110 protein-coding genes, 1 tRNA gene and 1 pseudogene (2 of these 112 running past the window's edge) are annotated in these 113,725 nt (G+C 55.0%); 52 read left to right on the forward strand and 60 right to left on the reverse strand.

The window, feature by feature from the left end; all coding sequences use genetic code 11:
* From QHL1GM_RS07935 to QHL1GM_RS07980, 10 genes are all read left to right on the forward strand, one after another.
* Positions 1–9: the final stretch of a Crp/Fnr family transcriptional regulator gene (locus QHL1GM_RS07935; RefSeq protein ID WP_071693983.1), read on the forward strand. It extends 711 nt beyond the left edge of the window; the window shows 9 of its 720 coding nt (coding positions 712–720); the start codon falls outside the window, past its left edge; its stop codon occupies positions 7–9.
* A 196-nt stretch (positions 10–205) separates the two neighbouring features.
* The gene (locus QHL1GM_RS07940) at positions 206–916 is read left to right on the forward strand and encodes a Crp/Fnr family transcriptional regulator (RefSeq protein ID WP_083570991.1); all 711 of its coding nucleotides are present in this window, start codon (positions 206–208) and stop codon (positions 914–916) included.
* A 233-nt stretch (positions 917–1,149) separates the two neighbouring features.
* Entirely contained in the window at positions 1,150–2,193 is a 1,044-nt protein-coding gene (locus tag QHL1GM_RS07945) for a patatin-like phospholipase family protein (RefSeq protein ID WP_071693984.1), read from the forward strand.
* A gap of 280 nt (positions 2,194–2,473) precedes the next feature.
* Positions 2,474–3,685, forward strand: a complete 1,212-nt coding sequence (locus tag QHL1GM_RS07950) for an integrase family protein (RefSeq protein ID WP_071693985.1) — start codon at positions 2,474–2,476, stop codon at positions 3,683–3,685.
* A 321-nt stretch (positions 3,686–4,006) separates the two neighbouring features.
* Complete coding sequence (locus QHL1GM_RS19910; RefSeq protein ID WP_071693986.1) at positions 4,007–4,219, forward strand: helix-turn-helix domain-containing protein; 213 nt, start codon at positions 4,007–4,009, stop codon at positions 4,217–4,219.
* Positions 4,220–4,345: 126 nt separating this feature from the next.
* Positions 4,346–6,469 carry an AAA family ATPase gene (locus QHL1GM_RS07960; protein ID WP_071693987.1) on the forward strand — a complete coding sequence of 708 codons (2,124 nt, stop codon included), beginning with the start codon at positions 4,346–4,348 and terminating at the stop codon, positions 6,467–6,469.
* A 646-nt stretch (positions 6,470–7,115) separates the two neighbouring features.
* The gene (locus QHL1GM_RS07965) at positions 7,116–7,811 is read left to right on the forward strand and encodes a hypothetical protein (protein WP_071693988.1); all 696 of its coding nucleotides are present in this window, start codon (positions 7,116–7,118) and stop codon (positions 7,809–7,811) included.
* 39 nt (positions 7,812–7,850) lie between these two features.
* Positions 7,851–8,108 (forward strand): hypothetical protein, encoded by a 258-nt coding sequence (locus tag QHL1GM_RS07970; RefSeq protein ID WP_071693989.1) that lies wholly within the window; start codon positions 7,851–7,853, stop codon positions 8,106–8,108.
* A 52-nt stretch (positions 8,109–8,160) separates the two neighbouring features.
* A complete protein-coding gene (locus QHL1GM_RS07975; RefSeq protein WP_175540367.1) occupies positions 8,161–8,622 on the forward strand; it encodes a DUF5681 domain-containing protein in 462 nt (153 codons plus the stop codon).
* A complete protein-coding gene (locus QHL1GM_RS07980; protein WP_071693990.1) occupies positions 8,619–9,131 on the forward strand; it encodes a hypothetical protein in 513 nt (170 codons plus the stop codon). Before QHL1GM_RS07975 ends, QHL1GM_RS07980 begins: the two co-directional genes overlap by 4 nt.
* Before the next feature lie 54 nt (positions 9,132–9,185).
* Here the strand turns inward: QHL1GM_RS07980 and QHL1GM_RS07985 are convergent, their stop codons facing one another.
* The 3 genes from QHL1GM_RS07985 to QHL1GM_RS08000 all read right to left on the reverse strand — a co-directional run bounded on the left by QHL1GM_RS07985 (position 9,186) and on the right by QHL1GM_RS08000 (position 11,351).
* The gene (locus QHL1GM_RS07985; protein WP_071693991.1) at positions 9,186–10,361 is read right to left on the reverse strand and encodes a DNA cytosine methyltransferase; all 1,176 of its coding nucleotides are present in this window, start codon (positions 10,359–10,361) and stop codon (positions 9,186–9,188) included.
* Between the two features lie 5 nt (positions 10,362–10,366).
* On the reverse strand, positions 10,367–10,969 hold the full coding sequence (locus QHL1GM_RS07990; protein WP_071693992.1) for an Eco29kI family restriction endonuclease: 603 nt from the start codon (positions 10,967–10,969) through the stop codon (positions 10,367–10,369).
* A 305-nt stretch (positions 10,970–11,274) separates the two neighbouring features.
* Positions 11,275–11,351, reverse strand: a tRNA-Ile gene (locus QHL1GM_RS08000).
* 112 nt (positions 11,352–11,463) lie between these two features.
* Here QHL1GM_RS08000 and QHL1GM_RS08005 point away from each other — a divergent pair.
* Positions 11,464–12,054 carry a hypothetical protein gene (locus tag QHL1GM_RS08005; protein ID WP_071693993.1) on the forward strand — a complete coding sequence of 197 codons (591 nt, stop codon included), beginning with the start codon at positions 11,464–11,466 and terminating at the stop codon, positions 12,052–12,054.
* A gap of 24 nt (positions 12,055–12,078) precedes the next feature.
* On the opposite strand, the gene QHL1GM_RS08010 is transcribed toward QHL1GM_RS08005, so the two are convergent.
* Genes QHL1GM_RS08010 through QHL1GM_RS08030 form a run of 5 tightly spaced genes read right to left on the reverse strand, consistent with a single transcriptional unit; the run spans position 12,079 to position 17,791 of the window.
* A complete protein-coding gene (locus QHL1GM_RS08010; RefSeq protein WP_071693994.1) occupies positions 12,079–13,893 on the reverse strand; it encodes an ABC transporter ATP-binding protein in 1,815 nt (604 codons plus the stop codon).
* 28 nt (positions 13,894–13,921) lie between these two features.
* Positions 13,922–14,737, reverse strand: coding sequence for an ABC transporter ATP-binding protein (locus QHL1GM_RS08015; RefSeq protein WP_071693995.1), 816 nt, complete (start codon positions 14,735–14,737; stop codon positions 13,922–13,924).
* On the reverse strand, positions 14,734–15,861 hold the full coding sequence (locus QHL1GM_RS08020) for an iron chelate uptake ABC transporter family permease subunit (protein ID WP_071693996.1): 1,128 nt from the start codon (positions 15,859–15,861) through the stop codon (positions 14,734–14,736). Before QHL1GM_RS08020 ends, QHL1GM_RS08015 begins: the two co-directional genes overlap by 4 nt.
* Positions 15,862–15,869: 8 nt before the next feature.
* Positions 15,870–16,838, reverse strand: a complete 969-nt coding sequence (locus QHL1GM_RS08025) for an iron ABC transporter permease (protein WP_071693997.1) — start codon at positions 16,836–16,838, stop codon at positions 15,870–15,872.
* A 53-nt stretch (positions 16,839–16,891) separates the two neighbouring features.
* On the reverse strand, positions 16,892–17,791 hold the full coding sequence (locus QHL1GM_RS08030; protein WP_254795274.1) for an ABC transporter substrate-binding protein: 900 nt from the start codon (positions 17,789–17,791) through the stop codon (positions 16,892–16,894).
* A gap of 316 nt (positions 17,792–18,107) precedes the next feature.
* On the opposite strand from QHL1GM_RS08030, the gene QHL1GM_RS08035 reads away from it, so the two are divergent.
* The 6 genes from QHL1GM_RS08035 (at position 18,108) to QHL1GM_RS08060 (ending at position 26,588) form a co-directional block, all read left to right on the forward strand.
* A complete protein-coding gene (locus tag QHL1GM_RS08035; protein ID WP_071693999.1) occupies positions 18,108–20,318 on the forward strand; it encodes a TonB-dependent receptor in 2,211 nt (736 codons plus the stop codon).
* 212 nt (positions 20,319–20,530) lie between these two features.
* Positions 20,531–21,445: a LysR family transcriptional regulator gene (locus QHL1GM_RS08040; protein WP_071694000.1), complete on the forward strand. Its 915-nt coding sequence runs from the start codon at positions 20,531–20,533 to the stop codon at positions 21,443–21,445.
* Between the two features lie 79 nt (positions 21,446–21,524).
* A complete protein-coding gene (locus tag QHL1GM_RS08045) occupies positions 21,525–22,400 on the forward strand; it encodes an AEC family transporter (protein ID WP_071694001.1) in 876 nt (291 codons plus the stop codon).
* A gap of 83 nt (positions 22,401–22,483) precedes the next feature.
* Positions 22,484–23,677, forward strand: a complete 1,194-nt coding sequence (locus tag QHL1GM_RS08050) for a PQQ-dependent sugar dehydrogenase (RefSeq protein ID WP_071694002.1) — start codon at positions 22,484–22,486, stop codon at positions 23,675–23,677.
* A 53-nt stretch (positions 23,678–23,730) separates the two neighbouring features.
* Positions 23,731–25,176, forward strand: coding sequence for an ATP-binding protein (locus QHL1GM_RS08055; protein ID WP_071694003.1), 1,446 nt, complete (start codon positions 23,731–23,733; stop codon positions 25,174–25,176).
* Between the two features lie 11 nt (positions 25,177–25,187).
* Positions 25,188–26,588, forward strand: a complete 1,401-nt coding sequence (locus tag QHL1GM_RS08060) for a sigma-54 dependent transcriptional regulator (RefSeq protein WP_071694004.1) — start codon at positions 25,188–25,190, stop codon at positions 26,586–26,588.
* Between the two features lie 190 nt (positions 26,589–26,778).
* Here QHL1GM_RS08060 and QHL1GM_RS08065 read toward each other — a convergent pair whose 3' ends face one another.
* Positions 26,779–27,192: a hypothetical protein gene (locus QHL1GM_RS08065; protein ID WP_071695951.1), complete on the reverse strand. Its 414-nt coding sequence runs from the start codon at positions 27,190–27,192 to the stop codon at positions 26,779–26,781.
* Positions 27,193–27,572: 380 nt separating this feature from the next.
* On the opposite strand from QHL1GM_RS08065, the gene QHL1GM_RS08070 reads away from it, so the two are divergent.
* From QHL1GM_RS08070 to QHL1GM_RS08085, 4 genes are all read left to right on the forward strand, one after another.
* A complete protein-coding gene (locus QHL1GM_RS08070; protein WP_071694005.1) occupies positions 27,573–28,775 on the forward strand; it encodes a glycine betaine/L-proline ABC transporter ATP-binding protein in 1,203 nt (400 codons plus the stop codon).
* Complete coding sequence (locus tag QHL1GM_RS08075; protein WP_071694006.1) at positions 28,775–29,608, forward strand: proline/glycine betaine ABC transporter permease; 834 nt, start codon at positions 28,775–28,777, stop codon at positions 29,606–29,608. The genes QHL1GM_RS08070 and QHL1GM_RS08075 overlap by 1 nt, the downstream gene beginning before the upstream one ends.
* Before the next feature lie 149 nt (positions 29,609–29,757).
* Positions 29,758–30,633, forward strand: coding sequence for a glycine betaine ABC transporter substrate-binding protein (locus QHL1GM_RS08080; protein ID WP_071694007.1), 876 nt, complete (start codon positions 29,758–29,760; stop codon positions 30,631–30,633).
* A gap of 218 nt (positions 30,634–30,851) precedes the next feature.
* Positions 30,852–32,492, forward strand: coding sequence for a BCCT family transporter (locus QHL1GM_RS08085; protein WP_071694008.1), 1,641 nt, complete (start codon positions 30,852–30,854; stop codon positions 32,490–32,492).
* 83 nt (positions 32,493–32,575) lie between these two features.
* On the opposite strand, the gene QHL1GM_RS08090 is transcribed toward QHL1GM_RS08085, so the two are convergent.
* From QHL1GM_RS08090 to QHL1GM_RS08100, 3 genes are all read right to left on the reverse strand, one after another.
* Positions 32,576–33,301 carry a 3'-5' exonuclease gene (locus tag QHL1GM_RS08090; protein WP_071694009.1) on the reverse strand — a complete coding sequence of 242 codons (726 nt, stop codon included), beginning with the start codon at positions 33,299–33,301 and terminating at the stop codon, positions 32,576–32,578.
* 1 nt (position 33,302) lies between these two features.
* Positions 33,303–35,213 (reverse strand): DUF294 nucleotidyltransferase-like domain-containing protein, encoded by a 1,911-nt coding sequence (locus QHL1GM_RS08095; RefSeq protein WP_071694010.1) that lies wholly within the window; start codon positions 35,211–35,213, stop codon positions 33,303–33,305.
* A 252-nt stretch (positions 35,214–35,465) separates the two neighbouring features.
* Positions 35,466–35,858 (reverse strand): DUF4168 domain-containing protein, encoded by a 393-nt coding sequence (locus tag QHL1GM_RS08100; RefSeq protein ID WP_071694011.1) that lies wholly within the window; start codon positions 35,856–35,858, stop codon positions 35,466–35,468.
* 144 nt (positions 35,859–36,002) lie between these two features.
* On the opposite strand from QHL1GM_RS08100, the gene QHL1GM_RS08105 reads away from it, so the two are divergent.
* A complete protein-coding gene (locus tag QHL1GM_RS08105) occupies positions 36,003–36,941 on the forward strand; it encodes a DMT family transporter (RefSeq protein ID WP_071694012.1) in 939 nt (312 codons plus the stop codon).
* Between the two features lie 126 nt (positions 36,942–37,067).
* Complete coding sequence (locus QHL1GM_RS08110; protein WP_071694013.1) at positions 37,068–37,757, forward strand: EAL domain-containing protein; 690 nt, start codon at positions 37,068–37,070, stop codon at positions 37,755–37,757.
* A 15-nt stretch (positions 37,758–37,772) separates the two neighbouring features.
* On the opposite strand, the gene mtgA is transcribed toward QHL1GM_RS08110, so the two are convergent.
* The 4 genes from mtgA to QHL1GM_RS08130 all read right to left on the reverse strand — a co-directional run bounded on the left by mtgA (position 37,773) and on the right by QHL1GM_RS08130 (position 41,582).
* Positions 37,773–38,489, reverse strand: coding sequence for a monofunctional biosynthetic peptidoglycan transglycosylase (gene mtgA, locus QHL1GM_RS08115; protein ID WP_071694014.1), 717 nt, complete (start codon positions 38,487–38,489; stop codon positions 37,773–37,775).
* Positions 38,490–38,499: 10 nt separating this feature from the next.
* On the reverse strand, positions 38,500–39,354 hold the full coding sequence (gene fghA / locus QHL1GM_RS08120; protein ID WP_071694015.1) for an S-formylglutathione hydrolase: 855 nt from the start codon (positions 39,352–39,354) through the stop codon (positions 38,500–38,502).
* Positions 39,355–39,450: 96 nt separating this feature from the next.
* A complete protein-coding gene (locus QHL1GM_RS08125; protein ID WP_008956357.1) occupies positions 39,451–40,560 on the reverse strand; it encodes an S-(hydroxymethyl)glutathione dehydrogenase/class III alcohol dehydrogenase in 1,110 nt (369 codons plus the stop codon).
* A gap of 44 nt (positions 40,561–40,604) precedes the next feature.
* Positions 40,605–41,582 carry an MBL fold metallo-hydrolase gene (locus QHL1GM_RS08130; RefSeq protein WP_071694016.1) on the reverse strand — a complete coding sequence of 326 codons (978 nt, stop codon included), beginning with the start codon at positions 41,580–41,582 and terminating at the stop codon, positions 40,605–40,607.
* A gap of 130 nt (positions 41,583–41,712) precedes the next feature.
* Here QHL1GM_RS08130 and QHL1GM_RS08135 point away from each other — a divergent pair, with 130 nt between their 5' ends.
* Positions 41,713–42,609 (forward strand): LysR family transcriptional regulator, encoded by an 897-nt coding sequence (locus tag QHL1GM_RS08135; protein ID WP_071694017.1) that lies wholly within the window; start codon positions 41,713–41,715, stop codon positions 42,607–42,609.
* 25 nt (positions 42,610–42,634) lie between these two features.
* Here the strand turns inward: QHL1GM_RS08135 and QHL1GM_RS08140 are convergent, their stop codons facing one another.
* Positions 42,635–44,002 carry an L-serine ammonia-lyase gene (locus QHL1GM_RS08140; RefSeq protein WP_071694018.1) on the reverse strand — a complete coding sequence of 456 codons (1,368 nt, stop codon included), beginning with the start codon at positions 44,000–44,002 and terminating at the stop codon, positions 42,635–42,637.
* 188 nt (positions 44,003–44,190) lie between these two features.
* Here QHL1GM_RS08140 and QHL1GM_RS08145 point away from each other — a divergent pair, with 188 nt between their 5' ends.
* Positions 44,191–44,838 carry a hypothetical protein gene (locus QHL1GM_RS08145; RefSeq protein ID WP_071694019.1) on the forward strand — a complete coding sequence of 216 codons (648 nt, stop codon included), beginning with the start codon at positions 44,191–44,193 and terminating at the stop codon, positions 44,836–44,838.
* Between the two features lie 97 nt (positions 44,839–44,935).
* Here QHL1GM_RS08145 and rpoD read toward each other — a convergent pair whose 3' ends face one another.
* The 3 genes from rpoD to rpsU form a co-directional block, all read right to left on the reverse strand.
* Complete coding sequence (gene rpoD, locus QHL1GM_RS08150) at positions 44,936–46,786, reverse strand: RNA polymerase sigma factor RpoD (protein WP_071694020.1); 1,851 nt, start codon at positions 46,784–46,786, stop codon at positions 44,936–44,938.
* Between the two features lie 226 nt (positions 46,787–47,012).
* The gene (gene dnaG / locus QHL1GM_RS08155; protein WP_071694021.1) at positions 47,013–48,866 is read right to left on the reverse strand and encodes a DNA primase; all 1,854 of its coding nucleotides are present in this window, start codon (positions 48,864–48,866) and stop codon (positions 47,013–47,015) included.
* A 267-nt stretch (positions 48,867–49,133) separates the two neighbouring features.
* The gene (rpsU, locus tag QHL1GM_RS08160; protein WP_008956349.1) at positions 49,134–49,349 is read right to left on the reverse strand and encodes a 30S ribosomal protein S21; all 216 of its coding nucleotides are present in this window, start codon (positions 49,347–49,349) and stop codon (positions 49,134–49,136) included.
* A 225-nt stretch (positions 49,350–49,574) separates the two neighbouring features.
* Between rpsU and tsaD the strand changes: the two genes are divergently transcribed.
* Positions 49,575–50,630, forward strand: a complete 1,056-nt coding sequence (gene tsaD / locus QHL1GM_RS08165; protein WP_071694022.1) for a tRNA (adenosine(37)-N6)-threonylcarbamoyltransferase complex transferase subunit TsaD — start codon at positions 49,575–49,577, stop codon at positions 50,628–50,630.
* 24 nt (positions 50,631–50,654) lie between these two features.
* Here the strand turns inward: tsaD and plsY are convergent, their stop codons facing one another.
* Positions 50,655–51,227, reverse strand: a complete 573-nt coding sequence (plsY, locus tag QHL1GM_RS08170; RefSeq protein WP_071694023.1) for a glycerol-3-phosphate 1-O-acyltransferase PlsY — start codon at positions 51,225–51,227, stop codon at positions 50,655–50,657.
* 103 nt (positions 51,228–51,330) lie between these two features.
* On the opposite strand from plsY, the gene folB reads away from it, so the two are divergent.
* Positions 51,331–51,711: a dihydroneopterin aldolase gene (gene folB / locus QHL1GM_RS08175; RefSeq protein ID WP_071694024.1), complete on the forward strand. Its 381-nt coding sequence runs from the start codon at positions 51,331–51,333 to the stop codon at positions 51,709–51,711.
* A complete protein-coding gene (folK, locus tag QHL1GM_RS08180) occupies positions 51,708–52,256 on the forward strand; it encodes a 2-amino-4-hydroxy-6-hydroxymethyldihydropteridine diphosphokinase (protein WP_071694025.1) in 549 nt (182 codons plus the stop codon). Before folB ends, folK begins: the two co-directional genes overlap by 4 nt.
* A gap of 1 nt (position 52,257) precedes the next feature.
* Here folK and QHL1GM_RS08185 read toward each other — a convergent pair whose 3' ends face one another.
* On the reverse strand, positions 52,258–53,415 hold the full coding sequence (locus QHL1GM_RS08185) for a polynucleotide adenylyltransferase (protein WP_254795275.1): 1,158 nt from the start codon (positions 53,413–53,415) through the stop codon (positions 52,258–52,260).
* Positions 53,416–53,417: 2 nt separating this feature from the next.
* On the reverse strand, positions 53,418–54,233 hold the full coding sequence (locus QHL1GM_RS08190; RefSeq protein ID WP_071694027.1) for a symmetrical bis(5'-nucleosyl)-tetraphosphatase: 816 nt from the start codon (positions 54,231–54,233) through the stop codon (positions 53,418–53,420).
* A 227-nt stretch (positions 54,234–54,460) separates the two neighbouring features.
* On the opposite strand from QHL1GM_RS08190, the gene QHL1GM_RS08195 reads away from it, so the two are divergent.
* Both QHL1GM_RS08195 and QHL1GM_RS08200 read left to right on the forward strand, forming a co-directional pair.
* A complete protein-coding gene (locus QHL1GM_RS08195) occupies positions 54,461–54,640 on the forward strand; it encodes a hypothetical protein (protein WP_071694028.1) in 180 nt (59 codons plus the stop codon).
* Positions 54,640–56,088, forward strand: a complete 1,449-nt coding sequence (locus tag QHL1GM_RS08200; RefSeq protein WP_071694029.1) for an FAD-dependent oxidoreductase — start codon at positions 54,640–54,642, stop codon at positions 56,086–56,088. Before QHL1GM_RS08195 ends, QHL1GM_RS08200 begins: the two co-directional genes overlap by 1 nt.
* Here the strand turns inward: QHL1GM_RS08200 and apaG are convergent.
* The 5 genes from apaG to QHL1GM_RS08225 are packed head-to-tail and all read right to left on the reverse strand — an operon-like array spanning position 56,085 to position 61,901.
* Positions 56,085–56,462 carry a Co2+/Mg2+ efflux protein ApaG gene (gene apaG, locus QHL1GM_RS08205; RefSeq protein ID WP_071694030.1) on the reverse strand — a complete coding sequence of 126 codons (378 nt, stop codon included), beginning with the start codon at positions 56,460–56,462 and terminating at the stop codon, positions 56,085–56,087. The genes QHL1GM_RS08200 and apaG overlap by 4 nt on opposite strands.
* Entirely contained in the window at positions 56,459–57,286 is an 828-nt protein-coding gene (rsmA, locus tag QHL1GM_RS08210) for a 16S rRNA (adenine(1518)-N(6)/adenine(1519)-N(6))-dimethyltransferase RsmA (RefSeq protein WP_071694031.1), read from the reverse strand. Before rsmA ends, apaG begins: the two co-directional genes overlap by 4 nt.
* A gap of 53 nt (positions 57,287–57,339) precedes the next feature.
* Positions 57,340–58,404: a 4-hydroxythreonine-4-phosphate dehydrogenase PdxA gene (pdxA, locus tag QHL1GM_RS08215; RefSeq protein WP_071694032.1), complete on the reverse strand. Its 1,065-nt coding sequence runs from the start codon at positions 58,402–58,404 to the stop codon at positions 57,340–57,342.
* Entirely contained in the window at positions 58,404–59,429 is a 1,026-nt protein-coding gene (locus QHL1GM_RS08220) for a peptidylprolyl isomerase (protein ID WP_071694033.1), read from the reverse strand. Before QHL1GM_RS08220 ends, pdxA begins: the two co-directional genes overlap by 1 nt.
* A gap of 39 nt (positions 59,430–59,468) precedes the next feature.
* On the reverse strand, positions 59,469–61,901 hold the full coding sequence (locus QHL1GM_RS08225) for an LPS-assembly protein LptD (protein WP_071694034.1): 2,433 nt from the start codon (positions 61,899–61,901) through the stop codon (positions 59,469–59,471).
* A 70-nt stretch (positions 61,902–61,971) separates the two neighbouring features.
* Here QHL1GM_RS08225 and QHL1GM_RS08230 point away from each other — a divergent pair, with 70 nt between their 5' ends.
* The 5 genes from QHL1GM_RS08230 (at position 61,972) to speD (ending at position 65,379) form a co-directional block, all read left to right on the forward strand.
* A complete protein-coding gene (locus tag QHL1GM_RS08230; RefSeq protein WP_071694035.1) occupies positions 61,972–62,997 on the forward strand; it encodes an aminoglycoside phosphotransferase family protein in 1,026 nt (341 codons plus the stop codon).
* Positions 62,994–63,662: an N-acetylmuramate alpha-1-phosphate uridylyltransferase MurU gene (gene murU / locus QHL1GM_RS08235; protein WP_071694036.1), complete on the forward strand. Its 669-nt coding sequence runs from the start codon at positions 62,994–62,996 to the stop codon at positions 63,660–63,662. The genes QHL1GM_RS08230 and murU overlap by 4 nt, the downstream gene beginning before the upstream one ends.
* A 3-nt stretch (positions 63,663–63,665) precedes the next feature.
* Complete coding sequence (locus QHL1GM_RS08240; protein ID WP_071694037.1) at positions 63,666–64,088, forward strand: gamma-glutamylcyclotransferase; 423 nt, start codon at positions 63,666–63,668, stop codon at positions 64,086–64,088.
* 71 nt (positions 64,089–64,159) lie between these two features.
* A complete protein-coding gene (locus tag QHL1GM_RS08245) occupies positions 64,160–64,588 on the forward strand; it encodes an OsmC family protein (protein ID WP_071694038.1) in 429 nt (142 codons plus the stop codon).
* A complete protein-coding gene (gene speD / locus QHL1GM_RS08250; RefSeq protein WP_071694039.1) occupies positions 64,585–65,379 on the forward strand; it encodes an adenosylmethionine decarboxylase in 795 nt (264 codons plus the stop codon). Before QHL1GM_RS08245 ends, speD begins: the two co-directional genes overlap by 4 nt.
* A gap of 308 nt (positions 65,380–65,687) precedes the next feature.
* On the opposite strand, the gene lpxL is transcribed toward speD, so the two are convergent.
* The 12 genes from lpxL to QHL1GM_RS08310 form a co-directional block, all read right to left on the reverse strand.
* Complete coding sequence (lpxL, locus tag QHL1GM_RS08255; RefSeq protein ID WP_071694040.1) at positions 65,688–66,602, reverse strand: LpxL/LpxP family Kdo(2)-lipid IV(A) lauroyl/palmitoleoyl acyltransferase; 915 nt, start codon at positions 66,600–66,602, stop codon at positions 65,688–65,690.
* Between the two features lie 12 nt (positions 66,603–66,614).
* Positions 66,615–67,715: an alanine racemase gene (gene alr / locus QHL1GM_RS08260; RefSeq protein ID WP_071694041.1), complete on the reverse strand. Its 1,101-nt coding sequence runs from the start codon at positions 67,713–67,715 to the stop codon at positions 66,615–66,617.
* 133 nt (positions 67,716–67,848) lie between these two features.
* Positions 67,849–68,823, reverse strand: a complete 975-nt coding sequence (rpoS, locus tag QHL1GM_RS08265) for an RNA polymerase sigma factor RpoS (protein ID WP_071694042.1) — start codon at positions 68,821–68,823, stop codon at positions 67,849–67,851.
* A gap of 166 nt (positions 68,824–68,989) precedes the next feature.
* Positions 68,990–70,075 carry a peptidoglycan DD-metalloendopeptidase family protein gene (locus tag QHL1GM_RS08270; RefSeq protein ID WP_071694043.1) on the reverse strand — a complete coding sequence of 362 codons (1,086 nt, stop codon included), beginning with the start codon at positions 70,073–70,075 and terminating at the stop codon, positions 68,990–68,992.
* 6 nt (positions 70,076–70,081) lie between these two features.
* Positions 70,082–71,041: a DUF368 domain-containing protein gene (locus QHL1GM_RS08275; RefSeq protein WP_071694044.1), complete on the reverse strand. Its 960-nt coding sequence runs from the start codon at positions 71,039–71,041 to the stop codon at positions 70,082–70,084.
* Positions 71,038–71,715 (reverse strand): protein-L-isoaspartate(D-aspartate) O-methyltransferase, encoded by a 678-nt coding sequence (locus QHL1GM_RS08280; protein ID WP_071694045.1) that lies wholly within the window; start codon positions 71,713–71,715, stop codon positions 71,038–71,040. Before QHL1GM_RS08280 ends, QHL1GM_RS08275 begins: the two co-directional genes overlap by 4 nt.
* Complete coding sequence (gene surE / locus QHL1GM_RS08285) at positions 71,702–72,448, reverse strand: 5'/3'-nucleotidase SurE (RefSeq protein WP_071694046.1); 747 nt, start codon at positions 72,446–72,448, stop codon at positions 71,702–71,704. The genes QHL1GM_RS08280 and surE overlap by 14 nt, the downstream gene beginning before the upstream one ends.
* Before the next feature lie 114 nt (positions 72,449–72,562).
* Positions 72,563–73,594, reverse strand: coding sequence for a tRNA pseudouridine(13) synthase TruD (gene truD / locus QHL1GM_RS08290; RefSeq protein ID WP_071694047.1), 1,032 nt, complete (start codon positions 73,592–73,594; stop codon positions 72,563–72,565).
* Positions 73,587–74,075: a 2-C-methyl-D-erythritol 2,4-cyclodiphosphate synthase gene (gene ispF / locus QHL1GM_RS08295; protein ID WP_071694048.1), complete on the reverse strand. Its 489-nt coding sequence runs from the start codon at positions 74,073–74,075 to the stop codon at positions 73,587–73,589. The genes truD and ispF overlap by 8 nt, the downstream gene beginning before the upstream one ends.
* A gap of 16 nt (positions 74,076–74,091) precedes the next feature.
* Positions 74,092–74,799 carry a 2-C-methyl-D-erythritol 4-phosphate cytidylyltransferase gene (gene ispD / locus QHL1GM_RS08300; RefSeq protein WP_071694049.1) on the reverse strand — a complete coding sequence of 236 codons (708 nt, stop codon included), beginning with the start codon at positions 74,797–74,799 and terminating at the stop codon, positions 74,092–74,094.
* The gene (gene ftsB / locus QHL1GM_RS08305; protein ID WP_071694050.1) at positions 74,796–75,134 is read right to left on the reverse strand and encodes a cell division protein FtsB; all 339 of its coding nucleotides are present in this window, start codon (positions 75,132–75,134) and stop codon (positions 74,796–74,798) included. The genes ispD and ftsB overlap by 4 nt, the downstream gene beginning before the upstream one ends.
* A gap of 180 nt (positions 75,135–75,314) precedes the next feature.
* Positions 75,315–76,463 carry a GNAT family N-acetyltransferase gene (locus QHL1GM_RS08310; protein WP_071694051.1) on the reverse strand — a complete coding sequence of 383 codons (1,149 nt, stop codon included), beginning with the start codon at positions 76,461–76,463 and terminating at the stop codon, positions 75,315–75,317.
* 197 nt (positions 76,464–76,660) lie between these two features.
* Between QHL1GM_RS08310 and QHL1GM_RS08315 the strand changes: the two genes are divergently transcribed.
* From QHL1GM_RS08315 to QHL1GM_RS08330, 4 genes are all read left to right on the forward strand, one after another.
* A complete protein-coding gene (locus tag QHL1GM_RS08315) occupies positions 76,661–78,016 on the forward strand; it encodes an aldehyde dehydrogenase family protein (protein WP_071694052.1) in 1,356 nt (451 codons plus the stop codon).
* 88 nt (positions 78,017–78,104) lie between these two features.
* Positions 78,105–80,342 (forward strand): ATP-binding protein, encoded by a 2,238-nt coding sequence (locus QHL1GM_RS08320; protein WP_071694053.1) that lies wholly within the window; start codon positions 78,105–78,107, stop codon positions 80,340–80,342.
* Positions 80,339–82,105 carry an EAL domain-containing protein gene (locus QHL1GM_RS08325; RefSeq protein WP_071694054.1) on the forward strand — a complete coding sequence of 589 codons (1,767 nt, stop codon included), beginning with the start codon at positions 80,339–80,341 and terminating at the stop codon, positions 82,103–82,105. Before QHL1GM_RS08320 ends, QHL1GM_RS08325 begins: the two co-directional genes overlap by 4 nt.
* Positions 82,095–82,958 carry a MurR/RpiR family transcriptional regulator gene (locus QHL1GM_RS08330; protein ID WP_071694055.1) on the forward strand — a complete coding sequence of 288 codons (864 nt, stop codon included), beginning with the start codon at positions 82,095–82,097 and terminating at the stop codon, positions 82,956–82,958. The genes QHL1GM_RS08325 and QHL1GM_RS08330 overlap by 11 nt, the downstream gene beginning before the upstream one ends.
* 4 nt (positions 82,959–82,962) lie before the next feature.
* Here QHL1GM_RS08330 and QHL1GM_RS08335 read toward each other — a convergent pair whose 3' ends face one another.
* Together QHL1GM_RS08335 and QHL1GM_RS08340 are read right to left on the reverse strand one after the other, a co-directional pair.
* On the reverse strand, positions 82,963–83,322 hold the full coding sequence (locus QHL1GM_RS08335; protein WP_071694056.1) for a RidA family protein: 360 nt from the start codon (positions 83,320–83,322) through the stop codon (positions 82,963–82,965).
* A 72-nt stretch (positions 83,323–83,394) separates the two neighbouring features.
* Positions 83,395–83,880 carry an Lrp/AsnC family transcriptional regulator gene (locus QHL1GM_RS08340; RefSeq protein ID WP_071694057.1) on the reverse strand — a complete coding sequence of 162 codons (486 nt, stop codon included), beginning with the start codon at positions 83,878–83,880 and terminating at the stop codon, positions 83,395–83,397.
* A 202-nt stretch (positions 83,881–84,082) separates the two neighbouring features.
* Here QHL1GM_RS08340 and QHL1GM_RS08345 point away from each other — a divergent pair, with 202 nt between their 5' ends.
* Complete coding sequence (locus QHL1GM_RS08345) at positions 84,083–85,768, forward strand: 2-isopropylmalate synthase (RefSeq protein ID WP_071694058.1); 1,686 nt, start codon at positions 84,083–84,085, stop codon at positions 85,766–85,768.
* A gap of 239 nt (positions 85,769–86,007) precedes the next feature.
* Positions 86,008–86,172: a hypothetical protein gene (locus QHL1GM_RS19670; protein ID WP_254795276.1), complete on the forward strand. Its 165-nt coding sequence runs from the start codon at positions 86,008–86,010 to the stop codon at positions 86,170–86,172.
* Here QHL1GM_RS19670 and QHL1GM_RS08350 read toward each other — a convergent pair.
* Positions 86,156–86,527: pseudogene (locus tag QHL1GM_RS08350) on the reverse strand (universal stress protein); the annotation flags it as partial. The gene QHL1GM_RS19670 and the pseudogene QHL1GM_RS08350 overlap by 17 nt on opposite strands.
* An 89-nt stretch (positions 86,528–86,616) precedes the next feature.
* Here QHL1GM_RS08350 and crcB point away from each other — a divergent pair.
* The 3 genes from crcB to QHL1GM_RS08365 are packed head-to-tail and all read left to right on the forward strand — an operon-like array spanning position 86,617 to position 88,381.
* A complete protein-coding gene (gene crcB, locus QHL1GM_RS08355; protein WP_071694059.1) occupies positions 86,617–87,018 on the forward strand; it encodes a fluoride efflux transporter CrcB in 402 nt (133 codons plus the stop codon).
* Positions 87,015–87,401, forward strand: coding sequence for a CrcB family protein (locus QHL1GM_RS08360; RefSeq protein ID WP_071694060.1), 387 nt, complete (start codon positions 87,015–87,017; stop codon positions 87,399–87,401). The genes crcB and QHL1GM_RS08360 overlap by 4 nt, the downstream gene beginning before the upstream one ends.
* Positions 87,402–87,424: 23 nt before the next feature.
* The gene (locus QHL1GM_RS08365; protein ID WP_071694061.1) at positions 87,425–88,381 is read left to right on the forward strand and encodes an arsenic resistance protein; all 957 of its coding nucleotides are present in this window, start codon (positions 87,425–87,427) and stop codon (positions 88,379–88,381) included.
* Between the two features lie 158 nt (positions 88,382–88,539).
* On the opposite strand, the gene cfa is transcribed toward QHL1GM_RS08365, so the two are convergent.
* From cfa to QHL1GM_RS08380, 3 genes are all read right to left on the reverse strand, one after another.
* Positions 88,540–89,694 carry a cyclopropane fatty acyl phospholipid synthase gene (gene cfa / locus QHL1GM_RS08370; RefSeq protein WP_175540416.1) on the reverse strand — a complete coding sequence of 385 codons (1,155 nt, stop codon included), beginning with the start codon at positions 89,692–89,694 and terminating at the stop codon, positions 88,540–88,542.
* Positions 89,695–89,904: 210 nt separating this feature from the next.
* A complete protein-coding gene (locus QHL1GM_RS08375; protein WP_071694063.1) occupies positions 89,905–90,762 on the reverse strand; it encodes a universal stress protein in 858 nt (285 codons plus the stop codon).
* 20 nt (positions 90,763–90,782) lie between these two features.
* Positions 90,783–92,273 carry a SulP family inorganic anion transporter gene (locus QHL1GM_RS08380; RefSeq protein ID WP_071694064.1) on the reverse strand — a complete coding sequence of 497 codons (1,491 nt, stop codon included), beginning with the start codon at positions 92,271–92,273 and terminating at the stop codon, positions 90,783–90,785.
* 503 nt (positions 92,274–92,776) lie between these two features.
* On the opposite strand from QHL1GM_RS08380, the gene QHL1GM_RS08385 reads away from it, so the two are divergent.
* Positions 92,777–93,793: an isocitrate dehydrogenase gene (locus QHL1GM_RS08385; protein WP_071694065.1), complete on the forward strand. Its 1,017-nt coding sequence runs from the start codon at positions 92,777–92,779 to the stop codon at positions 93,791–93,793.
* Positions 93,794–93,833: 40 nt separating this feature from the next.
* Here the strand turns inward: QHL1GM_RS08385 and QHL1GM_RS08390 are convergent, their stop codons facing one another.
* Entirely contained in the window at positions 93,834–96,053 is a 2,220-nt protein-coding gene (locus QHL1GM_RS08390; RefSeq protein WP_071694066.1) for a heavy metal translocating P-type ATPase, read from the reverse strand.
* 68 nt (positions 96,054–96,121) lie between these two features.
* Between QHL1GM_RS08390 and QHL1GM_RS08395 the strand changes: the two genes are divergently transcribed.
* Positions 96,122–96,601, forward strand: a complete 480-nt coding sequence (locus QHL1GM_RS08395) for a helix-turn-helix domain-containing protein (protein WP_071694067.1) — start codon at positions 96,122–96,124, stop codon at positions 96,599–96,601.
* 7 nt (positions 96,602–96,608) lie between these two features.
* Here QHL1GM_RS08395 and QHL1GM_RS08400 read toward each other — a convergent pair whose 3' ends face one another.
* A complete protein-coding gene (locus QHL1GM_RS08400; protein WP_071694068.1) occupies positions 96,609–97,385 on the reverse strand; it encodes a ZIP family metal transporter in 777 nt (258 codons plus the stop codon).
* A 795-nt stretch (positions 97,386–98,180) separates the two neighbouring features.
* On the opposite strand from QHL1GM_RS08400, the gene QHL1GM_RS08405 reads away from it, so the two are divergent.
* Positions 98,181–99,449 carry a PAS domain-containing methyl-accepting chemotaxis protein gene (locus tag QHL1GM_RS08405; RefSeq protein WP_071694069.1) on the forward strand — a complete coding sequence of 423 codons (1,269 nt, stop codon included), beginning with the start codon at positions 98,181–98,183 and terminating at the stop codon, positions 99,447–99,449.
* 55 nt (positions 99,450–99,504) lie between these two features.
* On the opposite strand, the gene QHL1GM_RS08410 is transcribed toward QHL1GM_RS08405, so the two are convergent.
* From QHL1GM_RS08410 to doeA, 12 genes are all read right to left on the reverse strand, one after another.
* Positions 99,505–100,155, reverse strand: a complete 651-nt coding sequence (locus tag QHL1GM_RS08410) for a peroxiredoxin (protein ID WP_071694070.1) — start codon at positions 100,153–100,155, stop codon at positions 99,505–99,507.
* Positions 100,156–100,361: 206 nt separating this feature from the next.
* Positions 100,362–101,399, reverse strand: a complete 1,038-nt coding sequence (locus QHL1GM_RS08415; protein ID WP_071694071.1) for a CNNM domain-containing protein — start codon at positions 101,397–101,399, stop codon at positions 100,362–100,364.
* Between the two features lie 99 nt (positions 101,400–101,498).
* A complete protein-coding gene (locus tag QHL1GM_RS08420; protein WP_071694072.1) occupies positions 101,499–102,110 on the reverse strand; it encodes a LysE family translocator in 612 nt (203 codons plus the stop codon).
* 162 nt (positions 102,111–102,272) lie between these two features.
* A complete protein-coding gene (locus tag QHL1GM_RS08425) occupies positions 102,273–102,740 on the reverse strand; it encodes an S-ribosylhomocysteine lyase (RefSeq protein ID WP_035559056.1) in 468 nt (155 codons plus the stop codon).
* Between the two features lie 30 nt (positions 102,741–102,770).
* Positions 102,771–103,118, reverse strand: coding sequence for a putative quinol monooxygenase (locus QHL1GM_RS08430; RefSeq protein WP_071694073.1), 348 nt, complete (start codon positions 103,116–103,118; stop codon positions 102,771–102,773).
* A gap of 86 nt (positions 103,119–103,204) precedes the next feature.
* A complete protein-coding gene (locus tag QHL1GM_RS08435) occupies positions 103,205–103,663 on the reverse strand; it encodes a DUF302 domain-containing protein (RefSeq protein ID WP_071694074.1) in 459 nt (152 codons plus the stop codon).
* Positions 103,664–103,727: 64 nt separating this feature from the next.
* Positions 103,728–104,405: a haloacid dehalogenase type II gene (locus QHL1GM_RS08440; RefSeq protein WP_071694075.1), complete on the reverse strand. Its 678-nt coding sequence runs from the start codon at positions 104,403–104,405 to the stop codon at positions 103,728–103,730.
* 129 nt (positions 104,406–104,534) lie between these two features.
* Entirely contained in the window at positions 104,535–105,968 is a 1,434-nt protein-coding gene (locus QHL1GM_RS08445) for an aspartate aminotransferase family protein (protein WP_071694076.1), read from the reverse strand.
* 72 nt (positions 105,969–106,040) lie between these two features.
* Entirely contained in the window at positions 106,041–107,537 is a 1,497-nt protein-coding gene (locus QHL1GM_RS08450; protein ID WP_071694077.1) for an NAD-dependent succinate-semialdehyde dehydrogenase, read from the reverse strand.
* Between the two features lie 224 nt (positions 107,538–107,761).
* Entirely contained in the window at positions 107,762–108,238 is a 477-nt protein-coding gene (locus tag QHL1GM_RS08455; protein ID WP_071694078.1) for an Lrp/AsnC family transcriptional regulator, read from the reverse strand.
* A gap of 8 nt (positions 108,239–108,246) precedes the next feature.
* Positions 108,247–109,278, reverse strand: coding sequence for a N(2)-acetyl-L-2,4-diaminobutanoate deacetylase DoeB (doeB, locus tag QHL1GM_RS08460; protein WP_071694079.1), 1,032 nt, complete (start codon positions 109,276–109,278; stop codon positions 108,247–108,249).
* Between the two features lie 25 nt (positions 109,279–109,303).
* Complete coding sequence (gene doeA / locus QHL1GM_RS08465; protein ID WP_040480868.1) at positions 109,304–110,503, reverse strand: ectoine hydrolase DoeA; 1,200 nt, start codon at positions 110,501–110,503, stop codon at positions 109,304–109,306.
* A 50-nt stretch (positions 110,504–110,553) separates the two neighbouring features.
* On the opposite strand from doeA, the gene QHL1GM_RS19815 reads away from it, so the two are divergent.
* From QHL1GM_RS19815 to QHL1GM_RS08485, 5 genes are all read left to right on the forward strand, one after another.
* The gene (locus QHL1GM_RS19815) at positions 110,554–110,682 is read left to right on the forward strand and encodes a hypothetical protein (protein ID WP_302847853.1); all 129 of its coding nucleotides are present in this window, start codon (positions 110,554–110,556) and stop codon (positions 110,680–110,682) included.
* A 127-nt stretch (positions 110,683–110,809) separates the two neighbouring features.
* Positions 110,810–111,745, forward strand: a complete 936-nt coding sequence (locus tag QHL1GM_RS08470; RefSeq protein WP_071694080.1) for a glyoxylate/hydroxypyruvate reductase A — start codon at positions 110,810–110,812, stop codon at positions 111,743–111,745.
* A 77-nt stretch (positions 111,746–111,822) separates the two neighbouring features.
* Positions 111,823–112,557 (forward strand): hypothetical protein, encoded by a 735-nt coding sequence (locus tag QHL1GM_RS08475; protein WP_071694081.1) that lies wholly within the window; start codon positions 111,823–111,825, stop codon positions 112,555–112,557.
* Positions 112,558–113,490 carry a lysine exporter LysO family protein gene (locus tag QHL1GM_RS08480; protein ID WP_071694082.1) on the forward strand — a complete coding sequence of 311 codons (933 nt, stop codon included), beginning with the start codon at positions 112,558–112,560 and terminating at the stop codon, positions 113,488–113,490.
* Positions 113,491–113,643: 153 nt separating this feature from the next.
* Positions 113,644–113,725 carry the beginning of a DMT family transporter gene (locus QHL1GM_RS08485; protein ID WP_071694083.1) on the forward strand. It continues 791 nt past the right edge of the window, so 82 of the gene's 873 nt are visible here — the first part of the coding sequence; the start codon lies at positions 113,644–113,646; its stop codon lies beyond the right edge, outside the window.

Below are 113,725 nucleotides of genomic sequence, written 5' to 3' on the forward strand. Positions count from 1 at the left end.
GTTATGTAAGTGATTAAGCCAAGCTAGCGGACTATTATAAAAAGGCATCTTAGCGTTATGTACGCTACCGTGCCGACGCTTGATTTACCCAATGTTAATATGCAGATATGCCATCAGCTTTTAAGCATGGCCGATCTGCAGCCGACATCAAAATGATTTAACCCTCATTGTGCCGTTTGCCAGGTTCTTTCAACCGGAGAGGCACATGACGTCTTTTATGCACGTCCTTAATGCCAACAGACTGCTTACTGAGTTACCTGCCGTCGAGCGGGATAGCTTTATGGCCGTTTGCGAAACCGTAGAGCTTTCATTTGGCGAAGTACTCCTCCAGCCTGCCGAGACGATTACCCACGTCTATTTCCCTATTGATAGCTTCATTTCCCTAATTGTTGTACTCGATTCCGATAACCGGCTAGAGGTCGCGATGGCAGGCCGTGAGGGCATGCTGGGTAGCTCACTTGTGTTGGGCATCGAAGAAACACCAATGCTCGCGCTGGTTCAAGGGGCGGGATCGGCCCTTCGCATTACTGCTGAAAATTTTCAACAACTACTACTTAGCAGTCCTGTATTACATCAGCGACTAAAGCGATATATCTATGTAGTAATGAAGCAACTGGCAACGTCAGCGGCGTGTAATCATTTCCATCAGATTGAGGCGCGTCTCGCAAGGTGGCTGCTAATGACTCAAGATCGCGCAGGGTCTGATCAATTGAATCTGACCCATGAATTTCTGGCCATGATGCTCGGTGTTAGACGTGCAGGCATTACGCTAGCGGCGATAGCCCTGCAGGCGCGCGGACTAATCCGCTACCAGCGCGGAACAATCACAGTGCTTGATCGTCCAGGCCTCATCGAGGCGTCGTGCGAGTGCTATAGCAAAGATTGCGCGCTTTACGCCAAAATATTGCCGATATGATTACAGCGCCCTAGCCGCCCAGACTTTCATTACAGCTCTTCTCCTCTGCCCTTCCCCACTGCCTCTGTTATTAATTTCCGCTCTCAAATGTCGTGCTCTGGCGTTGAGCGGCTATGTTCGCCATCAGACAGATATCCCTCTCGCCCTACCTCTATTCTGTGGTAGGCGAATACGTGTTCGCTTCAGGCAATGCAGTCAGCCAGCTCCCTCCACCACCCAAAAGAATTAATAACATGGCTCAGAAACTCAAACCCATTAACCTCGCCCTTCAGGGTGGTGGTGCGCATGGCGCTTTCACTTGGGGGGTTCTAGATCGGATTCTTGAAGATGGACGGTTGCAGATCGCCGGCATCTCGGGCACCTCGGCAGGAGCAATGAATGCAGTGGTGCTAGCCGATGGCTTCACCCGTGATGGCCCAGAAGGCGGACGGGCGGCCCTCGAACACTTCTGGCAATCCATGGGCAATGGCGCAGTAAACAGCCCGATGAAACGCACGCCCTATGACATTCTTATGGGCTACTGGGGGTTAGAGAACAACCCCGTATACCACGCGATGGATGCGCTGTCCCGGGTAGCCTCGCCTTATCAGCTTAACCCCATGAATATCAATCCACTACGCGACCTGGTAGCAAAAAACATCGATTTTGACCGGGTGCGACGATGCACTGCGTTCAAACTCTACATTTCAGCTACCAACGTGGAGAGCGGCAATGTCAAAATCTTCCCACGTGAGGTGATAACGCTGGATATGTTAATGGCCTCTGCCTGCCTACCGCACCTCTATCAAGCAGTCGAGATCGATGGCGTGCCCTATTGGGATGGCGGCTATATGGGCAACCCTTCACTGTTCCCTTTCCATGGAGAAACCGGCACCAACGACATCATGGTCATCCAGATCAATCCGATAGAGCGCAAGGGTGCACCGAAGAACTCCCAGGACATACAGAACCGAATGAACGAGATCAGCTTTAACAGCAGCCTGCTCAAAGAGCTGCGTGCAATCGACTTCGTGGACCGGCTGATCCGCCAGGGCAAACTCTCCGCTGATGAGTATCGTCAGGTGCGTGTGCATGTGGTGGAAAACCAGGCAGAACTAATACCGCTGGGCGCTTCATCAAAGATGAATGTGGAATGGCAATTTCTCACCAAGTTGCGCGATCTTGGCCGCGAAACCGTCACCCACTGGCTGGATGAGAACTTTGCCACCATCGGAGAGCGTTCAAGTGTCGATCTTCGGCAAATTTTTCAAGGTATTGGAGCGCAACATCAGGGTTAGAGTTGGCAATCGGGGATGGGAGATAAGCACATATGAGGCGGGAGAAATGAACACATAACGCCATGGCTTTTTAGAAATGGTGGGCCCAGTAGGACTTGAACCTACGACCAAGGGATTATGAGTAACATGCTCTATGGTTTTATCCTGTTAGACCCTCCCCTACCAAGCTATGAATTTCTTTACTAATCAACTTATTATGATTTTACCCACATTTACGAACCTCTGCTAAACTTTACCTGTTGTGCCTACATGATGCCTACACAGCAGGGAGAACAACACTATGGCTAAGCTCACGAAGAAGAGCGTCGAGGCGTTCCGGTGCCCCGAGGATAAACAGCAAGCGTTTCTATGGGATAGCGAACTGCGTGGCTTTGCTGTTCGAGTCACTAAGGCAGGCGCGAAGAGCTACATTGCCGAGGGTCGCATCAAAGGTTCGGGTAAGTCCCGTCGCGTCACTATCGGAGCCCACGGCAAATGGACGTGTGAGGAGGCGCGCAAAGAAGCTCGTGAGCGCCTCCGTGAGATGGATCAAGGGGTTGACCCACAGGAGACCAAGCAACGCGAAAAGATACTTGGCGTTACCCTTCGCGAAGTGATGCAGGGCTACCTTCAAGACCATGACCTCCGCCCTAGCACTAAAGCTGACATAGAGAAGCACGTCACCCGCAACCTTACAGCTTGGGCAGACAAACCAGTCGCTAGCATCACACGCCATAAAGTAGCTGAACGCTTCAGAGAGATGTCAGAGCGCGGACCTGGACAAGCAAATCTAGCTTTCCGCTACCTGCGAGCCCTACTCAACTACGCGCGTGAACGCTATCGCACCTCTACCGACGAGCCCATTCTGCCGGAAAACCCGGTAGCCGTTCTTAGCGGCATGAAAGTGTGGAACAAGGAAAAGGCGCGGGAAGACCACATTCCTAATCAAAAATTGGGGGCGGTATGGGAAACGCTACTAGCGCTTGGCGATCCCAATATGCGCAACACTAATGATCGCACGACCACAGACATTGTCATCTTTCTTCTACTGACGGGTGCCCGCTGGAGCGAAGCTGCGGAACTGACTTGGAACAGAGTGAACCTTGATGAAGGTTGGTGGCACTTGCCGAACCCGAAAAACCACAATTCGGTGACCCTACCTCTAAGCACAGTAGCCCTCAAACTGCTAGCAGCAAGGCAGGATTCGGGGAGCAAGTTCGTATTCCCAGCAAGAGGGAATCGCAACCGCCATGTGACAGATGCTCGAGGCATATTGACGAAACTGAAGGCAATAGCGGAAGTCGAGCGTCTGACACCGCACGATCTCAGGCGCACCTTCACGCGTACAGCTAGGCAATGTGGGATCGAGTTCGTTAATGTCGAGCTGCTCACCAACCATGTGCCCAAGTCCATCCTTGGTAAGCACTATGCAGAAAGGAGTGACTTACGTTACCTAAAACCACAAGTACAGCAAGTTGCCGACTGGATCACTAGTGATTATAAAACAAGTTAAGTTGTTTAGCTGTAAGTTTCATTACAACAACTATAAACAAAACCAACTATACAAAACCCTATAATTAAAACATTATAAAATTAACACTTGCGACTACATAAGCTTCGCACTAACATATAAAACGTAGTTAGCGCTATGGGGTGCAACGCCTCTTGGCTTATCGGTAATCATATTGATAAGCACGCCCGTATTAACCGTCAGTGGGCAGCGCGACCAGTCGGCAAATAAAACCCAACCCAACCCAACCCGAATTTGCCCTCAACCCAACCTTGCCAATGCAACTTACTCTAAGCATGGCAAGGTCAGCTCAAGGACTGGTCCATGACTACCAATACCACTTCAATTAAATTACTTAACACTACCGAAGCTGCCAATCAGTTGGGGTTGAAGAAGAACACCCTAGAAATATGGCGGTGGCGTGGCTGTGGTCCCGCATATAAAAAGATCGGAAATAGTGTCCGATATTCTGAAAGCGACCTTCTTGATTACATAGAAAGCCAGACGCGAAATTCTACGTCAGGGCATGCAATTTAATCCCTTCTTAGAGAGGCCCAAGGTACTGCCAATACTTTGGGCCTGTCGAAAAACATTAATCTTACCGCCGCTATACAAGATGCGGTTAAGCATCTGTACGCCTAGTGTAAGCATTAAGGAATTATTATGAGCAGCCCGACCGATCAAAAAAAAACCCAGACCGAGCAGTTTGGAGGAAAAAGTGCACACCCACAGGTCGCACACGACCCGAGCCAATACCCTAGCGGCAACCCTACCGAGAAATCGGCCCCTGTCGCCCCACAGCCCGGGCTATGTACGAATTTACCGGAAGAGCTAAAGCAGGCTAAGCAATGGTGTGTTGCTGGCCCAGACAAAGCTCCTTACGGGTTAGGTGAGGGCGAGTCGCTAAGACGTATAGGCGTCCATGATTACCACAAGTTTATGGAGTTCCAAGATGCGGTTTCTATTTCTAATAATTCCCCCAACACTGGCATTGGCTTCATTGTTACTCATAAAGATCCTTTCACCTGCATAGACATAGACTTCAAGGACTACCGTAACGAGCCGAACCCTGCTAAGCACAGCACGCCCGACCAGATACAGCGCTTCAACGCTATCGTGGGAGCCTTTGATACTTACACAGAAGTATCGCGTGGCGGGCTTGGTGTGCATATATGGTGCAAGGGCGGTCGTGGCGCTGGTGTACGTCGTGATGGTGTAGAGGTCTACAGTAAAGAGCGTTTCATCGTCTGTACCGGAAACGTAATGAACGACCGGCCGCTTGAAGAACGCGGGGAATTGGTTGCGCAGCTTGTTAGCGAAATTGAGCGAGCACGCGGCGCTTCCCTTGACCCCAGCAACATGGAGGAAATGCCTGAGGACTACGACGATGAGGAAATCCTTGAGCGTGCACGCAACGCGGGTAACTGTGACAAGTTTAATGACCTCTACGCTGGTAATTGGGACAGTTACATAGAGTACCCCAGCCAGTCCGAAGCAGACCTGTCGCTCATGTCCATGTTTGCCTTCTACAGCCGCAGCAATGAACAGTGTAGACGCTTGTTCCGGGGTAGTGCGTTGGGTCAGCGGGATAAGGCTAGCAGGAATGACCGCTACCTTAACCGGACGCTGTCCATAGTACGGACGCGCCAGCAAGAGGAAGATGATCCCAACAAGGATTACCACATTAAACACGGCGAACAAGTTGCTGCCGTGCTCCTTGAAGCATTTGATCGACGCCAAGAGGAGCAGCGAGTAAACGAAAAGGCGCAGGCGAAGAGCCGCATCAAAGTTAGCTCTGCTGCTGAGTTGGTGAAACGCCCTCCGGTGCGCTGGCGCATACGTGGAATCCTTCCGGAAGAAGGTTTCGCAGCTCTGTACGGCCCCCCAGCTTGTGGCAAATCTTTCCTCACGCTCGACATGCTGGCGCACATTGCAGCAGGCCAGCCTTGGTTTGGCCACAAGGTAAGACAAACGCCAGTCGCCTATGTGGCATTCGAGGGTGGGCACGGCGTGCCTCAGCGCGTCAGTGCGTTCCAAAAAGCACACTGGATGCCTGATCAGCTTAGCTTTATCGAAGCGCCCACAATCAGCCTTATTGAGCCCGCAGACCGTGACGCCTTGATTGAAGTGCTTCAACAGCACCTTCTGACAGGAGGTGTCTTATGTATCGACACACTTGCAGCCAGTGCCCCCGGTATTGATGAGAACAGTAGCGAGGGAATGGGCAAGCTTATCTCGGAGCTACAGACCATCCAACATGAGGTTGGCGGATGCATTCTTGTCGTTCACCACACGGGCAAGGACAGAGAGCGAGGCCTGCGCGGGTGGTCAGGCCTACAAGGGGCATTGGACGCGGCCATTGAAGTAGCCCGAGATAGCAGTGGAGTCCGGTCTTGGAAGCTCACAAAGGCGAAGGATGGCCAGGATGGCTTCGGTGAATCTTTTACCCTGAAGCAGGTATTAATCGATCACAACGAGGACGGAGATCCGATCACCTCGTGTGTCGTGGCGCTCGCCGCTCAGTACAACGCTAATGACCACAGTGTGCGAGTTGCTGAAGAGAATGACTTTGTGTGCGAGTGGGTGCGGAAAGAGGTCGAAGCGGGAAAGTTTCCGAGCGGGCGCTCACTTGAGAGGCAGCGAGATCAAATGAAACCACAGATGCAGCTAACCCAAAAGCAATTGAGGGACGCCATTGCCAGGCTTGTCACCGAGGGGCGTCTGCAGGAGGAAAAAGAGAATGGAAAGCCATGGCTCAGCGCGGTTGAACGAATGAGGGCGCGTTAGTGCGTTGGGGTGCGTTGTCGGGGCGTTGGGTATCGTTAACGCCCTTTTCGCAGACCCATACGCACAGCACCCCCGAGGGGGTGCGTTGGTGCGTTATACCTATAAGCAACGCCCCTTTTTAACGCACCCCGAAAGCGGCGATCAGCCATGTAAAAATCGCCGCTTATCTCGGGTCGGGGCGTTGCGCAGATGGTTCGGAAATCACCCGTCTTTTTAAGCTAAGCGCCATCGCTTTACCTACCGCCTTTTTCTAACCATGTGTTCAATACACTGCCCCAGCATAACCGACGCCCGCCATGCGCTCGTACAGGCCGCCTCCCCGGCTCACCCAGTACACACGCACTACCGAAACCCCGATCGCGGCCTGTGCGAGCTTGCTGGAGCCGTAGCACTGGCGCTGGGGGTTCGTTTTACCCGCCAATTACCACATGCCAGCGACAACGACCCGCTCCGCCCTCAGCATCATGCAACCCCCCCCCCCTGTGGTCAATACCCGCAACCAAGCCCCCGCTGAAAGGCTGCCCAAGGTATTCCCTATAACATGTTTTTAATGATGCATCTTATTGTTTTTATTGCTTTTTACAGGTAAATACAATACTGTTTGTAGTACATATGCAAGCATTGTGCCAACAATAGGGTAGCCAACATGAAAATCCGCTCAGACGTCACTCCGTCACTACATCCAGCTGTTATTGAGAACATCGAAAATTACTCTAACTATGAAGGCTATCTTAGAGGAGCCCGCGAAGCGTTCGAACTCGCTTATGCAGAGCTAGGCTCAATCCACGAGGCAAGGCAAAGTGTGGCTAAGAACCCTACGCTGAACGAAGCTGCCAAACTTTTAACAGTCGCCGAATTCGCCAGTAAACGCCAAGATAAAATCACCCGCAGCTTTGATATGGCGAGAGAACATCTGTCCTCTGCCGCAAACGCTGCGGAGACTGCGCTTAACGAGCCCATGAAAGCACCAGCTCATTCTGCAATTAGTGCCGAGATTAGAGCCCATGCGAAAGGCCTTTCAGATGAAGATCGTTTGGCATTTATCAACCACGCCCTAGCTTCAGAAGATGTCCAAACCCTGTCCGCAATGCTTGGCGCACCCGGTTACTTGAGCGGCCTTAAGGAAGTATATCGGACAGCCTACACACGATCCTTTCACGAGCAACAGAATCCCAACCTAGTCAAACGCCTTGATGCCACCAAACGTGCTTTAACTCTTATTGATAAACACTCACCTCTTATCTGGAGCGAGGTAACCAAAGCTGTTGGCGCCAGCTGGGATGAAGTAAATCACATCAAGAAAGCAAAGGAAGAGTCAGAGCAAGCCTTCCAGGCGGTTTAATTCACTGTAGTTTTCCTGCAAATAACAGAGGTGATGAACATGACCCGTCTCAACGTCAAAATGACCCAACAAGAACTGGCAGCCGATGAAGAGCTTGTCGCCGCCCGCATCCAATATGAAGAAGCACGCGAGCGCCTTCGTAAGGCAGAAGATGCCATGAATCATCAAATCCTTTTGGCAACTGCCCGTCGTGAGCATCGAAGCTCAATGGAAGATATTAAAACGTTCATTGCGTCGCAAACAGCGCAGCGCAGCGAAGTGGATATCGTGAAGTCTAAACTAGCGTTGAAGCGCTAACATACCGTCAATAGGGGCGGGCTACCGCCCTTCTTATTTGAAGGCGATTACTATGACAACCCCCGAACATCAATGGAAGCCCGGACAATCAGGCAACCCTAATGGGCGCCCGAAAGGGAGTTTGAACAAGAAGACTCAAATTGCCACTGCACTAATGGACAGTGGCAAAGAAATTGCACGCGTGGTCTGCGAGAAGGCACTTGAGGGAGATATGCAAGCGGCGAACATTGTCCTTAGCCGTTTACAGCCACCCTTGAGGTCACGGGCGGAACGAGTCAACTTCCAACTTGATTCTGACGCCCCCTTGACTCAGCAGGCACGCCAGGTTCTTGAAGCTGTATCGACTGGAGATATTGATCCTGAAACAGGAAAACTTTTAATCGACAGCATTAGCGCCTTCGCCAAGCTGCGTGAGCAAGATGAACTTGCCACTCGTCTAGAGCTGATTGAGATGACTCTTAACCGAGCCCATGACATTCAGCCACCCCTCCTACCTGTGGGAGTACCTAAATGAACGACTTGCCAACTCTTCGCTATGAAGATCACAGGGGACTCCGGATTTATGCGACAACAGACGACCCTGACCAATATATTCTCAAGGTCGGAAAAATTACCGATGTAGTTACGCAAACAGACCCTCGTTGCACCCCGCAACAACTGTATGCGGCAGTGCTTGAGAGAATCGAAGAAGCAAAAGCGCAACTTCAGCGGGAATATCCTCATCTCTTTGAGGATAATTTTTTTGGGCAGTTCGCTACCGTAATTGCTTGGAGAGGTGAAATGAAAGGTGAAACGCTACGCCGCTTAGAGGCCGCCGAAATAGGTATGCAGGGATTAGACCGCTGGGCACGCCAGAGAAGCTACCAAGACACGCTTGTAAGTTCTTTTTGGCTCCAGGCTGAAGGCCCGGACCACATGACGCGGGTGCGAGCACTTATCAAGCTGGCGGATATTTATGGCATTACGGCCCCCGACCCAATCCGAGACGGTAATGGAGGCGTCGTGCTCGTTGAGGCTACCTAAACTGGCACAGGCGACGATCGATCACCGTCAGGGCATTGTGTTGCTGCCGGTATTCTAGCTGGCCTTGAGCTGCCGCTGCTGGAGGCGTGTTAAAGCCGCATTGACGCTTGAGCCTACCACTCTCGCGAGTTGCACTGGGACAGCGTTCCCGATTTGTCGCATGGCCTCTCCCCAAGCTCCTTCTAAGTTGTAGTCGTCAGGGAAAGTCTGTACGCGAGCACTTTCTCGCACAGTAAAATATCTTATGGAATCATCTTCAAACCGAATCATATTCTCGCCACCCGGAACCCCGTGCCCGCCAGCCTTGAGCGTTTTTGACGGCTCATCAATAGGGCTGCCTGTGTGGCCAGGGTAACTCCTTGCTCCGCCTTTGAACTCGTGATTGAGGTGGTTGCTTGCAGATGAGTGCTTAGGGTCAGGTAAGTCGGCAAGCGCATCCCGTACCGTCACCCATGGTTTTTCTGTTGGCTCAAACATCCCATATAGACTCCGCAGAGCTTTAACACATTTAAAGGTCTTGGGATCAAGATCGGGCGGAGCCATGTTATGCCGCTTCCAATAGTCACCGGTAACCCATTTGCTCCAAAGCAACGCATCCTGTGAGTGGGTTGGGTCAGGGAAGGACCAGTCTACATCTAGGTCTGAGCGAAAACCGACGATAAACACACGCTCTCGTTTTTGCGGTACGCCATAGTTGGCGGAATTGAGTAACCTAAAGCAAACTTTGTATTCCAGCTCCGTTTCACCCCTGCTTGTGTGATGTCTTTCAAGCTTTGACAAGTGCTCAGTCCAGCAATCAGCGCCATTCCTTTTAAGAAGAGGGTACTGTAGTTGTAGGAGAATATATTCAAAATACTCAGCAAAAGACTTGCGAAGCAGACCCTTAACATTTTCAAAAATGAACGCCTGGGGCTGGAGCTCGCGAATTGCCCGCACGGCTTCAGGGAATAGGTCTCGGTCGTCGTTGAAAGCCTTATGGCTACCGCCTAAGGAAAAGGGCTGGCAAGGTGGTCCGCCCGATACGAGAGTGACATCCTCCTTAATGGACGTGTAGTCGAACTTGCGGATGTCGCCAGTATGAACGGACGCTCCACTTTGCCCGAGATAGTTGGCAGCTAGTGTTTTGCAGGCATCACGATTGTTCTCAATGATAAAAGCAGGCTCAAAGCCTGCTTGCTCTAGGCCGATTGCAAGCCCTCCGCCACCGGCAAATAGTTCAACTGATCTCATTCAACTTATCTCATTCTGTAGCTACCAATTTTCTCAGCTATCTGGTTTCTATCTCTGGGGGCGCCGGTGAGCTTATGAAGCCAAGGACGACCGGGGTGCAGAGTGTCCCATTCAGAAGGCTGCTGGTTTAACCTTCCCTCTCCGGGAGTATGGATTCCAAAGCCGTCAATATATGAGTTCCATAGCGGGTGGAACATGCGAATCAGCGTCGATTCCAGTGCTGGTATCAGATCTTCCCCGATACCTGTCATCACCATAAATCTACACTTGAAGTACTCGACGGGCAAACCACCCTGATCAATGCTTCTCTTGTGCTCAAGGAGCCTATCACGAAGCTGCTTTTTTGCAGTAGTTGATTTGCCTTGTCTTGATCCAGATGGTACCGCTTTCCCAACATAAACCGGGTAGTCATCAGAGAGCACCCCGTTATAGATTGTATCTGCGCCGCTGTCGACATAAATGGCGTAAACGCCTACCCCATCGAACATCGGGAGAGAGCTGATGGGGTACTGTTCGGTGCTCAAAAATTGCTTCGCTGCTGGCACCAAAATTTTATCTATAAGTTCTTCATCAATAGGAAGTACGTTATTACTACTGTCAAAACTCATTATAGTTGATCCTTTGGGTAATAGGATCAACTTATCAGAGCTAAGAAAAAATAGAAAGAAGGGCTTATAAAGCTACGGGCAAGCACACATGAAGGCCGTTCTGCTCATATGAAAAAGCCCCAGGCCGTGTGACCTAAGGCATTGAACTGGAGGGCCTTGCTAGACTTGAATCAACGACCATTCGATTAAGAGTCGAGTGCTCTAACCAACTGATCTAAAGGGCCATACTGCAAGCTGCTTGCCTACATTCCGACTACATGATCAGAAGAATACGATGGTAAATGTTTATAAACTATTGATTTAATTGGTGGGCCCAGTAGGACTTGAACCTACGACCAAGGGATTATGAGTCCCCTGCTCTAACCAACTGAGCTATAGGCCCGAAAAGCGTGCATATCATAGCGAATGTGACCGAGTGAGGCTAGCCCCATTGCGCTATCTTGATGTCATTACGGCACTTTATGTGGATTGGGCAGTCTGGAGAGTAGTTCTTTATGCGGAGACGCGCTGTGAAAGCATTGATTGCTCTATTTCCTATATTGTTGGCGCTGCCGGTGCACGCTGACTGGCAGCTTGATCCTGGCCAGTCGCGGGTGCAGGCATCGATTACTCAGTTGAACGGCGAAGCACCGCAAACTCATCATCACCAAGTGCGCGATCTGCAGGGCGATATCTCCAACGATGGCACCCTGCGCTTGCCATTAAAGCTCAGCCAAACGGATGTGCTTGAACGCTTTGGCGAGCTGCCGCCGTGGATAGGCTTGCTGGCGAACACCACCTTGGTGACGCTAGAGGCACAAATGCCACCAGAGCGGTTGGACGGTTTGGATATTGGCGAATCACTGGTTGAGACGCTGACCTTTAGCGTTCAGTCAGACATGGTTAATCAGCAGGAATCCGTACCGCTGCGCTTTACCCGCGAAGGCCTGAATGAGATACGCGTGACCCACGCGGAGCCGATGGCGATGGACGGTCGAGCGCTGATGGCAAATAGCACGGTGCGCACCGTGATGTCGTTGCTGGGCTATCAAGAGATTGACGAGCATGTGCCTGTCACCCTCAATGCGCTCCTGGTTAATAGATAATAGTTAATCGGTAGTCCTTAAAGGTTAGCTACTGAGTGCTTCTACATCCCCCGCCTTGGCTTCGCCGGTTTGTACCCGCCACTGGGCGGAGTAGTGGCCGTTAGCTGCCAATAGACTTGAATGGGTGCCGCGCTCGGCCACTTGGCCTTTCTCGATCACCACGATCTCGTCGGCGTGCACGATGGTAGAGAGTCGATGAGCAATCATAATCACCGTGCGGCCATGGGCGATACGCTTGAGCGAACGCTGGATGGCCGCTTCGGTTTCGTTGTCCACTGCGCTGGTGGCTTCATCCAGCACCAAAATAGGCGGGTCTTTAAGTAGCGCCCGCGCTAAGGAGAGCCGCTGGCGTTGGCCGCCAGAAAGCCGCACGCCCCGCTCGCCGACAGGCGTATCCAATCCTTGGGGCAGCGTCTCGATAAAGCTCCAGGCTTCGGCGGTTTTGGCGGCGTCGATAATCGTCGCTTCGTCCGCGTCAGGTTTGCCGTAGGCGATATTGTCGCGGATGCTGCCTTCAAATAGATAAACGTCCTGACTGACCAGGCCAATCGACTGGCGTAGCGAGTTCATGCTGACCTCGGTAATCGGTTGGCCGTCGATTAGCACCCGCCCGTTTTCCGGGTCGTAAAAGCGCAGCAACAGTTTGATCAGGGTCGATTTGCCCGAGCCGGTCGCCCCAACCAGTGCCAAGGTGTTGCCAGCGGGCACGTGCAGATGAATATTATCGACACCCACGAGGCTGGTAGCGTAGTGAAAGCTGACATTATCAATGGTCACTTCGCCGCGCACCGGCTGAGTAAGCGGAGTGGTGCTGTCATCTTTGACCGTAATCGGCACTTCGAGCAGATCAAGAATGCGCCGTGTGCTCGCCATGGCGCGCTCGAACAGGTCGATCACCTGGGCCAAGCCGGTGAGCGGCCAGAGCAGCCGCTGAGTCAGGAAGACCAGCACGCCATAAGCGCCCACATTCAGCGAGCCGTTGAGCGCCATCATGCCGCCCACAGTGAAGGTGGCAAGAAAGCCGGCCAAAATCGCCATGCGGATCACGGGAATAAACGCGGAGCTGACCTTGATCGCCCTTCTATTGGCTTCTACGTAGGCTTCGCTGGCCTCGCGCAGGCGTTCTGCTTCGCGGTCTTCACTAGTAAAGCTTTTAATCGTCGCGATGCCGCTTAGGTTGTTGGATAAACGGCTGGCTAAATCACCGACCTTTTCACGCACGTCACTGTAGAGCGGCCCGGCTTTGCGCTGGAAGAAGAATGCGCCCCAAATGATCAGCGGAATAGGTGTAAACGCCAGCAGTGCGATCAGTGGCGAAAGCACGAAGAATACCGCGCCCACTGCCACCACGGTGACCACCACCTGAATAAGCGAGTTAGCCCCGCCGTCTAAAAAGCGCTCGAGCTGATTGACGTCATCGTTCATGGTGGCCACAAGCTGGCCGGAGCTTTTCGATTCAAAGAACGCCATATCCAGCCGTTGAGCGTGCTCGTAGGTATCCTGACGCATATCCGCCTGTAAACGTTGGGCTAAGTTGCGCCATAGGATTTGAAACAGGTACTCAAACAGCGACTCCCCCGCCCAGATAAAGAACGTTAGCACCCCCAGCATGGTGATCTGCTGCTGGGGCGTCTCGAACCCAAGGCTTGCCACAAAGCTCTGTTCTTGGTTGACCACCACATCGATGGCGACACCAATCAGAATCTCTGGGGCAATATCAAACAACTTATTGATAATCGAGCAGGTGGTGGCGGCAATGATGCGCCGCCGGTAGCCTTTGGCGTAGCGCAGTAGCCGCACCAGGGCTTGAAAACTGTGTGCAGGAGAGGACACAAGCATTCCTTACTGAAATTTTTTGTAGGTTTGACTAGGCGCTCGCCGGGGTGCGTCGCACATTGGTCAGTAACGGGCAGCCGGTAGCGGGGTCGGTTAATAGCGAGCATTCTACCTGATAAAGCGTTCGCACCAAGTCTGGGGTGACCACCTTGGCAGGCTGCCCTTCTGCGATAATCTGACCTTCGCGCATGGCGATTAGATGGTCTGCGTAGCGGCAGGCGCTGGCGAGATCGTGCAGCACCATCACCACGGTACGGCCTTGGTGTGCAAGATGCTTCACCAGCTCGAACACTTCAATCTGGTGACCCAGATCCAGCGCTGAGGTGGGTTCATCCAGCAACAGCAGCGGGGTTTGTTGGGCGATGGTCATGGCGATCCAGGCGCGTTGGCGTTGGCCGCCGGAAAGCGCATCAATTGGCCTGTCCGCGAGCTGTTCAAGCCCTGCTGCCGCTAGCGCGTGCTGCACCACGCGCTGGTCTTCTGCTGACCACTGGCGCAACCAGCCTTGGTGGGGCTGGCGGCCAAAGCGGATCAGCTCGGTCACAGTGAGCCCTTCCGGCGCGACGGCCTCCTGGGGCAGTAGCGCCAGTTGAGTGGCCAACTGACGAGTGGGCAGGCGCCGAATATCGGCGCCATCCAGCAACACAGCCCCCCTATCGGGTTTGTGTAAACGAGCAAGCCCAGCCAACAACGTCGATTTTCCGCAGCCGTTAGGGCCCACAATGGCGGTGACTTGGCCGCTAGGCAGGGTGATATCCAAGCCATCAATCACCTGCCGGGTGCCATAGCTCATGCCGAGCGACTGCGTGGCAAGAGACGGCATGGTAGATGTTGGAGATTGACTCATGTGGAGCTCCGTTGCGGACGCATTAATATCCAAAGTAACCAAGGCCCGCCGACCACGGCGGTAACGATACCGACGGGAATCTCGATAGGCGCCAGCAGCGTACGCCCGGCCAGGTCGGCGAGCACCATCACCAGCGCCCCCGCTAGCGTTGCCGCCAAAATAGGCACGCTGCGCGAACTCGACAGCGAGCGAGCTATCTCTGGGCCAATCAGCCCCACCATGCCCACCGGCCCGGCAACGGCGACCGCCAACCCCGTCAAGGCGACAGACAGCAACAGCACTTCCAAACGGCGTCGCTTAACGTTGACGCCTAGCCCACTAGCGGTAGCATCCTTGAAACGCAGTAGCGTTAGCGAACGGGCTAACACCATGGCAGTGGCCAGCCCTAACGCCAACCCGAGCATGAGTAATTGCAGTGCGCCGCTGGGGCGGGCATTGAGCGAACCCACTGTCCATGGATAGGCGGCATTGGCGGTATCAATGGCGACTCGCGCCAGCATCAATTGCGTTATCGCGCCAAACACCGCGCCCACGCCAATCCCCGCCACGATAAAGCGATACCCCTGGGTGCCGTTGCCCGCGGCGAGCCCGAAGGTGAGTACCGCTGCGGTGGTTGCCCCGGCTAACGCCATGGCAGGCGGCGCGATGGAAACGCCAAGGCCTACGATGGAGGCCACTGCAAATGCCGTCGCGCCGTTATCAATACCGATAATACCCGGCGTCGCCAAGCGGTTGCGGGCCAGGGTTTGCATCAGAATGCCCGCTAACGCGAAGGCCGCCCCGGTACTAGCGGCGGATGCCAAACGCGGCAAGCGTAGCTCCTGCACAACAAAGCTCGCCATCATATCTGCATTGCCAAACAGCGCCTGCAGCACCGCCATAGGGGCGACTTTAACGCTGCCCAGGCTTAGGTAAATAACGCTGGAGAGCAGTAGTGCGCTGAACAGACCCAGGTTAACGACCACCGCACGCTGCTCAAACAACAGGCTGTTCGCACCGTTCCCGCTTCGCCAGGCGAATCGCCAGTAACCTTGCGGTGGCGGTACGTTGTTATTGCCGTCCGCGCGGAACTGGTCTTCCGAAGAGAAAGGCATAGACGAGCTTTTTATCAGCGTGGTTTTCATGAGCGAATTCATAGCATCGGTAGGCGGCGCGCACGTACGACCGCTATTAGTACGGGTGCGCCGCACAGCGCCGTGAGTACGCCCAACGGTAGTTCCGAAGGAGTGACCACCACCCGAGAGATGATATCGGCCGTGAGGACGATCAGCGGCCCGATGGGCAGACAAAACCATAGCGTGCGACGAATATCAGGCCCGGCAAAGGCCCGTGCGACAAACGGCACCACCAACCCAACAAAGGCAATGGGCCCGGCGATGGCGGTGGCAGCACCCACCAACAGCGCCACGCAGGCGATGACCAACCAACGAATGAGGTTGGGGTGGTGGCCCAAACCCGAGGCCACTCGTTCGCCTAGGGCCAGAGCGGCTAACGGCCGAGCAATCAGCGCAACCATCACTGACGCGACCAGCATACTGGGCAGAACGGCGAACAGGTCATCCAAGCGGCGGCCGGCCAAGCTGCCAATCACCCAGAAACGAATTTCATCAGCGGCACGCTGGTCGTAAAGCAGTATCAACGAGGTTAATGAAGCGAGCAGGCCAGAGAACGCAGCCCCGGCAAGCACGAGCCGGATAGGGTCGTTACCCACACCGCGAAAGCGCGCCACGCTCAACACGCACACGCAGCCCACCAGCGCACCTAACTGCGCGACTGAAATGCGTAAAGTGGTGGCGCTGGCGCCCAGCACTAAGGCCAGCGCCACGGCAAATGCCGCTCCCGCGCTAACCCCTAAAAGCCCCGGTTCGGCCAGCGGATTGCGTGCCACCGCTTGCAACAGGGCGCCAGCGACACCTAGCGCCATGCCCACCGCAATACCAATTAAGGTGCGCGGTGCGCGCAGTTCCCAGACGATGAAGTGCGCCTCACTGTCCTGAGCACCGCCAAGTAGCGCCAGGGCCCTGCCGGGGCCAACGCTGCCCGCGCCGATTAATAAACTAACGAGACTCACCGCCACAAGGGTGGTGAGTAGCAGCAGCATTAGCGAACGTGGAGTAGCACGCCTAACGCTAGGCGTTGCAAAACGTGGAACCGTCACGGCAACAGCGCTGCCTCTATATCATCAAGAATCGCCTGGGCGGCCAGGGGGCCATTGGCGCTTGTCCATAGCTGACCATCCACCGGCACTACGTGGTCTTGCTGCACCACGTTTAGGCGCGTAAAGGCACTGCTCTGCTTGGCTGCGTCCACCGCCGCTTGACCATCTTCGTTGAGCGTTGCCAGGAACAGCCAGTCACCGTCCACTTGGGAAAGGTTTTCCAGGCTCAGCACATCGCTATGCACGCCGCGCTCGCCGACCAGGCCAGCGTCCTGAACATCCAGCCCCGCTTGGGCTAACAAGCCTGCGGCGAAAAGATTTTCCGACATTACCATGGGGCCACCGGGCATCCAGCGCACTAAAAAGGCGCTACCACCTACACCGGCCTCTTCCACTGCCTTAGCGACCTCGGCGGCGCGTTGTTCAACCGCCTCAATCGCTTCTGCAATGGCGGCCTGGCGATTGAGCGCTTCGCCGTAAAGGCGGGCTTCAGCTTTCCAGTTATCCGGCGCCAGTGGCTGGGGCGGTGGCACCACCGTGGGCGCAATACGTGACAGCAGCTGATACTGCTCATCAGAAAGCTGGGCAGGCGCCAAAATTAGATCCGGCTGCTGCGCCAGCACGGCCTCAATATTGATCTCGCGCACCACACCCATAATGGCGGGCGGGTTTTCGCCAAGATGCACTTCAATGTAGCTTGCTACGTTGTCGCCACCTCGCGTAGTGACGGCACCTAGCGGGCTCACGCCTGCCGCTACCGCGGCGTCTAGCGCGCCTTCGTAGAGTGTTACAACCCGCTTTGGCGATCCCTCAACGTCTACATCGCCAAAGGCGGTTTCCAGCGTGTGAGCTTGCGCAGTGCCCACTACTAAGGCACTTAGCAATATGAACAGCATCCCTAAACGCCCGCTTTTAGTAAGAATTGCTGACATTGATCTCGTTTTAAATAGCGTCGCTTTAACCCGCATAAGTTTCTCTCAACACGATACAGTGCTTTTAATAATAACGATTCTCAAAAGCACTTGCACTACTATTCCATCGAATAGCGTGTTCCATTTTTTGCAACGACCCTACGGCTCCCCTGTTTCAATTTACGCAACGCAACGTTCCTCAATCACACCCTCGCGTTTGAGAGCGTTTCTTTTTAGACTCCCTGGCTCATTTGATAATTAATATCATTAGCTAATAATTATCGTAACCAAGGGGAATGACATGCCACGCTTTACTCGCTCTGTTCTGGCTAGCGCCGTCACGCTTGCTGTTTCTGCTGCAGGCGCTCAGGCCCAGGAAAATGCGCAGCTTAACAACATGGTGGTTACGGCGGCTGGCTATGAGCAGTCGCTAAATAACGCGCCAGCTAGTATTTCGGTGGTATCTCGCGAAGAGCTTGAGCAGAAGCAGTTTTCCAATATTGCGGAAGCGATTGCCGATGTACCCGGTGTTGATGTGCGTTCTGGCACGGGTAAAACCGGCGGACTGAATATTTCTATTCGCGGCATGCCAAGCGAATACACGCTGATCTTGATTGATGGGCGCCGTCAAAATACCTCTGGCAGCGTCACGCCCAATGGCTTCGGAGAAACTTCCACCGGCTTTATGCCACCGCTTTCCGCTATTGAGCGCATTGAGGTAATTCGGGGTCCGATGTCGACGCTCTATGGGTCTGACGCCATGGGCGGGGTTATCAATATCATCACCCGCCGCATAGGTGAGGATTGGGCAGGCGCTGTAACGGTTGAAAACACTTTTCAGGAAGACCGCGGTGCGGGCAACAGTTCAGCGATTAACCTTTACACCTCGGGGCCTCTGATAGAAGACACACTGGGTTTACAGCTGCGTGGCCGTCTGTTTGATCGCGACAGCTCCGAACGCATGATTGAAGACAGCGCTGGCCGCGACCCTCGCCCTTCCGAGGCGCGCATTTACTCTATCGGTGGTCGCCTGAACCTGACGCCGGATGAGTCTAATGAATTATGGGTAGACGCCGAACGTTCACGCCAGTCCTACTCCAACGACGATAACCGCCTGGGAACCCAAGACGGCACTGATCGCAGCGGCGCTCCCTCACCCGGCACCTTTAACGGCTATAAAGACGAATTGCGCTTTAACCGCGACCAAATTGCGGTTGGCCATACCGGTCACTACGCTCCAGGTACCTGGGAAAGCAGCGTTACCCATAGCACGACTGAAACCTTAGGCCGCACCCTGCCTGCAGGCAGTGCTCCCGCTTACGGGTATGAAGCCCAGGGGGGCGAAGACCGCATTCTTGAGAACCGAGACATTATTGTCGATACCAAATTTGTAGCGCCACTCGGCGACCATATGGCAACCATTGGCGGGCAATACATTGATGCTGAGCTAGAAGATGCCATCGCGGGCAATGAAACCTTTGAGCAAAACAGCTGGGCGCTGTTTGCTGAAGATGAGTGGCTGCTGCGGGACGATTTAGCCCTAACGTTGGGAGGGCGTTATGAGCACCACGACGCCTTTGGGGGCCACTTTAGCCCACGTGGGTATTTGGTCTGGAACACGACGCCTAATTGGACATTAAAAGGTGGCGTTAGCCGCGGTTATAAAACGCCTTCCTTGAATGACCTACACGACGGAATTAATGGCTTTGGCAACCAGGGCAGAGAAGTTGGCCTTGGCTCACCCGACCTTGAGCCAGAAAAAAGCACCAATTACGAAATCAGTGCCCTTTATGACAGCTTGGACAACTTCTCAGCCGGGGCGACGCTTTTCTACAATCGCTTTTCTGACCGAATCGCCAGCGCCACTGATTTACCAAATTGCCAGTTTGTCGATAGCAATGGCAACACCCCCAATGCAGGGTTGGCTAACTGCTTAAGCGTGGGCAACTTTACCCAGCAGGAAAGCTTTGGCCAGTTAACCAATATCGACGAAGCTGAGACCCGTGGCATTGAACTTACCGCTAATTATCAAATCGCTCCCGCCTGGCGCATTAGTGGCGGCTACACCTTTACCGATTCTGAAATCACTTCAGGCGAAAATGAGGGCATGGTATTAACCAACACACCTAACCATAAATTAACCGCTGACCTAACCTGGGCGATTAACGAGCGCTGGAGCACCACGTTAGAAGGCGAGTACTACTCATCTCGTAATCGTTTTGCAGCTGGCTTGCCTACCTCGGGTGAATCGCTTTCTCTTTATGAACAGTTGGGTAACAAGCTAAATGGTTACGAGCTGTTCAACTGGCGTAGTTCCTACCGTTTCTCCGACAACGTGCGGTTAACCGGTACTGTTTACAATCTGTTTGATAAAGACTTCACCAGCTCCGATACCTTTGAGCATAACGGCGAAACGCTGCGTGCTTACAACTTCACGCAAACAGGCCGCTCTACCGATGGTGTAGCGCTGGATGGGCGCAGCTTCTGGGTCTCTGCAACCTATGAGTTTTAATCAGTTCTAACACGCAACGTTCCACTGACTGTTTCGATGCTCTCCTTCTGCCCCGGCCATGCGCTGGGGCTTTTTTAATTTAGCACTGAAAAATCCCCTTTTCTTAAACATTGGTTAGATGGAGAAAACATCCGAAACACAAATGCATATTATTTTCATTCGCACTGAAAGATGGCACAATCAGCATTCACCCTCTTCCCTTGGGTCTGACCATGTATGACTTTGACGAACTTACCGCCTTTGCCGATGTGATGACCACGGGCAGTTTGACTCGCAGCGCTCAAAAGCTTGGTTTAGCCAAATCGACCCTAAGTCGGCGCATCAGCCAGCTCGAAACCCGGCTTAACCAGCCGCTGCTGCGCCGCCAGGCCAATCGCTTAATTCCCACCGAAGCGGGGCTGCTGTTTCACAACTACTGCACCGAGCTTTTGGCAATGGCGGTTCATAGCCAGGAGGCGCTAGCAGAGCTGCGTGAGGAGATTAGTGGCGAAATAACCCTTGAGGTGCACGGCGCCCTGGCGCGCAGCTGGTTAGCCAGCGCCATTGATGCGTTCTTAAATCGCCACCCAAAGGTAGAGCTAACGCTACACACTAGAGAAACGCCGCCGACTAAAATGCACAGTAATAGCGTTCATGTCTGGCTCGGGCCGACTCACGAGTGTGGGCTAAACCAGGAGCGCTTGGGGTACTTAACCCGCGGGCTTTATGCCAGCCCACGCTATTTAGCGGCGGCTGGCACGCCCCATCACCCCAATGAATTGAACCAGCACGCCTGGATAGACCTGCTGGGTTCAGCATCCGACGGGCTGCTGCTCACACACTCCGAGCATGGCCAGTACACCTTTAATCCACCCCGCTCTCGGCTGCGGGTAGACCTAACTGCCCTGCATATTGACGCCATCGCACGCAGCCAGGGGATCGGCTTGCTCTCACACTGGTTAACCGCAAAGCGCGAACAGCATCATCCAGGCGAACTGATTAACTGTTTGCCTGGCTGGGAACCAGCGCCTCTGCCCATTACGCTACTCTACGCCTACGGTCACCAATCACGCCGCACCCACGCGCTATTGGAGTTTTTACGTAGCCAAGTGCCCGCCCCGTGGCGCACCTCAACCGCCACTGCGTAAGTTAATTCGAGTGTTTGCCTTGCCAGTTAGCCCGCTCATTAACGACAATAGTCGGCTAACGATTAGCCAAGGACTGTAAATGCTCGCCGAACTTTTTGCCGTCATGGCGCCCGTGCTTGCTGGTGCAGGACTCGGCTACCTGTGGGTACGCCTAGGCCATCCCTACCCGGTCGACTTCATCACCCGGCTGATGTTTAACATTGGCACCCCTTCGCTGGTATTGGCGTCTCTGGCGGGAGCCGATATTGATGCCAACACCTTCGGCCAGACCATGCTGGCCACCGCGTTGGTGATTATCACCATGGGGGCCGCTACCTTTGCGGTGGCAAAACTGTTGCGCCGCAGCTGGCGAGTGCTACTTGCCCCCATGATGTACCCCAACACCGGCAATATGGGCTTACCCGTGGTGCTTTACGCCTTTGGCAGTGCCGGGTTTGCTTACGGCATTACGGTGATGGTGACCGTATCGTTGTTTCAGTTCACCTTAGGTGCAGTACTTAATAGTCAGGGCAACCCACTCAAAACCCTCGCCAAAACACCCACGGTATACGCCATTGCTATTTCCATGGCACTGCTGCTGACGGACACTTCCCTGCCCCCCTGGTTGGCGAATACGGTGGACTTAATGTCGGGGTTCACGGTTCCGCTGATGCTCATTACCCTGGGCGTCTCGCTGGCAAGCATTCATGTGAAGAACCTGCATTCAGGGCTCGGGTTTAGCCTGGTGCGTGTGCCCCTCGCCGCTGGGGTCGCCTGGCTGATCGCTGGCTGGGTGGGCCTTCCGCCACTGGCACAAAACATTTTAGTGTTGCAAATGTGTATGCCGGTGGCGGTCTTCAATTACCTCTTTGCTCAGCGGGCCCAGCGCGAACCCGTCTATGTCGCCAGTTTGGTCTTCTGCTCAACATTGTTAGCGCTGGTTTACCTGCCCGTGTTACTCGCCCTGCTTATGTAATAGCGGAACCCCAACGTCGGTAAAAGGTCACTGCTAGACTACTGGCAAGGATAACGAGTATTTACATAACCAGAGGGCACACTATGCATTATACGAGCAGGAGTAATCCCACTTCTCGCCGACTGACCCCTGCGGCTTTGGCAGGAATTAGTGGGCTAGTGCTGGCTAGCGCTATCAACTCGGCAAATGCGGAAGTCGTTCAGGAATCGCTGGAAACCGAACATTTAAACCTTTCCATTGAGCGTATCGCCGATGGTTTTGAGCACCCTTGGGCGTTGGCGTTTTTACCCGATGGTCGCTATTTAGTCACCGAACGCAGCGGGCAGCTGAAACTCGTCGACCCCGAAAGCGGTGAATCCAGTACGCTGCAAGGCATGCCAGAAGTGAGTGCTCGGGGCCAGGGCGGGCTGTTAGACGTGGTGTTGCACCCCGATTTTGAAGGGGGGAACGGTGGAGGCGACAACGACTGGATCTATTTCACCTGGAGCAAGCCCGAAGGCAATAACAGCCGTTCAGCGCTATCACGGGTAAAATGGCAGGATGACAAGCTAGGTGAGGTTGAGCACTTGTTTGAACAGGATCGCGCCTCAGGGCCTGGTCGTCACTACGGCTCGCGGTTGGCGTGGCAGCCCGACGGCACCCTGCTAATGAGTATCGGCGACCGTGGCAGTGAACCACCTCGCGCCCAGGCAAGCGATGACCACGCGGGCTCTACCCTGCGCCTAACCGCCACGGGCGGCGTTCCCGATGACAATCCCTTTGTCGGGGATGACACCACCCTGGATGAAATCTACTCCATGGGAAATCGCAATATTCAAGGCATGACCGTGCTGAGTAACGGCGAAGCCTGGGCATCAGAGCACGGCCCCCGAACCGGCGACGAGCTAAACCATATCGAAGCGGGCAATAATTATGGCTGGCCGGAAGTTAGTCAGGGCAATGATTACGCTACCAATGAGCCGATTGGCGAAGACTCGCTCCCCGGCATGATTGACCCGGTGTATATATTTGAAGGGCGTTTCGCCCCCGCCGGCCTTGCCGAAGTGACCAGCGACGCTTTTGGTGAGTGGCAGGGCAACTTATTAGCCGGTGGATTAGGTAGCGAGAAGCTATTGCGCCTGCGCTTAGAAGAGGGCCGTGTCGCCGAAGAAGAGCTGATTTTACAAGGCGTAGTAGGCCGTATTCGCGATGTTCGCCAAGGCCCTGATGACGCTATTTACTTGCTCACTGACGACCCTCAGGGCGGCTTGTATCGTCTAGCGCCAACGAACCAGTAGCACTTAGTTCACCCGCTGATACTACAACGTATTAAAACCACCATGGATGCCCCATGCGACTACGCAATTTGATTATTTTGACGGTGATTGTGCCGCTGTTTGTCATCCTGGTGGTATTTAGCTTAGTGGCGATCAAATCGCTCGAAGATAACGTACGTTCAAAGCTACAAACTGAAGTTGAGATTATTACCCGTACGCTGAGCTCCTCGCTCAGCTACGCGGTCACCCCCGACAGCAACACGCCGCTTGAGGAAGCGCTACAGTCAGCGTTCTCCTTCCATAGAATTTACGGCGCTTATGTCTTCGATACCGAAGGGCGCGATATTTATGGGCTTGGCCTGGGCAAGGATATTTTCAGTCGCGAAGAGATTCAGCAAATCATCGAACGCGATGACCTTTACAGCAATTACCGACAACACGAGGGTTGGAATTACTACTCTGCGTTGACACCCTTGCGCTCACAAGATGGCACTGTATATGGCGTACTTCAGGTTAATCGGCTAAATACCGGTATTGAGAACTACACGGGTTTTATCAGCGTTGTGGCCGTACTAGTGTTTGTGATTGGTGCGGCCGGGATCGTGTTTAGTATTTGGTGGGGCTTCCGGCGCCATATTGAGCGCCCGCTTAATCGGCTTCTGCACGTAATGCAGTTGGTAGAAAAAGGGGACCGCAGCCAACGTGCCACCGAAGACGGCCCTATCGAATACCGCCACCTCGCCTCTGGTTTGAATGGCATGCTGGATGCGATGGCCGAGAAAGACCAAGAGATCGAAAATCGCCAGCGGCGCGAAATTGAGCTTGAAAAGCGCCTGCGTAAATCGAAAAAGCTGGCCGAGCTCGGCGTACTGGCGGCGGGAGTTGCCCATGAGATAGGCGCGCCGCTAACGGTGATTAATGGTCAAGCCCAGCGTTTGGCTCGCCGCGATGTCATTGGCGATGACGAACGGGCACGGCTAGGGCGTATACGCGGCGAAGTAGAGCGCATCGTTGAAATCGTTCGCCAATTGATGGAGTTAGGACGTCAACATAACGTAGAGAAAGGCGAGCTGGCGCTTGATCAGCTTATTATGAATGCCAGCGATTTAGTTGAAGACGAGCTAGAACCACGCAATATTCGTTTAGACATTGAATTACCGACGCCAGCACCCAACTTACTCGCCAACGGCCAACAAATTGTGCAGGTGCTGACCAACTTGCTGCGCAATGCAGCGCAAGCCCCCGAAGTAAGCAAAATTCGAGTACGCGCCCAGCAGCAAGAGAACGAATTACTACTGTGGGTGGAAGATGATGGCCCGGGGATACCCAACTCCCATCACCATAAAGTGTTCGACCCATTTTTTACCACCAAACCGGTTGGCCAAGGCAGCGGTTTGGGACTCTCTATGGTACATCGCATTATTAACGACCACGGCGGCACGATCGGCGTGTTTGACAGTGCCCTAGGCGGCGCTGGATTTGAAATTACGCTACCTATTAGTGAAACCGCATCCGCGTGAGGACAACGTTTGTGACCCATCAGGAACCCCTATTACCTTTGTTGGTGGTGGAAGATGACGCCGCTATACTTGAGCTACTAGAAGAAGAACTGCAGGATGCAGGCTACACAACGCTCGGTGTAACTAGCGCTGAAGAGGCGATCGCCTTATTGAGCCACACCACCGTCTCACTGGTAATTACCGACGTGCGTTTGCCGGGTATGACCGGCATTCAACTACTCCAGCAGCTCCGCCAAGCAGGCAGTGAGCTGGGCATCATTGTGATTACCGCTTTCGGCACTATTGACCAGGCGGTCGAGGCACTAAAACTCGGGGCTGACGACTTTTTAACCAAGCCGCTCGACCTTGATGCCATCCGCGATGCCGTATTTCGTGTGCTGGAGCGCCAACGCTTGGCGGTTTTCCACGACACGGATATCAGCCATTTCCACGGCATTGTGGGTAAAAGCCAGGTCATGCAGACGCTATTCCATGACGCCTCCCGCCTTGCCAAAAGCGATGCCCCCATCCTGATCTTAGGTGAAAGTGGCACCGGCAAAGAGCTACTTGCCCGCGCCATTCATCAGGAAAGCCCGCGTCATGACCAGCCGTTTGTGCCGGTTAACTGTGCAAGTATTCCCGCGGATTTGATGGAAAGTGAGTTCTTTGGCCATGTCAAAGGCGCCTTTACCGGGGCTAACGAAGCACGCCGAGGGTTATTTCATAGCGCCCAGGGCGGCAGCCTGTTTTTAGATGAAATTGGTGAAATGCCGATCAATCTGCAGGCTAAATTGCTGCGCGCTTTGCAGGAGAAGACCGTGCGCCCAGTGGGCGGCGAGCGCGAAGAGCCGGTAGATGTACGCATCATCGCCGCCACTCACCGCAACCTGGAGAAAGAGATCGAGCAGGGAAACTTCCGCAGCGATTTGTTTTACCGCTTGGAGACGTTCTCACTGCGTATCCCCCCGCTGCGCGAGCGCGGCACCGATATCGAGCATCTTGTATTTGCGCTTATCGACAAGCATTCGGAGGCACAGGGCAAACAGATAGAGCAAATCGAGCCGGAAGCGTTCAGCAATCTACTCAACTATGCCTACCCCGGTAATGTTCGCGAACTAGAGAACGCCATTATGCGGGCCGTCACTCTGAGCGAAGACGGCTCACTCAGCTATAAAGATCTGCCCGAGCGACTGCGCGAGCAATCAACAGTGGAAACCGGCACGCCTCTGGTACCTGCAGTCCGCGGCGAAGTGCTGGCTGGAGGTCAAATGCCAACGCCACCGCCGATCCGCTGGCCCAGCCTGGAAGAAGTTGAAAAGCGCTATATTAACAAGGTGCTAGAAGCAACGGGTGGCAACAAGCGGCGCACGGCGGAGGTCCTTGGGATTGCTCGTCGGACGCTCTATCGTCGCTTGGAAGATAATGAAGAGTAACCACTTCGACACTGCTCACTCCCCTTCTAAATCGCGAAGCGACAGGACCTACACACAGACAAAAAAAACCCCCGCGGGCGCGGGGGCGGAAAAGATGATAAACCGTGTGGAGCAGCCGCAGGGAACAAACAGCTGGATCGATTTACCATCGTAGGGAGCGGTACACTTACTCAAAACTCGAAACGGGTAATTAGTTACTGGTCGAATTCTCATCATCATCTTCTTCTACGCCAGGCATTGGTTCAGTACCTTCACCAAAACCAGGCTCATCTTCTTCTGGATTCATGGTGGTGCCTTCTGCCGGCTCATCCATGGTGTCTTCGGGCATAGTGCCTTCTGCTGCGGGGTCTTCATTTAAGCCTGGGTCTTGGTCCATTGCTGGCTCTTCATTCATACCCGGCTCTTCATTCATACTTGGTTCTGGCTGAGTGGTCGCATCTTGCTCAAGGGGCGCCGTTTCATCCGCAGGCGGCGCTGGCTCTTCATTGTCACCGCAGCCAGCCAATACAATAACGCTCGCTGCTGTCGCCATCATGCACAGCGTTAACCAGCGGGGGCGATTGGCAATTTGCTTACTCTCAATGTGGTCATGTTGCTTGTCCATAATACCCACCTCCATTGCTAACACCGTATGTTTCTAAACGTCTTACTGGGTAACCGAGAGCCAGTTCTGTACATATAATATGTTGCACACATTTATGCTATTCACTTTACATGCCAAATATTGAAAATTAATGATTACTTAAATAAAATCAATTATTTATAAAAATAGCAATGTATCGCCATTAGCGGGTAACTAACCACCTAAGGTGGGTAAAAAATGACACATGTAGCGTTAATTGCCCCGTTGAGCGAGCCGTTGTGACACATAGGCTCCACTTATGTATAATAATTTTTAATAAATTATCCGACTCAAGCTCTTATTTCTTTATGAATGGCGTAGCAACGACACACGCCTATTCTGCTCAACAAAAGGCATCGCCGATGGACGAGACACGACCCGTCAAAATTAAAGTGCGCGACTTAAGCAAAGTCTTTGGCAAGCACCCACAAAAAGCCATTGAGCTACGTAACCAGGGAATGAAGCGCCCCGAAATTCTGGAGAAAACCGGCCAAACACTGGGGCTATCCAATATTTCGTTTGATGTCTATGAAGGCGAATTGCTGGTCATCATGGGACTATCAGGGTCAGGCAAATCGACCTTGATCCGCTGTCTTAACCGTCTGATCGAGACCACCGAAGGTGAGATCATCATCGACGGCGAAAATATTCCGACGCTGAAAGAGAAAGCGCTGTTGGAGTGCCGCCGCCGCCACTTCTCTATGGTATTTCAAAATTTCGCGCTATTTCCCCACCGCACTGTGCAGCAAAATGCCGAGTTCGGTTTGGAAATTCGCGGCGTAGAGAAAACAGAGCGCCATAAAATTGCTCATGATGCGCTCAAGCAAGTGGGCTTGGAAGGCTGGGAAGACGCCTACCCCAACCAACTTTCCGGCGGCATGCAGCAACGCGTTGGCCTAGCCCGTGCTTTGGCTAACGATGCCACCGTACTGTTAATGGATGAGGCCTTCTCCGCGCTCGACCCGTTGATTCGCAAAGACATGCAGCAAGAACTGTTACAGCTGCAATCCAAAATGCAAAAGACCACGGTTTTCATTACCCACGACTTGGATGAAGCGCTCAACATTGGCGACCGTATCGTGCTGTTGAAAGATGGCGAAGTGGTGCAGATCGGCACACCGGAAGAGATTCTGACCAAGCCTGCGGATGACTACGTACGGCGCTTTATCGAAGGCGTTGACCGGGCACGTATTCTGACCGCTGAAAGTGCCATGCGGCCGCTGCGTTCTACCGCTCGCGAAAGCGATGGGCCGCGCACGGCACTGCACCGCATGCGCGACCATGCTATCGACTCTATCTATGTGGTTGATCGCGACCGCCGCTTGATCGGCCTACTCGAGGCCGACGCTGCAAGCCGGGCGATTGAAGAGGGTTCCGATTCGATTATCCCCTACTTAACCCAGGATTTTCGCAAAGTCCCCATGGATGAGCCGTTGCATAACCTGTTTGCCATGTTTAGCGAAAAGAGCTTCCCTATCGCCGTTATTGATAAGCAAGAGCAGCTGCTGGGCGTGGTGGTTAAAGGCGCAGTACTCGACGAACTGGCACGAGCAGGAGAGCAATAATGGAGATCCCACGCATCCCGTTAGGTGATTGGATTGAAAGCGGTCTGACTTGGTTGACCAGCGAATACTCCCTGGTCACCCGCGGCATATCCCGCTTCACCCAAACCGGTATCGATGTTTTAAATGACGGTTTGATGTGGCTGCCCGAGTGGGCACTGCTCGCGTTGATCGCCCTACTCTGCTGGAAGCTGGCGGGTCCTCGGCTAGCAATCGGCGCCGTAGCCGGCTTGGCACTGATCTGGAATCTGGGTCTATGGAACCCGATGATTGAGACGCTCACGCTGGTGGTATTTGCCACCATGGTGGCCGTCGTCATCGCGTTACCCGTGGGCATTGCCGCGGCGCTGTCTAATCGGCTTTACCGGGTCATTATGCCGATTTTGGACTTTATGCAGACCATGCCAGCGTTCGTCTATTTGATTCCGGCTATTCCGTTTTTCGGTATTGGCTCGGTCTCGGCGATTTTTGCCACGGTGATCTTCTCGATGCCCCCGGCTATTCGCTTTACCACCCTGGGTATTCGTCAAGTACCGGTGGAGCTGATCGAAGCCGCCGATGCCTACGGCGCTACCCGTGGTCAAAAGCTATTTAAAGTGCAGCTACCGCTTTCACTGCCCACGGTAATGGCGGGTATCAACCAAACGATAATGCTTGCCCTCTCCATGGTGGTCATCGCTGCCATGATTGGTGCGGACGGTTTGGGCAGCGAAGTATGGCGCGCTATTCAACGCTTGCGCCCTGGCGATGGCTTTGAAGCGGGTATCGCGGTAGTCATCCTAGCCATGCTGCTTGACCGTCTAACGCAATCGCTTAGAAAAACCCGGAATGGCTAGAACGCGCGAATAGCGTAAAACAGCAGGAGCGGCTGCGTTGAGTCATTCGCTTGCTTAGTCGCCTCTTGCTAACCATGCTGTGCTTTGCAGCAACCGTGCTCGTTAAGAATCATGCACGTTGATATTTTAGTACTCAAGGGAGAAAGTGAATGAAACATCGCACATTGAACCTCCGTATCCGTCTTGCTTCACTGGCACTGTTAGCGGGTGCCGGTGTTGCCGTCAGCAGCACAGCGCAGGCCGAAGAAGAGAAAGGCACGGTTAACCTTGCCTACGTAGAGTGGTCTTCCGAAGTCGCTTCAACTAACGTCGTTGCTGCGGTACTTGAGCAAGCGGGCTACGAGGTCGACCTAACGTCGCTCTCAGCGGCTGCCATGTTCCAGGCGCTCTCGACTGGCGATGCGGATGCCATCGTTGCTGCCTGGCTGCCGACTACTCACGCCGATTACATGGAGCGCCTGGGCGATAGCATTGAAGACCTTGGCCCCAACCTGGACGGCACCAAGCTGGGCCTTGTGGTTCCAGAGTATACCGACGTCGACTCGATTGCTGACCTTAACGATAACGCCGACAGCTTTAATGGCGAGATCATCGGTATTGACCCCGGTGCAGGCCTAATGGCCCTCACTGAAGAGGTTGTGGATACCTATGACCTTGAGCTGGATCTGCGTAGTGGCAGCGGCGCAACCATGACGGCAGCGCTATCCAGCGCGATTAATAACGAAGAAGATGTCGTTGTTACCGGCTGGACGCCCCACTGGATGTTTGCCCGTTTTGACATCAAATATCTAGAAGATCCTGAAAACGTCTATGGCGGTGCGGAGCAGATCCATACCGCGGTTCGTCAAGGCCTGGAAGATGACATGCCGGAAGCCTATGCGATTCTTGACGCTTTCGAGTGGACGCCGGAGCAGATGGGCGAGGTCATGCTAATGAACCAGGAAGATGGCAGCGACCCCTACGAGAACGCTAAGCAGTGGGTTGAAGATAACCAGGATGTAGTTGAGCAGTGGCTCGATAGCTAAATGTCCTGTGCAGTAACTATAACGGGGGGCTTCGGCCCTCTGTTGTCGTTATAAGCGTAATGTTTTAGCGAATGGGTTCATACTACGTTGAAGGCTGTCTTAACAGATTTGCTATTGTGAGCGCCTTAACGCGAGCCATGTAATGTTGGTTGATGCCACATTCGGGTTTTATTCAACATTTTTGATCGACACTTCTTGCTCGAAATAGAGAGGCTTCTGTGGATAACCACGATGATAAACGTCCCCCTGAAGAGCCGGTCTCTGAGGGCATACCCGCCCCAGATGGCGCGGCGAATCTGATTGATACCGATTATGTAATTGGTCAAGACAACATCACCACGAATGCCATGGGTCTTAATCTTGACCTACACGGCAAGGTATTTAGCATTTCGGCGGTTGTGGTGCTGTTGTTTGTAGTACTGACGCTGGCACTGCAAGACACCATAGCCCCTATTTATGATGCTATTTTCGGTTTTTTGACCGGAAATTTGGCATGGTTCTTTATATTAGCGGCGAATATATTCGTCATTTTATGTATTGGTCTGATTTTCTCCCCTTTAGGTAAAATCCGTATTGGTGGCGCCGATGCCAAACCCGATTTTACCTATATAGGCTGGTTTTCAATGCTGTTTGCCGCAGGCATGGGCATTGGCCTGATGTTCTTCGGCGTTAATGAACCGCTGACGCACTTTGGCACTTCATTTGACGGCGGCAGTTGGGCGCCGCTTGCAGGTGCGGAAGGTAATGCTGCCGGTGCTGAAGCGTTAGCTATGGCCGCAACCATCTTTCACTGGGGCCTGCACCCTTGGGCAATTTACGCGGTAGTGGCGCTTTCGCTGGCGCTGTTCTCGTTCAATAAGGGTTTGCCACTCTCTATGCGTTCGGTGTTTTACCCGATTTTAGGTGAACGCGTCTGGGGCTGGCCAGGCCATGTAATTGATATTTTGGCTGTATTTGCAACGTTGTTTGGCCTGGCCACCTCATTGGGCCTAGGCGCTACCCAGGCCGCGGCGGGTCTTACCTACTTGTTTGACGCGCCGGAAAGCGATATCACCATGATCCTGTTGATCGTTGGTATTACGATTATCGCCATCGGCTCGATTCTAGCGGGCGTCGATAAAGGTGTTCAGCTACTCTCAAAAATCAACATCGCCATGGCGGCAGCCCTGCTGTTCTTTGTGATTGCAGTCGGCCCTACCCTGTTGATTGCCACCGGCTTCTTTGAAAACCTGTTGAACTATGCGGTTCATCTACCTGCGCTGTCGAACCCCTTCGGCCGTGAAGATGCCAACTTCAGCCAAGGCTGGACGGCCTTCTATTGGGCATGGTGGATCTCCTGGTCCCCGTACGTCGGCATGTTTATCGCCCGGGTATCCCGTGGCCGCACCGTTCGCGAATTCCTGATATCCGTTATGCTGGTGCCCTTTTTCGTGTCGGTGCTATGGATGACTACCTTCGGTGGAACCGCCATTGATCAATATGTGAGCCAGGGCATTGAAGCCGTGCGTGACGCCGGAGTGGATCTACAGCTGTTCGTCATGCTGGAGCAGTTGCCGCTGTCACAAATCACCTCGTTCATCGCGATTCTATTGGTGATTATCTTCTTTGTGACCTCTTCTGACTCCGGTTCGCTGGTGATCGACTCGATTACGGCGGGCGGCAAGGTCGATGCGCCAAAACCACAGCGCGTGTTCTGGGCGATCATCGAAGGTGCAATTGCCATTGCGCTACTGCTCGGCGGTGGCTTGACCGCGCTGCAAACCATGGCTGTCTCCACAGGCTTCCCGTTCACCATCATCTTGCTGGTGGCCTGCTATGCCATTATCAAGGGGTTGATGAGCGAGCCAAAAGCAGTTTAAGACTTCTTTTAGCTTTAGCTAGCAAGCAAAACGGGCAGCCCAAAGGGTTGCCCGTTTTTTGTTGATATCTTGGCAGCGAGCCTTTAACACCAAATATCGTTCAATGGCGTTTCAGGCTGATAATGGGTGGCAATTTGCGCCTGCAACAGCTCTGCGGTTGCCAGCGCATCCACTAAGGCATGATGCCCTTGATAAGCAGGTAAGCCATAGCGTTCGCGGCTAGCGTGCAGGCGGATGGAAACTGGCGGGCGACCCAGCCAGCGACGAAACCGGGCCCACAGGGTTTGGCGATGCAGCCGCGCTTCCAGCGACATGGTATCAATCATTGGAAACAGCACCCCTTCCCCACGTCGGGCTTTGACGGCTGCATCCAAAAAGGGCCGCTCAATATTGCGAAAATGCACCACCACTAAGCGCCCCGCTAACTGGGCCAGCAGTTCGTCCAGGACCTCTTCTAAGTCCGGCGCCTGGGCGATCTCCGAGTGGGTAATATGATGGTAGGCAATCGAGGCTTCATCCAATGGCCTTGGCGGCTTGACGACCCAATAGCGTCGCTCGGCCAACTTGATACGGCCTAACGTGAACGGTACAACACCAATGCTGACAATCCCATGACGCCGCTCATCCAGCCCGGTGGTTTCCATATCCAGCGCCACCATCGGCACGTCGGCTATCGGGGTTTCAGGGTCAGGCAGCAGCGTACCAAAAAATTGCTGGATGGCAGGATTTTTCGCCTGCTGCGCTCGCTGGGCCATATAGCCCTGCCAGTCAGCCTGGGTGATTTTCTGACGAGGACGTATACCGAACATTTTAACGCCCCTGCCGCTGAGCGGGCATGGGGTAGCGGAATTTGAGAAATTTTTGCGCGTTGCTCAGCACCTGGAAGGCGTCTTTCAGGGTGTGGCGTTCGCTATCCGCAACGTTTTCGGGCTCGATATTATTATCCGGCAAGCGATCCTCTTGCAGATCGATCATTTGATGGCGAATCCGCGACATGCATAAAAACTCAAATGCGTAGCTTAGCTTGTCGCTCATGCCGGTCGCTAATAGCTGGGTCTTGCTGATGTCATTCAAGCGCTGAAAGGAGTTCTGTGCCTTGGAGCCGCTGGCCAAGGCATGAATCCGCACCAAATCCACCATCGGTGCGGTACCGCGGCGCTTCAAGTTGATGGAGTTGTTGTGCTTACCATCTTGTTCCATCACAAAGGTGCGGAAAAATCCTAGCGGCGGCGTACGATTTAAGGCATTACGTGCCATGGCGGCTAAAAACAGCGGTGATTTTGGCGCTGTCTCGGCAATCAAATCCTGCAGCGTTTCCACATAGAGGTCTTCGCCGTAACAGCTATCCAGATCGAAGAAAATAGAGCTGTGCAGCAGTCTTTCAGGCGTGGGGTTGGCCATCCAATCCTGAAAATAACTTTTCCAAACGCTGAGCGGCTGACGCCACTGAGCGTTAGTCGCCATGACATCACCTTTGCAGTAGGTGTAGCCGCAGGCGTCTAAGCCATCGCTAACAATTTTTGCCAGCGCGTAAAAGTAGTCATCATGCTCTTCAGGGTTAAACTCGTCGGAGAGGATCAGCGCATTATCCTGGTCGGTGACAATGCTCTGCTCATTACGCGCCATGGAGCCATTGACCATAAAACAGTAAGGCACCGGCGGTGGGCCGAGTTCCGCTTCGGCCATTTCCAGCAACCGCCGCGTAAAGCTTCGCCCAATGGTAGAGAGCGCGCTGCCCACCATCTGTGAGTTAGCCCCCTCTTGCACCATACGTACAAACGCCGCGCTTACATCTGGCGCTAAGCGTGCTAGCCCCTGGGCGCTAGACTGATTAAAGATATTGCTGACTAAATAGAGGCCGCTATGGGTCTCGTAGCGGATAATATCGGAGAGGTGCGCCACCCCCACCGGGCGCTGACGGTATAGCACAGGCAGGTGATGCACGTTACTGCGCAGCATCGTCAGCATGGCTTCATAAACAGAGGCGTCAGATTGAATGGTAATTAGCCGTGAGGAAACCACCTCCCCGACCGAGGTTTGTGGCGATAACCCCTCGGCCACAATGCGGGTACGAAAATCACTGTCGGTTAAAATCCCGCACATCTGCCAGGTTTGGCCTTCGCTATCTTTAAAACTGTAGCGCGGGTTATCGCTACCCTCTTTTATGACCAGCAGCGCGGAGGCTTGGGCTTCGCTCATTTGCTGCGCGGCGAGCTGAACGCTGGTAGAGGTTTCCACCATTACCGGGTAGCGGGTTAGCAGTTTGCGTATCCGCGTAACCATCATGTCGTTGGACTTCTTTTGCTGTTCGGCGGCGCTCTCTAGCCGCGGCCGCTCCAACTCAACAAAATCGGCAAAATGGTCATCCTCCTCGCACAGCCGTAGAAAGACGGCTTTAGGGATAAAATAAATCAGCGTATCTTCGATAGCCTTGGCAGGAAAACGTACTTTGTGGTTACGCAGCAGGCTGAAATGGCCAAAAATATCGCCTTCGCCCAGGCGGTTATACAGTTCCCCCTGACTACGATAAACCTCCACGGCGCCACTGCGGATATAACACAGATCATTGAGCATCTCGTTGAGCGCTAATATATCGCTGCCGGTTTTGAAGTAACTCACTTCCACCTGTTCAGCAATGGCATCAAGCAGATCATCCGACAGCCCATCAAAAGGGGGAAAGCGTCCCATATGTTGGCGTATTTCTAACAGTTCGACATCCATACGGACTCCTCGGGCTTGCCGGTCAATAGACTGGGTCATCTACACACAATGCAAAGTGTGGCGGGAAGCCTAAGTCAGGTAAACCCCACCACACATAATAAAACTGCCCGTTGGTGAAGCGACCCGCAAAACAAAAAGCCCGGTGCTGTTATGCACCGGGCTTTGATGGCCTAAGCCATACTGATAATCACTCTGCTAAATGATGATTAATGTATTAGCAAAACCAAAATCAGATACTGTCAGCGGTATGGCTTAAGATTGGCTAGCCATTTCCTGCACACGCTGCATCATTTCTGGATCTTGCTGAATGGATTGACCAATAGCATTGAAGGTATCAACATCAAGGCCACTGTCTTCGACCACTTCGATCATGCGGTCGTTAGCTTCAGTGCGTACTTCCTGTTGTGCTGATTCATCTTCCGCTTCCTGCAGACGCTGGGTATATTCCTGAGAAATAACCGCAATTTCTTGAGAAGCATCGGCAAACTGCTGGAGCTGGTCGTCAGAAAAATCCTGGGCAGGTGCTTGCTGGGTCGCCATTGGATCTTGTGCTGCGCCTTGTTGCTCTTCCTGGGCGTGGGCAGTAGCCGTCATCAGACCGGTTGCGAGCAGAGCAGCGGAGAACAGAGCAGTCATACGTTGCATAGAAGAAACCTCAATATTGCGTTGTGTATGTGCCCACTGTGACGCGCCTAATCCAAGCAGGTTCAATTTATTATGTAAAAGTTAGTAACAAAAAGAACTTTATGTATCACAAAAATAGCTAAAACACCCTACTATGGAAACGATATGCCAAGCTTATTCAACAAGTTACGTCAAAATGACCTGCCCTCCGCAGGGTTGGCCGCCATGCCCGCACTTTTTGTTCTGCTTTGGAGCACCGGCTTTATCGGCGCTAAGTTTGGCCTGCCTTACGCAGAACCCTTTACGTTTTTATTTATCCGCTTTGTACTCACGCTGCTGCTACTGATACCGCTGGTCGTCGTGATGCGTATACCTTGGCCTTCATCACCCAGGTTATGGACACACATCGCTATATCAGGTTTTCTAGTCCATGGTGCCTATTTAGGTGGCGTCTTCTACGGAATTTACCTAGGTATGCCCGCTGGCCTAGCAGCATTACTGGTGGGGCTCCAGCCACTTCTGACGGCCGCCTTTGCCGGGCCTTTATTAGGTGAACAACTCACTTGGCGCCAATGGGTAGGGTTAGGGCTGGGCCTGATTGGCATCTGCCTAGTGCTCGGCAGTAAGCTTGATCTGGGTGAGTCACTGTTTGATGGCTTCGGGATTAGCGCTCTGCTGTGTGTCACTGCCGCTTTAATGGGAATTTCACTGGGCACGCTTTATCAGAAAAGGTATTGCACCAGTATGCCGCTGCTTTCTGGGGCGGTTATTCAGTACTTGGCGGCTGGCGCTCTACTCGGGATGGGTGCCCTGGTTTTTGAGACCCGCCAAGTGGAGTGGACCAGCACTTTTGTGCTGACCCTGGGCTGGCTGGTGTTGATTCTCTCAATTGCCGCTATCCTGTTACTCATGGCATTGATTAAAAAGGGGGAAGCCTCGCGTGTGGCGAGTCTTTTTTATCTTGTGCCACCGGTCACGGCGCTTCAGGCGTGGTGGCTGTTTGACGAACGTCTTCCCTTATTAGGACTTGTAGGGATGTTGGTCGCCATCACTGGGGTGGTGATGGTTATACGAAAACCCGCCCCTAAGACGGTTAGACGATAACGCGATATTTATAATTATCGATAATTTTATTCCAGGGCTTGGATAAACATGTCAGTACAACACCACTGTGCCAGGGTGAACGGACACTGTAACCGTTGCGATTCTCCGGTACCTTTTGCATTTACGATGGCATTTCAACCGATCGTCAATGTCAGTCAGCGACAAATCATTTCCTACGAGGCATTAGTACGCGGCCCGAGTGGTGAATCTGCTTTTTCAATACTGGGCCAAGTGACCGATGAGTTGATGTACCGCTTTGACCAGGCATGCCGTATTAAAGCCATTGAGCTAGCTAGCGAACTGGGCATGCGGGAACGGCTCTCTATTAACTTTCTGCCTAATGCGGTTTATGAGCCTCAGGCCTGCATCCAAGCCACCCTGGAAACAGCGCACCGTGTTGGCTGGCCCACTGAGCGGCTCAATTTCGAAATTACCGAAACCGAGCGGGTCAATGACCGCATGCATATGCGTACGATTATTGAGAGCTACCGCGAGATGGGCTTTACCACCTCGCTGGATGACTTTGGTAACGGCTATGCCAATCTCGATCTGTTGACCGACCTACGGCCTGATACGTTGAAAATCGACCGTGACCTGGTAATGGGGTGCGATAGCGACAAGCGCCGCCAAGCCATCCTACGTAGCCTGGTGGCACTCGCAGAAACATTGGGGACACAGCTGATTGCAGAGGGCATTGAAACCCGCGAGGAGTCCCGCTGCTTGCTGGAATTGGGTATTCCCATGCAGCAGGGCTATTACTTCTCCTATCCCAATCTAGAAGCACTGGCGGAAATTGACGACGCCAAATACGACTAGCGTGGATAAAAACCGCTATAGGTGTTGCAAATAATCAGCCCCACCTAAGTTACGCATCTGCTGGCGAATCCACTGGCTTCGCCGCTCAACCTGGGCATCGGGACGGGCGGCGCTGCGCGTCAGCGGGCTGGGCAAAATAGCCGCAAGAAGACTCGCCTGGCGCTCAGTTAACGAGCTCGAAGAGACGCCAAAATAGTGCTGAGCAGCGGCCTCTAGCCCAAAGACACCGCGATCCCACTCGGCGACATTGAGATAGACCTCCAAAATACGCTGCTTGCTCCAGAGTATCTCAATCAGTAGCGTAAACCACGCCTCTAGCCCCTTGCGCGTCCAGCTGCGACCTGTCCACAGAAAAACGTTTTTAGCCGTTTGCTGGCTCAAGGTACTGGCACCGCGCAACCGTCCGCCGTCTCGGCTGGCCTGCAGTGCGCGACGCAATTCGACCAGATCAAACCCGCTGTGATGCGGAAAGCGCTGGTCCTCCGAGGCGATCACCGCTAGCTTGGCGTTTACCGAGAGCGAATCCCAACCACGCCACTCACGCTGTATACGAATCGGTTCGCTGTGGACCCAACTCTGTATTTTGCGCTCGACCATCACCATTGAGCCCGGCGGAGGAACGACACGAAACAGCAGGACCAGCGCGACCGACAGCAGCACAAACGCTAAAACGCCGCGCCAAACTATCCGCCATAGCAGACGCATAAAACGGCGCAGCGAGCGATTGAGCATCCAGTTATCCTTAACGCTTCATGAGGTGGTCTGCATGATAGCGCAGATGATCCTCAATGAACGAGGCAATGAAGAAGTAACTGTGATCGTAGCCCGGTTGGCGACGCAGCGTTAACGGATGGTCGTGCTCTTCGCACACGGCTTCTAAACGCTCTGGCTGAAGCTGCTCCTCCAGAAATTGATCCGCTTCGCCCTGGTCGATAAACAGGCGTTGGCGTGATGCGCCATTGGCCACCAGTTCGCAGGCATCGTACTGGCGCCAGCGTGACTGATCATCACCCAAATAGGCGTTAAACGCCTGCTGCCCCCAGGGGCAGTTCATCGGGTTGACCACCGGAGAGAAGGCCGATACCGAACGAAAACGCCCTGGATGACGCAGCGCCAGGATCAATGCCCCGTGCCCACCCATCGAGTGCCCGCTAATGGATTCGCGCCCATTGACCGGGAAGTGCTGACGCACAACGGAAGGCAACTCCTCAATCACATAGTCGTACATGCGATAGTGGGCCTTCCAGGGCGACTCGGTGGCATTGACGTAAAACCCAGCCCCAGAGCCTAAATCAAAGCTCTCATGCTCGCCGGGCAAGTCGGTGCCCCGTGGGCTGGTGTCAGGGCAAACAATCGCTACGCCTAGCTCTGCGGCAATACGGTGCGCACCCGCCTTCTGCATGAAATTTTCGTCATTACAGGTCAGCCCCGAGAGCCACCAAAGCAGGGGTACACGCGCGTTTTCCGCCTGGGGCGGCAGGTAAACGGCGAAGATCATGTCGCAATCCAACGCACGGGAGTAGTGGCGGTAGCGCTTATGCCAGCCACCGAAACTACGGTTGGCGGACACCAGTTCTAAAGTTTCACTCATGCTCATGGGCAGGTTCCTTTAAATGCAGCAAACGCGGCAGGTCTACCCTACCGCGTTTTAGCGTTTCAAACGTGCTTCCTATACTACTTAATAATGCTAGGCCTAGTAATGCAGCACTGTACGAATGCTCTTGCCCGCATGTAGCAAATCAAACGCTTCGTTGATTTTCTCAAACGGCATATCGTGGGTAATGAAATCGTCGATATTGATTTCACCGTTCATATAACGGTCAACGTAGCCCGGCAGTTCGCTACGCCCTTTTACGCCGCCAAACGCGGAGCCTTTCCAGACCCGCCCGGTAACTAGTTGGAATGGCCGTGTCGAGATCTCTTCACCGGCCCCAGCGACACCAATGACGATCGATTCGCCCCAGCCCTTGTGGCAGCACTCCAGCGCCGAGCGCATCACGTTGACGTTACCGATACACTCAAAGGAGTAGTCGACGCCACCATCAGTCAGATCGACGATGACCTGCTGGATGGGGTCTGAGTACTCTTTCGGGTTCACAAAGTCGGTGGCGCCAAACTGCTTGGCCAGCTCGAATTTATCGGCGTTGACGTCGATGGCAATAATACGCCCTGCTTTAGCCATTACCGCGCCTTGAATGACGGCCAAACCGATAGCCCCGAGACCAAATACCGCCACCGTGGCGCCCGGCTCTACTTTAGCGGTATTCAGCACTGCCCCGATGCCGGTGGTCACGCCACAGCCCAGCAGGCAAATTTTATCCATGGGCGCTTCTTTGGAAACCACTGCCAGGGAGACTTCAGGCAACACGGTGTACTCACTAAACGTGGAGGTACCCATGTAGTGATGAAGCATTTTGCCATCGAGTGAGAAACGCGAGGTACCGTCGGGCATTACCCCTTTACCTTGGGTAGCGCGAACGCTGCCGCACAGGTTGGTTTTACCCGACAAACAGAATTTACACTTGCCGCACTCGGCGGTGTAAAGGGGAATGACATGGTCGCCCGGCTTAAGGCTGGTAACGCCCTCGCCAACTTCCTGAACGACGCCTGCACCTTCGTGACCCAAGACGGCGGGGAAATTACCTTCCGGGTCAGCACCAGAAAGCGTGTAAGCGTCGGTATGACAAACGCTAGTAGCGGCCATTTTCACCAGTACTTCACCGGCTTTTGGGCCTTCAACATCAATCTCAACCAGTTCAAGCGGCTTACCCGCTTCCAATGCAACAGCTGCGCGTGACTTCATTTTGACTCCTAAGTATTCATTGCTTCAAAAATATTAACTAAGGCTTACTCGTCAGTTGCCACTGGGCCAAACTCGATCGGTAGCCAGCGATAACCCTCTTCATCTTCTACAATATGACCAATGCCGGGGAAAGGCATATGGGCACCGGCGATCCAGTGTTTATCTTCAACGGCACTTTCGAGCACTTCTTCTCGAGTGCGAATGGCTTGCTCGGGGTCAGAATCAAACTCAATAGCCACAGTAGGGTCGGCAAATTGAACGCCGTAACTGTGCACCACGTCACCCCATACCAGCATGGCGTCATCATCGCTATTGAGCATAAAGCTTGAGTGCCCGGCGGTGTGGCCATGGGTATCTTGGGCAACGATGCCCATCAGCACTTCATCACCGGCCGTGAAGGGGTTGAAACGATCTGCTTCCTGGTAAGGCGCAACCGCGTCTTGAGCCATAGTAAAGAAGGCCTGGGCAGATTCGGGAGCCGCAGCTGCGCGCTCCTCATCCAGCCAAAAATCGGCATCCGCTTGGCTGGCACGCAGTTCAGCATTGGGATAAACCGCTTCGCCCTCCTCATTGGCCAAACCACACACGTGATCAGGATGCAGGTGGGTCATTAATACTGTATCAACATCATCCGGCGAGTAGCCGGAAGCGCGCAGGTTGCTCTCTACCTGACCCAATGAGGGGCCAAAGCAAGCAGCAGAACCGGCGTCAACCAGTACAAGGTTGTCGCCTGTGTGAATAAGAAAGGCGTTTACCGCGGTTTGCATGCCACTTTCGGCATCGATAAATAACGCATCCAGATGGCGGAGAATCTCTTCTTGTTCCATGCCTTTTAGCAAGGAGGTATCAATAGCCGTATGGCCGTCGTAAAGAGCGGTCACCTCATACTCACCGACCATCATACGAAACCAGCCCGGCGCCTGCTCCTGCTGCTGGGTGGGTAGCTCTGCCTGAGCACTAACAGCCCAGCCTGCACTAATAGCGACTGCCAGCACACCGCGTGACCACTGTGGTATAGGCATAAGCAAAAGGCTCCATTGATAAGTTAACGTTGCTAGCAGTGTAGGCCAGCTAGGCGCTTTTGATAAACCGGGATACACTCATAAGATTATTGCCACACAGCAACAATCGCTATCAACCCAGGGAGTTAGCATGCAGCATTGGAGCCGTATCGAAGCCTTTGTTGAGGTCGTGCGTTTAGGCACGTTCTCTGCTGCGGCCCGCCACCTGAAGGTATCGACCTCGCATATAAGCCGCTTGGTCAGTCAGCTCGAAAATCAGTTGGGCGTGCAGTTGCTCTATCGCACCACTCGCCAGATCCGCTTAACCGATGCGGGCGCGACCTACGTGGAATACTGCCGCCATCTATTTGATGGGTTGCGCGATGCCGAGCAGGCGCTTAGCGAACTTCAGGCCAAGCCCAGTGGGCTGCTTAAACTCACCTCGGCCACGACCTTTGGAGAGCGCTTTATCGCACCACTGGTTAATGACTTTCAGTGTTTGCATCCGCAGCTGGGCGTTCACATGCACTTCACTAACCGACCGGTGGAACTGATTGAAGAGGGCTACGATATTGCCATTCGGATGGGAGTGTTAAAGGATTCCAGCCTGATCGCCAGACGCCTATGCGACCGCCGCGAGTATATCGTCGGCTCACAAAGCTACTTTCGCCAAGCGCCGCGCCCGCACACCTTGGCGGAGCTTAGTCAGCACCGCTGTCTAATTGGCTCACGGCCCAACTGGTTGTTTGAAATGAACGGCCAACGCCGCGAGGTACGTGTCGAGGGGAGCTGGACAGGAAACTCCGGCCCGGCGCTGCTAGACGCGGCACGCAAGGGGCTCGGCCTTGCGCAACTGCCCGACTATTACGTGGCTCCCTATTTGGCAAACGGTGAGCTGGTGGCTGTGCTTGAGCCTTTTCAGCACCACGATACTGCCGTTTGGGCGGTGTATCCTCGCCACCGTCACCTATCGCCTAAAATCCGCCAGCTGGTCGACTACCTGGTCGCCAACATTGACAGCTTATTGCCCAGTAACCCGCTGGCCTAGCACTCGATGACCTAGACTTGATGGCCTAGCACTCGATGGCATTCACAGCGAGCCCGCCCTTGGATGTCTCTTTATACTTATCCTGCATATCGCGGCCAGTATCGCGCATGGTGCGGATCACTTTATCCAGCGATATAAAGTGCTCACCATCGCCGTGCATCGCCATACGCGCGGCATTAATAGCTTTGACGGAGGCAATCGCATTGCGCTCGATACAAGGCACCTGAACGAGCCCGCCGACCGGGTCACAGGTCAAACCGAGGTTATGCTCCAAGCCAATTTCAGCGGCGTTCTCCACCTGGCCCGGCGAGCCGCCAAGCACCTCGGCAAGCCCAGCAGCCGCCATGGCGCAGGCTGAGCCAACCTCACCCTGGCAACCCACCTCCGCACCGGAAATGGAGGCGTTCTTTTTGCATAAAATGCCTACTGCGCCGGCGGTCAGCAGAAAATCCACCACATCGGCTTCGCTAGCGTCAGGCTCAAACTTCAAATAGTACGCCAATACGGCGGGCACAATACCCGCTGCGCCGTTGGTTGGCGCAGTGACCATCCGCCGCCCCGCGGCGTTCTCTTCATTTACCGCCAGCGCGAATACGTTGACCCAATCCATGACGGTAAAACTCGACACGATCAGGCGCTGATTAGCCGGTGGATGAAGCAACTGCTGATGGAGCAGCTGCGCACGACGGCGCACATTTAAACCGCCCGGCAAATGGCCAGTGGCGCGCAGACCATTCTCTATACTGTCGCTCATGGCGTGCCAAATGGTCAGCAGCTCCTCACGAATGGCCGCTTCGCTGCGCCAGGCTTTTTCATTTTCAAGCATCAGCTGGCTAATGCGCAGCTGATGCTGCTGACATAGCGCGAGCAGTTCGGCCGCCGTATTGAAGGGGTAAGGCAGTTCAGTAGCGTCTTCGTCAACCTCGCCTTGATCTGCCTTCGCTTGATCGACATAGAAACCGCCGCCGAGGGAGTAAAACGTATTGGTCGCTACCAACGCATCTTCACAATAGGCGCTCAGCACCATGGCATTGGGGTGAAAAGGCAGGCAGGTCTCATCCCACTCCACATCATTACGGGCATCAAAAGCGATCTGCTGCCCATTGGCAAGCACCAGCAGCTCTCCCTTTTCAAGATGTTTTAACCGCGAAGCGATGGTATCCGGATCAATGCTTTCAGGCGCTTCGCCCATCAGCCCCATAATTACCGCCTGATCGGTGCCGTGACCCACCCCGGTGGCGGCTAGCGAACCATGCAGCCTTGCCACCAGCCGGGTAACGCGTATATCGCCAAGCGCCAGGGCAAAATCGTGGGCTGCGCGCATCGGGCCCACCGTATGGGAACTTGAGGGCCCAATGCCAATTCGGAAAAGATCAAACACACTAATAGCCATACCTATCACGCCTCACAACGCTGTTATTACCTGTCTACTAGTTACTTTGCAGCGCCGATGCCTAAACGTCGAGTGATTAACCGCAATATCGACGTGCGAACACATAAGTGTGACGATATAATGAACATTCAGCTATGCATGTTTCAATACGCGAATAGCGACGCCGCTTACCCACAAAGGATGTTGGAATGTCTTCCCCGCCCACCTGGCCCATCGGGTTTCAAACTATTTTAGTGCGTGCCGTGCTATATGTACTGTTTATCGGTGCGATTGCCCAAGGCGCCTATTTAGAAGCGCTTTACCTCCCTTCAGTACGCTTTACTGAGTTGGGCTTTACCGAATTTACCCAAACGCTGGTACTGGCCACCTGCTGCGCCATGCTGATTTATATTCGCCAGGTACTTAAAGTCTGGCCCACCGTTACTCTGCTGCTGCTGGCGTTTGTGGCCGCCTCACTGGTGCGCGAGCAAGATTATTTTTTGGATGAGTTCATAGCTCGCAACACCTGGAAAGTGCTGGTATCACTGATCGTCATTCCCTCAATTGCCTGGGTCGTCATTAAGCGGCGTCACTTTCTTGAGGAGTTTGCCCATTACAGCAACACCTTTGCCTTTGGTTTGTTTACGGCCGGCGTGCTGACCACTTATATATTCTCGCGCTTATATGGACGTCAGGATTTTTGGCGCGCCGTACTCGAAGACAACTTCACGCGCGAATTCAAAGATGTCGCCGAAGAAGTCGTCGAACTGCTAGGTTATAGCTTAATTTTGATCGCCACCTTAGAGTTACTGCTACTGGCCCGGCGCATTTATAAAGCCAGGCAACTATCCACTTAAACGCAGCCACAATTGCCTTCAACAAAAAGCCCGTCGTTCTGAGAACGACGGGCTTTTTACTTTCTATCTACCGCTTACTATTCACTATTTAAGGCATTCACTCGTCAAGGAACGAACGCAGCGGCTCAGAGCGGCTGGGGTGACGTAGCTTACGCAACGCTTTGGCTTCAATCTGACGAATTCGCTCGCGGGTTACGTCAAACTGCTTGCCCACCTCTTCCAGCGTATGGTCGGTGTTCATATCGATACCGAAACGCATGCGCAAGACTTTGGCTTCGCGGGCGGTCAAGCCGCCTAACACGTTACGCGTGGCTTCGATAAGACCTTCACCCGTGGCCATATCGATCGGCAGCAGCATGGTGCCATCTTCGATAAAGTCGCCCAGGTGTGAATCATCATCGTCACCAATCGGCGTCTCCATGGAGATCGGCTCTTTGGCGATTTTGAGCACCTTGCGTACTTTATCTTCCGGCATTTCCAAACGCTCGCCGAGCTCTTCCGGCGTCGGCTCACGACCCATTTCCTGCAGCATCTGACGCGATACGCGATTGAGCTTGTTGATCGTCTCAATCATATGCACCGGGATACGGATGGTGCGGGCCTGGTCGGCAATCGAGCGGGTGATTGCCTGACGAATCCACCAGGTGGCATAGGTCGAGAACTTATAGCCACGGCGGTATTCGAACTTATCGACTGCTTTCATCAAGCCGATGTTGCCTTCCTGGATGAGATCCAGGAACTGCAACCCACGGTTGGTATACTTCTTGGCAATCGAGATAACCAGACGCAGGTTGGCCTCAACCATCTCTTTCTTGGCGCGGCGCGCTTTCGCCTCGCCAATCGAGAGCTTGCGATTCACCTCTTTAAGGTCGGCAACCGAGAGTTGCACCATATCCTCTTCGAAGGCGATCTTGCGCTGGGCGCGGGCAATATCGGCGCGCAGCGGCTCAAGGCGGTCGGCGTACTTGCTCTGCGCTGCCTGGAAATCATCCAGCCAGGTTTTGCGCGACTCGTTGCCAGGAAACGACTTGATAAACGTCTTACGCGGCACCTTGGCTTTTTTCACGCACAGCTGCATGACCGCTTTCTCTTGGGCACGCACCTGCTCAACGCTGATACGCACCTGACCGACCAAGCGCTCAAAGTGCTTTGGCACCAGCTTGATGGGCGAGAAAAGTACCGCCAAGCGAGCCTGCTCACTTTTTAGCTCGGCGCTGCCGCGGCCATGCTTGGCAAACGCCGCTTCGACTAAGGCATTCTGCTCGCGAATCTGCTCGAAACGCGCACGCGCCTCTTCGGGATCCGGGCCGCCCTCGCTGGCTGTGGAGTCTTCGTCCTCATCATCGCCGTCGCCTTCCACGTCCTCTTCAAGTTCGGACTCGGGCTCCGGTTCGGGCACCTCTGCTTCGGCAACGCCGGGGATGCCCTCATCGGGATCGATGAAACCAGAAAACAGATCCGAAAGACGCCCCGGCGCTTCTTCATCCTGAGTGGCGTCATAGGCGTCCAGAATAGACGCGACGGCTCCCGGCAAATAGGCCAGAGACGACATCACTTCACGGGTGCCCTCTTCGATCCGTTTGGCGATTTCAATTTCGCCTTCACGGGTCAAAAGCTCAACCGTGCCCATTTCACGCATATACATGCGTACGGGGTCAGTGGTGCGGCCTACATCGCTTTCCACGGCGGCAAGGGCCGCTACGGCCTCTTCCGCAGCGGACTCGTCCGTGGATTGATCCGACATCATCAAAGTGTCTTCATCTGGCGCTTCTTCAGCGACACTTATACCCATGTCGTTGATCATGCCAATGATGTCTTCCACTTGATCCGGGTCGGCGATATCCTCGGGTAGATGGTCGTTGACCTCGGCATAGGTCAGGTAGCCCTGTTCCTTGCCTCGAGCGATCAACTCCTTCAGACGCGACTGCTGCTGCGCATTTCCAGCCATAGAAACCCTATCTCGACGAAGAAGAATGAAACACCTGGTGCGCTGAATCGATTAAACTCAACAAGCCGTACAGTATAGCGTAAAAAGCAGGAAATTTTCCAGCTCGACGTATTTGCGCGGTAATTCAGGTGTGTTAGTTTGTTCGGTTAGGCCAGCGCTAGGTGGCTGAACCTATATCTGGTGCTGAAACGCTAGGAATTCAACCCCCATCGCCCAAGACACCGCCTCATTGACGCTGGGCAAGCTCCATTACCAAGCTTGCCAAACGCTGGCGCTGCTCCTTATCTAACTTTTGCCCGGCGCGCTCCTGCGCCAGCAACGCCGTGTACTCCTCTTGGGGAGAACGCTGACGCTGAACGTACTGCAAGTGTTCCACCAAACCCTTCAGCTCTGCTTCCCGATCTGGCTTGGGAATCAGCAGTTCGCGCTTAGCGAAGGCCGCCAACGCCTGCCCCTGCTGGCTGCCTTGAAAATGCGCCAACACTACTTGCGGGCTGCGGTAGCGACCCGCCTTTAGCAGTGCGACCAGTTCTCTGCATAGCGGTGCGTCATCATCTTCCGGTAGCCACTCCAAATCATCCGGGAGCGAAGCCACCAAATTGGGTTCATGCAGCAACAGCTGCACGATACGCCCAACCGGGGAGAGCGCCTGAGAACGTGAGCGCGATGAATGGGCTGGCGCTGCCAATACCGCACCCTGCATCGCTGATGACGCCGAATCCGGTTCTACCTGCTCCGCCTGCCTCTGCGAAGCGTGGCGCTGCGACACTTGGGCACGCTTTTCAAGCAGTACTTTCAACTGCTCTTGTGCCAGCCCACTACGCTGCGCCAATGACTCCAGCAGTAACGATTTGAGCATGCCTTCGGGCACTTTGTTCAATGCTTCAAGCACCTGACTGGCAAAACGCTCGCGCCCTTCCACCGTATTTAAGTCGCGCCCCTGGGAAGCTTGCTCAAACAGAAACTCCGACAGCGGCATGGCACAGGTCACACGATCCTGAAATGCCTCGGTACCTTCACGGCGCACCAAGGTGTCCGGGTCATCACCTTCAGGCAGAAACAGAAAGCGTGCTTCACGGCCATCAATCATTTGTGGCAGTGCGGTTTCCAACGCTCGGCTAGCCGCCTGTCTTCCCGCACGGTCACCGTCGAAGCAGAATACTACCCGACTCACCAGCCGGAACAGGCGGGTCAAATGGTCTTCCGTGGTCGCGGTACCCAGCGTCGCCACGGCGTTATGAATACCGTATTGCGCCAGCGCCACCACATCCATATAGCCTTCGACCATGACCAGCTGCTCAAGCTTGTTCGAGACTTGGCGCGCCTCATACAATCCGTAGAGTTCACGACCTTTATGGAATACGGGCGTTTCCGGTGAGTTGAGGTATTTGGGCTGATCATCACCCATTACCCGGCCACCGAAGGCGATGGTACGCCCACGCAAATCACGAATCGGGAACATTACCCGGTCACGAAAGCGGTCGTAGGTACGCCCGGTATCCTCACGATGAATCAGCAGGCCGTACTCCACCTGCACCGGCTCACCAATACCGCGCTCGCTGAGGTGCTGTTTGAGCGCCTCCCAACCCGCCGGAGCATAGCCAATGCCATAGGTCTTGATTACATCGTCCGAAAGCCCACGACCCGAAAGATAGCGCTGGGCGGACTGGCCCTCATGCATTTTTAATCGCTCGCGATAAAAACTCGCGGCGAGTTCGAGGAGGTTTACGCCCTCTTTGCGCTTCTTTTCGCGCTGCTGGGCACGCGGGTCATCGGCGCCTTCACGCGGCACTTCAATACCCAGGCGCCCGGCCAACTGCTCTACCGCCTCAGGAAACGGTAGCTTGTCGTACTCCATCAAGAAGCGTAGTGCATTACCATTAGCCCCGCAGCCAAAGCAGTGATAAAACTGCTTATCAGCACTGACGGTAAACGATGGAGTTTTCTCTTGATGGAAGGGACATAGCCCAGAGTAGTTACGGCCAGCCTTTTTAAGCTGCACACGCTCACCAACCACCTCGACCACGTCAACGCGGCCTAACAGGTCATCAATGAAACGCTGTGGAATTTGGCCTGCCATGAACTACGGGCATCCTCGCGCAAAGCGCTAGCTTTCGAGACTGTTTTTTAAAAGTTCTGTTTTTAAAACCAGTTTTTAAAGCACTGCCTAAGGTCATCAGACCCATTACCAGATCAGATCATCATAAACACCGACAGTCTTGAACGACAGCTTTGAAAAACGATGGCTTTAAAAACAACAGTCAAAAACAAACGGCCACCTAGTGGCGGCCGCTTGGCATCCCTCTTGAGACGACCAGCTAACTGCTCCGGCCCCCTCGGGTACGGATCAATAGAGCCGTTCGAAACGCTTTTGCTCACGCTGCACTTTCTTAGCGTGGCGTTTTACGGCAGCTGCCGCTTTGCGTTTACGCTCAGCAGTCGGCTTCTCATAGTGCTCGCGGCGGCGTACTTCAGAAAGAACACCGGCTTTTTCGCAAGAACGCTTGAAGCGACGCAGGGCGACGTCAAACGGCTCGTTATCACGTACTTTTACAGAAGGCATTAAGCACTCACCTACCTTAAGGAGTCTTGAGTTCGGATAGTACGTACACTGCGATATTACGATTTAGAACACGGTGTACGACCCAGTTTTACAGCGCACAGTAGTTTAGTCGCCGCTGACCATCTTTGCAAATGCTTACGCTGACCTACAGCGACAATGCTAGACTAGTGCTCTTGTGTTTTTCACCTTTACATCTTTTTGAATAGCCTTTGAGAGTCCCTTTTTATGCGAGTTCTGGGCATTGAAACATCCTGCGACGAAACAGGTGTCGCGCTTTACGATACCTCGTTAACCGGCGGCCAGGGGCTGCTTGCCGATGCGCTATATAGCCAAATCGCCATGCATGCAGAATTTGGCGGCGTAGTGCCCGAACTCGCCTCTCGCGATCACACCCGCAAACTACTGCCGCTGATTGAACAGGTGCTCAGTGACGCTAAGCTGACGCGACACGATCTGGATGGCATCACCTATACCGCAGGCCCGGGGTTAGTCGGCGCATTAATGGTGGGTGCCAGCACTGCCCATGGAATGGCCCGCGCCTTAAACATCCCCGTGCTCGGTGTACACCATATGGAAGGCCATTTATTGGCACCGATGCTGGAAGACGAACCTCCTGAGTTCCCCTTCGTGGCGCTGTTGGTCTCCGGCGGCCATACCCAGCTCGTCGAAGTGCAGGGGCTGGGGCGTTATCAACTGCTGGGCGAATCGGTGGATGACGCTGCCGGTGAAGCGTTTGATAAAGCCGCCAAGATGCTCGGACTGGCCTATCCAGGCGGCCCTCAGGTCGCCAAGTTAGCGGAACAGGGTGACCCCAAGCGCTTTCGTTTTCCGCGGCCCATGACCGACCGGCCGGGACTCGACTTCAGCTTTTCGGGCTTAAAAACCCATACCATGACGGCCATCCGCCAGCTGGAAGCAGCCGATGAACTCGACACCCAGGCCCGCGCCGATGTTGCCCGCGCTTTTGAAGAGGCCGTTGTCGATACGCTGGTAATTAAGTGCCGTCGAGCGCTGGATCAAACCGGCTTGAAGCGCTTAGTGGTCGCGGGAGGAGTCAGCGCCAATCATCGCCTGCGCGAACGACTGCACGCTGAGTGTGGAAAACGCCAGGCCCGCGCCTACTACCCGCGCGGGCGATTCTGTACCGACAATGGCGCCATGATTGCCTACGTCGGCGCTCAACGCCTGGCGGCGGGCGAGTACGACACACCCGGTATGATGCAGGCGACGCCCCGCTGGCCGCTGGATCAATTGGCGCCTCCAGCAACCTCTGGCAGCTAGCAGCACTCTTGACCTAGTTACGCCTTAGGAGCCGCGAAACGGCGGCTCTTCACCGCGTCGCAGTCGGCGAATATTAAGCCCGTGGCGGGCCAGCACCAGCAGGCTGAATCCACTCACCACCATGATGTAATCCGGCGCTAACCAGCCACAGGCAAGCGGCGCCACGAGTGCGCTCACTAGCGAGGCCAGTGCCGCCGTTTTTAGTCGCCACGCTAGCAGCGCCCATATCGCGGCACTCAGTAGTGCCACCTGCGGCACCAACACCAGCAGCACGCCGAACGCACTGGCGACTGCCTTACCACCACGAAAGCCATGCCATAATGGAAAGCTGTGACCTAGCAATACTGCCAACCCCACTAGGCCCTGCAGCCAGACCGGGCAGCTCATTAGCTTTGCGCCGAGAACAGCGGGCATGGCTTTTAAGGCGTCTAAGAGTAGTGTCGCTGCGGCTAAGCGGGGGCCATATAGGCGTAGTACGTTGGAAAAGCCTGGGTTAAATGAGCCGTGTAGACGGGGATCGCCCACGCCAGCCAGGCGGCAAACGCTTATCGCTGCCAGCCAGCTGCCGCTTAAATAACCCACCACTATCCATACCATGGCGCCCTGCTCGCTTTATAGACCGTCTCGATAACCCGGCATACTGTCGTTTAACCCTATCCTAACGTACAATCGCCCGCTTGTTACCGTAGGGGGAAGCTGGATGGATCGCATTTTGATTGAAGCGTTAAGCGTCGATACCGTGATTGGTGTCTACGACTGGGAGCGCTCGATTCAACAGTCGCTAAGCCTAGACTTGGTCCTGGCGACCGATATTCGCTCTGCGGCGGCCACCGACGATTTACGCCTCACCCTGGATTACGCTGCTATCTGCCAGCGCATTCAGCAGTTTGCCGATGTCCATCAGTTCGCCCTCGTTGAGACCTTCGCCGAACGCCTCGCGGAGTGCCTGCGTACAGAGTTCCCTATCACTTGGCTGCGCTTGACGGTACGTAAACCGGGCGCGGTTGCCAACGCCGTTAGCGTCGGCCTGGAAATTACCCGCGGCAACCTGCCGGAGGCAACCCAGGAGATCAGCGCATGAACCTGGTGACCGTCAGCTTAGGCAGCAATATTCACCCTACTCGGCATATTCGCTGCTGCCTTGATGCGCTTGCTGATACCTTCGGCCCCCTGCAGATCTCTCGCGTGTTTGAAAGCGAACCGGTCGGCTTCGCCGACAGCCGCAATTTCTATAACTTGGTGGTGGCGTTTCACAGCGCCTGGACGCCCGGCGAACTTCAGGCGTGGGGTAAGCAGCTGGAAATAGAGCATGGCCGCCTGCCCGACATTGCCAAATTCAGCCCCCGCGCGCTGGATATCGACTTGCTCACCGTAGGCAGTCTCTGCGGCACTGTTGACGACGTCGCCCTACCGCGAAGCGAAATCACCCATAATGCATTTGTGTTACAGCCGCTTGCTGAGCTGCTGCCTGAGCAGCGTCACCCCAGCTGCGGCACGCCCTATGCCGCGCTATGGAGCGCCTTTGAGCTCGGTAGCCAACGTCTTTGGGCGGTGGATTTCAGCTGGCGCGGCCGTTGGATCTCACAGGCTGACGAACAGCCCCTGCTGGCGGCAGCACGCCGATAAGCTACTTAGTTAGCGCCGACGCCACGGCCTGCCCGCGGCGCTCTCGCAAGGCCTCGCCCAGCGCTTCTCCTTGATACCCCTCGGCTATGAGTGCCTGGGGGCTAACCTCCCGGGCAGCCTGCCAGGCGTTTTCGAGCGGGCCAACCTGCTCAGGCGCCAGCACCTTAACTAACGCCAACTGCGCCTCGACCTGTTCAGGCTTGCGCCAGCCATCCAATCGCTCCAGCCAGCGTAGCACGCTGGGGCCCTCTAATGCGTCGGCAGGCAGTGTCTGGTTTGTTAGCGAATGGTTTATTAAAGAATAGGTAAGCGCGGTATGGCGAGCTAATTGGGCAACGGCATTGGGCAATTTGAGTCGTTCCGACAAAGCATCGCGCTGATCAGCGGTTAGCGATGATACCAGCTGCGCATGGCGCCAATGAGCCAATGAGAACATGTCGCTATCAGGCACCTGAGCCATCGCCGCCAAGCCCTTCACTAATGCTTCGCCCACCAATTCTGGCCACCACACGTTGAGTGCGTCGCAACGTTCAAGGGTAGTGAAATAGACCTCTGGGCTTGGCTCACCCAGCGCTTTTTCGGTTTCGACCCACACCCGCTCGGCAGCCAGATGCTCAAGTTCGCCGCTTTGACTCACCTTGCGCATTAGCGCCAGTGTTTCAGGGGCAATGGTGAAGCCCAGCGACGCATAGCGGGCCATAAAGCGCGCGGTACGAAGCACCCGCAACGGGTCTTCGCTAAACGCCGCTGAAATATGCCGCAACACGCGCCGTTCGATATCACCTTGACCATTAAACGGATCGGTTAATTCACCCTCAGTGCCCTGGGCAATGGCGTTAATGGTTAAATCACGCCGCAGCAGATCCTCTTCCAGGCTAACGTCGGGGCTGGCGTGTACTTCAAACCCGGCATAGCCGTGGCCAGACTTGCGTTCGGTGCGGGCCAGGGCGTACTCCTCGGCGCTCTCTGGATGCAGGAAGACCGGAAAGTCGCGCCCCACGGGCTTAAAGCCGCGCTTGCGCATGGCATCTGGCGTAGCGCCTACCACGACCCAGTCATTGTCATAAACCGGCCAGCCGAGTAACTCATCGCGTACAGCGCCGCCTACCCGATACACTTTTAGACCCGCTAAGCGGGGATCACTGCTTATCTCTTTCACTGTCATTTTCCCCGCTGATGGCTAGCTACACTGGTTCGCTCGCCGCTGTCCAGATTGAGCGCAGTTAGCCGCCCTCCCCAAACGCAGCCCGTATCCAACGCCTCAACGGGCACCCGCGCCTGCGGGGTATTCCCCTCCAGCGCCGCCCAGTGGCCGAAGAGCAGCCGTGTATCATCGTCGCGCGGGTATTGAAACCAGGGCAGAAAGCCCTCTGGCGCACTGTCCAGCCCCTCTTTGGCGGCAAAGTCCAAATGCCCCTGGGCATCAATAAATCGCATCCGGGTCAGTACATTAACAATCAGGCGCAGGCGATCCATGCCGTCCAGGTCGTCGCGCCAGCTATCCGGCTGGTTGCCAAATAGCTGGGTTAAAAACTCACCCGATGCTTCACTGCCAAGCGCCGCCTGCACTTCACGCCCCAGAGACTCGGTTTGAGCCACGCTCCATTGGGGAAGCAGCCCCGCATGGGTCATTAGCGTACTGTTTTTAAACACGCTTAGCGGTTGGCTCTGTAGCCAATCCAGCAACACTTCGCGATCAGGCGCGCCCAGAATATCGCTCAAGGTGTCGTTTTTTTTCAGCTTCCCACCGCCGCGCGCCACGACCAGCAAATGAAAATCGTGGTTACCCAATACGCTGCGTGTCGAGCTACCCAGTGCGCGCACTTCTCGCAGGCATTCCAAAGACCCAGGCCCACGATTGATCAAATCGCCCACCAGCCATAGCGTATCCCGTGCGGGGTTGAAGCTGAGCTTCCCAAGAAGGGCTAAAAATTCGGCGTGACAGCCGTGCAAATCGCCGATCGCATAGGTGCTCATGCGGGAGGCCTTATTAATAAAATGAGTGGGTTAAATACTACCACTTCACCGACATCCTCTGCCTGTCGATATATTGATGATTAACACTGGTGAAAAGGGCGAACCTAGATCACTATAAAAAGTACGCTTTGGCCCTCTTAAGCCTCTCGCTAGCTTAGCCACTCAATCGAGCAGTTGGTCAATCGAGTAGCCACCTCGCAATAACTGTTAAGGAAAACGATACGCTTATGACAATGGATCACTCACGACGCGGGCTGCTGCGAGCGGCAACGCTTGCTGGCCTTGGTGCACTCATACTTCCCGGCACAACGCTTCTTCCTGCCGCACGAGCTGCCGCTCCCAAGCTTGGCCCACCGCCCACTGCGGCGACGGTTAATGGCTGGCTACTGCGCAACAGTGACCGCTGATGTATATCGCTTTTGAGGATATCAGTGAGCACAGCGAGGCAGTGGATGTTTGCATCATCGGCGCGGGTGCGGCGGGCATTTCCATGGCCGTTACCCTTGCAGAGCGGGGGCACCGGGTACTGCTCTGCGAAGGAGGCGATGCGGAGTACAGCGAACGCTCCCAGGATTGCTACCGAGGGGAAGTCGTCGGAGACCCTTATATTCCCCTCTATGGCGCTCGCCTGCGCCATTTAGGCGGGTCGACCAACCACTGGGGTGGCATCTGCCGACCACTCGATCGCTATGACTTTACCGCCAAGAGAGCCGCCAGTGAGACGGCCTGGCCTATTGGCCGGGATGCGTTAGCGCCCTACTACCGCATTGCCGCCAGCGTGCTCGACTTGGCGTCTACACCTGCTGATCAGCCGATCACGAACTCTGGGCTCAAGCGCATCTATTTCTCACTGGGCCACCCGACGCGCCTTAAGGAGAAATATGCCACCACTTTGAGCGAGTCGACCACGCTGGAGTGCTGCCTAACAGCCAACTTGGTTGCGCTGGAAAGCCAAGATGGCAAGGTCACCGGTGCCACTTTCAAAAACTACCAAGGTGAGTATCGAAAGGTTCAGGCGCGCTACTTTGTACTGGCCTGCGGCGGCATCGACAACTCGCGCCTGCTGCTGTGGTGCAATCAGCAGTTAAATGGCCAGCTAATACCTCAAGCTGGCACCTTAGGTCGCTACTGGATGGAGCACCCCCACGCTACGGTGGGCAAAGCGCTACTTTTCGAACCAGCGGCACTGGGTCTGGACGAAGTTTACAACGTGTTCCTCTCCCCCACCGCTCACTCCATCAGCTCTCGCCAAATACTAAACTGCGGACTGCGCTTACACCGTATGAACGCTGAAGCCACCCAGGAGCTGATTGACGAGCTAGCCGATCAGGCGCCAACGCTGGCGGGACGACTGCGCGTCTGGCAGGCCCAGGGGCGGGTGATACACGGCACGGCGGTAAGAGCCGCCTGGGAGCAAGAACCTCGCTTTGACAATCGCATAGAGTTAAGCGAAGAACTGGATGAGCTGGGCGTACCGCGTAGCCGCTTGGTGTGGCAGCAGTCCGAGCTGGATCGTCATACTATCCGCGAGAGCATGCTGCTATTGGGTGAGTATCTGCGCGACAACGAGATCGGTAGGCTACAACTGGCTGACTGGCTCGTCGATACGCCGGTAAAGTTGCCCACCGAGGGCGAGTTGGCTGGCCGTCACCATATGGGCGGCACGCGCATGAGCCTTAATGCCGAGCAAGGCATCGTTAACACCGACTGCCAACTGTTTGCCCAGGATAACTTCTACGTGGCGGGTTCCAGCGTTTTTGCCAGCGCCGGACACGCCAACCCTACTTTAACGCTAGTACAGTTGGCCCTGCGGCTTTGCGACCATCTAGAGAGCAGGCTAACGCAAACCGTCTAATGGAGCTGGAGCGGTACGGCTAACCTAAAGGGGGTAATGGCTACCTCAAAAACGCGCTGAGTAGAGGTATCTAACAGCGTATAGGCACCCTCCATTACCCCCACTGGGGTTTGCAGAATGGCGCGACTGGTGTAACGAAAACTCTGGCCAGGGCCAATCAGCGGCTGTTGGCCGACGACGCCTTTGCCGCGCACTTCCTGGCAGTCGCCGCTGCCCTGGGTGATTTTCCAGTAGCGCGCCATCAGCTGAACACTATGGGGGCTCTGATTGTGGACAGTCACGGTGTAGCTAAACACATAGCGCGATTCGCCATCGCTAGACTCATCAGCGCGATAGCTAGGGACAACATTGACTTTGATCGCTAGGTCACTCACGTTTGACTGCCCCGCTCACCGCTTGCCTGCTCATCGGCGGCGACACGGTTGGCAATCGCCACGTACTCCGCCACGGTTAAGGTTTGTGGACGGCGAATGGGGTCAATGCCCAGGTCTTCCAAGGTATCGGGACTCACTCGCCCTTTGAAGTTATTACGCAGCGTTTTGCGCCGCTGGCCAAAGGCGAGCTTCACCAACTCAAACAGCAGCGCTGGGTCATCCGCCGGATGGGGCAGCGTTTCATGGGGGGTTAAGCGCACGATCGCTGAGTCGACCTTGGGGCGCGGCACAAAGGCTTCCGGAGGCACGATAAACAGCTGTTCGACCTGGCAGTAGTACTGGGCCATGACCGATAGACGCCCCCAATCAGCGCCACCGGGCTCTGCGGCTAAGCGTTCAACCACCTCTTTTTGCAGCATAAAGTGCATATCTTCTATGGCACTTCCTGCAGCCAGCAGATGTATTATCAGTGGTGTGGAGATGTTATAGGGCAGGTTGCCCACTACGCGCAGCGCGGGCCCATCACCTTTTAGCGAGGCAAAATCAAACTTCAGCGCATCGCCTTCATGAATTACAAAGTCGGGGTAGTTGAAGAACTGCACCCGCAGGCCGGGAATCAGGTCGCGATCAAGCTCGATAACTTCCAAGTGCCCCGCGGCTTCCAGCAGCGGTTCGGTCAGCGCCCCCTGTCCTGGGCCAATTTCGACAAGGCGATCCGTCGAGCGCGGGCCAACGGCGCGAACAATCCGCGAGATAATGCCAAGGTCGCGTAAAAAGTTCTGACCAAAGCGTTTACGAGCGCGGTGTTGGGGCACAGTAGACATCAAACGGTGTTCCTTGGAGTGCGGATTCAATCGGAAGTGTGTAGCAGCGAATGCTAGGCAGTAGCAGACAACCGCTGCGCGGCTAAACGGCGCGCAAGGTCGATAGCGACTTTTAGGCTGCTGGGGTCTGCCACGCCTTTGCCAGCCAGATCCAGCGCGGTGCCATGGTCGACCGAAGTGCGAACCAATGGCAAGCCCAGGGTAATATTAGCGGCCTGACCAAAGCCTGCGTATTTTAACACCGCCAACCCCTGGTCATGGTACATCGCCAGCACCGCATCAACACCTGCCAAGTGCCTGGGGGTAAACAGCGTGTCGGCTGGCAAGGGGCCAAGGATATCCATTCCCTCTGCGCGCAACGCATCAAGCGCGGGAATAATGATATCTAGCTCTTCGCTCCCCAAGTGACCCTCTTCACCGGCGTGTGGGTTTAAGCCACACACCGCAATAAGTGGCTGGGCAATCCCAAACTGGCGCTGCAAGTCGGCCGCCAGCAGTCGGCTAACACGGGTTACCCGCTCAAAGGTGATAGCGTCGGCAACCTTGCGCAGCGGCAAATGGGTAGTCACCAGTGCCACACGAAGGTCGCCACTGCCCTGCCAACCTGAGGCGCTGGCATGCAGTGCCGCATCGGTAGCGAGCATCATCACCACCTCATCAACACCACAGGCATCGCGCAACCACTCGGTGTGTCCAGTAAAGTCTGGATAGCCGCCCTCAATGATAACGCCTTTGTGCAGCGGCGCCGTGACCATGGCAGCAGCAAGGCCACGTTGGCAGGCATCCACCGCCAGCGCCAAGGTAGCCAGCACATAGTCAGCGTTGGCCGGATTGAGAACCCCCGGCGTGGCCGGTTCGTTCAGCGCAACCGGCCAAACCGGCAAACCGTTGACGCCACTTGGAGACTCGCCGGGCGAACACTCAACTAGCGTAACATTAAGCCCCAACGCTGCGGCACGCTGGCGCAGCATATCCGGGTCGCCAATCGCCACCGCATTGGCGGGAAGATCACCCTGGGCCGCCAGCATGAGCATTAATTCTGGGCCGATACCCGCCGGTTCGCCAGTGGTGACTGCCACCGGCAAAATGCTATCGGGTGATAAAGTGCCCGCTACCATCAGAGACGAATATCAACAAAAGCCTGCGAGCGAATCTCTTGCTGCCAAGTCTCTAACTCTTCATTTGCGCGACGCTGGAAAATAGCTTGACGAACCTGCTCGCGCTGGCTCTCTTGGGTGACGTTCTGACGGCGGCGCTCTTGCACCTCAATGATGTGATAGCCGAACTGAGAGCGAACCGGCTGAGATACTTGGTTAATACTTAGCTCGCGCATCGCTTCTTCAAAAGCGGGGACGGTTTGTCCTGGGCGTACCCAGCCTAGTTCGCCACCACTAAGTGCACTGCCGCTGTCGTCACTCATTTCGCGCGCCACAGAGGCAAAATCCTCACCTTGAGATAAGCGTTCACGCACTTCTTCCGCTAATGCACGGGCTTGATTTTCATCACGAGTGGGGGTCAGCTCAATCAATACATGGCGAGCGCGGATCTCTTCGATAAAGTCCTGGTCGCCGGATTGGCCAGGCTGCTGATTGAGAAAGCGCTCAACGTCACGATCACTCACCGTTACGCGGTTGCTGATTTGCCGCTGCTGCACCTGACGCATCAACATTTCACGGCGAACGTCTTCGCGCACACTCGCCAGCGTTGAGCCTTCAGCTTCCACTGCATCAGCAAACTCATCGAGCGTCATGCCGTTGGATTCGGCAATCGAGCGTACCTGGCCGTTTAGCTCGGTATCATCAATGCTCAAATTGGCATCTTCCGCCATCTGTAGCTGAATCTCCTCAACCACCATGCGCTCAAGCACCTGACGCTCCAACTGGGAGCGCGGTGGAAGATTGCCGCCCTGGGCTTGGGCCTGCTGCTCGATTTGCAACATCCGGTCGTCTAACTCGCTACGCATAATCACATCGTCATTGACCACGGCCACGACGCTGTCCAGCACTTGGCGCTGGGTAGATTGGAAGTTCTGCGCCTGCAGGACTAGCGGGGCCAACGCAAGGCCTGTGCCTACACACAGCGCCAGCAAACTACCAGCAGAAAGCTGTTTCATACGGCCTAGCAAGGGCTTTCTCATTTTCATAACAAACGTCTCTTTCATTAGCCATTCTATGGAAGTCATTTACAGGGTAGTCGGACGATAGCCAGGGATTTTCTGTTCAAAATAGCTATCCGCCTCCTGACCAACGCCGCCTAAACCTCGGAATACAAAGCGCAAAAATAGCCCGCGATCGTTAAAGTCATCATCGATACGCGCGTTGTCATTATCATCGACCCATTCCCGCCATACTAACTGCAAGCCATAGCAGCAGTCGCTCCACTGTACGCCTGCCAGTTGCTCAAGTGAGCGGTCATTGGTTTGATCGTGAATGTAACGGCCGATCAGATCAATCTGCGGGCTTGCCTTCCACGCAAATGACAGATCCCATTCTTCACGATCGTAGTTGCGAAAGCTGTCATCATCGGCTTCTACGCCAGGGTCGAAGTTTTGGATTTCCCAACGGTAGCCAAGGTTCACTACGTGGCCTTGAGGGTGGCGATAGCGTACATCCACGCTTGAGCGCTCGGTGCGGTCGAGGTTATCGTCGTAGAGCCATTCGTAGCCAGTGCTCCAGCGGTCACTAATCTGCCAGTCGACGCGTGTAACCAGTGGCGATTTATCGCGCGTGGCCTGGTAATAACCCACACCGTCCGTGCGTGGTGGTAGCGTATCAGCATCGCCCACAATATCAATTCGGCGATCATCAAAGTAAACGCTCTGGCCTACCCCGAACGAGAGCCGGTCACGACCGGACGCGTCTTCAAGCAAGCGCGATTCCACGCCCAAAGAGAGTCGGTTGAGATCGCCCACGCGGTCAGCGCCGGAAAAGCGTTGGGCCGACCAAAGCTGATTCCAGGAGAAAGCGCGCTCGCGGCTATCGAAGTCGGGTAGCTCGCTCTGGTCAGTGCGCGGTACATAGGCGTAGTTCAAACGCGGCTCTAAGGTTTGGCGATAGTCACGCCCCCCCAGAGAGAGTTCCCGGTCAAACGCCAAGCCGCTGTCAACCGAGGTTATCGCAATACTGCGACTGGGCGAGTCGCTACGCTGCGTGTCGCGCTCGCCGTAATCCAATTGATAGTTGGTCTGCCACAGCTCTGTTCGTGGCTCCAGATAGCCCCAGGGGCGCTCAAACCGCCAACCCAGGGCTGGCGTTAAGTGCACACGACTACCCGTGGCGGCCTCACGCTCAATTACCCGCTGTTCATTCACATCCCGCCAGAAATAGGTCGCGTTGGAGCGCCATTGGCTATAAAAGCCATTGCCCAACTGCCAACTGGCATTGGCGCTTAAGCTAGGCAGGCGATAGAACGGTTTATCGCGCTCGTTGAGGGGGTCGTCCAAGCGCTGGAACCCTTGAGCTCGAGCATCAAGCTGCCAGCGTTCACCACGGTAATCGACCCGGGCCAAGCGCTCCATACTGACGCGATCATTGTCGCCAAACTCGCCACCAAAATCATCGAAATAGCGACCGTCGCTGGCCGCACCGTAGCGCAAGCTATAATTACTACGTTCGTTAACACGACCAGCATGGCGGGCATCCACATACCAACGATCCTCGCCTTCGAAGCGATTATCACCGCCGCCTGAGCCGCCGTTATCGCTACTTAAATAGCCGCCCTCAACGATGCCCGCACTCTCTTTAAACAGGTAGCGGTACTCACCGTTCATCAGCAACCCGTGATCGCTCATCCAGCGCGGCGTGATAGTCGCATCGCGATTGGGCGCGATATTCCAATAAAACGGTTGCGTGAAGTCCAAACTATCGGCTGAAAAGCTAATGGAGGGCGTCAACAGACCTGTGTGTCGGCGATCGTCGATGGGAAAGCGTAACCATGGCCAGTAAAATACCGGCACATCTTTCACTTGCAGACGCGCATGACGCGCAGTGCCAAATCCTTCGGCTTGGTTCAGGCGAATATCACTGCTGACCAATTGCCAACTATTGGCGCCGGGGTCACAGGTAGTAAAGCTTGCGTCTTGCAGGCGGTACTCGCTCTCCCCGGTTTGCTCTAGCTGGCGGGCCTGGCCGCGTAGATGCTGGTCGTAAAGCACATAGTGGCTATTGCCCAGGGTGGCCCGATCTTCGTTAAGCCTTAGCATCGCCTGTTCGCCGCGTACCAAAGCCAGCCCGTCGCGTATGGCGATATTGCCTTCAGCATCGATCTGCTGACGGTCGGCGGGTAAAAAGACCCGCTCCGCTTCCACTTCCTCATTGCCGCGGCGCAACACAACATCACCGCGTAGTAACGCCTCGCCATTAGCAGCATAATCGACGTCGCTGGCCTCAAGTGAGAGGGTTTCCGGGTTTTCTTCCGCAGGTAAGCGGTAGCTGGGCATGACGTAGCGCCCACGGCACAGTTGATTAGCCGCTTCCTCTTTTCCCCAGGGTTGCCAATCCAATGCTTCAGCTGATAAGGCTTCCCCTTGAGCCACCGCCGTAAACGAGGCGCCAGCAAGCAAACTGCCCATTAGCGTATGCGTAACCGGCAACGTGCGCGAAAATCGCTTGCCCATGTTCGTTATCCTTGGCATCCAGAATCGGTATTATACAGCCCGCATGATGCCCGACCAGCAAGGAGCTTGCATGTCCTCATATCGGATTAACGCCCTCACCACGTGGGCTGCCCAACAAAATGGCCTAATCAAGGCCGATATTTCGCTTTCATCCGCCGTGGGTGACGCGAGTTTTCGGCGCTATTTTCGCCTTACGCTACCCGACGGCACCACACAGGTGGTCATGGATGCCCCTCCAGAGCGAGAGGACTCCCAGCCGTTTGTGGCGATCGCCAAGCGCTGGCGTAGCGCCGGGCTGCCGGTCCCCAAGGTGCACGCCACCAACCTAGCGGAGGGTTTTCTTCTGCTAGAAGACTTGGGCAATACGCCGCTACAGCGTTTATTTAGCGACGACGCTACCACACAGGCTTACCATGCGCAGGCTCTTACGCTGATCGCCGAGCTGCAAAACCGCGCAAACCCTGACTCACTGCCTGCTTATGATACGGCGCTGCTGGGCCGCGAGCTCGATCTGTTTCCCGAGTGGTGTCTAAGCGCTTGGTTAACGCTGCCACCTCCAGATAGCTGGCCCGCCATTCGCGTGCAGCTTATTCAGCATGCCTTAGCGCAGCCGGTGGTCACTGTGCACCGTGATTTTGATGCCATGAACCTGATGATGCACGATCAGCGTCTGTTTATGATCGACTTTCAAGACGCAGTGGCGGGTCCGCTCAGCTACGATGTGATCTCGCTGCTGCGGGGGCGCTACTGCCGCTTTAGCAGCGAACAGTTTGCCAACTTTGTCGAGGCATTTTATCACCAGGCCCGCCGCGACGGCCGACTCCCTAGCAGCGTCGATTTTGCCACTTTTCTGTCCCAATGCCACGCCATGGCCGCCCAGCGCTCGCTAAAAGTACTGGGGATTTTCTGCCGTTTAACCCTGCGTGATCAAAAAAGCGGCTATCTCGAACGATTACTGCACTTTCTTGATCATCTGGAAGATAGTCTCTCTGCGCTCACCTTCTCCAATGTGCCCGAGCAGGTGGCGTTCGCAGAGTGGGTCAAACTCACCTTACGGCCTGCCATTATGAAACGACTAACGGAAATGCCGTCATGAAAGCGATGATTTTAGCCGCGGGCCTAGGCAAACGGATGCGCCCCCTTACTGACCATTGCCCCAAGCCGCTACTCCCCGTCGCAGGTAAGCCGTTGATCGTGCACCACCTGGAGCGTCTTCGCGAGGTGGGTATTCATGAGGTCGTCATCAACGTCAGCTACCGTGCAGAGCAGATTATTGACGCGCTCGGCGACGGTGACGCCTATGGGCTGCGCATTCACTGGAGCCGGGAAACAGCGCCGCTGGAAACCGGCGGCGGCATTCAGCAAGCGTTGCCGCTACTTGGCGAATCGCCGTTTCTGTTGGTCAACGGTGACGTTTGGTGCGCGACACTACCCGCTCAACATGCACTCCAGGGCGACGATTTGGCGCACTTGGTACTGGTGGAAAACCCGCCACACCACGCGAATGGGGATTTTGGACTAGCGGAAGGGCGCGTTAATCAAACCAGCACCGAGCGGTTGACCTACGCGGGAATCGGCGTGATTCACCCTGCCCTGTTAACCGGTCAACCCCAGGGCGCCTTTGCCTTGGCGCCACTGCTCCGAGCTGCCATTGATAACCATCGGGTAAGCGGTGAACGCTACACAGGGCCCTGGGTCGATGTAGGAACCCCCGAACGACTGGCCGCGCTGGAAAGCCAGCTACAGGGCACAAGGGGGTAACCTATGCATCTTCGCTATTTACGTGAAGCCATCGCTGACACGCCACGGGTAGCGGTCTACGGCACGCTCAAGCAAGGTTTCAACAATGCCCACTGCCTAAGCGGTGCCACTCTGCTCGGGAGCGACATTACCCCAGCGCTCACGCTCTACGATATCGGCCCCTACCCCGGCGCCAAATGGCAACCGTCAAAAGGGGTCACAATAGAAGTCTATCGGATCAACGTTGACCACCTGGCCGAGCTAGACCGTTTAGAGGATTACCGCATTGATGCACCGACCGAGGGCGAATATGTCCGTCAGCAGATAACCACCCGCTTTAGCCGCGCTTGGGTGTATCTTTACAATCCAAGCGTGGTGGGTAAACCAGCCATCTATGAGGGCGGCTGGCGCATGCCGAACAGTCGCAATGTTCAACCAGGGCGCTGAGAAGAGGCGCGCAGGCCAAGAAATGTTATGCTGCGCGACTTACCTTTCGTCGCCTAGATGAGGAGAGCAGCGTGAAAGCACGGGTAAAATGGACAGAAGGCCGTCAATTCGTGGCGGAATCCGGTAGCGGGCACAGCGTTGTGATCGACGGTCCGCCCGACCATGGCGGCCGCAATACTGGGCCTCGCCCAATGGAAATGCTGTTGATGGGCATGGGCAGCTGCACCGCTTTTGATATCTTGAATATTCTTGATAAAGCGCGTGCTGATGTGTCCGACTGCGTTGCTGAGCTAGACGCCGAACGTGCCGATGAAGTGCCCGCCGTGTTTACCAAGATCCACGTCCATTTCGTGGTCACTGGACGCGCGCTGAAAGAGAAGCAGGTTGCCCGCGCGGTTGAACTTTCCGCTGAAAAGTACTGCAGTGCATCGATCATGCTCGTTAACGGCGGCGTTAAGATCACCCATTCCTTTGAGATTATGGAGGAGGCTCGGACGTGACAGACAATCTCCGACTCCACGGGTTTAACAACCTGACCAGCTCGCTGAGCTTCAACATTTACGACATCTGTTATGCCAAAACAGAAGAGCAGCGTGGGGCTTACATCGACTATATCGATGAGCTTTACAACGCCGAACGTTTAACGCAGATTCTTAAAGACGTCACCAATATCATCGGCGCTCATGTGCTCAATATCGCCCGTCAGGACTACGAGCCCCACGGCGCTAGCGTGACGATTTTGATTGCCGAACATGAGCTTGACGAGGCGGCGCCTGAGCAAATTAAACCAGGCCCCGGGCCACTACCGGAAACGGTGGTTGGGCACCTGGATAAAAGCCACGTTACGGTGCATAGCTACCCCGAGTCGCATCCTGACAACGGTATCAGCACCTTCCGTCTGGATATCGACGTCTCCACCTGTGGTCATATCAGCCCGTTAAAAGCGCTGAACTACCTGATCCACAGTTTCGACTCCGACATTGTCACCATGGATTACCGGGTGCGTGGTTTTACCCGCGATGTGGATGGTAAAAAATTGTTTATCGATCACGGCATTACCTCCATTCAAGACTACCTTGCTGAAGATACCAAGCATGCGTACCAGATGATGGACGTCAACGTGTATCAGGAAAACATGTTCCACACCAAGATGCTGCTCAAAGACTTTGAGCTGGATAATTACCTGTTCGGCACTTCGCGCCGCGATATTACCTTTGAAGAAGCCCGTGACATTGAGGGCCGTCTGCGTAAAGAGATGCTGGAAATTTTCTACTCCCGCAACTTGGATTAAGCCCCAATCTGCACTCAACGCAGCACCGGAACGCCCAAAAGCCAGCTCATGCTGGCTTTTTTTATTACATATCAACTAAATATACTGGCTTATATGTCATTGCGAGGAGCCTGCGACGAAGCAATCTCTACCTACGGTGGCACTCAAGCCCAGATCGCCGCGCTTCGCTCGCGATGACAGGAAGGGCATTAGGAGCCTGGCTTATATGTCATTGCGAGGAGCCTGCGACGAAGCAATCTCTACCCGCGGTGGCACTCAAGCCCAGATCGCCGCGCTTCGCTCGCGATGACATGAAGGGCTGTCGCTGTTTAATAAACGCTAGGCTCGCCTTCGGGGCGAGTCTTAAAGCGCCGGTGTAGCCATAGATACTGCTCGGGGTGCTTGCGAATCGCCAGCTCAATAAACTGGTTGATCCGCGTTGCATCGGCCACTTCATCGCCGCTGGGAAACCCTTCCAAAGCGGGCAGACTTTCAATGGTGTAAGTAGCGTTATCCGGGTTGCGGTGAAACATCATCGGCACCACAGGTGCACCGGTCATACGCGCCAGCTTGGCCGTTAAACGAATAGTCGCGGCCTGTTGGCCAAATAGCGGTGCGAAAACGCTGACATCGCGGCCAAAATCCTGATCCGGTGAGTACCACACCATGCGGCCCGCTTTTAGCTGACGCACTGCCCCGCGCAGGTCATAACGGTCAATCGCGACGCCGAAGTTACGCTTTCTGGCACGGGTCATAAAGCGCTCAAAGAGCGGGTTATTATGCGGGCGATAGACCGCATCGGCAGAGAAAAACAGCGCGTGAATGGCCCCCCCTAAATCTAACGACGAGAAGTGAACGCCAACAATGATCACGCCTTTACCCTGGGCCTCGGCGCGGGCCATATGCTCCTCGCCGATGTAAGCGACCCGGTGGCGCAGGCTTTCGCCGTCGCGACACCAGCCCGTTGCGGTTTCAATCAGACCAATGCCATTGGCAATAAAGGTATCTTTGACAAGCTGGCGCTGTTGCCCGGCGCTCTTTTCGGGGAAGCAGAGCGCTATGTTGATTTCGGTAATACGCCGCCGACGTTTGGCAAAGCGCCATGCGAGCAGCCCTAGCCCTTTACCAATGGCCATTTTTATACGCCAAGGTAGCCAAGCAGCGATATACATTGCGCCAATAGCAAGCCATGTGGGCCAGTATCGCGGGTGGGCGAAAGAGCGTGGATAACGTGATTTCGACATGTAAACAACCGTTTAAGCAGACCGCCCATGATAACGCCGCGGCGCCCTTGGCAATACCCCTGTGAGTAGCGTATAGCTAATGGTATCGCAGTAACGGGCCACTTCATCCACCGACAGCACTTCGCCGTTGCTGGCCCTGCCCCACAATACAACGTCGCTGCCAATCGCGGCATCGGGGACGTCCGTCACATCAACGGTCAGCATATCCATGGAGACTTTACCGGCAATCGCGCAGCGCTGGCCGTTGACCAGTACCGGCGTGCCATCGCGGGCATGGCGGTCGTAGCCATCACCGTAGCCGCAGGCGACCACGGCAATGCGTGAACGCCGCGGCGCTCGCCAGCGCCCGCTATAGCCCACAGGTTCGCCCTCTTCTAACTCCCGCAAAGCAATAATTTCCGAGCGAAGGGTCATCACTGGCTGCAGCTGTCGGGTGATTTCATTGGCGACTTCCAAGGGGTCGCTGCCGTAAAGCATCACCCCTGGCCGGTTCCAGTCGCCGTGGGCCACCGGCCACGCCAGGGTAGCCGGTGAATTGGCCAAACACAGCGGTGCTTCTAGCTCGCTGGCAAGCCCCTGCAGCCGGGTCATTTGCTGGTTGAAGTAGCTGTTATCGCGGGAATCAGCGCTGGCAAAGTGGCTCATGAGATGCAGTGAGGCCACGCTTGGCGCGGCATCTAACTGACGCCAGATAGCGGCGGCTTCGTCGATGGCAAAGCCCAAGCGGTGCATGCCCGAGTCGACTTTTAACCAAACGGGAATAGGTGCCTGCGGTGAGGCGGCTAGCAAGACATCGACCTGCCACTGACTGTGTACCGCAATCCAGAAGCCGTGGGTGTCCACCAGCGCCAGCTCATCGGCGCTGAAAATGCCTTCCAATAGGATAATGGGTTGGGTAATGCCGCCCTGGCGCAGGGTTAGGGCTTCTTCGATACAGGCGACGGCAAACGCAGGGGCTAGGTGCTCCAGCGCCTGGGCGCAGGCCAGCGCGCCATGCCCATACCCATCGGCTTTGATAACGGCCACTGAGCGACTTTGTGGCGCGCAGCGACACGCCAATTGATAGTTGTGACGCAGCGCGTCCAGATCAATGTCAGCCACAAGGGGGCGCATGTACTCTCTCACTTACCTGATTTAGCAATAAAGCTAATGAATAACAATTTCGGCAATAAAAAACCGAGTAAGCGCTCAATGGCACTCGCCCGGCTTAGAGGGGTGTTGCGCTTTACGCTCACCTAAGCTTCACTTAGGTTTCAAACAGCGCTTCCAGAGAAAGCCCCTGTTTTTCCAGCGAACGGCGGAGTTTCTTGAGTGCTTCGACTTGAATCTGGCGAACCCGTTCGCGGGTTAAGCCGATTTCGGCACCCACTTCTTCCAGGGTTGCAGACTCGTGACCTCGTAAGCCAAAGCGGCGGACAACCACTTCGCGCTGCTTTTCACTTAGTTCATCCAACCAAAGATCCACATGCTCTTTGACGTCGCCATCCACCAGGCGTGCCTCTGGGCCTTGAACCTCATCGTCAGCCAACGTATCGATCAGCGGCTTATCGCTCTCGCCACCCATGGGGTAGTCGACCGACGACACTCGCTCATTAAGGCCGAGCATCTTTTTCACCACATCGACCGGTTTATCGAGGTGATCGGCGATCTCTTCGGCGGTGGCTTCGTGATCAAACTTCTGGGTCAGTTCACGCGCCGCACGCAGGTAAATATTCAGCTCTTTGACCACATGAATGGGCAAGCGGATCGTACGCGTCTGGTTCATCAGCGCCCGCTCGATGGTCTGACGTATCCACCAAGTGGCATAGGTCGAGAAACGGAAGCCCCGTTCAGGGTCAAACTTCTCCACAGCACGGATCAAGCCTAAATTGCCCTCTTCAATCAAATCCAGCAGCGTTAAGCCGCGGTTTAGGTAGCGACGGGCAATCTTCACTACCAGGCGCAGGTTGGATTCAATCATCCGCGAGCGCCCCATTGGGTCACCCTTACGCGCTAAGCGGCCATAGTAAACTTCCTCTTCTGGCGTTAACAGTGGCGAAAAGCCGATTTCGTTGAGGTAGATTTGCGTAGCATCCAAGCTTTGGGTCGATTGACGATCCTCGCGCCCTAGTGCTTTTTCGAAAGCGTCTTCTTCTACCGTGACCTCATCATCAGTATCATCAAGCGCCCCCTCAGCAGCATCCAGGTCAACCTCCTGTAGATCTTTCTCCAACATACTCATGGCCTTACCCCTCGATTGTCGCCTACCCGCCATTTAGAAAGCCAAAGGAGTGCACTCTAAGACGCACACCATATTGTTATGTGACATTTGTTATATGACGCTCGAATATAGCCATTCGGGCAACGTCCAAGTTAAACGCTGTTTACTCGCTCTACCGGTGAGTGCACTAACGGGAAGGCAGAAAGTCCATGGGATCTTGAGGCTGCCCATCACGGCGAACCTCAAAGTGTAATCTGACGTTTTCTGCATCGCTATCCCCCATCGTGGCGATAACTTCGCCAGCCTCTACTACGTCGTTTTCACTGACTCGTAAGCTGTCGTTATGGGCATACGCACTAAGGAATTGATCGTTGTGCTTGAGAAGGATCAGGTTGCCATAGCCCCTGACGCCACTGCCCGCATAAACCACGATGCCAGGGCCAGCTGCTTTAACAGGTTGCCCCTTTTCACCAGCGATATCAATCCCGGCGGTGATGCTATCTCCCTGCCCAAATGCCCCGACGACATTGCCATCAGCAGGCCACTGCCAAGCGATGTTTTCAGCAGGCGTATAGGTACGTGAAGAGCGATCCACGCTAGCGCTTTGTGTGTCTGGAGCAGCTTCGGGCTGTGGCTGTGGTTCTGGTTCTGGCTCAGAGACTGGCTGCGGCTCAGGCGCTTGTTCGGGTTCTGATGCTGGCTGAGGAGCCGGTTGTTGGGCCGGCTCTGGATCAGCCGCCGCGACCACTTCAGGCTGAGGCGTGGACGAAGGGCTATTGGCCGACTCAGCCACTTGCTCGGCTGCATCGACGGCATCTCGCTCAGCGGTGAGGCGCTGATTACGCTGAATGGCCGACTCATCGGGCAGCAACCAATCCAGCTCCTGATCATTACTCGCCACAGACGCCGCCTGCGGGTTCAACCCGGTCGCCACAGCGCCACCGCCCCGAGAGGTATCAGCAGGCTGGTTACTGGCGATTGATCCTGATGAGCCACCTTCGCGCAGGGTGATCGTTTGCCCCGGCCGAATTTGATAAGGCGGGGCAATATTATTCATTGCTGCGAGCTGGCGATAATCCACATTGTGCTGCCACGCAATGCCATACAGGGTATCGCCTGCCTTGACAGTGTATTGGGGCGAGTTTTCCACCGCCTGACGTGCGTGGCTTAAATCCCGCACTTGGGGGCTTCCGCCTTGCTGGCTGGCACAGCCAGCAATGGCGAGTGCCAGCGCCGATATCATTAGTGCTTTAGGTAGATAACCTTTATGCATACAAACCTACTCCTTTTCAGCGCCAAGTTGGGTATCGATTGGCCGACGATCCGCATGTCGGTTGAGTAACACGACAATGAGGGCGCCCACGGCCATTAGCGCGATAACACCGGCCACTTGTGCCGAAGCACCGGTCAATACGGCATAGTCGGCGGGCAATAAATAGCGGTGTTCCAGAGGAATCATTTGCCCTTCTGGCCCAATTTGGTAGCGTAACAGCTCGCGCCATGGCCAGAGAACCGGTAGCGAACCGACAATAAACCCCAGCAGCAGTTGCATCGTTGAGGTGTGGTGGCGCCGTAACAGCCAGGACAAGAGCCGTGAAAACAGCGCCAATCCCACCATACAACCCATGCCAAACAGCACAATAATGCCCATATCCAGACTGCGAATTGCACCCATGATAGTGCCGTAGAGGCCCATGGTCAGCAGTAGAAAGCTGCCTGACACCCCCGGCAGCAGCATGGCACTAATCGCGATACAACCTGCCACCATCACTACCAGCGCTTCATTACCGATTAATAACACCAGCGGCATCATGCCGGGCAACGCTTGGGCGAGCACTAGCCCCACCAGTAGCGGCAATAGATACCACACTTTCCAACCGTTACTCGCCTGCCCCACCACTAGTGCAGAGGCTGCCACCAAACCGAAAAAGAACCCATCCAGCAGCAGCGGGTGCGCTTCCATCAACCAGAGCGCTAAATGCGCTACGCTAAACAGACTAACCGCGACCCCCGCCAGCAACGGCACCAGAAAGGCGAGATTCAGATGGTTACTCAGGGCTCGCCAGCCGCCGCGGCGCCAAGTGCCAATAGCACTGGGGCCAAACTGCTTGATCGTGTTGATCAGCTCTTCATAAATACCGCTAATAAACGCAATCGTTCCTCCCGACACGCCGGGTACCGCGTCGGCGGCGCCCATCCCTGCGCCTCGTAAAAATATTCCCAAGGGTTGCCGCTTCAATCCACTACTCCTTGCAGTAAGGGTACAAAACGCACGGGCTCAAGCCGACGTTTTTCAAAGGCACTGCCAATGCGCTTTACCTGCGTAAGCCACTGGCTGCCGTCGGGCTCTTCCAACGGAGCGATCAGCACCCCGTCGTGGCTCAATTGCTCTAGTAGCGCTGTAGGCAGCGTATGAGCACAGGCGGTTAACAAAATAACGTCAAACGGCGCGACGCCAGGCCAACCATAGCCACCGTCCGCTACCGCCAGCCTGGCAGGGGCCGCTAGCCGCCTTAAACGCTCTGCCGCACGCTCATGTAGCGCGCTGATGCGCTCAATGGAGTAGAGCTCTTCAACCAATCGCGACAGTATTAACGTTTGATAGCCAGACCCTGTGCCCAGTTCCAACACCCGATGCGGCCCGGCTCGCAGTACGAGCTCCGTCATCCGCGCCACAATGAACGGCTGCGACAACGTTTGGCTAAAGCCAATCGGTAAAGCGGTATCTTCGTAAGCGCGATGGGCCAGCGCTTCATCAACAAACAGATGACGCGGCTCGTTGGCCATTACCTCCAGCACACGGGGATCGCTGATGCCCTGCCGCATAAGGCGCTTGACCATACGGTCACGGGTGCGCTGGGAGGTCATGCCGCGACCGCGCAGCTCTCCTGGAGAGATATCAGGCAAAAACATCCAACCAATCCTGCACATCGTTAAGCGCGGGGTGCCGCGTCAGGTCTGTTTGTAGCGGTGAAATCGACACATAGCCCGCCTCAACGGCAGCAAAATCGGTATCGTCACCGTCGTCTGCATTGGCCGCTACCGGCGCAATCCAGTAGCGCGTGCGTCCACGCGGGTCCAGTACCGCTAACGGCTTCTCTGCCGGCCCACGATAGCCTAGACGAGTCACTTTAACGCCTTTAATCTCCTCCCAGGGCACATCAGGCACATTGACATTTAGCAGCGTCCGAGGCGGTAGCGAGAGCTGATCAGCGGCACCAATCAGTGTCGCAGCCACCCTGGCAGCGGTGGCGAAATGGCGCTCGCCACACAGCGACATGGCAATCGCCGTCATACCTAAATTGCGCCCCTCCATCGCCGCCGCGACAGTGCCAGAATAGAGCACATCGTCACCCAGGTTACTGCCATGATTGATGCCAGAGATGACTAAATCGGGTTTTTCGTCCCATACGCCATGAACGCCCAAATAAACACAGTCCGCGGGCGTGCCATCGACGCTATAAAAGCCGTTATCCAGCGGCGTCAACGAGAGTGGCCGTGACAGAGTGAGCGAGTTGCTGGCACCGCTTCGGTCTCGGTCAGGAGCCACTACGCGAATATTGGCATGGGCCAACAGCGCATCGTGCAGCGCACGCAGTCCCGGCGCGTGCACACCGTCATCATTGGAAAGCAGTAATCGCCGCATGGCGGGTCTCCTTGATCATAAGCTCGTAACGTGGCGGCTCATATCCATCACTTTTACTAACCTATAGGCCTTATTAGTTATGCAGGCACTAACGACTGAATCAGCCTACCGCTATCAGTTCGCTAACATCAGCTCACCCAGCACGGCGGTGGCAAAACTACCCCGAGGCAGCGCAAACGAAAGCCGGACGGCACCAGATTCCCAGGTAAGCTGGGGTTCCAGCAACCGCATACGCACTGCGCGGCGCGCCTGCTTTACCCCGCTGCGCTCTAAGCCACTGCATAGCCCAGGGTAATGCTCCAGCAAACGAGCTTCATAGCCAGCGGCGTCGCCCTGTCCTGCTTCACCAACGCCCCAAAGCACCCCAGTGGGATGCACATCCAGCTCAGCGGCGCGGGCCTGAAGCGTCGCATCGGTGACGTCGACACGAAATACGCTTTGCGTACCGTCCAGCATTAACGTATCTCCCGCCAGCGGCTGCGACCAGGTGCCATCCGCAATGCGCGCGCTGAGCAGTTCGTTAAACAAAAAACTGCGCGCCGTAGAGAGCATCATACCCTGGCGATCGTCGCGTTTGCGCCAACCTCGGTTAAGTAATGCTTCGGCACGCTGAAGATTACGCCCTTCGGGTCCAAAGCGCTGGGGGCCAAAATAGTTAGGCACACCATGCTGACAAAGGGCTTCCCAGCGGCCGACAAAATCTTCGCTTTCAATGGCCTCACCGCTCAGACGCAACACAAAACGGTTAGTGCGGTGCACGCCACGCTTCAACTTCCGTGGATGCCGCGCCTGTTCAACGACAGTAATTCCCAGCGCTTGAAGGGACTGCTCAAGCTCTGGGGGCGCGTCGCGGCCGGGCAGATGCACGCTCAGCCACTGGCGCGTGACGGCAACACGGTCTTTCATGCCAGAGTAACCAATATCGCGGGGCGTTACGTTACAAAGCCGACTTAAGTTTTTAACGACATCTAATGTGGTTTGATTGCGCTTTTCAACTCGCAGCCACAGATGCTCACCGTGTGCCTCGGGGGTAAAATCAAGCTGCTCATCGACCCAGAAGTCTTCCGGCTGGGCACGGTATTGGCCCGGCTTGGGAGAGCCAAATTGAGCATCTAAACAGCGCTGCCATTCAGGCATATTAATCATTAAGCGCCTCGGCACGGTTAAGCAGCACCACTGCCTCCGCGGCGATGCCTTCACCACGCCCGGTGAAACCTAATCGTTCGGTGGTGGTGGCTTTAACATTGACCTGACCAAGCGCGACCCCAAGATCAGCGGCAATAACTTCCCGCATTGCCTCGATATGCGGCGCCATTTTTGGCGCTTGGGCCATCAGCGTGGCGTCGACATTGACCACCCCATAACCCTGACCTTGAATAAGCGTGACCACATGACGCAACAGCTCGCGGCTGTCGGCCCCTGCCCACGCCGAATCAGTATCGGGAAAATGGCGGCCAATATCGCCCAGCGCACAGGCGCCCAACAGTGCATCACTGACAGCGTGGAGCAGCACATCGCCGTCGGAGTGAGCCACAAAGCCGTGTTCAAACGGTAGCTTAACGCCGCCGATCATTAAATGATCGCCGGGGCCGAAGCGGTGTACATCGAATCCGTGGCCGATCCGCATTATGAGCTCCTAATGATTAAAGCCCGCCGGGCGTGCTAGCGGCTTGGGCCGCCATAATCGCGGCAGCCAGGGCTAAGTCGTCCGGGTGGGTAATTTTCAGGTTGTCGCGGCGCCCGCTTACCAACTGTGGGCACTCGCCCAAGGCTTCAACCGCCGAAGCTTCATCGGTCACCAGCGTTTGCTGCTGGCGGGCGGTTTCCAGTGCTCGCCGTAGCAGCGCGTAGCGAAAGCCTTGGGGCGTTAGCGCGTGCCACAAGCCATCCCGGGGTTCGGTTTGTGTACTCAGGCACTGGTCATCGGCACGTTTCATGGTATCAGCTACCGGCATCGCCAAGAGCGCGCCTGCAGGGTGCGTCGCGGCGGCCTGATACAGCGCCTGGAGATCGCTCGTGGTAATGCAGGGGCGGGCCACATCATGCACCATTACCACGTCATTATCGTCGGCCGCCATGGCATGCAGTGCATTTAACACGCTGTCCATTCGTTCGCTACCGCCCGCCACGCGCTGCCAATCAGTGAAAGGCACCCAGCGTGGTGAAAACCAGCGGTCGTCGGTATCTAAACAGAGCACCAAGCGAGCACTAGGAAAGGCGCTATGAAGGCGCGCCAAAGTATGCGCCAGCACTGGCTGCTCGTCGCCCAAGGTCAAGTACTGTTTGGGTTTGTCGGCGCCCATGCGACGGCCCTGACCCGCCGCGGGAACAATTAACCAGGTTTGACTCACTGCGGTGGCTCCTGGGGAGCGACTAACCCTGCATTGATGCCGATCAACTCATTTTGGATCGCTACCCCCGGCACCCAGAAGAACTGTTCGTCGGTGCGTACCATACCCATATCGCTGCGGGCACGCTCCTCAATGGCGTCTAACCCGGTTTTCAAATCCGTCACTTCGGCCGCCAGCCGCGCATTACGCTCACGTAAGGGCACATTGGCCGCCTCTTGCACCGCGACCCGCTGCTCCACGTGCTGTAAATCGCGCCAGCCGCCGTTGCCCAACCACAGCTCGTACTGGAGCAGCGCCAAGACAGCGAGCAATGTCATCACTAACCATTTGCGCATCACTGCTCTCCGATAACCTATCTTTTCCAGCCTATCGACCAAGCTGAATATAAAAAATGACGTATTAAAACAGCGGTTGTTGCCAATTGACGCGCTGATTGGCGCGCATTATGCCATTAAGGTGCATCACCAGCGAGCCGCGCATCATTTAAATAACAGCTTAAATGACCGCTTAGATAACTACTTAAATGGCAGCGCCTGATGGGCCGCATCGCGGTAGGCGCTGACATGTTCGCCCTCTTCATGACAAAACTGGGCAACACCGGCGGCAAGCCCTGGGTGGCTAATATAGTGCAGCGAGCGCACCCGCTGGGGTGCAAACCCGCGCACCAGTTTGTGCTCGCCCTGGGTGCCCGGGTCAAACAGCGTTAAGCCACGCTGCAAGCAGTACTCAATGCCTTGGTAGTAACACGCCTCAAAATGCAGACAATCGGCGACGACTTCGCTCCCCCAATAGCGCCCATAGAGCGTGCTAGTGCCACGAAAATAGAGGGCTGCCGCCACCGGGCGCTCTTCAACGTAGGCTTGTACCAGCACCAGCGCTTCGGGCATGGTTTGGCGCAGGCGCTCAAAAAAGTCATGGTTTAAATAAGGTGGCCTGCCGCGCTCATGGTAAGTAATCGCATAGCAGCGATAGAAATGCGCCATAGCCGCTGATGTAATCGCATCCCCCTCTAAACGCGATACCTCTAAGCCCTGCTCGGCGACCAAGCGTCGCTCGCGTTTGATCATCTTGCGCCGCTTCGAGGTCAGGCTGGCCAGAAAACCATCAAAATCACCGAAGCCACGATCACGCCACTGAAACTGTACCCCTTCACGGGTGATCAATTCTGGGCACTGCGCCTGCCAGGCGGTGACATCCAATTCATCGGCGAACAGCAAGTGCCAGCTAGATAGCCCAAGGTTTTCGCACTGTTCACGCCATGCCTCGGCCAGCAGAGCTCGCACGGCACGGGCATCGGCATGCTTGGCGATTAGCGTGCGCGCACCAGGCACCGGCGTGAACGGCACCGCACTGAGGGCTTTGGGGTAGTAGCGGCCACCGGCGCGCTCTAGCGCTTCTGCCCAGCCCCAATCAAACACATACTCGCCGTAGGAGTGATGTTTGCGATACATCGGCAGCGCCGCGACCAGCTGCTCGCCTTGCCATACACTCAGGTGGCAGGGCTCCCAGCCCGTAGCGACGCTCACAGAGCCACTGGCCTCCAGGGCGTGTAAAAAACCATGACGTAAAAAGGGCTGATCATCATCGACCAGTGAATCCCACTGGCTTGCCGTAACGGCCTCAATGGTGGGTAGAATAGTGATCGACAGTGGGGGTAACGGCATAGCATCTTCCCGAACGTGTGGGGCTAAAAGGCCACTTTACACTAACTGTTTATATAAACCGTTTACACTAACCTTCTACACCGATTGTCACTATCGACTGGCTACATCAACTGGCTATGCCAACGAAGGCAGATGCGAGGTTTAACTTGCACTGCATTGCACCATGCCATGCCGGTAACGGCACATAAGGAGAGGCCATGACGCGCGATCTGACGGGTGACTTCCAAACGCAGCGCCAGGCTGCCGACCAAATGCCCTATCCGACGCTAACGGAGCGCCGCGACCGGCTGGCCCGCCTAGCGCGTATGACCAAGCATCACCAGCTTGAGATTATCCGCGCTATTCAAACGGATTTTGGTCAGCGCAGCGACGTGGAAATACGCATAGCTGAAATCAGCGCGGTGCTCCACGCTATTCGCCACGCCAGACTGCATCTATGGCGCTGGATGCGCCCGTGGTCGGTCAGCATGCCGTGGCGATTAATGCCTGCCCGAGCACGCATCGCGCCGCAGCCGCTGGGCGTTATCGGTGTGATGTCACCTTGGAATTACCCTTGGAGCTTGGCACTAATGCCAATAGTGGATGCGTTTGCAGCGGGCAATGTGGCGATGCTTAAGCCTAGCGAGCACTCCCCTGCCACCAGCGCTCTGCTGAAACAACTGGTGCCGCAATACTTCACTCCCGAAGAGTTCAAGGTAGTGGAAGGCGGTGTGGACGTGGCGCGTCGTTTTAGCGGTTTGCCGTTCGATCACTTAGTGTTCACCGGCTCCAGCGCGGTAGGCCGGCAAGTGGCCCAAGCAGCCGCGGCGAACTTGACCCCAACGACACTCGAACTAGGTGGCAAGTCGCCCGCTATCGTGGCAGGGGATGCGGATTTTACTAACGCGGCAGCGGATATTATTTTTGGTAAAGGCATGAACGGCGGGCAAACCTGTATCGCCCCCGACTACGTGCTGGTAGAAAGCCGCCATATGAGTGCACTGGTTAAAGCATTAAGCGAGGCTATTCAGCATCAGCGCCCCAATGAACATGCTGCCACCCATGCAATTAACGCGGCCCACCAGCAGCGGCTAGATGCCATGCTGCAAGAAGCCCAAGACCATAGCTGCAGAGTCGTCGATCACGGACCTCATGCGCCTGCGCTGATTATCGACCCTCACCAGGGGCTGCAGATGATGCGCGAAGAGATTTTTGGCCGCTGTCTACCGGTCATTGGCGTAAGCGATATATCAGCGGCAATACGTTATGTGAATGCCCGCCCTCACCCGTTAGCACTGTATGCCTTCACAAATGATAAGGGCTTACAGCAGCAGTTGCTGCAAACGACACGCTCTGGCGCGCTGGTGTTTAATGCCACGCTGCTTCATCACGCCGTTCCTTCACTGCCCTTTGGCGGCGTTGGCGAGAGCGGCATGGGTGCTTACCATGGCCGTCACGGCTTTGAACGTTTTAGCCACTTACGCAGCGTTTTTTATCAAGCCAAACGAACCACTAGCCGCCTGCTTTACCCACCTTATCGACGCTGGCTAATAAAACTTATAGGTCTTGGCTAAAGCTTGTGGGTTAATGTCCGATATTTAATTACCTATTGGTCTAACGATCTTATCCTAGGTTTTATTAACCTTCTGCTTTGGAATGGCCATGCAAGCCCCAGATACTCCCCATAATGAAACACAGCGTCTGGCGGCCTTGCATGCTTTAAAGGTGCTCGACACCCCTATCGACTCGGCTTTTGAACGGTTGACGCAACTGGCCCGCGATCTGTTCGATGTGCCTATCGCCTTAGTGTCTTTACTCGATGAAGAGCGCCAGTGGTTTAAATCACACCAGGGGTTTGAACTGTGCGCAACCAACCGAGCCATCTCATTCTGCGCCCATGCCATCGCCCATGATGCGCCGCTAGTGATTGAAGACACCCATGAGGACGAGCGCTTTGCAGACAATCCACTGGTCACGGACTCGCCGCGTATCCGCTTTTACGCGGGGTTTCCACTCCGGCCGCTGGAAGGCTTGGCCGTTGGCACGCTGTGCATCATTGACCACCAGCCACGTCAGTTCAGCGAGCGGGATTTAAAGCTACTCGGCAGTTTAGCGGGTCAGGTTGAAGAGCTACTTCGTCAACATAAGTTACAGCTGGAACTAGCCCACACCGCTCATCGGATGCACAAAGAGCAGAAGCTGCTCAAAATACTCCACCAAGGCATTACGGATTATCAAGCCCTGATGTCGGGAAAACGGCTGTGGGTATTTCTAATGGAGGCGCTGCGCGAACTTACCGATAGCGACTACGCGCTGATTGGCGAAGTACTGCCTACCAACACCACCAATGCCCTTAAAATCCATGCAATAACCGATCTGCCCTGGAGTGAGGAGTCGCGCCACCTGATGGAGCAGCTGCGTAGCGGCGATATGATATTGACGAATAGCAAGACGCTGCTGGGCCAGGTATTTGCGTTTGGCGAAGTGATGATGACTGACGATGTCGATAGCCACCCCCAACGTGGCGGTTTTCCTCCCGGGCATCCGCCGCTACATAATTACCTCGGTGTGCCAATCTTCAGCGGCGAACGGCTTCTAGGCATGTACGCTATCGCCAACAGCAAACAGCCGCTGAATCAAGCGCTGCTGGATTGGTTACAGCCGTTTACCGATACCTGCGCACTGCTGATCAATCTTTATAGCCAAATGGCCGAGCGTGAGCAGGTCATGGGCGACCTAGCCGCCGCTCGAGACCAGGCGGAAACCGCCAGCCGGGCAAAAAGTGAATTTCTCTCGTCGATGAGTCATGAGCTACGCACCCCGCTCAATGCCATCATTGGTTTCTCGCAAATTCTGGCTAATAGCCGCCGCGACCCGCTGGGGGAAAAGCAAAAGCGCCAAGTCTCCCAAATCGAGAGAAGCGGTCAACACCTGCTCAGTCTTATTAATGAAGTGCTTGATTTAGCCAAGATCGAAGCAGGCCATATGACGCTCTCCATCGAGCCGATTATTCTCGCCAATGTGGTTAACGACGCATGTTCCACCCTGGAACCCAGCGCTGAGGCGGCAGGCATTCATTTTCGCTATACCTTGCCGAACGACCGGTGGCAGGTAAACGCCGACTACACGCGCACCAAACAGATACTTTTAAACCTGCTCTCCAATGCGATTAAGTACAACAGCACCAACGGCTCAATCGACATTACGGTGGCATACCTAGTCGACCATGTGCGTATCAGCGTAACGGACACCGGCCCTGGCATTGCCCCTGAACGCCAGCACGAGCTATTTGAGCCTTTTAATCGCCTTGATGCAGAAGGCGGCAGCCTAGAAGGCTCTGGCATTGGCCTGGCGATTACCCGCGAGCTGGTGGAGCGTATGAACGGAGAGATGGGGGTAGAGAGCCAGCTAGGCCAAGGCGCCACCTTCTGGTTTACCTTACCCACGGCTAACGCCAGCGCCACCGCGGATGAAGCCTCTACGCCTAACTCGATTCATACCCAGCCCAGCAACGCCTTTACGCTGCTCTATATTGAAGATAACCCCGCCAATCAGCGGCTAATGGAAGACATCATCGATGAGATAGGTGAGATAAAGTTGCAAATCGCGCCTAGTGCAGAAATTGGCCTGGAAATAATGCGTCACTGCTCACCGGCCCTGGTGATGATGGATATCCACCTGCCGGGCATGAACGGCTACCAGGCATTGGAAGCGATGCGCCGCGACCCACTGTTGCAAGCCTTGCCGGTGGTCGCCCTCTCGGCCAATGCCATGCCTGGCGACATCAAGCGCGGTTTGGAGGCGGGCTTTAACGCCTACCTCACCAAACCGCTCGAACTTGATAAACTAGAAGCCACCATTGCTCAGTTTATTCAGACTGCTTCAGGGAAGGAACCATGAGCCTCACTGAAAAACACCTGTTAATAGTGGATGACAGCACGATTAACATCGAGCTCATGTTTGATCTTCTCGACGAGTATGGGTTTGAGAACATCCACGGGATCAACGACCCCCGCGAGGTGCTTCCCCACTGCCAGCGGCAGCTGCCAGACCTACTGCTGCTAGATATTCGCATGCCACATCTAGACGGCTACGCGGTTATTGAACAGCTAAGTACGCACTTTGCCGAGCAGATGCCGCCGATTATCGTGCTTACGGCACAAATTGATGACGCTACTCGCCAACGCGCGCTAGCCATGGGTGTGCGTGACTTTATTACCAAGCCCTTTAAGCAAGATGAAGTCTTACAGCGCATCCGTAATACCTTAAACATTGAGCACCGCTATCAGGTGCGCGAAAAGCAGGTCGACACCCTAGAGCTAATGGTTGCCAAGCGCACCCAGGAGTTAGACCGCCAGTCTCGCACCGACCCCATTACCCAGTTGCCCAACCGCCGTGGATTAAGCCAAGCGCTCCACGCCGCGGCCCTTCAGGCCTCGGGCACGGGGCTACTATTTATCGCTATTGATAAACTCGATGATGTGGTGCGCCTGCACGGCTACCGGGTTGCCGATCAGCTACTGCGTTTCATTAGCCAGCGGCTTCGTCAACAGCTCAACGCGGAGTGTCTGTTAGGGCTTTGGGGGGGAAGCGAGCTGCTCGTCATTACCTCCACGGCAAACCCAGACAAGCTGCTGCACCTAGCCGAGCAGCTGCTCGTCTGTTTCGAAAATGATCAGGCGTTGGGAGAGCTTTTACTTCCCCTCAGCGCACGTATCGGCATTAGCGCCGAAGCTGGCTATTTTGAGACGGAACGGCTGGTGCATATGGCCGCGTTAGCCCTACCTCCTCTGGAATCGATAAAGGTTCAGTACTACACACCCGCGCTCGAGATTACACAGCGGCACCGGCTGCATATTCAGCAGGCGATTCGCGGCGCCACAGAGCGCGGCGAAATGGCGCTCGCCTTTCAGCCTAAGCTATCGCTGGCTGACCACAAGATTCTAGGCGCGGAAGCGTTGCTGCGTTGGCAGCACCCGGAGTTCGGGCTTATCTCTCCAGTTGAATTTATTCCGTTAGCAGAGGCCAGTGGTGATATTCTCAGCATAGGTGATTGGGTGCTGAATGAAGCCATGCGCTATATCAGTATCTGGCGGGCACAGGGGCTGCTCAATGATGACTTTCATATCGCGGTGAATGTGGCCGCTCGCCAGTTGACCCGCAAAGACTTTGCCCAACAGCTGCTTGCTCGTCTCGAGCAGTGGCAAATTCCCCAGCGCTTCTTGGCCCTGGAAGTGACCGAGTCGGGGCTGATGAGTGACATGAACCATGCCCGTCAGCAGCTTGCCCAATTGGCAGACATGAATATCGCCGTCGCCATCGACGATTTTGGCACCGGCCAATCGTCGCTGGCGTATATTAAAACGCTGCCTTTCTCGACGCTCAAAATAGATCGCGCCTTTGTGATGGACTTGGAAACCAGCGCGATCGACCGTCAACTGGCTCATACCATTACCCAGCTTGCCCACAGCGTGGGCTGCGATGTGGTAGCGGAAGGCATCGAGACTTCGGCTCAGGCCGCTTATTTAAGCTCTATCGGCTGTGAAGCTGCGCAAGGTTACTTCTACGCCCGGCCGCTGCCTGCTGAGGCATTTGTGTCCTGGTGCAGCGAATGGAAACCGCTTTTTTCTACCCCTCACACGGAGACCGTTAATGGCTCATGACTTACTTGACCGCTTACGCGAACGCTTAGAAGAACTCAACCGCTCCGAGCGTAAAGTCGCCAATGTAATTCTTGAAGACCCGACGGTTGCCACTAGTCTAAGCATTGCCAGCCTCGCTCAGGCGGCAAGCGTCAGCGAGCCCACGGTTAACCGCTTTTGCCGTAACTTTGGTGCCAAGGGCTATCCCGATTTTAAAATCAAACTGGCCCAGAGTTTAGCTGGTGGCACGCCCTACGTGACCCGCGCGGTGGAACCTGGCGATACCGCCACTCAGTACACCCATAAGATTTTTGGCGCCACCATCGCCGCCCTCGATGAAGCCCAGCGCGAAATCGATATGGGCGCCGTTGAGCGCATGGTCGACTACCTCACCCAGGCCAAACAGATCCACATTTTTGGCTTGGGCGCCTCCGGCGCGGTGGCCCAGGATGCCCAGCACAAGTTCTTCCGCTTCAACCTGCCGGTGATGGCTTACATCGATGTATTGATGCAGCGCATGGTCGCCGCGGCTTGCCACACGGGGGATGTGGTGGTGATTATCTCCTACACCGGACGCACGCGGGAGCTGGTGGATATCGCCCGTTTGGCAAGGGATGCCGGGGCCGTCGTTCTCGGGATAACCGCGCCCAACTCACCGCTGGCTAACGAGTGCACTGCCACCCTGGATGTTGCTACTCCTGAAGACACCGACCACTACATGCCGATGACCTCGCGGGTAATTCAGTTAACGCTGATTGATGCGCTAGCCACTGGGGTGACCTTGAGGCGTGGTGAAGACTTCTTACCTCACCTCAAGAAGATCAAAGACAGCCTGCGCGATACCCGCTTTCCAGTGGAAAAGCCTGTGAAGTAAATCGTTAGCGGCTAACTGCAGCAGTGACGGTAATTTCCACTTTGAGCTCATCAGCGGGCAGGGGTGCGCAAACGCAGGTGCGCGCAGGTGCGTAGCCTTCCGGCACCCAGGCATCCCATACCTCGTTCATGGCGGCCACGTCGCTGCCATCTTTTAGATAAACCGTCGCACTAAGCAGTTGCTCACGGCTTGAACCAATCTCTTTTAACAACGCATCTACCCGCGCCAGCATGCTTTCCGTTTGGGCAGTAATGTCCCCCTCGCGGGCCTCTGGGCCAGCCACCTGGCCGCACAGGTAAGCCACACCCTGATGAATAACCGCACGGCTCATACGGGCTTTCGTATCGTGGCGCTGAATGGTCATAGGGAAAACTCCTAGCAGGTTGAAAAACAGCAGTCTAAACCGCCGACATTACCCTTGACCATGGGTAGCTTATTAAGCCCGGTCCGTGGGCACCGGGCGATGCTCAAAGACCCGTCGCAGTACAAAGCTGGTGTGCGCGCCTGTCACCCCTTCGATGCGGTTAATCACATGCAGCAGGAGGTGTTGGTAGTCGTCCATGTCGCGTACCAGGATTTTGAGCTGAAAATCCGCCGCCTGACCGGTAATGATCAGGCACTCGATGACATTGGGGATCTCACGAATATGGCGCTCAAAATTATCGAAGCGCTCCGGCGTGTGTTGATCCATGGAAATATGCAGCAGCGCCATTAACTGATAGCCCAATTGGCGGGAATCTACCTCCGCGCGATAGCGCAGTATAAGGCCATGCTCTTCCAGGGCCCGCACTCGGCGCAAACAGGGCGAAGGTGAAAGCCCGATACGATCCGCCAGTTCCTGATTACTAATGCGCCCTTCTAACTGCACTATATCTAAGATATGGCGATCAAAACGGTCCAACACAAGCGGGGTTGCGGCCATAGAAAGCAGCTCCTGCTAAAACAATTTAATTAAAAGACATACTCTGCCAATTATCTCCCCATCCTACCTTTCTTCGCAAGAACCTAGCGCGGCAAACCCCTTACACTATTTGAACTGCCAAAAGCAGCGAATCAGCAGCACGGCCGCCACAAGCAGCCGCTATCTATAACACTGTGACGACCACTACTTTAGGAACACCGCCATGCCTGCTTTCGATCATCGCAAATATCGCCCGGCGCCCCGCGTGCCTGCCTTCAATCGCCAATGGCCGGATCGTGATCTAGCACACGCCCCGATCTGGGTGAGCGAAGACCTACGCGACGGCAACCAGGCGCTGCTTGAGCCGATGACCGTTGAGCATAAGCAGCGCTTCTGGCAGCAGATCGTTAAAGTGGGTATTAAAGAAGTCATGGTAGGCTTTCCTTCGGCCAGCCAGCCCGATTACGACTTCGTGCGCTGGCTGATAGAAGAGAATCAAATCCCCGATGACGTCACCATTGCGGTACTGGTGCAGTGCCGTGAACACCTGATTGAAAAGACCTTTGCCTCGCTGGTGGGTGCCAAGCGTGCCATTGTTCACCTGTATAACTCCACCTCCACCGTTCAGCGCGAGAGGGTATTTGAGATGGATCGCGCCGGTATTGTGGATATCGCGGTTCAGGGCGCCACCTGGGTCAAAACCTACGCCGATCAATATCCCGAGATTGAGTGGTGTTTCGAGTACACCCCGGAAAGTTTTTCCAGCACCGAGATCGATTTCTCGCTTGAGATCTGCGAGGCGGTGATGGACGTCTGGCAGCCAACGCCGGACAACAAATGCATTCTCAACCTGCCTACCACGGTGGAAGTGGCGGGCCCCCATCATCACGCCGACCAGATCGAATACTTCTGCCAGCACATCAGCCGCCGCGACAGCGTGATTATCTCGGTGCACACCCACAATGACCGCGGTGGCGCGGTCGCCTCCGCCGAGCTCGCCCTGCTGGCGGGCGCCGAGCGAGTGGAAGGCACCCTGCTGGGCAATGGCGAGCGCACCGGCAATATGGATATCGTCACCCTGGCGATGAACCTCTACAGCCAGGGCATCGATCCTGAATTGGATCTCTCCAATCCTGATGAAATTATTCAGGTGGCCAACGAGTGCACCGGTATCGCCATGCACCCGCGCCACCCCTGGGTGGGCGAGATGGTCTACACCGCCTTCTCGGGTAGCCACCAGGATGCGATCCGCAAATCCCTCAAGCACCAGAAGCCTGATGAGCCCTGGCAAGTCGCCTATTTGCCGATTGATCCGCATGATATTGGCCGCGACTACCAGGCGGTGATTCGCGTCAATAGTCAGTCCGGCAAGGGCGGCATGGCTTTCCTGCTTGAGCGCGATTACGGCATCAACCTGCCGCGCTGGATGATGCTGGCCTTGGCGCCTTACGTGCAGCGGGAGAGCGAACAGCGCGCCAGCGAACTCTCCAGTAAAATGATTCGCCAGGTGATGTTCGATAATTTCACCCAGGAAGCGCCATTGTCTCTGGTGGATTACCAGCTCTCCAAAGGCCAGCAGGAAGGTATTGAGCTGACGCTGCAACAGGGTGACAAAACGCTGCGCCTTTCTGGCAAAGGCAACGGTGCGATGTCTGCATTTACCGATGCGTGGCAACGCCACTCCGGCAGCAGTGTAGGGATTATCGATTACAGCGAGCACTCCCTCGGGGCCAGCAGTGAAGCCAATGCCATTGCCTTCGTTCAGCTCAATATCGATGGCCAGCGGCTCTGCGCAGTGGCCGAGGATAGCGACACCGTGAGTGCATCGCTTAAGGCGCTGCTGTCAGGCATTAACGCAGCCCAGGCAACTGAGCTGCACCAGCAGAAAGAAGCTGCCGCCGAGGCTTAAATTTCAGTTAGAAATACAACTCTCGTTAACGTGCTGCCAAGGCATGTTGACCCACTTGGGTAACACGCGCCATCGCTATGCTAATGGCGCTAACCATCGGCGGGAATATCACTATTTGGGTACTAATGGTCGGCGGCGGACTGGTCATGGGCGCGCAAGAGCTAATTGCCTCAGGCCTGCTGATTAAGCTGTAGGGTGCTGCACATCTAGGCCGGGTACGTTCCGCGCTTAGCGCAGCCATGGTGTTCTCCACCGGCATCGCGCCTGCGGTACTGGGGTTGGCCATCAGCGCAGGCGCTCCGTTTCATGCGCTGCTATTGGGCATGCTGGGGTTTATCATCGCCGGATGGCTACTGGCCCAGCGAGTACTGTGGGAAGCCTCCAACATCACGGCTGAGCCATAAAAGTGCCGCAATCAGCGCAAAATAAAATTAGCACCGGCAGCTGGGCTTTACGCAACATCGTGGTGGTAGTGCTGCCGATCAAAAGGTGGCGAATGCGCGAGTGGCTGTAGGCACCCATCACCAACATATCGATATTATGCTCTTGCTTATAGCTACGCAGCGTCTCTTCCACTTCGCCCGCGCGAATAGCCCCTTCGGCGGTGTGGCCAGCCTCGCGTAAGGTTTCCAGTGCCCAAGTTAGCTGCGAGCGATTTTCAGCGGTTTCCGCGCCCACAATCACGACATGGCAGGTGGCGCCCTCAAACAGTGGGCTTTTGGCCAGCATCTCCACGCCTTTGCGGGCCGTTTTACTGCCCCCTAAAACATTTTTGCCTTCTTCGGACGCTATAAAACGCACATGCTAAACTTAGCGGCCTATTGAAGTGGCCGCCTAAGGGGGAAAGCATGGGAAATGGCTTAACAAGCGTACTGTTAGTCGCACTAGGCGGCGCGTTGGGTGGTATGGGCCGGTTCGCGGTCTCAAACCTACTCGCACGCTACCTCGGTAAGGCCTTTCCCTGGGGAACCCTGGCGGTTAACGCCAGCGGCGCATTTCTAGCGGGCTGGCTGCTCGGCAGCCTAGGTATCACCAGCGCCCCCTCGCCTTTATGGCTGTTCACCGTCGCCGGTTTACTGGGTGGCTACACCACCGTTTCCTCTTTTAGCTTGCAGACCATTGAGCTATGGCAGGGCGGCCAGCAATTCCAAGCTAGCGTTAACGTGGGTACCACGCTGCTACTTGGCTTAGCCATGGTCACGCTTGGCTGGGTGTTGTCAGGCGCTTCGCTGTCAGGAGCAACCTTATGAGCGCCTGGAAGGCTTACCTTGCGGTGGGTATCGGTAGCGGCGTGGGCAGCGCACTGCGCTATGGCATTTCGCTATTATCTCAATCGGCGTTAGGGGGTTATTTCCCCTGGGGTACACTCATCGTTAACGTACTGGGTTCCTGTCTAATCGGCTGGTTGGCCGCCACCCTCTCGCGATACCCCAACGGCCTGCTAGCTCATTTCCAACCGTTATTAGTCGCCGGGTTTTGCGGCGGTTTTACCACTTTTTCGCTGTTTAGCTTAGAGACCTTGCATCTAGTGCAATTGGGCCGACCAGGGATGGCGCTGGTTTATATTGTGGTCAGCCTACCGCTTTGGCTGGGCGCCGCTGTGGTGGGTGAGCGCATGGCGCTTTCTCGTTAGCAAAAGTCACCCAAGGAAGCCACATGCGCGATCAGATGGAAAAGCATCAGTCTTGGCTCTACCTGATTTTCATTGGCTTAGGCCTAGCGTTAGGCATCGGAGCACCGCAACTCGCTGAGCCGCTAGCGCATTTTTTATGGCCGCTGTTAGCGGTGCTGCTTTATGCGACCTTTACGCAAATTCCTTTGCTGCACGTTGCCCGTAGCTTTGCTGATACACGCTTTATGGCCGCGCTGATGGTCGGTAACTTTATTGCCATTCCGGCCTTTTTAGCCCTTACCGTTATTTGGCTGCCGCTTTCTCCCGCCGTAATGGCAGGCGTTTTACTGGTACTGCTGGTGCCCTGCACCGATTGGTTTATTACATTTACGCATTTAGGTAAGGGGGATACCGCTCGGGCGGTAGCCGCCACCCCGCTACTGCTGCTGGTACAGATGATCGCGTTACCCATTTATTTGTGGCTATTCTTGGGCAGTGAGTGGTTTGGACTTACGCTCTCTAAAGAGCTGCTTAGTGCTTTTGCAGGACTTATTCTCACGCCTTTAGCACTCGCTTGGTTAACCGAGTACATGGCCCAGCGCCACAAGGCAGTTAAACACACCATGCATTACCTGGGTTTACTTCCAGTGCCCTTACTGGCCTTGGTGGTGTTTATGATTGCCGCCTCCCAGGTCAACACTGTGTTCGGACTTAGCCGCGTGTTGATTCAAGTGGTATTTATCTTTATCGGCTTTTTACTCTTTGCGGCACTGTTGGGTAAGGGGCTTGGCAAGTTGTTTAAACTGCCCACCGCCAGCGCTAGAACGCTAGCGTTTAGCTTTGGGACGCGTAACTCCTTTGTGATGTTGCCCATCGCCCTAACGCTACCTAGCGCCTGGCAAGCAGCGGTCGTGGTGGTGGTGTTTCAATCCCTGGTAGAGCTATTTGGAATGGTGGCACTGTTACGCTGGGTACCCAGTAAGTTACTGCCGGATCCCTAAGCTTTGTACGAAAACTGCCTGCGCTCGGGCATGCATGCTGCGTTAAAAAAAGGCTCAAAATGCTCATTTACACTCCGTAAACTCCGCTTTTTCGCCGTTTTTTGCCTTGCCTGACCTTCGCTCGCCGACTTTTCGTACAAAGCTTAGCTTGATAGCAATTAGCTAACACGGGGGTATCCTCCCAGCACACCCTGCTTACTCATCACCAGTTGCCAAAGATGAATTTCCCTGGCCCGGAAAGCACCGGCACAGATAAGCAAGTAGTAGCGCCACATACGATAGAAACGCTCGCCATACTGGCTTACAAATGTCGGCCAGTGCCTCTCAAAGTTATCGTGCCACGCCATTAGGGTGCGGTCGTAATCAGCCCCAAAATTATGCACATCCTCCACCACAAACAGTGCTTCAGCGGCTTCCGCGATTTGCCCCAAGGTGGGCAGCTCGCCATTGGGGAAAATATACTTATCAATCCAAGGGTCAGTCACTGTGTTGCTTAAGTTTTTGCCGATGGTATGCAGCAAAAACAGCCCATCATCTTTTAAGCAGCGGTTAACGACGCCCATATACTCGCGATAATTTTTATGCCCTACATGCTCGAACATGCCGATGCTGACAATACGATCAAACTGCTCGCTTTCATTTCGGTAATCCTGCAGTCGAAACTCTACCGGCAAGCCCTTTTTGAGCAACCGCTGCCCAAAGTCCGCTTGCTCTTTGGAGATAGTCAGGCCTACACACTCAACACCATAGTGCTCCGCCGCGTAGGCCATAAAGCTACCCCAGCCGCAGCCAATATCGAGTACCTGCATACCTGGCTTTAATTGCAATTTACGGCAGACGAGATCGAGCTTGGCTTCCTGGGCTTCGTCCAGGGTTTGGGCATCCTTCCAATAACCGCAGGTGTAGGTCATGCGCTGATCGAGCATGGCCGCGTAGAAGTCATTACCCAGATCGTAATGCTTTTCGCCCACCTCCCAGGCTCGCTTCGCTGTTTGACGATTCAACAGGCGCGAACGCAGCGAGTGATAAACCAATTGAGTGGGTTTGATACGCTGCCCGAGCCGGGCACGCATTAAGCGGTAAAACAACTCGTCAAGCCGGTCAGCGTCCCAGTCACCCTTCATATAGCTTTCGCCAAGCCCAAGATTGCCTCGCGAAAGAGCGCTATCGATAACGCCGGGAGCATTCAACTGCATATCCCATGGGCGACTGCCATCGAGCTGAATATCGGCTTGGGTCAGTAGCTCGGCAACAAAACGGTGGGAAGTCGAAGCTTCATCGAAGCCAACAGGCGGTTTTTCCATCAAGGGCATGTTCACAGCAGGCTCCTCGCGCTATTCCAGTGAGTGAATAGGTCACAACCTGACTATTAGCATAGAAGCGCATTGCAACATTAGCATCATTTGATGGAGATCAATTTTATGCACTACAGGTACTAAAAAGCCGGCACACTCAAGAAGTGAGGGCCGGCTGCGAAGGTACTACGCAAAGCGAGCTAAACGGTTATGTGCTGCTGTTGAGTTTTAGCGCAAAATCAGCACTGGTATGCGGCTACCACGTAGCATGGCCGTTGTGGTGCTACCGACCAGCAGGTGGCGAATACGCGAGTGCCCGTAGGCGCCCATCACCAGCAGGTCAATGCTGTGCTCTTTTTCGTAGGCTTGTAGGGCTTCGTCTACATCGCCAGCACGAATAGCGCCTTCAGCTTGATGGCCCGCTTCGCGCAACGTGCTTAACGCCCAATCAAGCTCGGAGCGGCGTTCGGCCGTTTCCGCACCGACGATCAGTACGTGGCACTCGGTGCCTGCGAATAGCGGTGAACGAGCCAGCATTTCAACGCCTTTACGGGCGGTTTTGCTACCGTCAAAGGCCATCAGGATTTTTTCAGGTCGCTTGAAGGTTTTCGGCACCATCAGGATCGGACGGTGCAGTTCACGCACCACCCGTTCAAGGTTAGAGCCAAGATGACCACTGGCCTGGTGGGCGGTTTCACCGCGCTTTCCCACCACCAGCAAACGCATCTCTTTTTCAAGCTCTAACAGGCTCTCTACCAGGGTGCCATTGCGCTGACGAGTAACGGGGTCGCTGACCCCATCCTCAATTGCACGCTCTTTGGCGGCTTCCAGCATCAGCTTGCCCTGCTCGCGATTCACCTTGGCGCGCTGCTCATCAAGCTCGGAAAGCTCTTTCATCAGTCGTTCGCGGGCACCAAAATGCAGGTTGCCGGAAAGATTCTGCTCTTCGGGTACTTCCGAGTGGTTGTCGACCACATGCACTAAGGTCAACGGTGCATCCATGGCCAAGCTGGCCCAGGCGGCGTAATCACATACGCCTTCAGAAAACTGGGAGCCATCAATCGCGGCTAATACTTGATCTGTCATATCGCTCTCCATGCCCTGGTTTAGTGGTCGCCCATCAGCTTTTCAACCGCTTCGGGATCGTTGTGTACTGCATAGCGATCCACTACCGTTGCGCTGGCTTCACTCAAGCCAACAAGCTCTACCTCAGTGCCTTCACGGCGGAATTTAATCACGATCCGATCCAGGGCCTGGACAGCAGTCACATCCCAGAAGTGTGCCCGGGAAAGATCAATCCTCACCTTCTCAATACTTTCCTTGAGATCGAAAGCGGCCGTAAAGCGCTCGGAAGAGGCGAAGAATACTTGACCTACCACTTGGTATTCACGCTCCTTGCCAGCCTCTATCTCTCTTGAACCGATGTAGAGAATGTTGCCCACTTTGTTAGCAAAGAACAGCGCAGCAAGCAGTACACCGACAAATACACCAATAGCTAAGTTGTGCGTACTAACGGTAACCGCCACCGTTGCCAGCATGACAATATTGGTGCTTATCGGATGCTTTTTAAGATCCCGGATCGATTCCCAGCTAAAGGTACCAATCGACACCATGATCATCACCGCTACCAGCGCCGCCATGGGAATTTGTGATACCCAATCGGCTAAAAAGACCACCATTAGCAGCAACACAACACCTGCTATGAGTGTCGAAAGGCGCGTACGTCCACCGGATTTAATATTGATCACCGATTGACCAATCATGGCACAGCCCGCCATACCGCCCATAAGGCCTGAGCCAATATTGGCAATACCTTGCCCTTTACACTCGCGGTTCTTATTACTCGGCGTGTCGGTGAGATCATCGACAATGGTGGCAGTCATCATCGACTCAAGCAGGCCAACCACAGTCAGCATCAACGCGTAAGGTAAAATGATCCATAGCGTTTCCAGGTTCAGCGGCACACTGGGCCACAGAAAAACAGGCAGCGTATCAGGCAGTTCACCCATATCGCCGACACTGCGGATATCCATCCCACTGATCATATAAACCGCGGTAAGCACCACAATGCAGACCAACGGTGAAGGAATCGATTTACCGATGACCGGTAAATAGGGGAATAGATAGATAATGCCCAAGCCCGCCAATGTCATGGCATAAACATGCCAGGTCACGTCGGTCAATTCCGGTAGTTGCGCCATAAAAATCAGAATCGCCAGCGCGTTAACGAACCCAGTCACCACTGAGCGCGATACAAAGCGCATGAGTTCAGCTAGCTTTAAGTAGCCCGCAATGATCTGCAGTACACCCGTCAGCAGCGTGGCTGCCAGCAAGTATTCAAGACCGTGATCACGAACCAGCGTTACCATCAGCAGTGCCATGGCGCCGGTAGCGGCAGAAATCATGCCAGGACGACCACCAGTGAAGGCGATGACTACCGCAATACAGAAAGACGCGTAGAGGCCGACTTTAGGGTCGACACCGGCAATAATCGAGAAGGCAATCGCCTCGGGAATCAATGCGAGCGCTACTACAATGCCCGAGAGCGTGTCGCCCTTTATATTGGAAAACCACTCATGCTTACTGAAAAGAGACATTCAGAGAGTCCTGGTTGGAGATTGATAGAGTAAAAACGACATAACCAAACCTTGGACGCAACGCAGCGACGCATTTATGGCGCGCAATAAAAGACAAATAAGTCAGTGCTGGAGCAATCAAATGTTTGGTTCGCCAATCGGCGGAAGAGTGGCGATAGCGAGCCGTAACGCCGTGACAACGCAATGAACGTGTCCGACGTATCGCTTGAGGAGGGGAAAAACCTAGGGCGGAGTCATCAGCCCTGAAACTGAAATAAGTGTGAAAAGGTCATTACCGTTATGCCTTGCTGTCAGTAAAACGCGAATCGACATCGTGTCGTTATAAGCCGCAGGAGTCTATCAGCAATTCCAGCTGGTTGCACCCCGTGCTACTCCCTTTGCAGGGTGCCCTCTAGGTTCAATTTGGCGTACCATTACGCTCGAAAACGACGCCTTATCAGGTCCCAACTATTTACGTTGAAGCGGCAAGCGCAACCCGCCTGCCGATCAAAGAGGAGCAGCACATGAGCCAATCTATTGCAGTCATCAAGGGCGACGGTATCGGCCCAGAAATTATGGAGGCCACGCTGCGTGTACTCGACGCGTTAGATTGCGGCTTAACCTACCAGCATATTGACGCTGGCCTAGGCGCCCTTGAAAAGCATGGCACGCTGATTCCACAAGAATCACTGGATGCCATTGAAAAATATGGCATCGCGCTGAAAGGCCCGCTCACCACGCCGATTGGCAAAGGCTTCTCTTCGATTAACGTACAGCTACGCCGCCACTTTGATCTCTACGCCAACGTGCGCCCGGCGATTAGTTTCCCCGGCACCCGTTCACGCTACGATGGCATCGATATGATCACCGTGCGCGAAAACACCGAAGGCGCGTATCTTTCCGACGGCCAGGAGATGATCGACGACGGTGAGACGGGCATTTCGGTGATCAAAGTCACTCGCAAAGGCTCCGAGCGTATCGTGCGCTACGCCTTTGAGCTGGCCAAAAACAACGGTCGCAAAAAAGTCACCGCAGTACATAAAGCCAACATCATCAAAACCAGCTCTGGGCTGTTCTTGGACGTGGCTCGCGAAATAGCCAAAGAGTACCCCGAGATTGAATTCCAGGAGATGATCGTTGATAACGCCTGCATGCAGCTGGTAATGAACCCGCATCAGTTTGATGTGATGGTCACCACCAACCTGTTCGGCGATATTCTCTCTGACCTTTGCGCTGGCTTAGTCGGTGGCTTGGGCCTGGCACCTGGTGCCAACATCGGCGAAAAAGCGGCGATTTTTGAGGCCGTGCACGGCTCTGCACCGGATATCGAAGGCAAAAACATCGCCAACCCCTGCGCTTTACTGCTGGCCGCGGCACAAATGCTGGATCACCTGGGCATGAATGAAAAGGGTGACGCAATCCGCCAGGGCATTCGTACCGTACTGGAAACCCGCCGCGATATGGTCACCCCCGATATGGGCGGCACTGGCAGCACCGACTCCTTCGCCCAGGCGCTGGTCGAATACGTTCAGAGCCACTAGTCGACTCTTTCTAGCCGATCGCTTTCTAGTCGATCGTTTTCTAGTCAATGTCATTAAAGCGGTAGCGTAATAAGTGTAGTGCATTGAGGGTGACCAACACGGTCGCCCCAGTGTCCGCCATTACCGCGACCCACATCCCCGTGATCCCTAGCGCCGTTGAGACCAAAAACAGCGCTTTGAAGCCAAGCGCCAGGGCCACGTTGGTTTTTACATTGCGCATGGTGGCCCTGGAGAGCGCGATCATCTCGGCTATCCCGCCCACTCGGTTTTTAAGCAGCGCGGCATCAGCGGTTTCAAGCGCTACATCGGTGCCACTGCCCATAGCGATACCCACTTCTGCCGCTGCAAGCGCCGGCGCATCGTTAATACCATCCCCAACCTTGCCCACCGGCCCAAGCCCTTGTGCCTGCCACTTGCGCACACGCTGGGCTTTGTCTTCCGGCATTAGCTCGCCCTCTGCTTCAATGCCTAGCTGCTCACCAATGGCAGCCACGGTGCGGGCATTGTCTCCGCTGAGCATCACGGCCTGAACGCCTAGGCGTTCTAGTGCTTGAAGGCCCTTGCGAGCATCTTCACGGGGCTCATCCCGCAAGGCGATCAGTCCTAAAGGGCGCTCGTTATCTATCTCTATTTCAATTAATACGGCTACGCTTTTACCCTGCGCTTCCAGCGCTGCAATGCGGGCTTCTATCTCACTGGTGTGCTGGGTAAAGGATTGCAGATAGCGCGGGCTAACCAGTATTAACTCTCGCCCTTCCACCTGCCCGGCAACGCCCTGCCCCGCTAGCGCACGTGCGTCTTGTACGGCGGGGAGCCTCACACCTTGGGGCTGAGCACTGCCAGTACGAAAATATTCACTAATTGCTACAGCGAGAGGGTGGCTGGAGCTCTGCTCCAGAGCGGCAGCAAGACGCACTATTTCATCGATAAGGTTTTTATCAAGACGGCTACCAGCTTCGAAGCTCTCCACGTCCGTCACCGTGGGTTTGCCAGCGGTTAGGGTACCGGTTTTATCCAGTGCGACCCGTTTGAGCTTGCCTAACTGCTCTAATACCGCCCCACCTTTCATCAACAGGCCGTTGCGAGCGCCAACCGATAACCCGGCCGCAATAGCCGCGGGAGTCGAGATCACCAGTGCACAGGGGCAGGCAATAAGCAGAAGCGCTAGGGCGCGATAGATGGATTCAGACCACAGCATCGTCGACACCAGCGGCGGCACGATCGCGACCAGCAGCGCCACCCCGACGACCGCCGGCATATAATAAAAGGCAAAGCGGTCAATAAAACGCGCCACCGGTGCTTTGGCCGCCTGAGCCTCCTCCACGAGCTTAATCACACGGGCGATGGTGTTGTTTTCAGCGCTGCGGGTTACCTCGACCTCAAGCACACCATCTAAGTTGACGGTGCCAGCAAACACCGTTTCGCCCTCCCCACGCTCCCGCGGCACCGACTCGCCGTTGACCGGCGATTCATCGATTGAGGAGTGACCGGCAATAATTTGCCCATCGCAGGGTAGCCGGTCACCGGGGCGTAACTGCACCTTCTGCCCCGGCTGAAGCGAGGCGGCGGCTATCTCGCGCACTTCGCCCTGTTCCAGTAACCGCGCGGTGGAGGGCGTCAGCTTGGAAAGCGCTGAAATACTGCGGCGCGCTTGAGCGGCGGCGACGCCTTCCAGCATCTCCCCCACCGCAAATAGAAACACCACCACCGCCGCTTCGGCGGCGGCGTTTATCGCCAGCGCCCCTAGGGCTGCAATGCTCATCAGCATTTCGATGGTGAAGGGGTTGCCCATCTTAAGCGCCTGCCATGCACGCTGAATAACCGGCACAAGCCCAACGACCGTCGCGGCAATAAACGGCCAACTGCCCAGAGCGGGCCAGGCGAACTTAAGCCCCCAAGCAAGCGTCAGCAATACACCACTGACAATCACCAAACGCCCTTTAGGCGACTGCCACCAAGGGGTCGGTTTTTTCGATTCAGCCGTGGCCACCGATTCATCAATCACTTGGTAGCCCAGTGCTGTAATCGTCGACTCAATTTCGGAATGTGGCAGCATTTTTCCCGGTGGAGCGGTTAATCGCAACGAGCCGGTGACAGAACTCGCGGAGACTTCTTCGACATGATTTAAACGCGTTAGCGCCGCTTCGACTTTGCGTTCGCAACCGCCGCAGTCCATGCCCTGCACGCGCAGGGTGGTCGGTGTGTTCGTCGCTTGTGGAGCCTGGTGTTGTGTCGTTTTAGCAGGGGTGGTGTCACTCATCGCTCTTCGCTCCAAGTTCGTCTATCTTAAGAGCAGCGTAATACCTATAGTCACTAGAGGTTCAAGTAATGAACGATCAAAACCCTGAGCCAGCCACCACTGAGCACTATATCGGCATTGGCGAGCTGGCGCGGGAGTCCGGCTGCAAGCCAGAAACGGTGCGCTACTACGAACAGATTGGGCTACTGCCTTCAGCCCCGCGCAATGAAGGTAACCAGCGACGCTACACCACAGCCACCATCCGCCGTTTGACGTTTATTCGCCATGCGCGGGATTTTGGCTTTTCGGTGGAGGCGGTAAGGGAGCTTTTACAAATGGCGGATTATCCCGCCATGCCCTGCGAGGAGGTTGATACGCTGGCAAAACGTCACCTAGCCGAGGTCGAAGCACGACTCGCGCGACTCACCTCAGTGCGCGATGAGCTTCAGCGCATGATCAATCAGTGCGCGGGAGGCAGTGTTGGCCAGTGCCATATTATTGATGTGCTTAGCGACCACCGTCTGTGTCATCAAACGGGGCCTCACGGTGGCGCCGATGTCATCGGTTAACGCGCGATTAACCCAGCCATACATCTAAAAACAGCATAATCACTAGACCCATCGCCAAACCAAAAGTGGCTTTTTTCTGGTGCCCGCGGCGGTGAGTTTCGGGAATGATTTCGTGGCTGATCACATACAACATGGCACCGGCGGCGAATGCCAGCCCCCAGGGCAGCAGTATTTGTGAAACGCTGACAATACTGGCACCAAACAGCCCACCGATGGGCTCAATTAGGCCGGTTAGCGCGGCAATCGACCAGGAGCGCCACTTTGAGTAGCCCTCACCCATTAAGGCAACCGCAACGGCGAGCCCTTCTGGCATATTCTGCAGCCCAATACCGATGGCCAGCGGCATGCCGCCTTCCAACCCATAAGCCCCAAAGCCGACGCCCACCGCCATGCCTTCCGGCAGGTTGTGTATGGCAATAGCGAATACAAACAGCCACACCCGACGCAGCGATGCCGCTTCCGGCCCTTCACGGCCCTGGGCAAAATGCTCATGGGGAAGATGCTCGTTAAGCAGCGCAATTGCGCCCATCCCGAGCAGAATCGCGATACACACAATCGCGGCGGGCACGGGGCCACCGGCATAATAGATTTCCGCGGCATCAAGCGCTGGAATAATCAGCGAGAAGAACGACGCCGCCAGCATTACTCCCGCTGCAAAACCCAACGCCAGATCGCGAAAGCTACGACTGGGCGTTTTACCTAGCAGCACCGGTAGCGCGCCGACAGCAGTGAGCAACCCGGCGGTTAGGCTGCCCAAAAACCCTAGTAACAACGTATTTTCCATGGACAGCATAAACTCGGTTGGCAATTAGAAAGGCATCAATGAAAACAACACGTTGTTGTCTAACGTGGTATCAACACATACTTTAACGCACTAACGCCTAATGAATAAATAATGACGGTCTTCATCAGCACGATGTCAGTGTGCGCCCTGGAGGCATTAATAAAGGGACCCTCGTGCCTCTTTCCGCTACATTAGCCGCCACCCACTTTACCCAGCTGCAACCTCGCTTAGAGGCCTGATCGCCTTACCAGAGAGCATCGCACGCGTATTCACCCTGTGTATTCATCTGTCGATGTGCCAAGCCTGCCGCATCTGCGCGCTCCAATTCGACCTGTTGCATCAAGCTGGCAAGCTTCATCCCGCCGCCCTGCTTAATTTTCGCCAAACACTAGACTATTAGCCCTTTCAGCTAGGCACTGCGAACCACCTCACCGCTCCCCGCTGGCTCTCCACAAACCGGATTATTTTGCACCAAGAACTAAACACTGTACTACCTATGTACAAAAAGTGATTTTGCATTTAATCTGAATTAAGCTATACAAAACCTATACGATTGAGAAAACATCCTCACGTGATATGCGCCTTGTCATTTGCTTCGTTGGCATGACGCCATCCACTTTTCTCGTTAAAAAATGGCTGAACGTCGCATTCATTGGACGTAACTGGATGTCTAAAATACTCAAAACACAATAATTGAAGCATTTTGATACCTATAGATGCTCGTAATTACTTCTACACCAAGACTGCTCCAACCTTATACGCAAGACTTTAATAGAACCGTTGACAGGATTAGCAATGCTCACTTTTCTAGCTTCTAATGGTTTACATAGTGCAATTTATCAACATACCGCTTGCATCTCTTTTACCCCAGAAGGGTTTATCAAGGAGGCAAGTGAGCAATTCCTAACCGCCGTCGGTTACACCCTTGAGCAAGTGAAGGGGCAGCACCACCGGGTTTTCTGCTTTCCTGAAGAGAGCAGTAGTCTTGAGTACCGTACTTTTTGGGAAACACTGGCCGCTGGGCATAGCCAGCAAGGGCGCTTTCGGCGTTCAAATGCTCTGGGCGATGAGATTTGGCTAGAGGCCACCTACCTACCGATCAGTAACCGGCGAGGGAAGGTTGTCGAGATACTCAAAATTGCCAATGACGTTACCGCCGCGCACCAAGAAGCAGAGCGCAAAAATGCTGTCTTAGAAGCGTTAAATAGCTCCATGGCGGTGATTGAATTTACGCCCAACGGTGAGATTCTTAACGCCAACACGAACTTTGAGCAGGCGATGGGCTATCGAAATGAAGAATTAGTAGGTGCGCACCATCGAATGTTTTGTCCCGCCGATTTCTCACAAACCAATCCACGTTTCTGGGAGCGTCTGGCTCAGGGCGAGTACATGCAAGGCAAGTTTGAGCGCTTGGATTCTCGTGGTGCCAGCGTCTGGCTAGAGGCGACTTACAACCCGATTCAAGATGGCCATGGAAAGGTAGTTAAAGTAGTTAAGTTTGCCACCGATATCACCCGCTCCGTTGAGGCCGCTGAATCCGCGACACGCGCTGTCACTGCCGCCCAGAGCACCTCCTCGCAGACAGAACAAATCGCCCAAAACGGCCTTATCCACCTGCAGCGCGTTGTTCGTGATTCTGAACAAGCGGCATTAACATTGGCAGAAGCGCAGCAGCTAATCTCCGCGCTTAACAATCAGGCACAGAGTATTAATAGCATTACCGAGTCGATTGCACTTATCGCTAACCAGACCAACCTACTCTCGCTTAATGCCGCGATAGAAGCAGCACGTGCGGGTGAACAGGGTCGCGGATTTGCGGTAGTGGCTAACGAAGTGCGCCGTTTGGCCAAAGGCTCTAGTGAAGCGGTGGATGAAATTACTAAGGTGCTGAAAGAGAACAGCGCCTTGGTGGAGCGCACTACTCAAGCGATGCAGCAGGTAGTAGAGCAAGGAAAATCCAGCCAGACTAGCGTCGGGGAAATTGAGATCATCGTAAACGAGATACTCACCGGGGCTCGCAGTGTTTCCACGTCTATTGAGCAGCTAGCGCTGGAAGCTTCTTGATTCAATGCAAAAGCCAGCGCATCGGCGCTGGCTTTTGCCTCTTTACACCACTCTATTAACGCAGTGGTGTCTTACGCAGGTATGGCAGCACAGTTTCGTATTCGCCATACTTCTGTTTGGCATCGGCGTCGGAAACGCTAGGCGGAATAATCACGTCCTGACCTATCGTCCAATCAGCCGGGGTGGCAACGCCGTGTTTCGACGTGGTTTGCAGGGCATCCAAGGCGCGTAGGATTTCTGCAAAGTTGCGCCCTACGGTCATCGGATAGGTCATGGAAAGCTTTAACTGCTTATCCGGCCCGATAATAAATACCGAGCGCACCGTCGCGCTGTCTGCCGGTGTGCGGCCATCGGGCAGGTAGGCATCTTCCGGCAGCATGTCATAAAGCTTTGACACCGTTAGGCCGTCGTCGGCGATGATCGGAAAATCGACCTCGCTGCCGCTGACGGTTTGGATATCATTGCCCCAGCGTTTGTGATCTTCAACGCCATCCACGGAAACACCGATTACTTTGGTGCCGCGTTTCTTCCACTCTGCGCTCAGCTGCGCGACGGCGCCGAATTCCGTTGTGCAAACCGGGGTAAAATCTTTCGGGTGCGAAAACAGGATCGCCCAGCTATCGCCAATCCAGTCATGAAAGCGAATCGGCCCTTGGCTCGTCTCCGCTGCGAAATCAGGCACGACGGCATTAATACGTAATGACATGCTTTCCTCCTTAATGGGCGTTAGACGCCCTAATATCTTATTGGACTTTCAACACCTTCACTATAGATCATTTAGCGCTAAGACAGCGAGTACCCAGACAACGTTCACTGTCGCTCATTTAGCACCCTCTAAAGCAAAAGCGCTTGATTATACAAAGTAGAACGGCGCCCTTAGGCGCCGATCAACATCAGTGAGGCTGGCTGGGATTACTCCACCGTTTTGGTGACTTTATCTTCCCGCTTAACTCGTTTGATCCACTGCTGTTTCGCATAGTGGCGTAAATTGGCCACATTGTCGGTCTCATCGACAATATCTTGCCCCAGAATGGTTTCGATAATGTCTTCTAACGTGATTAAACCTACAAAGGTACCGTGCTCGTCGTAGACAACCCGCATGTGCAGGTGATCTTTCAGCATGGAGGTAAACACCTGCTCAACGTTATGTGAGACGTCAACGCTGCCGATCGGATGCATCAACTCACGCATCGTTTTGGCATCGTCAGCGTGGTACATATCCGCTTTATGCACATAGCCAAAGGCCTGCTCACCGTTGTCCATTACCGGGAAGCGCGTGAACGGCGCTTTACCATACTGCTCATCAAACGTTTTCACGGTCATATCAGGCAAAACGGTTTCACACACAGTACGCGGCGTCATTGCTTTGCTTACGACGATATCGTGCAAGTTGAGCATATTGATAATGGTGCGCGACTCGTCCGCGTCCAATACCTTCTCTTCCAGGCCGACCCGGGCCAGCACTTTAATTTCATCGCGCAGATCGACATCGTGTTCCGACTTACCTAAACGGCGGGTGATCTGCTCCGACATCCAGATAAAAGGCAGCAGGCCTATAATCATCGGATTTAAAAAGCGCGGCAAAAACGGCGACAAACCGCGCCAGTAAGTTGCACCAATGGTCTTTGGAATAATTTCCGACAGTATCAAGATCAGCATCGTCATCACCGCCGAGACGATGGCGATCGAAGCTTCGCCAAACACTATCGCGGCTTGGGCACCTACCGCTGTTGCCCCCACGGTATGGGCAATCGTATTCAGCGTCAAAATTGCGGCCAATGGCCGGTCGATGTTGGTTTTAAGCTTGGTAAGCGCGGCGTGTAACTTTGGCTTCTCTTCCTTCTGCTTAGCAATATAGCTAGGCGTAATAGAAAGAAGCGCTGCTTCAAGGATGGAACACAAAAAAGAGAGGGCGATCGAAAGCGTGGCAATCGAGATCAGGAGGAACATGGGCGCCTAAGGTAATGGGTTGTCCCGCGTTTATAGGGGCATCATAAGTAGAAGTCAATGGTTATCTATCGCGCACTCGCCAAGTGCGCAAACCTGAATTCATGCACGCAGAGGCAGCGCGGCACCGATGGCAACGAAGATACCGCCGCAGGTGCGATTGAACCCTCGGCCAACGCGCTTCAACCAGTGACGAATGCGGTTCGCCATATTGGCGAGCAGGCCTTCCACCAAACATTCGATAGCCACAAAGGTGCCCGACAAAACAAAAAATTGCAGCATCAAGCTGCGCTGTGGGTCGATAAACTGAGGTAGAAAAGCGCTGAAAAACAGCAGCACCTTGGGATTGGTAATCGATGCCAGCCCCCCTTGGCGATACAGGTGCCACCCGCTCGCTTGGCTTGCGCTCACATCCACCTCACCCGTAATCGGCGGCGAGCGCCATACCTGGATACCCAACCAAATAAGATACCCCCCGCCGACCCATTTCAGCACTGTCAGCCACACCACCGACGATTTAAGCAGCGCACCAATGCCAAACATGCACAGGGCAATAATCAGCATAAATCCTGTGGCACCACCTACGATGGTAAACAGAGTTCTACGGCTGCCATGCAACACGCCGTGGGTCAACGCCAGCAGGCCGTTTGGCCCAGGTGAAAGCGACAGGCCAATGCAGGCGATTAGGTATAAAAGCCAAGTGTCTAACAGCATAGTAATGCCTCACCCATGGGAAATTGCCCTCAATGCGTCAGCATGTCACCGTTGGTGGGCGTTTTCCATCCGTTAATGCACAGGCAATAAAAACGCCTCCCCTTGCTATAAGTAACACCGGGGAGGCGTCTGGCTAACTACCTGCGTACTGTCATATAACGCTTAAGCGAACACTTCAGTCCATTCGCTGCGCTTGGCCAGCAGGTTGCGGGCCAGTTCCTGGGCGCCTTCCAGGCTGTGGCTGGCGGCCCAGCCGCACTGCATTTCGTTGCAGGCGGGTACTTCAGTAGCTTCTAGCACATCGTTCAGGGTTTGTTCGATGATGGTGATCACGCCATCATAGTCGTCGTGGTTGATCATCGCGATGTAGAAGCCGGTTTGGCAGCCCATGGGGCTGATATCGACCACTTTATCGGTGTGATTACGCGACAGCTCAGCCATCAAGTGCTCAAGGGAGTGCAGCGCCGGCATCTCCATGTGATCTTTATTGGGCTGGCAGATACGCAGGTCGTATTTATGAATACGGTCGCCGTTCTGGCCTTCTTTAATATCGGCTAACCGAACGTACGGGGCTTTTACCTTGGTGTGATCCAGGTTAAAGCTCTCGACGTTCATCTTTTTATCGGTCATGTTGGCTCCTTTTCACTTTAATCTTTTCGCTTACACCTTGGGCGCGTCAAAATTCCATGGCTCATCGGTGTAAACACACACGTTGGCATCTTCGATATCGCCATCCGGCGCTTCAACGTGCTTGGCAAAGAAGTCTTGAATCTCTTTGCGCTGGCAGTGGGCTTCAAACTCTTCGCGACTGGCCCATATTTCATGAAACACAATCGGATAACCGGTGCCCTGGGCGAAGGGGTTATCGATCTGCCGGGTCACGGTGTAGTGAATGCAGGCATCTTCCCGGTGGGTGTTCGGCTCTAACGACTGAAGCGCTTTGAATACCGCTTCTTCTTTGCCTGGCTTGGGCTTAAAACCGGCAACACAGTAAATCTTCTCTGACATTTTCATACCTTAGATCGTTAAACGTTCTCTATTATGCGCTGCCATACGGCTCGTTGACAGCCTCACAAAGCTAACGTTCAGCGCGTTTATTGGGCAGCGCTCTCTGCCACAGCGTTCAATGCGCCCGAAATATTGTCTAGCGGGAGGTCACACTCTTGCAAACCATGTCGTTCAGCCAGGTAGTGCGGATCATTCCACTCGATCCGAACGCCCTCACCCGTTTCACGCACAACCATTTTTTGCGGCAAGTCGAGGGCGACGCTGCCCTGACACTGCATCATCGGAGTGCCCGCCTTGGGATTACCAAATATAAACGTTGTAGTAGGCGGCAGTTCCAGATCGTTATTTGTTGCGTTTTCGGCATGATCCACCGTCGCCATTAGATTGAGCCCCTTTTCTTCCAAGGCGGCATTGAGCTGTTCAACCACCGTATCGAAGTCGGACTGGCTCATTAAGTGTTCGATACCATTGTCGTTTGCCGCGAATAGCGACGGGCTTAACAATCCGCATGCCATTGCCATACCGAAGAGAGGTGAAAAGCGCATGTCGCTTCCTTATGTTTGTTTAAATTATGCTTGCCTAACCATGTTTGTTTTAATCTTCACGTGTTTATTTAATTAAACGTTCGGCCAATGCTTCTAGATCGGTCACCGTCATATCCGGCTCGACGCCCCAAGGGTCGAAAGGCGCGTCGGAACTGCGCCGTATCCAGGCACTGCGTAGGCCTGCGTGGGTGGCGCCAATCACATCGAAGGGGTTACTGGAAACCAGCCACGTCTGCTCGGGGCGTGTTTCTAAGCGGCTACGTAAATGAGAGTACACCGCCGGGTCTGGCTTAAAGCGTTTTACCTCATCGGCGCTGATCACATCGTCCATATGGCTCTCTACACCTGCGCGGGAGAGCAGCTTGGAAACGGCATCCGCTGTGCCGTTCGAAAATGCCACGCAGCGTATGCCCGCATCGCGAAGCTGATCTAGCGCAGGCACTACATCCTCAAAAGCAGGCAGTTCAGCGTATACCGCCATCAGATGATCTTGGTCGTTATCCGAAAGCCCTGTTTGCAGTGCGCGGTCAATAAACACCAGCGCTTCACGGGTACACTCCGAGAACGGCACGTAAGCGCCCATCAGGCCGTGGCGAAAGCTGTACTCAAGTTGCTTATCACGCCAGCGGCGAGCGAATTCGCCTGCTTTGGAGGCATCCGTTAGGCGGCGTTCAAGCTCAACGGTAACCCCTTGGGTATCGATCAACGTACCGTATACATCGAAGGCTAAGACCGGTTGCATCGTTGGCTACTCCTTAACTTTCAATTAATTGTGGCCTGAGTTCAGCTTATATCTTTAGCATAGACGACACCTTCAATAACAAAAGCGCCGCTGCACAGGCAGCGGCGCTTAGAAGGCTAAAACAGGCGATCAAACCGTAAACGCGGCCTCTTTTTCACCACTTTTCAGGTCGCCAGAGCGCACCAGTTCATCGGTAACCCGGTCAATGGCGCGCTTGGCGCGACCAATCATGTCATCCACTTCACCACGGTTGATGGTCAGCGGCGGCGCGAAGCCGAGAATATCGCCTTGGGGCATGGCGCGAGCAATCAGACTCTCTTCCATGGCAGCCGCCGCCACGCGGGGTCCGACTTTGAGGGCCGGGTCGAAGTGCAGGCGCTGCTTGGCATCCGGCGAGAACTCCAGTGCCGCCATCAGGCCAACGCCGCGTACGTCGCCCAACAGCGGGTGGCCTTCAAAGTTAGCCTTTAGCTGCTGTTGGAAATAAGCACCGGTTTCGGCGGCGTTGCCCACCAGATTTTCACGCTCGATGATATCCAGGTTAGCAAGCCCTGCCGCACAGCCCAGGGCGTGGCCGGAGTAAGTCCAGCCGTGGCCGATGGGGCCATACTCACCGGTGCCCTGCTCCAGCACCTGCCACACCTTCTCGCCAACAATCACGCCGGAGAGCGGCTGGTAGGCGCTAGTTAAGCCCTTGGCGATGGTGACCAGATCAGGCTTCATATTGTAGTGATGGCTGCCGAAATCGGAGCCGGTACGGCCGAAGCCACAGACCACTTCATCGGCAATCAGCAGCACGTCGTACTTCGCCAGCACGGCTTGAATCGCATCCCAGTAGCCTTCCGGCGGCGGTACGATACCGCCAGTGCCCAGCACCGGCTCGCCGATAAAGGCGGCCACGGTATCCGGGCCCTCTTCCAGAATCATTGCTTCCAGCTTGTCGGCGCAGTAAGCGGAGAATTCAAGCTCGGTCATGCCGTGCTGTTCGGCGGCGCGTAGATAGTAGTGCGGCGCTTCGGTATGACGAATAGTGTCAATCGGCAGATCGAAGTGGTCGTGGAATGCTTTCAAACCGGTCAACGAGCCCGAGGCGATGCCGGAACCGTGGTAGCCGCGCATGCGTGAGATGACCTTTTTCTTCTGCGGGCGGCCGAGCACGTTGTTGTAGTAGCGCACGATCTTGAGCTGGGTTTCGTTGGCGTCCGAGCCGGACATGCCGTAGTAGACCTTGGACATGTTCATGCCCGCGATCTTCAGAATGCGCTCGGAAAGCTCAATCTGCGGCTCGTTCGAGTGACCCACGTAGGTGTGGTAGTAAGAGAGCTCTAGCGCTTGCTTATAGATCGCCTCGGCGACTTCGGTGCGCCCGTAGCCGATGTTGACGCAGTAAAGCCCGGCGAAGCCGTCGATAAATTCACGGCCGTCCTTATCCACGATATTGATGCCTTTGCCGCCGGTAATCACGCGGCCCGGCGCATCGCCGTGGGCGAAATCGCGCAGGTGGGTAGAGGCGTGGAAAGTGACTTTACGGTCGCGTTCGATCAAATCCTGATGCAAGCTCATAGCGTTCTCTCTATACGGTAACCCTCCCCGCATTGCGGGGAGGGTGTTTTAAAATTATTTTCAACTTAGCGACTAGCTGCCAGAGACTGAACCCAGCGCACCCAGGCAGTAATATTTCGTTTCCAGGTATTCATCGATACCCGTAGCGCCACCTTCACGGCCAAGGCCGGACTGCTTCACACCGCCGAAGGGTACCGGCGGGCCGGTCATTTTCACCGAGTTGACGCTAACCATGCCGTACTCCAGGGCGCGCATCAGCTTCCAGATACGGCGGATATCGTGGGTGTAGATGTACGCGGCCAGGCCGTACTCGGTGTCGTTGGCCATTTCAATCACTTCGTCGTCGGTGCTGTAGGCGGTGATACCAGCCACCGGCGCGAAGTTCTCTTCCCGCCACACTTTCATTTTTGGCGTTACGCCGGTCAGCATCACCGGCATAAAGAAGTTCTCACCGGGCGCTTGGCTTTGATCACCACCGATCACGGTGGCGCCTTTAGAGATGGCGTCATCGACAATCGCGGCGGCTTTTTCTACCGCCTGACGGTGAATCAGCGGGCCAAGGTCTACCTCGCTTTGGAGGCCATTGCCCACGGTAAGCGCCGCCATACGCTCGCTGAAATGCTCGACGAATGCATCGTGGATGGATTCGTGAACCAGAATGCGGTTGGCTGCCAGACAGTCCTGCCCGGCCGTTTGGAACTTGGCATCTATTGCCGCAAAGGCCGCCTCTTTAGGATCCATGTCGGGCCCAACGATAAACGGCGCATTGCCGCCTAATTCCAACGAGAGCCGCTTAACGGTGTTAGCGCTCTGCTCGATCAGCAGACGACCCACACGGGTGGAACCGGTGAACGACAACGCCCGAATGCGCGACTCGCTGCAGAGGATCTTTGAGACTTCCGCTGGGTCGCCCAGCACCACATTGAAAATCCCTGCGGGAATCCCCGCACGCTCGGCCAACTCTGCGAGCGCCAATGCAGAGTAAGGCGTTTCATTGGCGGGTTTGACGATCACCGGGCAGCCCGCTGCCAGCGCCGCCGCGGCTTTGCGGGTAATCATCGCCAGCGGAAAGTTCCACGGCGTAATCATCGCCGCGATACCCACCGGCTCTTTAATGGTGCCCAGTGATGCGTTGGGGATATGGCTAGGGATAGTTTCGCCATAGGTACGTTTGCCTTCTTCGGCGAACCAGCGCACGAAGCTGGCACCGTACTGCACCTCACCACGGGCATCGGGCAGGGGTTTGCCCTGCTCCAGCGTCATGATGGTCGCAAGGTCTTCACGATTGGCTTGAATCAGGTCGTACCAGGCCAGCAAGCGCTCGCAGCGTTCGTCAGCGCGTAGTGCACGCCACTGTACAAAAGCGTCTTCAGCGGCATCTACGGCGGCGGTAATCTGCTCGGCTTCCAGCAACGGGATATGGCCAATGGCTTCATTGGTGGCTGGGTCATAGACAGCCTCTTCGCGACCGCCTTCCCCGTGGGTCCACTTACCGTTCACGTAGGCGTACTGCCGGAACAGACGCGGATCTTCCAGGCGCTTGGCGAGCGTGGTCGATAGTGTGGTCATGGGAACCTCTCCTCAAATGCAGTCTGGCTAACCGAGCGCTGCAGTCACTGTGTGGCATTGTCAGCAAGCGCTCTTATTAGCCTTGCCATCGAATGCCCCCAGGTTAACGGAGAGGAGCCACGAAGTGTTTTTGAAAACCGAGCCTTATCGCACGACTTTTTTTGTCAGTGGGCGTTTAGCAGTGATTTTTTTTGGTTGTACTTGGTAATAGCTTTTGGTGGGGCCTAAAGAAGGTCGTCAGTATCGATACCTATGGGAACGCGCTTGACGGTTTTGGTCACAATATAGGTGAAGTAGCGCTCAATACCGGCCTCGGAAACCAGCCACTTATCCATCAGGCGTTGATAGCTATCGATGGTGCGCGCTTCAAACTTCACCAGGTAATCTACTCCGCCCCCCACCGCCACGCACTCGGTGACTTCCGGAGTTTGCATGACCAGGGCTTCAAAGCGGGTGAAGCTATCGGCGTTGTGCTGTTTGAGCTCGATTTGCACCCATACAGGGTTGCGCGGTACCAATACCTCGCTATTGATGCGCGCGCTGTAGCCCTGGATAACGCCGGCTTTCTCCAGGCGTTTTACCCGCTCCCAGCAGGGGCTGACCGAGAGGTTGATCGCCTCGGCCAGCTTCGACTTGGTGATTCGCCCATCGCGGGAGAGGATGTCGAGAATTTTCAGATCGTAACGGTCAAGTTTCATCATGCCGAGGACTAAGCCTCCAGGCGTTCAACAACATCGGCAATCACCGCCAGGGTATCCCCCATATTGATGAGCGAGGGCGCGCGGCGAGCCATCAGAATGCCATCGCGCTCCGCTTTGTAAGCAACCGGGTCGGTGCCACTGCGGGTCATGTCGTACACATAGGCGATGGTTTGTCCCTTTTTCACTTCGTCGCCCAGCGCTACCAATAGCTCTAACACGCCGGAGTGCTGGCTCTGAACGTAACAGCTGGCGTCGGGCATATCGAGATACATCTGCCCGCCAGCGGGCATTTCCACTTCGCCTTTTACCAGGCCGTAGTGAATCAGGAAATTGCGCACGCCGCGCTCTGCAATAGCAATGCTTTGTGGGGTGGAAGTGCCGCCGCCGCCAAGCTCAGTGGCGACAAAGACTTTGCCCTGGCGCTCGCAGGCGGTGTCGAAGAGTTTTTCCGCATCCAGCTCAAACATCACCATGGCGTAGGGGGCGCCAAACGCTTTAGCGCCTTCCAGTGCAGACTGCTGCTGCGCTTTATTATCCAATACGTGGGAAGCGCCGAAGGGCAGAATATCCAGCGTTCTCCCACCAGAGTGAAGGTCGAGGACCACGTCGCTCATCGGCACCAATACGCGGGTGAAGTAGTCGGCAATTTGCGGCGTGACGCTGCCGTTGGGGTCGCCTGGAAAGCTACGATTGAGGTTGCCCTTGTCCATCGGCGAGGTGCGCTTGCCTGCCATGACCGCAGGGGTATTCATGCACGGCACGATAATCACCCGTCCTGTCACATCCTCTGCCTTAAGCGTTGATGAGAGTTTCAGCAGCGAGGTGATGCCCTCATATTCATCGCCGTGGTTGCCGCCGGTCAGCAGTGCCGTGGGGCCGTCGCCGTTTTTAACCACGGTCACGGGGATCATCACCGCGCCCCAGGCAGACTCATCAGTAGAGATCGGCAGCTTTAAAAAGCCGTGCTGCACGCCATCGGCATCAAAATCAACGGTGGCGGAAATCGGGCTAGGCCGCAGTTGGCTTGGTTGATCGGTCATTGGATGTTCCTTTGTTTACAAACCACTACTTTACAAACAGCTGGCGCGGAAAATTGGCCAGGGTTTCGCAGCCATCTTCGGTAATCAAGATGCTTTCGGTAATTTCCAAGCCCCAGTTTTCTTCCCAGAGCCCCGGCATAAAGTGGAATGTCATGCCCGGCTCCAGAATAGTGTCATCCGAGGGGCGTAGGCTCATGGTACGCTCACCCCAGTCGGGCGGGTACGAAATACCGATGGGATAACCACAGCGGGCACCGCCGCGGTCAAAGCCGTATTTATCCATCGCCGCACCCAGCGCCATGGCGATATCCGCCGTGCGGTTACCGGGTTTGGCCACTGCCAAGCCGTTTTCGATGCCTTCGAGTAGTGCTGATTCCGCACGAATAAAATCCGTCGGCGGTGTGCCCAAAAATACAGTGCGCGACATCGGTGCGTGGTAGCGCTTAAACACCCCGGCAATCTCAAAGAAAGTGCCTTCACCTTTGCGAAATGGCGTGTCGTCCCAGGTCAGGTGCGGCGCGGCAGCATCTTTACCGGTGGGCAGCATGGGCACAATAGCGGGATAGTCGCCGCCGAATACTTTGCCATTCTCATCCACAAAACCTTCGATGCCAACGCGGTAAATCTCTGACACCAGCTTACTCTTGGGCAAGCCTGGCTCAATCACTTCCAGAATACGCGTATGCATGCCTTCCACGATCTTGGCGGCAATGCGCATATAGGCCACTTCTTGCGGCGATTTGATCGCCCGGCACCAGTTCACCAGCGAATTAGCATCCATAAAGCGCGCATGGGGTAGCTCGCGCAACAGGCTTAGATAGGCTTTGGCGGAGAAGTAGTAGTTATCCATCTCCATGCCCACTACCCCCAGATGCCAGCCGCGATCGGGCATGATCGACTGAGCCAGATACTCCATCGGGTGCATGTCCGGATTCTGTACGTAGTAATCCGGATAGTAGGTAATGTTGTCGGGATCAATCCAGCAGGTGCGCAGGGCACCATTGGCGTCCATGCGCCGTCCGAACCATACCGGCTCGCCCTCAAGGCCCACCAGCACACACTGATGCACATAAAAAGACCAACCGTCGTAGCCGGTTAGCCAAGCCATATTGGAAGGGTCACTGACGATCAGAACGTCAATGCCACGACTGGCCATTTCAGCGCGCACTTTCCACAGGCGGGTAGCGTACTCTTCGCGCGTGAAAGGCAGGGAAACCTGAGTCATCGGGCAACTCGCCATTAAAGATCACCAAGAACCAGCGCTCTGCCTACTAAATGCACACAACGCTGGGCCACAGGATCGACCTGGCCACCACCGATCAGGCGTCGGGGTTGCATCTGCCACGCTTGCAGCAGGCCCGCCAATGTCGTCTTGACCCGATACTAGCACCGACCCTTGGTTAGCGGTCAAAGGCTTTATGACAAAAAGTGTATACAGCACCGTTATTTGCACTAAACGAGCTTGCAACGACCTTGTGTGCTCACCATGATAGTTTGCAGTAATGACACTTTTATCAAGAGGGGAAAAAAGATGAAAATTATTGTGCATATTGATGAGGCTGAACAGTGGCAAGCGGCGCTTGCTGAAGCGCTACCCCACGCCACCGTACTCACCAGTGAAGCGCCAGCTGATGAACGTAAAAATGCTGACTATCTCGCCATCTGGAAAGCCCCCGCCCATTTGCTGCAAGAGCAGACCCAGCTCAAAGGCATCATCAATTTAGGCGCTGGGGTGGATTACCTACTGAAAACCCCAGGCCTGCCCAGCGACGTGCCGATTGTAAAATTGCGCGATGCGGGCATGGGCGAGCTGATGGCCGATTACGTCCTGTATGGCGTGCTGCACTTCTACCGCAGCATGGATCGTTACGTAGAGCAGCAGCAAAGCGTTACTTGGAAGCCGCAAGAGGTGGAGGAAAAATCGCAGTGGCCGGTTGGCGTATTAGGCTTAGGGGCTATAGGCAGCTTCGTGGCCAGCGCCCTACAGCAAGCAGGCTTCCCAGTGCTGGGCTGGAGCCGCTCCCCCAAGCAGATCAGCGGCGTGGAGTGCTTTCATGGCGATGATGGGCTAACCGAACTGCTCGGCCAAGTACAAAGCCTTATCACTATTCTCCCCGACACGGCGGCGACTCAACATATTCTCAACGCCGAGCGGCTGGCTCAACTTCCCCTAGGCGCTAGCGTGATTAACCCTGGACGGGGCAGTTTGATCGATGAACAGGCGCTATTGGAAGCGCTGGGGAACGGCAATCAGCCTGGCCACTTGCGGGGTGCCCTGCTGGATGTATTCCATGAAGAGCCCCTGCCCACTGACAATACGCTATGGCAGCATCCCAAGGTAATTGTCACACCCCATATGGCAGCACCTACCCCGCTTAACGATGCCATCGACCAGGTAATCTCTTACCTGCAGGCCTTTGAATCGGGCGAGAAACTCTCCACGATCAACCCGGAGGCTGGCTACTGACGCCACACCCTGCCCCGGTTATACTAGGCGGCTGGAGAACCAAGTGCTCATTAAAGGCTCTTAGGAAGATACCGTTTATGGAGGAAGAGCCTTTGGTCAATGTAATAGCACGACTGCCAGGCCGCGTGCTTGCAGGTATGGGATTGAGTCTCGCCGCCTTCTGTTTTAGTGACATGGTGTTAGCCGCAGACACACTCAAAGAGCCGCAGCCCTTTGAAGCCCAGTACCGGCTTGAGGTTCGTGATTGGCCTGGGGCTACCATTACCCATAGCCTCTCTAACGAAGGAAATCACTGGCTAAGCGATATGCGCTTTTCGATCACCGTGGCGCGCGGCCAGGAGTTCAGCCGTTTTTCTCTTGATGGCAATGATACTCACGCACTGCTCTTTAACAGCAGCTATTCAGTGCTGGGCGTGGGTGATAGCTACCAATTAAACGAGAACGATATCCCTAGCTTGGACCGTCAAACGGCGCTGTTTGACCTCTCGCGCCGGGCCGGTCAAGAGAACTGCACAGAGAGCGCCCCCTGCACGATTGAGTTTGTCGACCAAAAAGGGCGCGACGAGCACTTCCAATACTATGTAAGTGGAAAGAATGTTTATGCACCAGCGACCATCAGCGTACCTGCCGGTGAGTTTGAAACGCTGAATGTATCGCTGATCGATACAGAGAAACCTGATCGCGTGCTACAGATTAACTTTCACCCTGACTGGCCTGGGCTGATTCTCTCCGCGGTGTACCAAAAAGAGGGTCGCCGGGAAACGCAGCTGACTTTAACTAACTTCAACCCAAACGGTGGCGCGACGCCTTAAATGCTTTCTGGTTTATTGATTGTTCTACTCCCGCTTTTTCTTGGCTATCTGATCCGCGTTCGTTCCCAACAGTTACAGAACTTGATCAACCGAGCAGTTAATAGCTCGGTTTATCTGATTCTACTGTTCATGGGGGTAAGTCTGGCCGGGCTTGATAACCTGACCAGCCAGCTTTCCCGCTTGGGCGGTAATGCCTTGCTGTTATTTAGCATTACCACGCTGTTCAACTTAGCAGCGCTATGGTGGCTATCGCGTCGTTTATCCCTTAAAGCAGGCAACTCACCAGTGGTGAAGAATGCTCCTACCAGTAAACTGGCGGCCATGCAGGGGTCGCTTTTATTGGTCGCTGTGGTGGCTGGGGGCGTTATCCTCGGCCTGCTGCTGGGGCCACAGCTGGGTGAAAGGCTTTTCAATACCGCGGATTTACTGGCCGAATGGGTGCTCTACCTGCTGCTGGCACTGATCGGCTGTCAGCTACGCAATTCCGGCATGCCACTCAGGCAAATCTTACTCAACCGCATGGGGCTGGCAATTGCGGTGACGCTGGCAATCAGTTCGCTGCTGGCAGGTTTAGCTGCCGCCCCACTGCTCTCGCTAAGCTGGAACGAAGGTCTGGCGATGGCGTCAGGCTTTGGCTGGTACTCGCTTTCGGCGATTCTAATTGGTGACCAACTAGGCCCGCTGATGGGCGGAGTGGCGTTCTTCAACGACCTCACTCGGGAGCTGCTGGCGTTTATCCTGATTCCGCTGGTCATCCACCGCCACACGGCGCTTGCGATTGGTTACGGCGGCGCTACTTCCATGGATTTCACCCTACCGGTGATTCAGCAGCACGGCGGTGTGGCCTGCGTACCTATTGCGGTAGTCAGCGGGTTTATTCTCTCACTACTCTCCCCACCACTGATTCTGTTCTTTCTCTCGCTTTCGGGCTAGGGGGCTTTCGCTCACTGGGCCCAGCGTCTACCTTTCAGGGAAGCCACATAGAGATCTACAGGCAGTAGGTCAGGAGCCATCGCTAAACAGTGGAAATACGTTTAAACATTCGTTGCTCCCGAGTGTTTACCGTTCAAGGACGAAAGGTGAAATATGGCAGGCGCAAGCAGTATATTGATAGCGCTAGCGGCCTTCTGCTGGGGGATATCCGGGGGAATCGCAGGCATCTTGTTAG

The sequence above is a fragment of the Halomonas sp. QHL1 genome, from assembly GCF_001882345.1.
In the GTDB taxonomy this organism is placed as follows: domain Bacteria; phylum Pseudomonadota; class Gammaproteobacteria; order Pseudomonadales; family Halomonadaceae; genus Vreelandella.

Excerpts from the sequence above, each read along its gene's own strand:
- QHL1GM_RS08330 (WP_071694055.1), top strand. The coding sequence starts at position 82,095 with ATGGCTCATGACTTACTTGACCGCTTACGCGAACGCTTAGAAGAACTC.
- QHL1GM_RS08070 (WP_071694005.1), top strand. The coding sequence starts at position 27,573 with ATGGACGAGACACGACCCGTCAAAATTAAAGTGCGCGACTTAAGCAAA.
- doeB (WP_071694079.1), bottom strand. The coding sequence starts at position 109,278 with ATGACCGATCAACCAAGCCAACTGCGGCCTAGCCCGATTTCCGCCACC.
- QHL1GM_RS08025 (WP_071693997.1), bottom strand. The coding sequence starts at position 16,838 with ATGCTGCTGCTACTCACCACCCTTGTGGCGGTGAGTCTCGTTAGTTTA.
- QHL1GM_RS08220 (WP_071694033.1), bottom strand. The coding sequence starts at position 59,429 with ATGAAAATGAGAAAGCCCTTGCTAGGCCGTATGAAACAGCTTTCTGCT.
- pdxA (WP_071694032.1), bottom strand. The coding sequence starts at position 58,404 with ATGGTAGCGGGCACTTTATCACCCGATAGCATTTTGCCGGTGGCAGTC.
- surE (WP_071694046.1), bottom strand. The coding sequence starts at position 72,448 with ATGCGGCGATTACTGCTTTCCAATGATGACGGTGTGCACGCGCCGGGA.
- QHL1GM_RS07970 (WP_071693989.1), top strand. The coding sequence starts at position 7,851 with ATGACCCGTCTCAACGTCAAAATGACCCAACAAGAACTGGCAGCCGAT.
- QHL1GM_RS08145 (WP_071694019.1), top strand. The coding sequence starts at position 44,191 with ATGTCTTCCCCGCCCACCTGGCCCATCGGGTTTCAAACTATTTTAGTG.
- QHL1GM_RS08065 (WP_071695951.1), bottom strand. The coding sequence starts at position 27,192 with ATGGACAAGCAACATGACCACATTGAGAGTAAGCAAATTGCCAATCGC.
- QHL1GM_RS08240 (WP_071694037.1), top strand. The coding sequence starts at position 63,666 with ATGCATCTTCGCTATTTACGTGAAGCCATCGCTGACACGCCACGGGTA.
- QHL1GM_RS08035 (WP_071693999.1), top strand. The coding sequence starts at position 18,108 with ATGCCACGCTTTACTCGCTCTGTTCTGGCTAGCGCCGTCACGCTTGCT.
- QHL1GM_RS08100 (WP_071694011.1), bottom strand. The coding sequence starts at position 35,858 with ATGCAACGTATGACTGCTCTGTTCTCCGCTGCTCTGCTCGCAACCGGT.
- QHL1GM_RS08335 (WP_071694056.1), bottom strand. The coding sequence starts at position 83,322 with ATGACCATTCAGCGCCACGATACGAAAGCCCGTATGAGCCGTGCGGTT.
- QHL1GM_RS08400 (WP_071694068.1), bottom strand. The coding sequence starts at position 97,385 with ATGGAAAATACGTTGTTACTAGGGTTTTTGGGCAGCCTAACCGCCGGG.
- rpoD (WP_071694020.1), bottom strand. The coding sequence starts at position 46,786 with ATGGCTGGAAATGCGCAGCAGCAGTCGCGTCTGAAGGAGTTGATCGCT.
- QHL1GM_RS08420 (WP_071694072.1), bottom strand. The coding sequence starts at position 102,110 with ATGCTGTTAGACACTTGGCTTTTATACCTAATCGCCTGCATTGGCCTG.
- ispF (WP_071694048.1), bottom strand. The coding sequence starts at position 74,075 with ATGCGGATCGGCCACGGATTCGATGTACACCGCTTCGGCCCCGGCGAT.
- QHL1GM_RS08020 (WP_071693996.1), bottom strand. The coding sequence starts at position 15,861 with ATGAAAACCACGCTGATAAAAAGCTCGTCTATGCCTTTCTCTTCGGAA.
- QHL1GM_RS08440 (WP_071694075.1), bottom strand. The coding sequence starts at position 104,405 with ATGCAACCGGTCTTAGCCTTCGATGTATACGGTACGTTGATCGATACC.
- QHL1GM_RS07940 (WP_083570991.1), top strand. The coding sequence starts at position 206 with ATGACGTCTTTTATGCACGTCCTTAATGCCAACAGACTGCTTACTGAG.
- QHL1GM_RS08270 (WP_071694043.1), bottom strand. The coding sequence starts at position 70,075 with ATGCATAAAGGTTATCTACCTAAAGCACTAATGATATCGGCGCTGGCA.
- QHL1GM_RS08280 (WP_071694045.1), bottom strand. The coding sequence starts at position 71,715 with ATGTTTTTGCCTGATATCTCTCCAGGAGAGCTGCGCGGTCGCGGCATG.
- QHL1GM_RS08010 (WP_071693994.1), bottom strand. The coding sequence starts at position 13,893 with ATGCTTGTGTCCTCTCCTGCACACAGTTTTCAAGCCCTGGTGCGGCTA.
- QHL1GM_RS08030 (WP_254795274.1), bottom strand. The coding sequence starts at position 17,791 with ATGCTGTTCATATTGCTAAGTGCCTTAGTAGTGGGCACTGCGCAAGCT.
- QHL1GM_RS08075 (WP_071694006.1), top strand. The coding sequence starts at position 28,775 with ATGGAGATCCCACGCATCCCGTTAGGTGATTGGATTGAAAGCGGTCTG.
- folK (WP_071694025.1), top strand. The coding sequence starts at position 51,708 with ATGAACCTGGTGACCGTCAGCTTAGGCAGCAATATTCACCCTACTCGG.
- QHL1GM_RS08455 (WP_071694078.1), bottom strand. The coding sequence starts at position 108,238 with ATGATGAAACTTGACCGTTACGATCTGAAAATTCTCGACATCCTCTCC.
- doeA (WP_040480868.1), bottom strand. The coding sequence starts at position 110,503 with ATGACTCAGGTTTCCCTGCCTTTCACGCGCGAAGAGTACGCTACCCGC.
- QHL1GM_RS08435 (WP_071694074.1), bottom strand. The coding sequence starts at position 103,663 with ATGCGCTTTTCACCTCTCTTCGGTATGGCAATGGCATGCGGATTGTTA.
- QHL1GM_RS07950 (WP_071693985.1), top strand. The coding sequence starts at position 2,474 with ATGGCTAAGCTCACGAAGAAGAGCGTCGAGGCGTTCCGGTGCCCCGAG.
- QHL1GM_RS08055 (WP_071694003.1), top strand. The coding sequence starts at position 23,731 with ATGCGACTACGCAATTTGATTATTTTGACGGTGATTGTGCCGCTGTTT.
- QHL1GM_RS08110 (WP_071694013.1), top strand. The coding sequence starts at position 37,068 with ATGGCATTTCAACCGATCGTCAATGTCAGTCAGCGACAAATCATTTCC.
- QHL1GM_RS07945 (WP_071693984.1), top strand. The coding sequence starts at position 1,150 with ATGGCTCAGAAACTCAAACCCATTAACCTCGCCCTTCAGGGTGGTGGT.
- QHL1GM_RS07960 (WP_071693987.1), top strand. The coding sequence starts at position 4,346 with ATGAGCAGCCCGACCGATCAAAAAAAAACCCAGACCGAGCAGTTTGGA.
- QHL1GM_RS07990 (WP_071693992.1), bottom strand. The coding sequence starts at position 10,969 with ATGAGTTTTGACAGTAGTAATAACGTACTTCCTATTGATGAAGAACTT.
- crcB (WP_071694059.1), top strand. The coding sequence starts at position 86,617 with ATGGGAAATGGCTTAACAAGCGTACTGTTAGTCGCACTAGGCGGCGCG.
- cfa (WP_175540416.1), bottom strand. The coding sequence starts at position 89,694 with ATGCCCTTGATGGAAAAACCGCCTGTTGGCTTCGATGAAGCTTCGACT.
- truD (WP_071694047.1), bottom strand. The coding sequence starts at position 73,594 with ATGATTAATATGCCTGAATGGCAGCGCTGTTTAGATGCTCAATTTGGC.
- QHL1GM_RS08015 (WP_071693995.1), bottom strand. The coding sequence starts at position 14,737 with ATGAGTCAATCTCCAACATCTACCATGCCGTCTCTTGCCACGCAGTCG.
- QHL1GM_RS08080 (WP_071694007.1), top strand. The coding sequence starts at position 29,758 with ATGAAACATCGCACATTGAACCTCCGTATCCGTCTTGCTTCACTGGCA.
- QHL1GM_RS19670 (WP_254795276.1), top strand. The coding sequence starts at position 86,008 with ATGGTGTTCTCCACCGGCATCGCGCCTGCGGTACTGGGGTTGGCCATC.
- QHL1GM_RS08405 (WP_071694069.1), top strand. The coding sequence starts at position 98,181 with ATGCTCACTTTTCTAGCTTCTAATGGTTTACATAGTGCAATTTATCAA.
- QHL1GM_RS08365 (WP_071694061.1), top strand. The coding sequence starts at position 87,425 with ATGCGCGATCAGATGGAAAAGCATCAGTCTTGGCTCTACCTGATTTTC.
- plsY (WP_071694023.1), bottom strand. The coding sequence starts at position 51,227 with ATGGTATGGATAGTGGTGGGTTATTTAAGCGGCAGCTGGCTGGCAGCG.
- folB (WP_071694024.1), top strand. The coding sequence starts at position 51,331 with ATGGATCGCATTTTGATTGAAGCGTTAAGCGTCGATACCGTGATTGGT.
- QHL1GM_RS08445 (WP_071694076.1), bottom strand. The coding sequence starts at position 105,968 with ATGAGCTTGCATCAGGATTTGATCGAACGCGACCGTAAAGTCACTTTC.
- QHL1GM_RS08105 (WP_071694012.1), top strand. The coding sequence starts at position 36,003 with ATGCCAAGCTTATTCAACAAGTTACGTCAAAATGACCTGCCCTCCGCA.
- QHL1GM_RS19815 (WP_302847853.1), top strand. The coding sequence starts at position 110,554 with ATGCACACAACGCTGGGCCACAGGATCGACCTGGCCACCACCGATCAG.
- QHL1GM_RS08480 (WP_071694082.1), top strand. The coding sequence starts at position 112,558 with ATGCTTTCTGGTTTATTGATTGTTCTACTCCCGCTTTTTCTTGGCTAT.
- QHL1GM_RS08340 (WP_071694057.1), bottom strand. The coding sequence starts at position 83,880 with ATGGCCGCAACCCCGCTTGTGTTGGACCGTTTTGATCGCCATATCTTA.
- QHL1GM_RS08345 (WP_071694058.1), top strand. The coding sequence starts at position 84,083 with ATGCCTGCTTTCGATCATCGCAAATATCGCCCGGCGCCCCGCGTGCCT.
- QHL1GM_RS08225 (WP_071694034.1), bottom strand. The coding sequence starts at position 61,901 with ATGGGCAAGCGATTTTCGCGCACGTTGCCGGTTACGCATACGCTAATG.
- QHL1GM_RS08385 (WP_071694065.1), top strand. The coding sequence starts at position 92,777 with ATGAGCCAATCTATTGCAGTCATCAAGGGCGACGGTATCGGCCCAGAA.
- QHL1GM_RS08380 (WP_071694064.1), bottom strand. The coding sequence starts at position 92,273 with ATGTCTCTTTTCAGTAAGCATGAGTGGTTTTCCAATATAAAGGGCGAC.
- QHL1GM_RS08430 (WP_071694073.1), bottom strand. The coding sequence starts at position 103,118 with ATGTCAGAGAAGATTTACTGTGTTGCCGGTTTTAAGCCCAAGCCAGGC.
- QHL1GM_RS08415 (WP_071694071.1), bottom strand. The coding sequence starts at position 101,399 with ATGTTCCTCCTGATCTCGATTGCCACGCTTTCGATCGCCCTCTCTTTT.
- QHL1GM_RS08090 (WP_071694009.1), bottom strand. The coding sequence starts at position 33,301 with ATGTTCGGTATACGTCCTCGTCAGAAAATCACCCAGGCTGACTGGCAG.
- QHL1GM_RS08190 (WP_071694027.1), bottom strand. The coding sequence starts at position 54,233 with ATGAGCACCTATGCGATCGGCGATTTGCACGGCTGTCACGCCGAATTT.
- QHL1GM_RS07985 (WP_071693991.1), bottom strand. The coding sequence starts at position 10,361 with ATGAGATCAGTTGAACTATTTGCCGGTGGCGGAGGGCTTGCAATCGGC.
- QHL1GM_RS08130 (WP_071694016.1), bottom strand. The coding sequence starts at position 41,582 with ATGCCTATACCACAGTGGTCACGCGGTGTGCTGGCAGTCGCTATTAGT.
- rpoS (WP_071694042.1), bottom strand. The coding sequence starts at position 68,823 with ATGAGTATGTTGGAGAAAGATCTACAGGAGGTTGACCTGGATGCTGCT.
- QHL1GM_RS08045 (WP_071694001.1), top strand. The coding sequence starts at position 21,525 with ATGCTCGCCGAACTTTTTGCCGTCATGGCGCCCGTGCTTGCTGGTGCA.
- murU (WP_071694036.1), top strand. The coding sequence starts at position 62,994 with ATGAAAGCGATGATTTTAGCCGCGGGCCTAGGCAAACGGATGCGCCCC.
- QHL1GM_RS08470 (WP_071694080.1), top strand. The coding sequence starts at position 110,810 with ATGAAAATTATTGTGCATATTGATGAGGCTGAACAGTGGCAAGCGGCG.
- QHL1GM_RS08325 (WP_071694054.1), top strand. The coding sequence starts at position 80,339 with ATGAGCCTCACTGAAAAACACCTGTTAATAGTGGATGACAGCACGATT.
- QHL1GM_RS08050 (WP_071694002.1), top strand. The coding sequence starts at position 22,484 with ATGCATTATACGAGCAGGAGTAATCCCACTTCTCGCCGACTGACCCCT.
- QHL1GM_RS08195 (WP_071694028.1), top strand. The coding sequence starts at position 54,461 with ATGACAATGGATCACTCACGACGCGGGCTGCTGCGAGCGGCAACGCTT.
- QHL1GM_RS08310 (WP_071694051.1), bottom strand. The coding sequence starts at position 76,463 with ATGCCGTTACCCCCACTGTCGATCACTATTCTACCCACCATTGAGGCC.
- QHL1GM_RS08360 (WP_071694060.1), top strand. The coding sequence starts at position 87,015 with ATGAGCGCCTGGAAGGCTTACCTTGCGGTGGGTATCGGTAGCGGCGTG.
- QHL1GM_RS08375 (WP_071694063.1), bottom strand. The coding sequence starts at position 90,762 with ATGACAGATCAAGTATTAGCCGCGATTGATGGCTCCCAGTTTTCTGAA.
- QHL1GM_RS08410 (WP_071694070.1), bottom strand. The coding sequence starts at position 100,155 with ATGTCATTACGTATTAATGCCGTCGTGCCTGATTTCGCAGCGGAGACG.
- QHL1GM_RS08230 (WP_071694035.1), top strand. The coding sequence starts at position 61,972 with ATGTCCTCATATCGGATTAACGCCCTCACCACGTGGGCTGCCCAACAA.
- QHL1GM_RS08425 (WP_035559056.1), bottom strand. The coding sequence starts at position 102,740 with ATGACCGATAAAAAGATGAACGTCGAGAGCTTTAACCTGGATCACACC.
- QHL1GM_RS08125 (WP_008956357.1), bottom strand. The coding sequence starts at position 40,560 with ATGAAGTCACGCGCAGCTGTTGCATTGGAAGCGGGTAAGCCGCTTGAA.
- QHL1GM_RS08390 (WP_071694066.1), bottom strand. The coding sequence starts at position 96,053 with ATGAGTGACACCACCCCTGCTAAAACGACACAACACCAGGCTCCACAA.
- QHL1GM_RS07980 (WP_071693990.1), top strand. The coding sequence starts at position 8,619 with ATGAACGACTTGCCAACTCTTCGCTATGAAGATCACAGGGGACTCCGG.
- QHL1GM_RS08040 (WP_071694000.1), top strand. The coding sequence starts at position 20,531 with ATGTATGACTTTGACGAACTTACCGCCTTTGCCGATGTGATGACCACG.
- QHL1GM_RS08320 (WP_071694053.1), top strand. The coding sequence starts at position 78,105 with ATGCAAGCCCCAGATACTCCCCATAATGAAACACAGCGTCTGGCGGCC.
- tsaD (WP_071694022.1), top strand. The coding sequence starts at position 49,575 with ATGCGAGTTCTGGGCATTGAAACATCCTGCGACGAAACAGGTGTCGCG.
- QHL1GM_RS08450 (WP_071694077.1), bottom strand. The coding sequence starts at position 107,537 with ATGACCACACTATCGACCACGCTCGCCAAGCGCCTGGAAGATCCGCGT.
- QHL1GM_RS08005 (WP_071693993.1), top strand. The coding sequence starts at position 11,464 with ATGCGGAGACGCGCTGTGAAAGCATTGATTGCTCTATTTCCTATATTG.
- QHL1GM_RS08140 (WP_071694018.1), bottom strand. The coding sequence starts at position 44,002 with ATGGCTATTAGTGTGTTTGATCTTTTCCGAATTGGCATTGGGCCCTCA.
- dnaG (WP_071694021.1), bottom strand. The coding sequence starts at position 48,866 with ATGGCAGGCCAAATTCCACAGCGTTTCATTGATGACCTGTTAGGCCGC.
- mtgA (WP_071694014.1), bottom strand. The coding sequence starts at position 38,489 with ATGCTCAATCGCTCGCTGCGCCGTTTTATGCGTCTGCTATGGCGGATA.
- QHL1GM_RS19910 (WP_071693986.1), top strand. The coding sequence starts at position 4,007 with ATGACTACCAATACCACTTCAATTAAATTACTTAACACTACCGAAGCT.
- QHL1GM_RS08395 (WP_071694067.1), top strand. The coding sequence starts at position 96,122 with ATGAACGATCAAAACCCTGAGCCAGCCACCACTGAGCACTATATCGGC.
- rsmA (WP_071694031.1), bottom strand. The coding sequence starts at position 57,286 with ATGTCTACTGTGCCCCAACACCGCGCTCGTAAACGCTTTGGTCAGAAC.
- QHL1GM_RS08135 (WP_071694017.1), top strand. The coding sequence starts at position 41,713 with ATGCAGCATTGGAGCCGTATCGAAGCCTTTGTTGAGGTCGTGCGTTTA.
- rpsU (WP_008956349.1), bottom strand. The coding sequence starts at position 49,349 with ATGCCTTCTGTAAAAGTACGTGATAACGAGCCGTTTGACGTCGCCCTG.
- ftsB (WP_071694050.1), bottom strand. The coding sequence starts at position 75,134 with ATGCGCAAATGGTTAGTGATGACATTGCTCGCTGTCTTGGCGCTGCTC.
- lpxL (WP_071694040.1), bottom strand. The coding sequence starts at position 66,602 with ATGTCGAAATCACGTTATCCACGCTCTTTCGCCCACCCGCGATACTGG.
- QHL1GM_RS07975 (WP_175540367.1), top strand. The coding sequence starts at position 8,161 with ATGACAACCCCCGAACATCAATGGAAGCCCGGACAATCAGGCAACCCT.
- fghA (WP_071694015.1), bottom strand. The coding sequence starts at position 39,354 with ATGAGCATGAGTGAAACTTTAGAACTGGTGTCCGCCAACCGTAGTTTC.
- alr (WP_071694041.1), bottom strand. The coding sequence starts at position 67,715 with ATGCGCCCCCTTGTGGCTGACATTGATCTGGACGCGCTGCGTCACAAC.
- QHL1GM_RS08315 (WP_071694052.1), top strand. The coding sequence starts at position 76,661 with ATGACGCGCGATCTGACGGGTGACTTCCAAACGCAGCGCCAGGCTGCC.
- QHL1GM_RS08200 (WP_071694029.1), top strand. The coding sequence starts at position 54,640 with ATGTATATCGCTTTTGAGGATATCAGTGAGCACAGCGAGGCAGTGGAT.
- QHL1GM_RS07965 (WP_071693988.1), top strand. The coding sequence starts at position 7,116 with ATGAAAATCCGCTCAGACGTCACTCCGTCACTACATCCAGCTGTTATT.
- QHL1GM_RS08095 (WP_071694010.1), bottom strand. The coding sequence starts at position 35,213 with ATGGATGTCGAACTGTTAGAAATACGCCAACATATGGGACGCTTTCCC.
- QHL1GM_RS08475 (WP_071694081.1), top strand. The coding sequence starts at position 111,823 with ATGGAGGAAGAGCCTTTGGTCAATGTAATAGCACGACTGCCAGGCCGC.